At 68.2% G+C, this 105,770-nt stretch carries 119 protein-coding genes, 1 pseudogene and 2 riboswitches (2 of these 122 running past the window's edge); of the genes and pseudogenes, 64 read left to right on the forward strand and 56 right to left on the reverse strand.

Features of this window, described 5'->3' with window-relative positions:
* The 9 genes in view from cobA to ACY5J6_RS06010 are tightly spaced (at most 49 nt apart) and all read left to right on the forward strand, a layout consistent with a single transcriptional unit that may run on beyond the window.
* Positions 1-146: the end of a uroporphyrinogen-III C-methyltransferase gene (gene cobA / locus ACY5J6_RS05970; RefSeq protein WP_462846443.1), read on the forward strand. It extends 559 nt beyond the left edge of the window; 146 of the gene's 705 nt are visible here — the last part of the coding sequence; the start codon falls outside the window, past its left edge; it ends in the stop codon at positions 144-146.
* Positions 115-759, forward strand: a complete 645-nt coding sequence (gene bluB / locus ACY5J6_RS05975) for a 5,6-dimethylbenzimidazole synthase (RefSeq protein ID WP_462846444.1) — start codon at positions 115-117, stop codon at positions 757-759. The genes cobA and bluB overlap by 32 nt, the downstream gene beginning before the upstream one ends.
* Positions 756-1,604, forward strand: a complete 849-nt coding sequence (gene cbiB, locus ACY5J6_RS05980; protein WP_462846445.1) for an adenosylcobinamide-phosphate synthase CbiB — start codon at positions 756-758, stop codon at positions 1,602-1,604. Before bluB ends, cbiB begins: the two co-directional genes overlap by 4 nt.
* Positions 1,605-1,653: 49 nt before the next feature.
* The gene (locus ACY5J6_RS05985) at positions 1,654-1,962 is read left to right on the forward strand and encodes a HEPN domain-containing protein (protein WP_462846446.1); all 309 of its coding nucleotides are present in this window, start codon (positions 1,654-1,656) and stop codon (positions 1,960-1,962) included.
* A complete protein-coding gene (locus ACY5J6_RS05990) occupies positions 1,889-2,218 on the forward strand; it encodes a nucleotidyltransferase domain-containing protein (RefSeq protein ID WP_462846447.1) in 330 nt (109 codons plus the stop codon). The genes ACY5J6_RS05985 and ACY5J6_RS05990 overlap by 74 nt, the downstream gene beginning before the upstream one ends.
* A gap of 45 nt (positions 2,219-2,263) precedes the next feature.
* Positions 2,264-3,262: a pyridoxal phosphate-dependent aminotransferase gene (locus ACY5J6_RS05995; RefSeq protein WP_462846448.1), complete on the forward strand. Its 999-nt coding sequence runs from the start codon at positions 2,264-2,266 to the stop codon at positions 3,260-3,262.
* Positions 3,259-3,588, forward strand: coding sequence for a nucleotidyltransferase domain-containing protein (locus ACY5J6_RS06000; RefSeq protein WP_462846449.1), 330 nt, complete (start codon positions 3,259-3,261; stop codon positions 3,586-3,588). Before ACY5J6_RS05995 ends, ACY5J6_RS06000 begins: the two co-directional genes overlap by 4 nt.
* Entirely contained in the window at positions 3,563-3,976 is a 414-nt protein-coding gene (locus ACY5J6_RS06005) for a HEPN domain-containing protein (protein ID WP_462846450.1), read from the forward strand. Before ACY5J6_RS06000 ends, ACY5J6_RS06005 begins: the two co-directional genes overlap by 26 nt.
* Positions 3,963-5,927, forward strand: a complete 1,965-nt coding sequence (locus ACY5J6_RS06010) for a cobyric acid synthase (protein ID WP_462846451.1) — start codon at positions 3,963-3,965, stop codon at positions 5,925-5,927. The genes ACY5J6_RS06005 and ACY5J6_RS06010 overlap by 14 nt, the downstream gene beginning before the upstream one ends.
* 17 nt (positions 5,928-5,944) lie before the next feature.
* Here the strand turns inward: ACY5J6_RS06010 and ACY5J6_RS06015 are convergent, their stop codons facing one another.
* The 17 genes from ACY5J6_RS06015 to ACY5J6_RS06095 form a co-directional block, all read right to left on the reverse strand.
* Positions 5,945-6,568 carry a hypothetical protein gene (locus ACY5J6_RS06015; protein ID WP_462846452.1) on the reverse strand — a complete coding sequence of 208 codons (624 nt, stop codon included), beginning with the start codon at positions 6,566-6,568 and terminating at the stop codon, positions 5,945-5,947.
* 232 nt (positions 6,569-6,800) lie between these two features.
* Positions 6,801-7,193 (reverse strand): hypothetical protein, encoded by a 393-nt coding sequence (locus ACY5J6_RS06020; protein WP_462846454.1) that lies wholly within the window; start codon positions 7,191-7,193, stop codon positions 6,801-6,803.
* Positions 7,194-7,202: 9 nt separating this feature from the next.
* Positions 7,203-7,523 carry a hypothetical protein gene (locus ACY5J6_RS06025; protein WP_462846455.1) on the reverse strand — a complete coding sequence of 107 codons (321 nt, stop codon included), beginning with the start codon at positions 7,521-7,523 and terminating at the stop codon, positions 7,203-7,205.
* Positions 7,524-7,531: 8 nt separating this feature from the next.
* Positions 7,532-7,981, reverse strand: coding sequence for a YbjN domain-containing protein (locus ACY5J6_RS06030; RefSeq protein WP_462846456.1), 450 nt, complete (start codon positions 7,979-7,981; stop codon positions 7,532-7,534).
* Positions 7,981-9,099, reverse strand: coding sequence for a hypothetical protein (locus ACY5J6_RS06035; protein WP_462846457.1), 1,119 nt, complete (start codon positions 9,097-9,099; stop codon positions 7,981-7,983). Before ACY5J6_RS06035 ends, ACY5J6_RS06030 begins: the two co-directional genes overlap by 1 nt.
* A 188-nt stretch (positions 9,100-9,287) precedes the next feature.
* The gene (locus ACY5J6_RS06040; RefSeq protein WP_462846458.1) at positions 9,288-10,055 is read right to left on the reverse strand and encodes an ABC transporter permease; all 768 of its coding nucleotides are present in this window, start codon (positions 10,053-10,055) and stop codon (positions 9,288-9,290) included.
* Complete coding sequence (locus ACY5J6_RS06045) at positions 10,052-10,858, reverse strand: ABC transporter permease (protein WP_462846459.1); 807 nt, start codon at positions 10,856-10,858, stop codon at positions 10,052-10,054. Before ACY5J6_RS06045 ends, ACY5J6_RS06040 begins: the two co-directional genes overlap by 4 nt.
* Before the next feature lie 38 nt (positions 10,859-10,896).
* Positions 10,897-12,009 carry an extracellular solute-binding protein gene (locus ACY5J6_RS06050; protein ID WP_462846460.1) on the reverse strand — a complete coding sequence of 371 codons (1,113 nt, stop codon included), beginning with the start codon at positions 12,007-12,009 and terminating at the stop codon, positions 10,897-10,899.
* Positions 12,006-12,821, reverse strand: a complete 816-nt coding sequence (locus ACY5J6_RS06055; RefSeq protein ID WP_462846461.1) for a sugar phosphate isomerase/epimerase family protein — start codon at positions 12,819-12,821, stop codon at positions 12,006-12,008. The genes ACY5J6_RS06050 and ACY5J6_RS06055 overlap by 4 nt, the downstream gene beginning before the upstream one ends.
* A complete protein-coding gene (locus ACY5J6_RS06060) occupies positions 12,818-13,828 on the reverse strand; it encodes an ABC transporter ATP-binding protein (RefSeq protein WP_462846462.1) in 1,011 nt (336 codons plus the stop codon). Before ACY5J6_RS06060 ends, ACY5J6_RS06055 begins: the two co-directional genes overlap by 4 nt.
* Positions 13,829-13,850: 22 nt before the next feature.
* Positions 13,851-14,690 (reverse strand): carbohydrate ABC transporter permease, encoded by an 840-nt coding sequence (locus tag ACY5J6_RS06065; RefSeq protein ID WP_462846463.1) that lies wholly within the window; start codon positions 14,688-14,690, stop codon positions 13,851-13,853.
* Positions 14,687-15,952, reverse strand: a complete 1,266-nt coding sequence (locus ACY5J6_RS06070; RefSeq protein WP_462846464.1) for an extracellular solute-binding protein — start codon at positions 15,950-15,952, stop codon at positions 14,687-14,689. The genes ACY5J6_RS06065 and ACY5J6_RS06070 overlap by 4 nt, the downstream gene beginning before the upstream one ends.
* A gap of 8 nt (positions 15,953-15,960) precedes the next feature.
* Positions 15,961-16,746, reverse strand: a complete 786-nt coding sequence (locus ACY5J6_RS06075) for a carbohydrate ABC transporter permease (protein WP_462846465.1) — start codon at positions 16,744-16,746, stop codon at positions 15,961-15,963.
* 13 nt (positions 16,747-16,759) lie between these two features.
* A complete protein-coding gene (locus ACY5J6_RS06080; protein ID WP_462846466.1) occupies positions 16,760-17,530 on the reverse strand; it encodes an SDR family NAD(P)-dependent oxidoreductase in 771 nt (256 codons plus the stop codon).
* Positions 17,523-18,995 (reverse strand): FGGY-family carbohydrate kinase, encoded by a 1,473-nt coding sequence (locus tag ACY5J6_RS06085; protein ID WP_462846467.1) that lies wholly within the window; start codon positions 18,993-18,995, stop codon positions 17,523-17,525. Before ACY5J6_RS06085 ends, ACY5J6_RS06080 begins: the two co-directional genes overlap by 8 nt.
* A 2-nt stretch (positions 18,996-18,997) precedes the next feature.
* Positions 18,998-19,795: a BtpA/SgcQ family protein gene (locus ACY5J6_RS06090; protein ID WP_462846468.1), complete on the reverse strand. Its 798-nt coding sequence runs from the start codon at positions 19,793-19,795 to the stop codon at positions 18,998-19,000.
* Positions 19,782-20,522 carry a DeoR/GlpR family DNA-binding transcription regulator gene (locus ACY5J6_RS06095; protein ID WP_462846469.1) on the reverse strand — a complete coding sequence of 247 codons (741 nt, stop codon included), beginning with the start codon at positions 20,520-20,522 and terminating at the stop codon, positions 19,782-19,784. The genes ACY5J6_RS06090 and ACY5J6_RS06095 overlap by 14 nt, the downstream gene beginning before the upstream one ends.
* Positions 20,523-20,589: 67 nt before the next feature.
* Here ACY5J6_RS06095 and ACY5J6_RS06100 point away from each other — a divergent pair, with 67 nt between their 5' ends.
* A complete protein-coding gene (locus ACY5J6_RS06100; protein WP_462846470.1) occupies positions 20,590-21,273 on the forward strand; it encodes a gamma-glutamyl-gamma-aminobutyrate hydrolase family protein in 684 nt (227 codons plus the stop codon).
* Here the strand turns inward: ACY5J6_RS06100 and lysA are convergent.
* Genes lysA through ACY5J6_RS06155 form a run of 11 tightly spaced genes read right to left on the reverse strand, consistent with a single transcriptional unit; the run spans position 21,270 to position 32,309 of the window.
* On the reverse strand, positions 21,270-22,430 hold the full coding sequence (gene lysA, locus ACY5J6_RS06105) for a diaminopimelate decarboxylase (protein ID WP_462846471.1): 1,161 nt from the start codon (positions 22,428-22,430) through the stop codon (positions 21,270-21,272). The genes ACY5J6_RS06100 and lysA overlap by 4 nt on opposite strands.
* Before the next feature lie 20 nt (positions 22,431-22,450).
* Positions 22,451-23,275, reverse strand: coding sequence for a nickel transporter permease (gene nikC / locus ACY5J6_RS06110; protein WP_462846472.1), 825 nt, complete (start codon positions 23,273-23,275; stop codon positions 22,451-22,453).
* Positions 23,268-24,275: an ABC transporter permease gene (locus ACY5J6_RS06115; protein ID WP_462846473.1), complete on the reverse strand. Its 1,008-nt coding sequence runs from the start codon at positions 24,273-24,275 to the stop codon at positions 23,268-23,270. The genes nikC and ACY5J6_RS06115 overlap by 8 nt, the downstream gene beginning before the upstream one ends.
* Before the next feature lie 22 nt (positions 24,276-24,297).
* Complete coding sequence (locus ACY5J6_RS06120) at positions 24,298-25,863, reverse strand: ABC transporter substrate-binding protein (protein ID WP_462844115.1); 1,566 nt, start codon at positions 25,861-25,863, stop codon at positions 24,298-24,300.
* A 27-nt stretch (positions 25,864-25,890) separates the two neighbouring features.
* Positions 25,891-26,721: a carbohydrate ABC transporter permease gene (locus tag ACY5J6_RS06125; protein ID WP_462844116.1), complete on the reverse strand. Its 831-nt coding sequence runs from the start codon at positions 26,719-26,721 to the stop codon at positions 25,891-25,893.
* Positions 26,718-27,680 (reverse strand): carbohydrate ABC transporter permease, encoded by a 963-nt coding sequence (locus ACY5J6_RS06130; protein ID WP_462844117.1) that lies wholly within the window; start codon positions 27,678-27,680, stop codon positions 26,718-26,720. Before ACY5J6_RS06130 ends, ACY5J6_RS06125 begins: the two co-directional genes overlap by 4 nt.
* 21 nt (positions 27,681-27,701) lie before the next feature.
* On the reverse strand, positions 27,702-28,970 hold the full coding sequence (locus tag ACY5J6_RS06135; RefSeq protein WP_462844118.1) for an ABC transporter substrate-binding protein: 1,269 nt from the start codon (positions 28,968-28,970) through the stop codon (positions 27,702-27,704).
* Positions 28,967-29,122, reverse strand: a complete 156-nt coding sequence (locus ACY5J6_RS06140) for a hypothetical protein (RefSeq protein ID WP_462844119.1) — start codon at positions 29,120-29,122, stop codon at positions 28,967-28,969. Before ACY5J6_RS06140 ends, ACY5J6_RS06135 begins: the two co-directional genes overlap by 4 nt.
* A 42-nt stretch (positions 29,123-29,164) precedes the next feature.
* Positions 29,165-30,478: a glycoside hydrolase family 3 N-terminal domain-containing protein gene (locus ACY5J6_RS06145; RefSeq protein WP_462844120.1), complete on the reverse strand. Its 1,314-nt coding sequence runs from the start codon at positions 30,476-30,478 to the stop codon at positions 29,165-29,167.
* The gene (locus ACY5J6_RS06150) at positions 30,475-31,335 is read right to left on the reverse strand and encodes an N-acetylmuramic acid 6-phosphate etherase (RefSeq protein WP_462844121.1); all 861 of its coding nucleotides are present in this window, start codon (positions 31,333-31,335) and stop codon (positions 30,475-30,477) included. The genes ACY5J6_RS06145 and ACY5J6_RS06150 overlap by 4 nt, the downstream gene beginning before the upstream one ends.
* Positions 31,332-32,309, reverse strand: coding sequence for a serine hydrolase domain-containing protein (locus tag ACY5J6_RS06155; RefSeq protein WP_462844122.1), 978 nt, complete (start codon positions 32,307-32,309; stop codon positions 31,332-31,334). The genes ACY5J6_RS06150 and ACY5J6_RS06155 overlap by 4 nt, the downstream gene beginning before the upstream one ends.
* A gap of 42 nt (positions 32,310-32,351) precedes the next feature.
* Between ACY5J6_RS06155 and ACY5J6_RS06160 the strand changes: the two genes are divergently transcribed.
* From ACY5J6_RS06160 to nagA, 3 genes are read left to right on the forward strand one after another with little or no spacing between them, the layout of a single operon-like run.
* Positions 32,352-33,050, forward strand: coding sequence for a GntR family transcriptional regulator (locus ACY5J6_RS06160; protein WP_462844123.1), 699 nt, complete (start codon positions 32,352-32,354; stop codon positions 33,048-33,050).
* Positions 33,047-34,087, forward strand: a complete 1,041-nt coding sequence (locus ACY5J6_RS06165) for an anhydro-N-acetylmuramic acid kinase (RefSeq protein WP_462844124.1) — start codon at positions 33,047-33,049, stop codon at positions 34,085-34,087. Before ACY5J6_RS06160 ends, ACY5J6_RS06165 begins: the two co-directional genes overlap by 4 nt.
* A gap of 10 nt (positions 34,088-34,097) precedes the next feature.
* Positions 34,098-35,207, forward strand: a complete 1,110-nt coding sequence (gene nagA / locus ACY5J6_RS06170) for an N-acetylglucosamine-6-phosphate deacetylase (RefSeq protein ID WP_462844125.1) — start codon at positions 34,098-34,100, stop codon at positions 35,205-35,207.
* 86 nt (positions 35,208-35,293) lie between these two features.
* On the opposite strand, the gene ACY5J6_RS06175 is transcribed toward nagA, so the two are convergent.
* The gene (locus ACY5J6_RS06175) at positions 35,294-36,151 is read right to left on the reverse strand and encodes an NAD(P)-dependent oxidoreductase (RefSeq protein WP_462844126.1); all 858 of its coding nucleotides are present in this window, start codon (positions 36,149-36,151) and stop codon (positions 35,294-35,296) included.
* Between the two features lie 31 nt (positions 36,152-36,182).
* Positions 36,183-36,812 carry a hypothetical protein gene (locus ACY5J6_RS06180; RefSeq protein ID WP_462844127.1) on the reverse strand — a complete coding sequence of 210 codons (630 nt, stop codon included), beginning with the start codon at positions 36,810-36,812 and terminating at the stop codon, positions 36,183-36,185.
* A 129-nt stretch (positions 36,813-36,941) separates the two neighbouring features.
* Between ACY5J6_RS06180 and ACY5J6_RS06185 the strand changes: the two genes are divergently transcribed.
* Positions 36,942-37,868, forward strand: a complete 927-nt coding sequence (locus ACY5J6_RS06185) for an AI-2E family transporter (protein WP_462844128.1) — start codon at positions 36,942-36,944, stop codon at positions 37,866-37,868.
* Here the strand turns inward: ACY5J6_RS06185 and ACY5J6_RS06190 are convergent.
* Genes ACY5J6_RS06190 through ACY5J6_RS06215 form a run of 6 tightly spaced genes read right to left on the reverse strand, consistent with a single transcriptional unit; the run spans position 37,865 to position 44,909 of the window.
* Entirely contained in the window at positions 37,865-39,724 is a 1,860-nt protein-coding gene (locus ACY5J6_RS06190; protein ID WP_462844129.1) for an APC family permease, read from the reverse strand. The two genes, ACY5J6_RS06185 and ACY5J6_RS06190, sit on opposite strands and share 4 nt — an antisense overlap.
* A gap of 3 nt (positions 39,725-39,727) precedes the next feature.
* Complete coding sequence (locus ACY5J6_RS06195) at positions 39,728-40,645, reverse strand: tetratricopeptide repeat protein (protein ID WP_462844130.1); 918 nt, start codon at positions 40,643-40,645, stop codon at positions 39,728-39,730.
* Complete coding sequence (locus ACY5J6_RS06200) at positions 40,594-41,592, reverse strand: heparan-alpha-glucosaminide N-acetyltransferase domain-containing protein (RefSeq protein WP_462844131.1); 999 nt, start codon at positions 41,590-41,592, stop codon at positions 40,594-40,596. Before ACY5J6_RS06200 ends, ACY5J6_RS06195 begins: the two co-directional genes overlap by 52 nt.
* The gene (locus ACY5J6_RS06205) at positions 41,589-42,716 is read right to left on the reverse strand and encodes a polysaccharide deacetylase family protein (protein ID WP_462844132.1); all 1,128 of its coding nucleotides are present in this window, start codon (positions 42,714-42,716) and stop codon (positions 41,589-41,591) included. Before ACY5J6_RS06205 ends, ACY5J6_RS06200 begins: the two co-directional genes overlap by 4 nt.
* A 10-nt stretch (positions 42,717-42,726) precedes the next feature.
* The gene (locus ACY5J6_RS06210; RefSeq protein ID WP_462844133.1) at positions 42,727-43,638 is read right to left on the reverse strand and encodes an NHL repeat-containing protein; all 912 of its coding nucleotides are present in this window, start codon (positions 43,636-43,638) and stop codon (positions 42,727-42,729) included.
* Positions 43,639-43,679: 41 nt separating this feature from the next.
* Positions 43,680-44,909 carry an Nramp family divalent metal transporter gene (locus tag ACY5J6_RS06215; RefSeq protein WP_462844134.1) on the reverse strand — a complete coding sequence of 410 codons (1,230 nt, stop codon included), beginning with the start codon at positions 44,907-44,909 and terminating at the stop codon, positions 43,680-43,682.
* Positions 44,910-44,994: 85 nt separating this feature from the next.
* Here ACY5J6_RS06215 and ACY5J6_RS06220 point away from each other — a divergent pair, with 85 nt between their 5' ends.
* The 11 genes from ACY5J6_RS06220 (at position 44,995) to ACY5J6_RS06270 (ending at position 54,424) form a co-directional block, all read left to right on the forward strand.
* Positions 44,995-45,447 (forward strand): c-type cytochrome, encoded by a 453-nt coding sequence (locus ACY5J6_RS06220; protein WP_462844135.1) that lies wholly within the window; start codon positions 44,995-44,997, stop codon positions 45,445-45,447.
* A 1-nt stretch (position 45,448) separates the two neighbouring features.
* Complete coding sequence (locus ACY5J6_RS06225; RefSeq protein ID WP_462844136.1) at positions 45,449-46,108, forward strand: response regulator transcription factor; 660 nt, start codon at positions 45,449-45,451, stop codon at positions 46,106-46,108.
* A complete protein-coding gene (locus ACY5J6_RS06230) occupies positions 46,105-47,376 on the forward strand; it encodes a sensor histidine kinase (protein WP_462844137.1) in 1,272 nt (423 codons plus the stop codon). Before ACY5J6_RS06225 ends, ACY5J6_RS06230 begins: the two co-directional genes overlap by 4 nt.
* Complete coding sequence (locus tag ACY5J6_RS06235) at positions 47,373-47,783, forward strand: hypothetical protein (RefSeq protein WP_462844138.1); 411 nt, start codon at positions 47,373-47,375, stop codon at positions 47,781-47,783. The genes ACY5J6_RS06230 and ACY5J6_RS06235 overlap by 4 nt, the downstream gene beginning before the upstream one ends.
* Positions 47,784-47,808: 25 nt before the next feature.
* A riboswitch (Fluoride riboswitch) is annotated at positions 47,809-47,870 on the forward strand.
* A 31-nt stretch (positions 47,871-47,901) separates the two neighbouring features.
* On the forward strand, positions 47,902-49,434 hold the full coding sequence (locus ACY5J6_RS06240) for a MutS-related protein (protein ID WP_462844139.1): 1,533 nt from the start codon (positions 47,902-47,904) through the stop codon (positions 49,432-49,434).
* The gene (locus tag ACY5J6_RS06245) at positions 49,431-50,897 is read left to right on the forward strand and encodes a MutS-related protein (RefSeq protein ID WP_462844140.1); all 1,467 of its coding nucleotides are present in this window, start codon (positions 49,431-49,433) and stop codon (positions 50,895-50,897) included. The genes ACY5J6_RS06240 and ACY5J6_RS06245 overlap by 4 nt, the downstream gene beginning before the upstream one ends.
* Positions 50,898-50,937: 40 nt before the next feature.
* A riboswitch (Fluoride riboswitch) is annotated at positions 50,938-50,999 on the forward strand.
* A gap of 152 nt (positions 51,000-51,151) precedes the next feature.
* Positions 51,152-51,643: a hypothetical protein gene (locus ACY5J6_RS06250; protein WP_462844141.1), complete on the forward strand. Its 492-nt coding sequence runs from the start codon at positions 51,152-51,154 to the stop codon at positions 51,641-51,643.
* A 4-nt stretch (positions 51,644-51,647) separates the two neighbouring features.
* Positions 51,648-52,352, forward strand: coding sequence for a metallophosphoesterase family protein (locus ACY5J6_RS06255; RefSeq protein ID WP_462844142.1), 705 nt, complete (start codon positions 51,648-51,650; stop codon positions 52,350-52,352).
* A 5-nt stretch (positions 52,353-52,357) separates the two neighbouring features.
* The gene (locus tag ACY5J6_RS06260) at positions 52,358-52,699 is read left to right on the forward strand and encodes a DUF190 domain-containing protein (protein ID WP_462844143.1); all 342 of its coding nucleotides are present in this window, start codon (positions 52,358-52,360) and stop codon (positions 52,697-52,699) included.
* Positions 52,696-53,817 carry an MFS transporter gene (locus ACY5J6_RS06265; RefSeq protein WP_462844144.1) on the forward strand — a complete coding sequence of 374 codons (1,122 nt, stop codon included), beginning with the start codon at positions 52,696-52,698 and terminating at the stop codon, positions 53,815-53,817. Before ACY5J6_RS06260 ends, ACY5J6_RS06265 begins: the two co-directional genes overlap by 4 nt.
* 1 nt (position 53,818) lies before the next feature.
* Positions 53,819-54,424 (forward strand): hypothetical protein, encoded by a 606-nt coding sequence (locus tag ACY5J6_RS06270; RefSeq protein ID WP_462844145.1) that lies wholly within the window; start codon positions 53,819-53,821, stop codon positions 54,422-54,424.
* A 3-nt stretch (positions 54,425-54,427) separates the two neighbouring features.
* Here the strand turns inward: ACY5J6_RS06270 and ACY5J6_RS06275 are convergent, their stop codons facing one another.
* Positions 54,428-55,279: a universal stress protein gene (locus ACY5J6_RS06275; protein WP_462844146.1), complete on the reverse strand. Its 852-nt coding sequence runs from the start codon at positions 55,277-55,279 to the stop codon at positions 54,428-54,430.
* Positions 55,280-55,397: 118 nt separating this feature from the next.
* Between ACY5J6_RS06275 and ACY5J6_RS06280 the strand changes: the two genes are divergently transcribed.
* The 12 genes from ACY5J6_RS06280 to ACY5J6_RS06335 all read left to right on the forward strand — a co-directional run bounded on the left by ACY5J6_RS06280 (position 55,398) and on the right by ACY5J6_RS06335 (position 66,509).
* Complete coding sequence (locus tag ACY5J6_RS06280) at positions 55,398-55,937, forward strand: hypothetical protein (protein WP_462844147.1); 540 nt, start codon at positions 55,398-55,400, stop codon at positions 55,935-55,937.
* A gap of 72 nt (positions 55,938-56,009) precedes the next feature.
* On the forward strand, positions 56,010-57,221 hold the full coding sequence (locus ACY5J6_RS06285) for a S1C family serine protease (protein ID WP_462844148.1): 1,212 nt from the start codon (positions 56,010-56,012) through the stop codon (positions 57,219-57,221).
* The gene (locus tag ACY5J6_RS06290) at positions 57,218-58,054 is read left to right on the forward strand and encodes an SDH family Clp fold serine proteinase (protein WP_462844149.1); all 837 of its coding nucleotides are present in this window, start codon (positions 57,218-57,220) and stop codon (positions 58,052-58,054) included. Before ACY5J6_RS06285 ends, ACY5J6_RS06290 begins: the two co-directional genes overlap by 4 nt.
* A complete protein-coding gene (locus ACY5J6_RS06295) occupies positions 58,051-58,965 on the forward strand; it encodes a c-type cytochrome (protein ID WP_462844150.1) in 915 nt (304 codons plus the stop codon). The genes ACY5J6_RS06290 and ACY5J6_RS06295 overlap by 4 nt, the downstream gene beginning before the upstream one ends.
* Positions 58,962-60,329, forward strand: a complete 1,368-nt coding sequence (zwf, locus tag ACY5J6_RS06300; protein ID WP_462844151.1) for a glucose-6-phosphate dehydrogenase — start codon at positions 58,962-58,964, stop codon at positions 60,327-60,329. Before ACY5J6_RS06295 ends, zwf begins: the two co-directional genes overlap by 4 nt.
* Positions 60,326-61,225: an NADP-dependent phosphogluconate dehydrogenase gene (locus ACY5J6_RS06305; protein ID WP_462844152.1), complete on the forward strand. Its 900-nt coding sequence runs from the start codon at positions 60,326-60,328 to the stop codon at positions 61,223-61,225. Before zwf ends, ACY5J6_RS06305 begins: the two co-directional genes overlap by 4 nt.
* Positions 61,222-61,875 carry a 6-phosphogluconolactonase gene (locus ACY5J6_RS06310; RefSeq protein ID WP_462844153.1) on the forward strand — a complete coding sequence of 218 codons (654 nt, stop codon included), beginning with the start codon at positions 61,222-61,224 and terminating at the stop codon, positions 61,873-61,875. The genes ACY5J6_RS06305 and ACY5J6_RS06310 overlap by 4 nt, the downstream gene beginning before the upstream one ends.
* Positions 61,876-64,164 carry a glycoside hydrolase family 15 protein gene (locus ACY5J6_RS06315; RefSeq protein WP_462844154.1) on the forward strand — a complete coding sequence of 763 codons (2,289 nt, stop codon included), beginning with the start codon at positions 61,876-61,878 and terminating at the stop codon, positions 64,162-64,164.
* Between the two features lie 2 nt (positions 64,165-64,166).
* A complete protein-coding gene (locus ACY5J6_RS06320; protein WP_462844155.1) occupies positions 64,167-64,760 on the forward strand; it encodes a Rieske (2Fe-2S) protein in 594 nt (197 codons plus the stop codon).
* A gap of 9 nt (positions 64,761-64,769) precedes the next feature.
* Positions 64,770-65,606, forward strand: coding sequence for a sulfite exporter TauE/SafE family protein (locus tag ACY5J6_RS06325; RefSeq protein ID WP_462844156.1), 837 nt, complete (start codon positions 64,770-64,772; stop codon positions 65,604-65,606).
* Positions 65,607-65,609: 3 nt separating this feature from the next.
* Positions 65,610-65,960 (forward strand): DUF1634 domain-containing protein, encoded by a 351-nt coding sequence (locus ACY5J6_RS06330; RefSeq protein WP_462844157.1) that lies wholly within the window; start codon positions 65,610-65,612, stop codon positions 65,958-65,960.
* 48 nt (positions 65,961-66,008) lie between these two features.
* Positions 66,009-66,509 (forward strand): VIT1/CCC1 transporter family protein, encoded by a 501-nt coding sequence (locus tag ACY5J6_RS06335; protein ID WP_462844158.1) that lies wholly within the window; start codon positions 66,009-66,011, stop codon positions 66,507-66,509.
* Here the strand turns inward: ACY5J6_RS06335 and ACY5J6_RS06340 are convergent.
* A complete protein-coding gene (locus ACY5J6_RS06340; RefSeq protein ID WP_462844159.1) occupies positions 66,480-67,226 on the reverse strand; it encodes a mechanosensitive ion channel domain-containing protein in 747 nt (248 codons plus the stop codon). The genes ACY5J6_RS06335 and ACY5J6_RS06340 overlap by 30 nt on opposite strands.
* A gap of 185 nt (positions 67,227-67,411) precedes the next feature.
* On the opposite strand from ACY5J6_RS06340, the gene ACY5J6_RS06345 reads away from it, so the two are divergent.
* Genes ACY5J6_RS06345 through ACY5J6_RS06370 form a run of 6 tightly spaced genes read left to right on the forward strand, consistent with a single transcriptional unit; the run spans position 67,412 to position 71,872 of the window.
* Positions 67,412-67,837: a PepSY domain-containing protein gene (locus tag ACY5J6_RS06345; RefSeq protein ID WP_462844160.1), complete on the forward strand. Its 426-nt coding sequence runs from the start codon at positions 67,412-67,414 to the stop codon at positions 67,835-67,837.
* Positions 67,838-67,891: 54 nt separating this feature from the next.
* Complete coding sequence (locus ACY5J6_RS06350) at positions 67,892-68,374, forward strand: PepSY domain-containing protein (RefSeq protein ID WP_462844161.1); 483 nt, start codon at positions 67,892-67,894, stop codon at positions 68,372-68,374.
* Positions 68,375-68,380: 6 nt separating this feature from the next.
* Complete coding sequence (locus ACY5J6_RS06355; RefSeq protein ID WP_462844162.1) at positions 68,381-69,028, forward strand: phosphatase PAP2 family protein; 648 nt, start codon at positions 68,381-68,383, stop codon at positions 69,026-69,028.
* Positions 69,003-69,656 (forward strand): response regulator transcription factor, encoded by a 654-nt coding sequence (locus tag ACY5J6_RS06360; RefSeq protein WP_462844163.1) that lies wholly within the window; start codon positions 69,003-69,005, stop codon positions 69,654-69,656. The genes ACY5J6_RS06355 and ACY5J6_RS06360 overlap by 26 nt, the downstream gene beginning before the upstream one ends.
* Positions 69,653-70,894 carry a sensor histidine kinase gene (locus ACY5J6_RS06365; protein WP_462844164.1) on the forward strand — a complete coding sequence of 414 codons (1,242 nt, stop codon included), beginning with the start codon at positions 69,653-69,655 and terminating at the stop codon, positions 70,892-70,894. The genes ACY5J6_RS06360 and ACY5J6_RS06365 overlap by 4 nt, the downstream gene beginning before the upstream one ends.
* Positions 70,895-70,918: 24 nt before the next feature.
* Positions 70,919-71,872, forward strand: a complete 954-nt coding sequence (locus tag ACY5J6_RS06370) for a PIG-L deacetylase family protein (protein WP_462844165.1) — start codon at positions 70,919-70,921, stop codon at positions 71,870-71,872.
* Here the strand turns inward: ACY5J6_RS06370 and ACY5J6_RS06375 are convergent.
* The 16 genes and pseudogenes from ACY5J6_RS06375 to ACY5J6_RS06450 form a co-directional block, all read right to left on the reverse strand.
* Complete coding sequence (locus ACY5J6_RS06375; RefSeq protein WP_462844166.1) at positions 71,869-72,387, reverse strand: DUF421 domain-containing protein; 519 nt, start codon at positions 72,385-72,387, stop codon at positions 71,869-71,871. The two genes, ACY5J6_RS06370 and ACY5J6_RS06375, sit on opposite strands and share 4 nt — an antisense overlap.
* Before the next feature lie 272 nt (positions 72,388-72,659).
* The gene (locus tag ACY5J6_RS06380) at positions 72,660-73,097 is read right to left on the reverse strand and encodes a hypothetical protein (protein ID WP_462844167.1); all 438 of its coding nucleotides are present in this window, start codon (positions 73,095-73,097) and stop codon (positions 72,660-72,662) included.
* Between the two features lie 68 nt (positions 73,098-73,165).
* The gene (locus tag ACY5J6_RS06385; protein ID WP_462844168.1) at positions 73,166-74,434 is read right to left on the reverse strand and encodes an ABC transporter ATP-binding protein; all 1,269 of its coding nucleotides are present in this window, start codon (positions 74,432-74,434) and stop codon (positions 73,166-73,168) included.
* Positions 74,435-74,443: 9 nt separating this feature from the next.
* On the reverse strand, positions 74,444-76,108 hold the full coding sequence (locus ACY5J6_RS06390; protein ID WP_462844169.1) for an ABC transporter permease: 1,665 nt from the start codon (positions 76,106-76,108) through the stop codon (positions 74,444-74,446).
* A gap of 393 nt (positions 76,109-76,501) precedes the next feature.
* The gene (locus ACY5J6_RS06395) at positions 76,502-76,789 is read right to left on the reverse strand and encodes an EamA family transporter (RefSeq protein WP_462844170.1); all 288 of its coding nucleotides are present in this window, start codon (positions 76,787-76,789) and stop codon (positions 76,502-76,504) included.
* Positions 76,768-77,049 (reverse strand): hypothetical protein, encoded by a 282-nt coding sequence (locus ACY5J6_RS06400; RefSeq protein WP_462844171.1) that lies wholly within the window; start codon positions 77,047-77,049, stop codon positions 76,768-76,770. The genes ACY5J6_RS06395 and ACY5J6_RS06400 overlap by 22 nt, the downstream gene beginning before the upstream one ends.
* A gap of 92 nt (positions 77,050-77,141) precedes the next feature.
* Positions 77,142-77,303: a hypothetical protein gene (locus tag ACY5J6_RS06405; RefSeq protein ID WP_462841936.1), complete on the reverse strand. Its 162-nt coding sequence runs from the start codon at positions 77,301-77,303 to the stop codon at positions 77,142-77,144.
* 16 nt (positions 77,304-77,319) lie between these two features.
* Positions 77,320-78,096 carry a 2-keto-4-pentenoate hydratase gene (locus ACY5J6_RS06410; protein WP_462844172.1) on the reverse strand — a complete coding sequence of 259 codons (777 nt, stop codon included), beginning with the start codon at positions 78,094-78,096 and terminating at the stop codon, positions 77,320-77,322.
* Positions 78,093-78,623 carry a Uma2 family endonuclease gene (locus ACY5J6_RS06415; protein ID WP_462844173.1) on the reverse strand — a complete coding sequence of 177 codons (531 nt, stop codon included), beginning with the start codon at positions 78,621-78,623 and terminating at the stop codon, positions 78,093-78,095. Before ACY5J6_RS06415 ends, ACY5J6_RS06410 begins: the two co-directional genes overlap by 4 nt.
* A gap of 9 nt (positions 78,624-78,632) precedes the next feature.
* Positions 78,633-80,141: an aldehyde dehydrogenase gene (locus ACY5J6_RS06420; protein WP_462844174.1), complete on the reverse strand. Its 1,509-nt coding sequence runs from the start codon at positions 80,139-80,141 to the stop codon at positions 78,633-78,635.
* Positions 80,142-80,151: 10 nt separating this feature from the next.
* Positions 80,152-80,847 (reverse strand): 2-keto-4-pentenoate hydratase, encoded by a 696-nt coding sequence (locus ACY5J6_RS06425; protein WP_462844175.1) that lies wholly within the window; start codon positions 80,845-80,847, stop codon positions 80,152-80,154.
* Positions 80,844-81,038: a tautomerase family protein gene (locus ACY5J6_RS06430; protein ID WP_462844176.1), complete on the reverse strand. Its 195-nt coding sequence runs from the start codon at positions 81,036-81,038 to the stop codon at positions 80,844-80,846. The genes ACY5J6_RS06425 and ACY5J6_RS06430 overlap by 4 nt, the downstream gene beginning before the upstream one ends.
* 174 nt (positions 81,039-81,212) lie before the next feature.
* Positions 81,213-81,350, reverse strand: a pseudogene (locus ACY5J6_RS06435) (flavin reductase family protein); the annotation flags it as partial.
* Between the two features lie 19 nt (positions 81,351-81,369).
* A complete protein-coding gene (gene dmpG / locus ACY5J6_RS06440) occupies positions 81,370-82,413 on the reverse strand; it encodes a 4-hydroxy-2-oxovalerate aldolase (protein ID WP_462844177.1) in 1,044 nt (347 codons plus the stop codon).
* On the reverse strand, positions 82,410-83,330 hold the full coding sequence (locus ACY5J6_RS06445) for an acetaldehyde dehydrogenase (acetylating) (protein WP_462844178.1): 921 nt from the start codon (positions 83,328-83,330) through the stop codon (positions 82,410-82,412). The genes dmpG and ACY5J6_RS06445 overlap by 4 nt, the downstream gene beginning before the upstream one ends.
* Entirely contained in the window at positions 83,312-84,082 is a 771-nt protein-coding gene (locus ACY5J6_RS06450; protein WP_462844179.1) for an IclR family transcriptional regulator, read from the reverse strand. Before ACY5J6_RS06450 ends, ACY5J6_RS06445 begins: the two co-directional genes overlap by 19 nt.
* Before the next feature lie 182 nt (positions 84,083-84,264).
* Between ACY5J6_RS06450 and ACY5J6_RS06455 the strand changes: the two genes are divergently transcribed.
* The 21 genes from ACY5J6_RS06455 (at position 84,265) to ACY5J6_RS06555 (ending at position 103,780) form a co-directional block, all read left to right on the forward strand.
* Positions 84,265-84,672, forward strand: coding sequence for a carboxymuconolactone decarboxylase family protein (locus tag ACY5J6_RS06455; protein WP_462844180.1), 408 nt, complete (start codon positions 84,265-84,267; stop codon positions 84,670-84,672).
* Positions 84,673-85,656 carry a catechol 2,3-dioxygenase gene (locus ACY5J6_RS06460; protein WP_462844181.1) on the forward strand — a complete coding sequence of 328 codons (984 nt, stop codon included), beginning with the start codon at positions 84,673-84,675 and terminating at the stop codon, positions 85,654-85,656.
* A 55-nt stretch (positions 85,657-85,711) separates the two neighbouring features.
* Positions 85,712-86,824, forward strand: coding sequence for a TRAP transporter substrate-binding protein (locus ACY5J6_RS06465; RefSeq protein WP_462844182.1), 1,113 nt, complete (start codon positions 85,712-85,714; stop codon positions 86,822-86,824).
* Between the two features lie 64 nt (positions 86,825-86,888).
* Entirely contained in the window at positions 86,889-87,374 is a 486-nt protein-coding gene (locus tag ACY5J6_RS06470) for a TRAP transporter small permease (RefSeq protein WP_462844183.1), read from the forward strand.
* Entirely contained in the window at positions 87,371-88,672 is a 1,302-nt protein-coding gene (locus ACY5J6_RS06475) for a TRAP transporter large permease (RefSeq protein WP_462844184.1), read from the forward strand. The genes ACY5J6_RS06470 and ACY5J6_RS06475 overlap by 4 nt, the downstream gene beginning before the upstream one ends.
* An 11-nt stretch (positions 88,673-88,683) precedes the next feature.
* Complete coding sequence (locus ACY5J6_RS06480; RefSeq protein WP_462844185.1) at positions 88,684-89,877, forward strand: 4-hydroxybenzoate 3-monooxygenase; 1,194 nt, start codon at positions 88,684-88,686, stop codon at positions 89,875-89,877.
* Positions 89,878-89,982: 105 nt separating this feature from the next.
* On the forward strand, positions 89,983-90,954 hold the full coding sequence (locus ACY5J6_RS06485) for a Bug family tripartite tricarboxylate transporter substrate binding protein (RefSeq protein ID WP_462844186.1): 972 nt from the start codon (positions 89,983-89,985) through the stop codon (positions 90,952-90,954).
* Positions 90,955-90,959: 5 nt separating this feature from the next.
* Complete coding sequence (locus ACY5J6_RS06490; protein ID WP_462844187.1) at positions 90,960-91,361, forward strand: tripartite tricarboxylate transporter TctB family protein; 402 nt, start codon at positions 90,960-90,962, stop codon at positions 91,359-91,361.
* Positions 91,358-92,845: a tripartite tricarboxylate transporter permease gene (locus tag ACY5J6_RS06495; protein ID WP_462844188.1), complete on the forward strand. Its 1,488-nt coding sequence runs from the start codon at positions 91,358-91,360 to the stop codon at positions 92,843-92,845. The genes ACY5J6_RS06490 and ACY5J6_RS06495 overlap by 4 nt, the downstream gene beginning before the upstream one ends.
* Complete coding sequence (locus ACY5J6_RS06500) at positions 92,842-93,792, forward strand: zinc-dependent alcohol dehydrogenase (protein WP_462844189.1); 951 nt, start codon at positions 92,842-92,844, stop codon at positions 93,790-93,792. Before ACY5J6_RS06495 ends, ACY5J6_RS06500 begins: the two co-directional genes overlap by 4 nt.
* Positions 93,793-93,795: 3 nt before the next feature.
* A complete protein-coding gene (locus ACY5J6_RS06505; protein ID WP_462844190.1) occupies positions 93,796-95,643 on the forward strand; it encodes a bifunctional sugar phosphate isomerase/epimerase/4-hydroxyphenylpyruvate dioxygenase family protein in 1,848 nt (615 codons plus the stop codon).
* Positions 95,644-95,713: 70 nt separating this feature from the next.
* Positions 95,714-96,523: a cyclase family protein gene (locus tag ACY5J6_RS06510; protein ID WP_462844191.1), complete on the forward strand. Its 810-nt coding sequence runs from the start codon at positions 95,714-95,716 to the stop codon at positions 96,521-96,523.
* Positions 96,517-97,065 (forward strand): peroxidase-related enzyme, encoded by a 549-nt coding sequence (locus tag ACY5J6_RS06515; protein WP_462844192.1) that lies wholly within the window; start codon positions 96,517-96,519, stop codon positions 97,063-97,065. The genes ACY5J6_RS06510 and ACY5J6_RS06515 overlap by 7 nt, the downstream gene beginning before the upstream one ends.
* Positions 97,062-97,835: an ABC transporter ATP-binding protein gene (locus ACY5J6_RS06520; RefSeq protein ID WP_462844193.1), complete on the forward strand. Its 774-nt coding sequence runs from the start codon at positions 97,062-97,064 to the stop codon at positions 97,833-97,835. Before ACY5J6_RS06515 ends, ACY5J6_RS06520 begins: the two co-directional genes overlap by 4 nt.
* Positions 97,822-98,598: an ABC transporter permease gene (locus ACY5J6_RS06525; protein WP_462844194.1), complete on the forward strand. Its 777-nt coding sequence runs from the start codon at positions 97,822-97,824 to the stop codon at positions 98,596-98,598. Before ACY5J6_RS06520 ends, ACY5J6_RS06525 begins: the two co-directional genes overlap by 14 nt.
* Positions 98,595-99,590, forward strand: a complete 996-nt coding sequence (locus ACY5J6_RS06530; RefSeq protein ID WP_462844195.1) for an ABC transporter substrate-binding protein — start codon at positions 98,595-98,597, stop codon at positions 99,588-99,590. The genes ACY5J6_RS06525 and ACY5J6_RS06530 overlap by 4 nt, the downstream gene beginning before the upstream one ends.
* 27 nt (positions 99,591-99,617) lie before the next feature.
* Complete coding sequence (locus tag ACY5J6_RS06535; protein WP_462844196.1) at positions 99,618-100,574, forward strand: TRAP transporter substrate-binding protein; 957 nt, start codon at positions 99,618-99,620, stop codon at positions 100,572-100,574.
* Positions 100,574-101,029: a TRAP transporter small permease gene (locus tag ACY5J6_RS06540; protein WP_462844197.1), complete on the forward strand. Its 456-nt coding sequence runs from the start codon at positions 100,574-100,576 to the stop codon at positions 101,027-101,029. The genes ACY5J6_RS06535 and ACY5J6_RS06540 overlap by 1 nt, the downstream gene beginning before the upstream one ends.
* Positions 101,026-102,327 (forward strand): TRAP transporter large permease, encoded by a 1,302-nt coding sequence (locus ACY5J6_RS06545; protein WP_462844198.1) that lies wholly within the window; start codon positions 101,026-101,028, stop codon positions 102,325-102,327. Before ACY5J6_RS06540 ends, ACY5J6_RS06545 begins: the two co-directional genes overlap by 4 nt.
* Position 102,328: 1 nt before the next feature.
* Entirely contained in the window at positions 102,329-103,015 is a 687-nt protein-coding gene (locus ACY5J6_RS06550) for an MBL fold metallo-hydrolase (protein WP_462844199.1), read from the forward strand.
* A 12-nt stretch (positions 103,016-103,027) separates the two neighbouring features.
* The gene (locus tag ACY5J6_RS06555) at positions 103,028-103,780 is read left to right on the forward strand and encodes a LamB/YcsF family protein (RefSeq protein WP_462844200.1); all 753 of its coding nucleotides are present in this window, start codon (positions 103,028-103,030) and stop codon (positions 103,778-103,780) included.
* Positions 103,781-103,792: 12 nt separating this feature from the next.
* On the opposite strand, the gene thiD is transcribed toward ACY5J6_RS06555, so the two are convergent.
* Positions 103,793-104,569: a bifunctional hydroxymethylpyrimidine kinase/phosphomethylpyrimidine kinase gene (gene thiD / locus ACY5J6_RS06560; protein WP_462844201.1), complete on the reverse strand. Its 777-nt coding sequence runs from the start codon at positions 104,567-104,569 to the stop codon at positions 103,793-103,795.
* A 76-nt stretch (positions 104,570-104,645) separates the two neighbouring features.
* Positions 104,646-105,770 carry the 3' portion of an MFS transporter gene (locus ACY5J6_RS06565; protein ID WP_462844202.1) on the reverse strand. 177 nt of this gene lie beyond the right edge of the window, so 1,125 of the gene's 1,302 nt are visible here — the last part of the coding sequence; the start codon falls outside the window, past its right edge — the gene reads right to left on this strand; the stop codon is at positions 104,646-104,648.

Consider the following 105,770-nt stretch of genomic DNA (forward strand, 5'->3'; position numbering starts at 1 on the left):
GGGTGGGCTGGCCGGGGGAGGCGGTGCGGCTGGGTCGGTTGGGGGACCTTCCGGGCCTCGGGGAAGGGCTTCCCTCCCCGGCCCTTTTGGTGGTGGGGGAGGTGGTGGGACTTTATGGCGAACTCCTGGGAAGCAGCGGCCTTTAGCGAGGCGGAAAAGGAGGCTGTCTACCGGGCCCTCCTTACCCGCCGGGACATCCGCCACTTCCGGCCCGACCCCATTCCGGAGGAGGTCCTGGAAAGACTCTACCAAGCCTTCCACGCCGCGCCGAACGTGGGGCTCACCCAACCCTGGGCCATCGTGGAGATCCGGGAAAGGGCGACCAAGGAAAAGGTCTTCGCTTCCTACCAGAAGGCCCGGGCCAGGGAAAGGGCGCTTTTTGAGGGCAAGGCATGGCAAGTCTACGACCGCCTGCGCCTCGAGGGCCTCCTCGAGGCCCCCCTGCACCTCGCGGTCTTCCAAAGGCCCGTCGCGAGGAGCCTCGGCCACCACACCATGCCCGAGACCCTCGCCTACTCCGTGGTGCTGGCCGTGGGCAACCTCTGGATCGCGGCCCGGGCCGAGGGGATCGGGGTGGGGTGGGTGAGCCTCCTGCATCCGGAAGAGGTGGAAAGGCTCCTAGGGGCTCCGCCGGGCTACCGGCTTTTGGCCTACCTCTGCCTGGGATACCCCAGGGCCTGGCCGGAGGAGCCCCTTCTGCAACGCGCAGGCTGGCGCTCGGGAGGACCTCTTCTCCGCTACCAGGAGCGTTTCCCGTGAGCCTCCTCCTCGCCCTCCTCCTGGACGCCCTCTTCGGGGAGCCCCCCTCGAGGCTCCACCCCGTGGTCTGGATGGGGCGGTACCTCGCCTGGGCCTGGCCCCGGGTGCGGGGCTTCTGGTCCGGAGCCTTCTACTGGACTTTGGGGGCCCTTCTCTTCGCCCTCCCCGCCTTCCTCCTGGACCTCCTCCTGAGGCCTTTGGCCTGGGGCTGGGTGGCCTTGGGCCTCCTCCTCAAGCCCCTCTTCAGCCTGAGGATGCTCCTCTTGGAGGTCTTTGAGGTGGAGAAGGCCCTGGGAGAGGGCCTCGAGGCGGCTAGAAGCCGCCTTTCCCGCATCGTGAGCCGGCATACGGAAGGGCTCTCCGAGGAGGAGGTGCGGGAAGCCGCCCTGGAGAGCCTCGCAGAGAACCTCTCGGATAGCCTGGTAGCCCCCCTCCTCTACTACGCCCTCCTGGGCCTCGGGGGGGCCGCCCTCTACCGCTACGCCAACACCGCCGACGCCATGTGGGGCTACCCGGAGCATGGGGCAAAGGGCGCCTTCGCCGCCCGGATGGACGACCTCCTAAACCTCCTCCCCGCACGCCTGGCCGGGCTTCTCCTCTGCCCCCCCGGGCTTTGGGGAAGGCTCTTCCGGGAGGCCCGCAAGACCCCTTCCCCCAACGCGGGCTTCCCCATGGCCGCCCTGGCCTTGAGGCTCGGGGTGCGCCTGAGGAAGCGAGGCGCCTACGCCCTGAACCCCCTCGCCCCCTCTCCCGAGGCAAAGCACACCCGGAAAGCCCTCTGGCTCGTGGGGGGCCTGGGCTACGGGGTGGGCCTCCTCCTCGCGGGGGCCACGGGGCTTCGGTAGCCTTTGAAAGTGGGCGGCCTTCGCGGCGCGGCCAGGGGCGGAAAAGGCGGTGAAGGCCGTCTTCCAGAGGCTCGGGGCCGTGGCCTGGGGCCACTCGGTGGCGGGCCTCCTCGAGGAGCTGGCCCAAAAGTTCCCCGTGCCCGAGGCGTTGCTGGACGCCGCCAGCGAGCTGGACAAGGCCTACATCCCAAGCCGGTACCCCGACGCCTTGCCGGAGGGCGCCCCTTTTCAGCGCTACCGGCGGAGCGAGGCCGAGCGCCTTTTGGGACACGCGGAGGCGGTGTATGCCTACTGTGAAGGTGTTCTATCCCAGATGGACGAGGGAGGAGCTCCTCCTCCGCCTCGAGGAGGGGCTTAAGGCCCTGGAGGAGGAGGTCCCCCTCCTCGAGGCCTGGCTCTTCGGCTCCTGGGCCCGGGGAAGGGCCTCGGTGGGAAGCGACGTGGACCTCCTCCTCCTCTACCGGGGGCCCCGCCGGGAGGACCTTCCCCGCCTGGCCCGAAAGGCCTTCCCCGGCCTTCCCCTGGAGCTCCACGCCTACACCGAGGAGGAGGCGGCCCGCCTCGAGGCCGTCCTCGCCCGGATGCGGGAGGGGGCCCTCCGCCTCCGTCCTTAGCCTGGGCCCCACTCGGCCTAGCGCGGCTTCCCTACCATGGAAGGCATGCTGGACGACGTCCTCCGCCCCATCCACGGGGGCACCGACGAGGGCCCCGAGCCCCTCTACGACTTCTCCACCAACGCCAACGCCCTAGGCCCCAACCCCGTGGCCCTGGCCTACCTCCGCCGGGCCGACCCGAGCCGCTACCCCGACCCCCTCTACCGCAGGCTGCGGAAGGCCCTGGCCGAGGCCCACGGGGTGGCCCCGGAGCAGGTGGCCGTGGGCACGGGGACGAGCGAGCTCATCCACCGCCTGGCCCGCTGGACCTACCTGCGGGGGCCCATCCTCCTCCTCCCCCCCACCTTCAGCGAGTACGCCCGGGCCGCCCGGGCCCTGGACCTCCCCTTGTGGGAGGCGGAAAGCCCCGAGGCCTTCCTGGAACTCCTGCCCAAAAGTTCCCTGGCCTTCCTCTGCGTGCCCAACAACCCCACGGGGGAGGTCTACCCCTTTTTGGAGGAGGTGGCGAGGCGGGCGGGCGGGGCCCTGGTCCTGGACCTGGCCTACTACGACCTCATGGAATCCCCTCCGCCCCTCCCCCAAAAGGCCTTCCGCCTCTATAGCCCCAACAAGGCCCACGGCCTCACGGGGGTCAGGGCGGGGTACCTCCTGGCCCCCCTGGACCTCACCCACTTCCAGAACCTGGCGCCGAGCTGGCCCCTTTCCGTCTACGGAGAGGCCCTCCTCCAAGCCCACCTGGACCCGGAGGCCCGGGCCTGGCTGGAGAAGAGCAAAAGGGAGCTTTTCCGCTTGAGGCGCCTCCTCGCCGAGGGGCTTAGGGAGCTTGGCCTAAGGGTGCGGGAAAGCCCCGCCAACTTCCTCCTGGTGCGGGTGGGAAGGGCCACGGAGGTGGCGAGGGCCCTTAGGGAAAAGGGCATACGGGTACGGGATGCCACAAGCTTCGGCCTCCCCGAGTGGCTCAGGCTTTCCGCCCAGAAGGAGGAGGCCATAAGGGCCCTCCTCCTCGCCCTGGAGGAGGTCCTGGCGGGTAAACTCAGGACATGAGCCCGGAGCTCGCCCGCTACCTGGAGGAAGCGGTGAGGCGCCTGCAGAAAGCCCTGGACCTCGAGGCCCTCTACCTCTTCGGCTCCCACGCCCGGGGGACGGCAGACCGGAGGTCGGATCTGGACCTCCTGGTGGTGGCCCGCACCGCCCTTCCTCCCCTTGAGCGCATCGGGCTCGTCCTGGAGCTCCTAAGGGACGCCCCCCTCCCCGTGGAGGCCATCGTCCTCACCCCTGAGGAGTTCCAAGAACGCCGGGACCTCCCCTTCCTCCAGGGGGTCCTACGGGAGGCGAAACCGCTTTATGAGCGTGGAAAAGCGCCGGCTTGAGGCCCACCGCTGGCTCGCCCAGGCCTGGGACGACTGGGAGGCGGGAAAGGCCCTCCTGGAGAAGGGCAAGCACGCCCAGGCCGCCTTCCTCGCCCAGCAGGCCGGGGAAAAAGCCCTGAAGGCCCTCTGGATCGCCCTGGGCCTGGACCCCTGGGGCCACAGCCTCGCCCGGCTCCTCCGGGACCTCCCGCCGGAGGAAGCCTCCGCCTTCCATCCCCTTCTGCCCCAAGCCCTGGCTCTGGACAAGCTCTACATCCCCACCCGCTACCCCGACGCCCTCCCGGGGCTCACGCCCAAGGAGGCGTACACGGAGGGGGAGGCCAGGAAGGCCCTGGAGGACGCCCAGACCATCCTGAAGGCCGTGGAGGTGCGCCTTGGCCAGGGCTAAGGCCCTCATCGTCTGGGGCACGGGAAGCGGGGTGGGGAAAAGCCTCTTCGCCGCAGGGCTTCTCCGCCACTTCAAAAGGCTTGGCCTAAGGGCCGCCCCCTTCAAGGCCCAGAACATGGCGAACCACGCCCGGGTGGTCCGGGGCGGGGAGGTGGCGAGCGCCCAGTGGCTCCAGGCCCTGGCGGCGGGGGTAGAGCCCGAGGTGCGCATGAACCCCGTCCTGGTGAAGCCCTTCGGGGAAAGGGGCGCCCAGGTGGTGGTGTGGGGGAAGGTGGACCCCTTCCTCTCGGGGCTTCCCTGGAAGGAAAGGAGGCCCCACCTCGAGGCCCCCATTCGCGAGGCCCTGGAAGGCCTCCTCGCCAAATACGACCTCCTGGTGCTGGAGGGGGCGGGAAGCCCGGTGGAGCGGAACCTCTGGCCCGACCTGCCGAACCTAAGCGTGGCCGAGTGGGCGGACGCTAGGGCCCTCCTGGTGGCCGACGTGGACCAGGGCGGGGCCCTGGGGGCGCTCTACGGCACCTGGGCCCTTTTGGGGGAGCACCGGAGGAGGCTCCTCGGCTTCGCCTTCAACAAGTTCCGGGGGGACCTGGAGCTCCTGAAGCCCGCCTACGGCCTCCTGGAGGGCTGGACCGGCCTCCCCGTCCTCGGCACCCTCCCCCTCCTTCCCCTCGCCCTCCCCGAGGAGGACGGGTTCCGCTACCGCCAGCCCGCCGGGAATGGCCCCAAGGTGGCCATCCTCCGCTACCCCCACGCCGCCAACCTGGACGAGTTCTGGCCTCTCTCCGAGCTCGCCCGCCCGGTCCACGCCACCTCCCCCGAGGAGGCGGAAGGGGCGGACCTCCTCGTCCTCCCGGGAAGCCGCCTCCCAGCGCGGGACCTCCCCTGGCTTCGCGCCTTCCTTCCCCTGATTCAAAGGCACCTGGAGGCGGGCAAGCCCGTCCTCGCCGTCTGCGGCGGGGCGGAGATGCTTTCCGAAGCCCTCGTGGACGAGGAGGGGGTAGAGGAAAGAGGCCAGTTCCCGGGCCTCGGCCTCCTCCCCTACCGGGTGCGGATGGCGCGGGAGAAGACGGTGGAAAGGAGGCGGGTAAGGCTTCAGGGGCTTTCCGGGTACTGGGGGAGGCTAAATGGCCTCGAGGTGGAGGGGTACGAGATCCACCACGGCCAGGGCCTCCCCCTCGTCCACCAGGAAGGCCCCCTCCTCGCCACCTGGCTCCACGGCCTCCTGGAAAACCCTGGGGTGCAGAAGGCCCTCTTTGGCCGGGAGGCGAAGGGCCTGGAGGAGGCCCTGGACCTCCTGGCGGACGCCCTGGAAGCCCACCTGGACCTAGGGGCCCTCCACCGGGCCCTGGGGCTTAGGGGGAGGTCCTTCCCCGCAGCAAGCCCCCTTGGGGCCCCCACCGAGGCGAAAGCTTCGGCAGGGTACCTGGACCCGCCCCCGCCCCCTGGCCTCCTCCTCCTCCTGGGCGGGGCAAGGAGCGGGAAAAGCCGCTTCGCCCAGAGGCTCGCCGGGCCCTTCGCCACCCTGATCGCCACCGCCGAGGCCCGGGACGAGGAGATGGCGGAGAGGATCCGCCGCCACCGGGAGGAGCGCCCCCCCACCTGGGAGACCCTGGAGGAGCCCCTAGACCTTCCGGGGGCCCTGCAGAAGGCCCGCCACCCCACCGTGGTGGTGGACTGCCTCACCCTCTGGGTCTCCAACCTGATGGAAAGGGGCCTGGACCCCCTGGAGGAGGCACAGCGCTTCCTAAGCGCGGTGGAGGAAAGCGGCAAGCGGGTCATCGCTGTCTCCAACGAGGTGGGGATGGGGATCGTCCCGGCCAATCCCCTCGCCCGCCGCTACCGGGACCTCCTGGGCCAGGTGAACGCCCTTTTGGCCGAGGCGGCCCAGGAGGCCTACCTCCTGGTGGCGAGGCAGCCCCTGCCCTTGAAGCCTGGGCGGGCCAAAACCTAAAGATCCCCCGTAAGCTTTCAGCGCACCTGGAAGAAGGTTATGGACTCAAGGTTGTAACGGGTAAAGGGGTTATCGCTCTCCCGAACTGCCGCCAGATAGTGGTACTTGAGAACCCCGGCGGCGTCGAAAGCGATCAGCTCCACGCTCCCCGAAGTGAATGCCCGCCCTCCCGTCCCGCCGACGCGCGCATACCCTTCCTCGGGCTGGCCGTCTCCGTCAGGATCGTCCTGGTATCGCCCGGCCAGGTATAGGGCGCCGCTTGGAGGAAACTCCGGGGAAGGCGGGGGAAACAGCACCATGAGGTAGGGTTTCCTCGGATTTAAGGGGCAAAACTGTCCATCCATGGCAGGCATTCCTTTGGCATCCAGGATCTCGCAGTTGGGTGTCACCCAGTAGGTGGTCACCGGGGTGCCCCCTTTATCGTAGGTGATCCCTTTGTAAATCCCGTGGGAGGTGCGCTCCAGGGTGTAAAGCAACCTGGGAGCGAGGCGCTCTTCTTTGAGGATTTGTCCCGTACCCGGGTCCCGTTCCCGTGACACACCTCCCCGAATCTCTACCCGATAAGCAGAGCGGGTAAGCACGGCCTTGCCGGGAGCCGGATAGCCAGCGGAAGCCGCTGCGGTACAGAACATAAAGCTCATAGGGTCCATGCGGGGGCTCGAGGGGCCTCCACAGGTTGCGGCCGCCACTTGGGTTAAGCAGGCAGCGTAAGCTTGGCCCGCCCGGGTAAGGTTATCTTGGGAAAGGTACCCTTGGCAATAGGCGTGGGCTCGCTGCCGAACCGCCTCGTAAGGACCAAAATCCGGCGGGTAGAAAACCTGCTGGGCCAAGGCGTATAGGCCCAGGGCCAAGGCCAAGGGTTTTAAAAGAGCCTCAGACGCCTTCTTCACCCATTCCCCCCTTTGTCTTAGCCAGCTTTTCGAACTCCGGGTCCAAGGGGTTGTACCGCCCCCCGCCTCCCCTTAGGCGCACCAGGTCGTGGGGAAAGGATAGGAGCCACCAGAGGGCAAAGCCCGACCCCAGGGCGAAAAGGGCGATGCCCAAGCCCTCGGCCAAGGAGAGGAGGGAAAACCCCACCCCCGCCAGGGCCAGGGCACCGTAGATCTTGAGGAAGTGCCGCCGGTAGACGCCGAGGGCCCACCGGTGGACCCCCTCGGCCTCCCGGGGAGGGTAGAGGCCCCCCAGGAACCAGACCCGCCCCCGCTGGCCCAGGAGGTGGTCCTCCAGCCCCTCCACCTGCCGCCAGTCCACCCCCAGGTGGGCCAAGGCCTCGTCCTAGCCGGGAAGCCCCAGGAAAAGGGGAAGCCTTTCCCCGCCGAAGTCCAACCAGAGCCGCCCCCATAGGGGGTCGAGCCCCACCGCCCTCAGGGCCTCCCTGGGGTAAAGCCTTCCCCCGTGGCGGAGGCCCTCGGGCTCCAGGGCGAGGGCGTAAGCAGTGCGGCGGAGGTGGAGGGCGAAAGCCCCAAGGAGAAGAGCCCCCAGGAGGAGGCCCCAAAGCTCCCGCGCCCAAAGCCCAAAGGCCAGGAGGAAAGCCCCGAGAAGCAGGGCCCACCAAAGCCGAAAGCGCGTCCACGCAGGAAAGGTCAGCTCCTTCACAGCGCCCCCTACTCCCACCCGATCCAGGCCGCGAAGGCCCGGAGGCTTGCCTCAAAGAGGTCCAGGAAGGCCCTTATGGCCTCGTCCGCCACCCCGCCCGCGAGGTCCAGGTCCGCCTCCAGGACTGGGTCCCCGTCCTCGTCCAGGTAGGCCCGGGAAAAGCGCCTCTTCTGGTTCCACTCGTTGACCCGCTCCAAGCTGGGGGGATCGCCCATGGTAAACCCCGCGTAGAGCTGGAGGCTCTCGCACCGCCCTTTCTGGCAGTCCAGGAGGTAAAGGACGGCTTTAAGCCCCGCAAGCCGCAAGCGGAAGTAGACCTCCCCCTTCTCCTCCACCCGCTCGTACCGGTAGGACCAGGCCTTGAGGAGGGGCTCCATCTCCTGGGGGGTGACCCCCGTGCGCACCCCTTGGCCCAGGGCCGGGGCCAACAGGAAAAGCCAGGCCAAAGCCAGGCGCATCACCGCACCTCCTTGAGGGCGTAGCGCACGCAGGGGTTGGCCTTTTTGTTGGGATCGCAGTAGACGTAGTAGGCGAGCCACCCGTCCTGCCGGTAGGCGAACTCCAGGCGCATCTCCTGGTCCTGGTAGCGGTAGACCACCAGGCCCCCCCGGCTTTCCCGGGAAAGCTTCAGGCCCCCCACCTCGCCTCGCCCGGTGTGCCACACCGGAGGCAGGAGGACGTCCTCGCCCTCCTGGAGGCCGAGGGCGTCCAAAAGGTAGGTTTCCTCCTCCTCCCCCTCGGCGTCCGCCACCACCTCCGTCACCTGCCACCGCCCCGGCCCCTTGGGCACGATGCGGTAGCGGAGGCCGCCCACGGCCACAGCGAAGCGGTTGCCGTCCCCCACCTCCTTGCCGTAGCGGAGCTCCACCGGGCGGTCGGCAGGGGGGGTGAAGGCGGGACGCGGCCCCTGGGCCACGCCGTTCCCCGAAGAGGGAGATGGCGGAAAAGGCGAAGGTTGCGGGGGCAACGGGCCGTAGCCTCCCCCGTCCCCACCCGGCCCCGGGGGAAAGGGAGAAGGAGAAGGCGGAAAAGGCGAAGGTTGGAAGGGCCCCGGGGCCTGCACCCCCACGAGCTGGACCTGGCCGAGAAGGGCCTGGTAGGTTCCCTGAAACTGGGGAAAGACCTGTGCGGGGGCGGTGAGCTGGAGGCCGTAGACCCGCCCTCCCTCCACGGTGTACACCGCCACGTCCAGGAAGGCCTGGCCCTGGAAGTTCACCTGAGTGTAGACCCCGAGGGCGGGCCGGCCCCCGAGGTTCAGGCCCGAGAGGGGCTGGCGGGAAACCTGGGCTCCCTGGGCCCGAAGCTGGGCGTCCAGCTGAACCAGGCGCTGGAGGTTCTGCTGGTGGAAGGCCTGCAGGTCCCCCTGGAAGGGGTGGGAGATGGCGTAAAGCTCAGCTCCCGAGGGGTGGAAGAAGATCGCCACCATCCCCCCCTCGTAGGGCATCTCCTGCGCCCTCTGGAACCCCGCCGGAACGGGGAAGCGCATCCCCAGAGATGGGTTCTGGTAGATCTCCTGCGGAGGCCCTTGCCCCATGGGCCCCGTCAGGGGGCCCAACTGGGCCAGGGCAACCGCCATCAAGCCGCCAACCGCTACGCCTATCCTCCTCACGGAACACCTCCCCTAGGGCGCGAACCCAGGCCGCCTTCATGGGTCCTTCCTCCTTGGCCACCCGGCTGGGCGGAGAGGTCAGGGCCTGCGCCCCGCCCTCTACCTTCCATGGTGGTCCGGGGGGCTTACAGATTCCTTAACGGGCGCCCCGGGCCTCAGCGCCGCCGGAGGAGGGTGAGGCCCAAGAGGGCCAGGAGGGTGGTGTAGAGGAGGAGGCTGGCCACGGCGCTCGCCGCCCGGAAGTCCTCCCTAAGGCTCTGGAAGAGGAGCAGGGGCAGGGTTACGGTGCCGAACCCCGCCACCATGCTGGTGACCTCGAACTCCCCCATGGAGATGGCGAAGGCCACCAGGCTCCCCGAGAGGACCGCAGGCAGGAGGTTGGGCAGGAGGACGTGGCGTAGCCGCGCCCAAAGCCCCGCCCCCGAGGCCTGGGCCGCCTCCATGAGAAGGCGGACCTCGAGGCCCGAAAGGCCGGCGTAGACCGTGCGGAAGAAGAAGGGGAAGCCCAAAGCGGCGTGGCCGAAGACCACGATCCAGAAGGTGCCGGAAAGGGCCAGGGGCGGGCGGTTGAAGGCGAGGAGGAAGCCCAGCCCCACCACGAGGGGCGGTACCAGCAGGGGAAGGACCTGGAGAAGCCGCCTCAGCCCCTCCCCCACCCTCCCCGTCCAGGTGTGGGCCACATAGGCCGTGGGCACCCCCACCAAGACGTTGAGGGCCACCGCCAGAAGGGCCACGCGCAGGGAGAGGAGGGCCCCTTCCAGATACTTGGGGTCGGTGAAGACCTTGCGGTACCAGGCCAGGGTGAGGCCCTCGGGCAAGAGGCCCAGCCACACCTGGCTGAAGGAGTAGACCACCGGGGCCAGCATGGGCAGGACCAGGTAAAGGAGGAAGAGACCAAAGAGGAGCCACCCTAGGGTCCTCACCGCCGCCACCTCCTTTCCCAAAGGGCGAGGAGGTAGAGGCCCACCCCGGTGGTGGCCATGAGGACCACCGCCAAGGCGGCGGCCTGGGGGAGGTCAAAGGTGCTCTCGGCCACCAGGCTGTAGATTTGCAAGGAAAAGAGGTTCTTCGCGAAGCCGGTGAGGGCCAAGGCGGTGCCGAAGGCCCCCATCATCCCGGCAAAGACGATGGCGCTTCCCGCCAGAACGCCGGGCATGAGGTTGGGGAAGAGGACCCGCACCCAGGCCTGGAAGGGCGTGGCCCCCGAGGCCCGGGCCGCCTCCAGGAGCTCCCTCCCCAGGCTTTCCAGAAGGGGCATGAGGGCCAGGGCGAAGAGGGGGACGTTGTAAAAGGGGAAGACCAAAAGGAGCCCGGTCCAGGTGTAGAGGTCAAAGCGGGGAAGGCCAAGGGCGTTAAGGAACTGGTTCACCACCCCGTTACGCCCCAGAAGCACGATGAAACCAAAGGCCACCACCAGCCCGGAGAGGGAGACGGGGATGGCGTAGAGGGAAAGGAGAAAGCGCTTGGGCCTGAGGGGCAGCCCGCTCGTCCAGTAGGCCACGAAGACCCCGCCAAGGGCGGCAAGGAGGGTGGAGGCGGTGGCGAAGAGGAGGGAGTTGCGCCAGGCCTCGAGGTAGGCGGGGGCGGTGAGGGCCTTGAGGTAGCGGGCAAGGGTGAGGCCCTCCGGAGAGGAAAGGCTCCGCTCCAGGATGGCCCATAGGGGATGGGCGAAGAAGAGGGCCAGAAAAAGAAGCCCCGGGAGAATCAGGAAGCGTTCGCTGCGCATGAGAGAAGGGGGGCGGGGAAGCCCCGCCCCCAAGGGGCTTAACGGATGGTTTCCCCGTAGTACTTCTGCAGGGCCTCGGAGACCGCCTCCTCTTTCCTGTAGTCCACGAACTTCACCTTGGTGTAGGCGCTCTTGGGCGGGAACTTGGCCGCCACCTCCTTGGGAAGCTCCACGTCGGGGCGGATGGGGGAAACGAAGGTCTTGGCGAAGAGGCTCTGGCCGTACTTGGAGAAGATGAACTCCAGGAAGAGCTTAGCGGTGTTGGGGTGGGGGGCGTTGCGGGCGGCCACGATGCCCCCGCCGTTGGCCAGGGTGCCGTCCTGAGGGATCACCACCTCCGTGGGGAAGGGGAAGCGCTCCTTCCAGGCCAGAAGGTTGTAGTCGTAGTTGATGAAGATGCCCACCTCCCCCCGCTCAAACTTGGCCGTGGTCACCTTGGGCTCCACCGCCCCGATGACCCCCAGCTTGTGGAGGCGGGCGAAGAAGTCCACCCCGGCCTTGTAGTTGTAGGGGTCCCCCGTGAGGGCGTAGGCCGCGGCCATGATGGTGGCCACCCCGGTGCCCGTGGCCCGCGGGTCCTGGTACTGGATGAGGCCCTTGTACTCAGGGTTTTCCAGGTCCTTCCAGGTCCTGGGCACCTTCTTCACCAGGCGGGTGTTCACGATCCAGCCCAGGGTGCCCTTGTAGCCCGCGTACCAGGCGGAACCCTCCTTCCCCTCCCCCTTTTGCCCCTCCGGGAGGGCGGCCCAGGAGGTAACCCGGTAGGGCAGGGTGAGCCCCTCCTCGGCCAGGGTCATGGCGAAGGCGGGCTTGAGGTCGGCGATGTCGTTCTTGCTGGCCTTTTCCTCCCGCATCCTGGCCAGGACCACGGCGCTTCCCATGTCGATGTCCTGCTGGCGGATGCCGAAGAGGCGCTGGAACTCGGCGAAGATCTCCCCGTAGTTGGCCCAGTCGTTGGGCATGCCGTAGGAGTTGATGACCCCGCCCTCGGTCTTGGCCTTGGCCGCCAGATCCCGGATGTAGGCGTTGTCCAGCTCCGGGGGAAGCTTCGCCCCGGCCTGGGCCAGGCTGCCGAGCCCCTTCAGGCCGAGGCCCAAAGCCAAAAGCGCCGGAAGGACCGCCAGATACCGCGTCCAAACCCTTGCCTTCATGCTTCCTCACCTCCTGTTGCCTCGGGGACAAGCCCCGCTGAGGCCAAGCTCCGGTGCACTTCCAGGTACTCCTCCACGCTCCTCGGGGGGAGCTCCACTAAGAGGGTGCAGGGGCGGCCCCGGAAGGGGGCCATCTCCTCGAGGCGGGGGGGCAGGTGGAGGTCGTAACGGCCGTCGTTGGTGTGGGCGTGGACGTGGACGAGCCTCCCCCCGAGCACCTCCAAAAACCCCTCCGGGGCCTCCCCTGCCATGCGGGCGTGGCCCAGGTCCAGGCAGAAGTAGAGGTCCGGGACCTCCAGGAAGCGGGCCATCTCCCCTGGGGTGCGGGGGATCTCCTGAGGAGCGGGGAGGTTTTCCAAGACGAGGCGCACCCCCAGGTCCAGGGCGAGCCGGGTAAGGCGGGCGAAGGACTCCAGGGCCCGCTCCATAGCCTCCTCCCTTAGCCTCCTCTCCGCCTCCCTCAGGGCCTCGTGGGCCGGGGAGAGGCCGGGAGAGGGGTAGTCCGTCCAGGGTATGTTCCCCGCATGGAGGTTCAAAAGCTCCGCCCCCATGCGGGCGGCCCGGGCCAGGTCCTCCTCCAAGATCCGCAGGGAAGCCTGGCGGATGGCGGGCTCCGGGGAGGCAGGGTAAACGTCCAGGTAGCGGGCGTGGAGGGTGAGGCGGAAGCCCATGGCGCGGGCCTCGAGGGCTGCTCCCTCCAGGGCCTCCGCCGCGCTCCCCGGGACCTCTATGAAGGCGTAGCGTCCCCTTAGCCTCCTGGCGTACGCTAGGAAGCCCTCGGGTTCCTTGGGGGGACGGAAGCCTAAGGTCATGCCTCCTCCCCCACAAAAGGCGCAGCCTCAGGTAGGGCCAGGCCCACCTGCGCTCCCATCTCCGGCGCCCCCTCCGGGGAGGTGTCCACCTTAAGGAAGAGGCCCTCCGCCTCCACCTCCAGGCGCACCAGGTTCCCCAAGTAGGTGGCGAGGACCACCCGCCCCTCCAGAAACCCCTCCTGGGAAACCCGGAGGGCCTCCGGCCGCAGGAGAAGGTACCCCCTCCCCTCCCCCTCCACCCGCACGGGCCAGGGGCGGCCCCGGTGGAAAACCCCGCCTCGAGCCTCCCCCGGCACCAGGGTCCCCTGGCCCACGAAGCGGGCCACGAAGGGCGTCCGGGGGCGCCCATAGATACCCTGGGGGGTGTCCACCTGCTCTACCCGCCCCTCCCGCATCACGGCGATGCGGTCGGAAAGGGCCAGGGCCTCCTCCTGGTCGTGGGTGACATAGAGGGCGGTGAGACCCGTTTCCCGTTGCAGGCGCTTGAGTTCCCCCCTCAACTCCTCCCGGATCTTGGCATCCAGGGCGGAGAGGGGCTCGTCCAGGAGAAGGACCTTGGGCTCCCGGGCCAGGGCCCGGGCCAGGGCCACCCGCTGCTGTTGCCCCCCGGAAAGCTCCTTGGGGTAGCGGCCCTCCAGCCCCGTGAGATGGACCATCTCCAGGAGCTCTAGAACCCGTCTCTTCACCCTTTCCTCCGGGATGCGCTTAAGCCGCATGGGAAAGGCCACGTTGCCGTAGACCGTCATGTTAGGGAAGAGGGCGTAGCTTTGGAAGACCATGCCGATGGGCCGCCGCTCGGGGGGCAGGTGGTCCACCCGCTCCCCGGAAAGCCACACCTCCCCCCCGTCGGGCCGCTCAAACCCCGCCACCAGGCGCAGGGTGGTGGTCTTGCCGCAGCCCGAGGGCCCAAGGAGGCTGAAGAACTCCCCTTCCTGGACCCGAAGGCTCACCCGGTCCACGGCCAAGACCCGTCCGTAGCGCTTGCTCACCGTCCGTAGCTCCACCACGGGAAATCTTCACCCCCTCCTGTCAGGCGCGCGTCAGCTGCCGATAGTAGAGGGCCACCAGGGCCAGGGTGAAGAGGAGGAGCAGGTAGCCCATGGCGCTCGCCCCTGAAAGGTCCAGGCCCAGGAAGGCCTTACGGTAGATGTAGTAGCTCACCAGGTCGGTGGCGGTACCGGGGCCTCCCCGGGTGAGCACATAGACCAGATCGTAGGTGCGCACCTCGGCCACGGTCTGGAGCACCAGGAGCACCCCGAGGACGGGAAGAAGTAGAGGGAAGGTCACCCGCCAGAAGGCCTGCCAGGGCGTGGCCCCGTCCACGTAGGCTGCCTCCAAAGGCTCCTTGGGCAGGTTCCTCAGGCCCGCAAGGAGGACGAGGGCAGCGAAGGAAACCTGTTGCCAGACGTCCACCAGGGCCAGGGTGAGGAGGGCGTAGCGGGCATCCCCCAGGAAGTCCCGCCCCCCGAAGAGGTAGGCCAGGACGCCCAGCTCGGGGTGGAGGATCATCTTCCAGATGAGCCCTACCCCCACCGGGGCGATGAGCATGGGGAGGCTCACGGCGAAGTAGTGGAAGGCCTGGAAGGGGAGGCGCTGGTGCAGAAGGACGGCGAGGAGGAGGCCCAAGGCCAAGGTAAGCCCCACGGTGAGGACCACGTAGAGCGCGGTGAGGCCCAAGGCGGAGAGGAAGTAAGGGTCCTGGAAAGCGTCCAGGTACCGCTGGAGGCCCACGAAGGCCGCCTCCCGCCTCAAGAAGGTGTAGTCCGTGAGGGAGAGGCGCAAGGCGTAGAGGAGGGGCAGGCCCACCACCCCCAGGAGGAGGAGAAGCCCCGGAAGAGCGAGGAGGAGGCCTGTCCCCTGTCCTCTCACCGCAAAAGCCCCGCCTTCCTAAGGAGGTCCTCCAGGCCCTTGGCCGCATCCTGGAGAGCCTGCTTCACGGGCTTTTGCCCCGAGGCCGCCAGGCTGATCTCCCGGCCCACCACGTCCTCCATCTCCGCGGTGTAGGCGAAAATGGGCACCTTCTTGGCCCCGGCGATGACGTGCTCCGCCTCCTTGTAGTAGGGGTACTTCCTCAGCACCTCGGGGTCCTGGAAGGCGTCCTTGCGGGTGGGGGCGTGGCCTCTAAGGGCCCGCTCCTTCACGATGGGCTTGGACTCCACCCAGCTGATGAAGCGCCAGGCCGCCTCCTTTTGGGCGCTGTTCTTGGGGATGGCCCAGCCCCAACCCCCGTTCACCCCGGCCCCGCCCGGCATGGGGCTTAAGGCCACCTTGCCCGCCACCTTGGGGCACTGCTTGGGGTCGTCCAGCTGGGGGAGCATCCACCAGTAGGTGATCATGCTGAAGGCCCCGCCCTGGCACATGACCCGGAAGGTGTCGTCCAGGTTGGCGTTCAAAGCACCCTTCTGGGCCCCTTGGCGGAGGTTGCGCACGTAGAGGGTGAGGGCCTTTTCCCCCTGGGGGCTATTCAGGGTCACCCGCCAGCTCTTGTCCACGTAGTCCCCTCCAGCGGCGAAGAGGTAGTTGGAGAACTCCATGAAGTTGGGGTCCCCCCGCTGCCCCTGCATGGCCGCCCCCGCTACCCCGGCGTTTTTGGCCATGAAGAGGGAAAGGTCCACGTACTCCTCCAGGGTCTTGGGAAGGGCCAAGGCCCGGCGGTACTGGGCCCGGAACTTCTCTTGGAGGTCCTTCCGGGCTAGGAGGTCCTTGCGGTAGATGAGGCCCATGGCGTAGTTGTACATGGGGATCATGTAGAGGGTCCCCCGGTAGTAGCCCACCAGGTCCAGCATGGAGGGGAAATAGGGGGAGAGGTCAAACCCGCTCCGCTTCACGTAGGGCTCCAGGGGTTCAAGCCACCCCGCCGCCGGGAACTCCCCCGCCCAGAGGAAGTCCACCTGCAGGAAGTCGTAGGCGCTTTGGGGGGCGAGGAGCTGGGCCACCAGCTTGTCGTGCATGGCGGAGTACTGGACCTTCTCAAACTCCACCCGGATGCCCGTCTCCCTTTCAAACTGGGGGAGGAGCTCCTCGATGATCCGGGTCTCGGGCACGTCCTCCATGAGGGCCCGGAGGACCACCCCCTGGGCCAGGGAGAGGCCCAGGGCCACCAAAACCGCAAGAAGCCGCTTCACTGCCATCACCTCCTTTACTTCACCGCCCCCAGGGTGAGACCCTCCACCAGGTACCGGTCCACCGTGCGGGCGAGAAGGGCCACGGGAAGCACCGAGAGCACCACCCCCGCCGCCACCTGAGCGAAGAGGACCCCCCGCTGGGTGACGAGGGTGGAAAGGGCCACGGGGATGGTCTGGGTCTCCCGCCCGGAGAGGAGGAGGGCGAAGAGGAACTCGTTCCAGGAGAGGAGGAACCCCAAGACCCCGGCGGCGAAGAGTCCGGGGGCCGATAGGGGCAGGACCACCCGGAAGAAGGCGGAAAGGGGAGTGGCCCCGTCCACCTGGGCGGCCTCCTCCAGCTCCCGGGGGAACCCCTGGAAGAAGCCCATGAGAAGCCAGGCCATGAAGGGAAGGGCGAAGGCCAGGTAGGCCAAGACCAAGGCCGCCAGGGTGCCCGCCAGGGCAAGCTCCCGAAAGAGGGCAAAGAGGGGCAGGGCCAGGACGACGGGGGGAAGCATCTGGGTAGCCAGGACGGCGAAGCGAAGCCCATGCCCCCCCAGGCGGTAACGGGCGAGGGCATACCCCAGCCCCGCCGCCAGGGGCAGGCCCAGGAGGACCACCAGGGAGGCCACCAGGAAGCTGTTGCGGAAAGCGCGTCCCAAAGGACCCTCCAGGACCCTGGTGAAGTTCTCCAGGGTCCAGGGGCCGAAGGCGGGGGGAAGGGCGTAGGCCAGCCCCTCGGGGAGGAGGGCGCTTCGCAGGGTCCAGAGGAGGGGGAGGAGGAAGGCCAAGGAGAAGGCAAAGAGCAGGGCGCTCGCCAAAAAGCGGAGCCCCCTAGAAGATCCAGGCGCCACCGTTCACCTCCAGGGCCTCCCCGGTGATGAAGTCGGAGTCCGGCCCCGCCAGGAAGGCCACCACCCCCGCCACGTCCTCCGGGGTCTCCAGCCGCCCCAAGGGGGTTTGACGCACATAATCTTCCAGGACCTCCTCGAGGGTCAGGCCCCGCAAGGCTGCCTCCCACCTCACCTCCCGCTCCTGCATGGAGGTCCGGACGAACCCGGGGTTCACCGCGTTCACCGTGATGCGGTAAGGAGCGAGCTCCTTGGCCGCCGCCTGCACCAGGCCCAAGACGGCGAACTTGCTGGCGGAGTAGTGGGCAAGAAGGGGAGCGGCCTGGCGGGCGGCCATGGAGGCGGTGGCGACGATCTTGCCCCGAAGCTCCCGGCCCGGCATGAGGTCCTGGCGCACCATGGCCCGGGCGAAGGTCTGCAGGGTGAGGAAGGTGCCCTTGGCGTTCACCCGGAAGTTGAAGTCCCACTCCTCCTCCGTGAGGTCTAGGAAGCGGTTCATGGTGGACACGCCGGCGTTGGCCACCAGGACGTCCAGCCGCCCGTCCTCGGCGTAGACCCGCTCCCGGGCGGCCTCCAGGGCCTTTCGGTCTGTCACGTCCAGCCCCAGGTGGGGCATGCCGAGGGGCTCGGCCACCTTCCGGGCCGCCTCCGGGTCCAGGTCCGTAACCCAGACCCTGAAGCCGTCCCGGGCGAGCCTTTCGGCGATGGCCCGGCCGATCCCCGTTCCCGCTCCCGTCACCAAGGCGTTAGGCATAACCACCTCTGAGCCTGGGGTAAAGGTCCTTCAGGCGCAGGTAGACCTCCCGGTAGAGGGGATAGAGGGCCCGGTAGGCGGGCACCCACCCGGGCTCGGGCTCCGTCACCCCCGCCACCTCCCGCTTGAGGTCCCTAAACCCCCAAAGCCCCACGGCCACCCCTGCCAGGAAGGCCACCCCGTAGGCGCTTCCCCTCTCGCCCCCCAGAAGGTGCTCCACCGGGGCCTCGAGGACGCTGGCCAAGATCCTCCGCCAAAGGGGGCTCCTTGCCCCGCCGTCCACGGCGAAGTACCGGTCCACCCGGTACCCCCTCCCCCCCAGCACCTCCACGTGGTGCCGGTAGGCGTAGGCCACCCCTTCCAAAAGGGCCCGCCAGAGGTGGGCGGGGGTGTGGCTTAAGGTAAGGCCCACCACGGTGCCCCGGGCCTCCGGGTCGTGGATAGGGGTCTTCTCCCCCAAGAAGTAGGGGAGGACCAAAAGCCCCTCGCTCCCCGCAGGCAGGGCCTCGGCCTCCCGGTCCAGCTCGGGGAAGCCCGCCCCGGGGCGGAAGGCGTCCCGGAACCAGCGGAGGAGGCTTCCCGTGGTGGCCATGCACCCGTTGAGGACGTAAAGACCGGGAACATCGTGGAAGTCGATGAAGAGCTCCGGCACGGGGTCAAAGCGCTCCACGGCGTAGAGGAAGTCCCCGGCCCCCCCGAGCTTCAGCACCGCCTCCCCCGGGGAAAGGAGCCCGGCGGCCAGGGCGGCGGCGATGTGGTCGGCGCTCCCCGCCACCACGGGAAGCCCCTGGGGAAGCCCCGTGGCCAAGGAGGCCTCCGGGGTTAGCCCCCCCACCACCTCCGTGGGCCAGCGCACCGGCCCGAAGAGGTCCTCCGGGACCCCCAGCGCATCCAGCACCTCCTTGAGCCAGGCCCCCTCCCTAGGGTCCCAAAGCCCCGACTCCAGGGCCCAGTTCGCCTCCTGGTAGCGGACGCCCGTGAGGCGGAAGGCCACGTGCTCATAGGAGCCCGAGACCCAGCGTACCCGCGCCCACACCTCCGGGAGGTGGCGGCGGAACCAGAGGAGCTTGGGGGCCACCACCTGCTGGTTCCAGGTGGCCCCGGTGCGGGCGAAGAGCCAGTCGTCTCCGAAGCGCTCCCTGAGCTCCCGGATCTCCTCTACCGCACGGGCGTCGTTCTGGAGGGGGGCGGGGGCGAGGGGCCTGCCCTCCCCGTCGTGGAGGACCACTGCGGGGACCATCCCCGAGACCCCCAGGGCCCGCACCCCCTTGGGGTCCAGGCCCATGAGGACCTCCCGGATACCCTCCACCGCCCCCCGCCACCAGGCCTCGGGGTCCTCCTCGGCGAAGCCTGGGTGGGGGGTAAGGAGGGGGTGGGTGCGCTCCGCCGCCCGAAGGAGCCTCGCCTCCTCGTCCAGGAGGAGGACCTTCACCGCGGTGGTGCCCACGTCCACGCCCAGGACCACGCCTACCCCCTTGCGCTACGAACGATTTCCATAAAGCTTCGGGCCCGGTCAGGGTCCACCTCGTTCCAGGTGACCCCGTCCCGTTTAAGGGCCGTGCCCACGATGACCCCGTCCGCCACCTCCAGGATCTCGGCCACCGTCTCGTGGCGCACCCCGGTGTTGGCGAGGACGGGGACCTGGGGCAGGGCTTCCTTCACCGCCCGGAGGTGCTCTAGGGCCACCCCCTCCCCCGTCATGGGACCCGAGACCAAGACGGCGTCCGCCAGGCTGGAGAAGACGGCGCTTTTTGCCCGCTCGGGAAGGGGCCTCCCGTCCAGGGGGGAGGCGAACTCGGCGGAAACGTTGTAGAGGAGGAAGAGGTCGTCCCGCAGAAGGCGCTTCCGGTAGCGCAGGGCCTCGGCCGCCCTCCCTTCCCAAAGCCCCATGTCCGAGCCGTAAAGCCCGGTGAAGATCTCCCGGGCGAACCGGGCCCCGGTGGCCGCCGCCAGGGCCATGGTGGCCAGGGGGTCCCAGAGGACGTCCACCCCGAAGGGCACCCGGAGGAGGGGCTTAAGCCGCCCGATGACGTAGGCCATGGCGGCCACGCTGGCCCGGTCCACGGAGAGCTCGTAGGGGCGGTCGTTCTCGTTGCCGAACATCACCGCCTCCACCCCGGCCTCCTGCAGGGCCAGGAGGTCCTTTCGGGCCGCCTCCACGATGGCCTCCAGGTCCCCGTCGTAAAGGGGGGTACCCGGGAGGGCCTTCAGGTGCACCATGGCGATGACGGGCTTCCTGCCGAAAAGGGCCTCAAAACGCTCCATCCACCACCTCCACCCTCACCCGCTCCCGGAGGGCAGGCTCCTTCAGGTCGGTGATCACCAGGTCCAGGGCCCCCAGGGGGGCCACGAAGGCCGGGGCCCTCTTCCCCCATTTGCTCCCGTCGGTGAGGAGGACGGTCTTTCGGCTCACCTCCACGGCCTTCCGCTTGACCGCCGCCTCCTCAAAGGTGTGGTTGGTGACCCCTTCCAGGTCAAAGGCGTCCGCCCCCAAGAAGAAAAGGTCGGCCCGCACCCGGGCCAAAAGCTCCTCTGCCCAGGAGCCCACCAGGCTGAAGAAACCGTTGCGCACGCTTCCCCCAGGCAAGAGGACCTCCGTCCGCCCTTGGGCCAGGGCCTGGGCCACGGGGAGGTCCAGGGCCACCACCCGGATGGGCCTCCCCGCCAGGAGACGGGCCAGGGCCAAGGCGGTGGTCCCCGAGTCCAGGACCACGGTGGCCCCATCGGGCACCAGAAGGGCCGCCCTCTTGGCGATGGCCTCCTTGGCCCTCTGGTTCCGCTGGAGCTTCTCGGCGTAAGGGGGTTCGGCTTCCGGAAGCAGGGCCCCCCCGTGTTCCCGCCGGAGGAGGCCCCTCTGGGCCAAAAGGGCCAGGTCCCGGCGCACCGTGGCCTCGGAAACCCCCAGGTGCTCCGCAAGCTCCCGGGTGCTGAGGGCCCCGTGGTTCCTAAGGAGGGCGAGAAGCCGATCCCTTCGCTCGGCCGCCAGAGGCATGGTTGCTCATATTTAAGCGATTTTGAGCGAAGTTGTCAAGGGCCGCCCTCAGGGGTAGAATCCCTCCATGCGCCTTATCGGCGTGGCCACCCAGCGCAAGGCCCTCGAGGGCCGATCCTCCTTTGGCCTCTGGGAAGCCTACCTCGAGGCCCTAACCTCCCAGGGCTTGGCCTACGTCCTGATTCCCCCTCAGCCCGAAACCGCCCTAGAGAGGCTCCTTCGGCACCTGGACGGAATCCTCCTGCCGGGAGGCGGGGACGTGGACCCCGCCCTCTACGGGGAGGAGCCCCTCCCCGAGCTTGGGGAAGTGGACCCGAAGCGGGACGGTCTCGAGGTCTTCCTGGCCCGCTACGCTGCGGAAAGAGGGCTTCCCCTCCTCGGGGTGTGCCGGGGAGTCCAGGTCCTCAACGTGGCCCTGGGAGGAAGCCTCCACCAGGACCTGGGCCGGGCGGGCTTTCCCCTGCAACACTACCAGAAAAGCCCCCCCGCCTGGGGAGCCCTGGGGCACGGGGTAGAGCTCGTGGGGGAAAGCCCCTTGGGCCACCTATTTCCCCCCCGCTTCCGGGTCAACTCCTACCACCACCAGGGCCTGAAGGCCCTGGGGAAGGGCCTTAGGCCCGCGGCCCTGGCCAAAGACGGCCTGGTGGAGGCCGTGGTCCTGGAGGGCCACCCCCTCTACCTGGGGGTGCAGTGGCATCCGGAGCTTCTGGTGGCCCACTGGCCCCTCTTCGGCCTCTTCAAGACGGTCTAGCCCTCCTCCGCCCACAGGGCCTCCAGGGGCTCCCTCCTCCGCAGGACCTCCCACCCTTCCCCTGTCCAGAGGAGCTCCAGGGGCCGGGGGGTATCCAGGTAGGTGAGGGCCATGCTGGAACCGTAGGCCCCGGCCTCGAGGACCGCCACCGCGTCCCCCTCCTTGGGCCTGGGCAGGCGCACCCCCCGGGCGAGCACGTCCCCCGCCTCGCAGGCGGGGCCCGCCAGGTCGTAGACCTCCTCCTCCCCCCCCTCGTAGAGGGGCAGGACGGGGTGAACCGCCCCGTAGAGGGCAGGGCGGAGGAGGCTGGTCATCCCCGCCTCCAGGAGGAGGTAGTTCCGCCGGGTGCGCTTCCGGCCCACCACCCGGGCCACCAACACCCCGGCCTCGGCCACCAGGTAGCGGCCGGGCTCCAGGAAGACCTCCGCCCCGTAAAGCCCGGCCAGGGCCTCCACGGGCTCCCGTAGGGCCTCGAGGTCCAGCCCAAGCCCAAACCCGCCCCCGAGGTCCAGAACCTCCATGGGGCCTACCCTGGGGAAGAGCGCCTCCAGCACCCGGTACCCCGCGAGAAAGTCCCCGGGGTCCTCCAGCTTGGAGCCCAGGTGCAGGTGGAGGCCGAGTACCCTGAGGCCCCGTTCTCGGGCGAGGGCAACCAACTCCGGCACCCCCTCCGGCAGAACCCCGAACTGGCTCTCCCCCCTCCCCGTGGCCAGGTGGGGGTGGGTGGCCACGGGAAGATCCGGGTTTACCCGGAGAAGGACCCTGGCCCCCGGAAGAAGACGGGCCACCCGCAGGAGGTCCTCCTCCGAGTCCAGGACCACCCAGGGAGGCCGCTCCTTCAGGGCCCAAAGGGCCTCCTCTGTCTTCACGGGGCCGTTCCACAGGACCTCCTCGGGGGCGAAGCCCGCCCGGTAGGCCCTCTGGACCTCCCCTAAGGAGACCGCCTCGGCCCCGAAGCCCAGGACGCGCAGGCGGCGGAGGAGGCCCAGGCGGGGGTTGGCCTTCAGGGCGTAGAAGAAGCGGGCTTTGGGAAAGGCTCGCCTGAGCCTCTCCACTTGCTCCCGGATCCGGCTCCAGTCGTAGGCGTAGAAGGGAGTGGGGTAAAGGGCGAGGGCTTCCTTTAAAGCTCGGAGAAAACCAGGGTTGAGGGCAGGCACGGCATACCCCTTTCGCAGGCTCAACGTCCCCTAGGGTCCAGCACGTCCCGGAGCCCGTCCCCCAGGAGGTTGAAGGCCAAGACGGTGAGGAGGATGGCCACCGCCGGGGCCGTGGCCGCCCAGGGGGCCTCGGCCATGTAGTTGCGGGTCTCGGCCACCATGGCCCCCCACTCCGGGGTGGGGGGCTGGGCCCCGAAGCCGATAAAGGAAAGCCCCGCCGCCGTGAGGATAGCCCCGCCCACCTCGTAGCTCGCCTGCACCAGCACGGGGGTGAGGCTGTTGGGAAGGAGGTGGCGTAGGAGAATCCTGCCCCACCCCGCCCCCAAGGCCCGCGCCGCCTCCACGAACTCCCGTTCCCTCAGGGCCAGGACCTGGGCCCGCACCAGCCTGGCGTAGATGGGCCAGGTGACCAGGGCCACGGCCAAGACGGTGTTCGTTAGGTTAGGCCCCAGGGCGGCGGCGATGGCCATGGCCAGGATCAGGGACGGAAAGGCGAAGAAGATGTCGGTGAGGCGCATGAGGAGGTTGTCCCAGCCCCCCCCGAGCCCCCCGGCCAGGAGGCCCACCCCCACCCCGATGGCCGAGGCCAGGAGGACCACCCCGAACCCCACCCCCAGGCTGATCCGGGCCCCGTGGACCACCCGGGCCAGGACGTCCCGGCCCAGCTGGTCGGTGCCCAGGGGGTGGGCGGGACTTGGGGGCTTCAGCCTTTCCAGGAGGTTCTGCTCCAAGGGGTCCCCCACCAGGGCGGGCCCCAAGGCCGCCACCAGGAAAAGCCCGGCGAGGAGGAGGAGGCCCAAAACCGCCCCGGGGTTGCGGAGGAAGCGGCGGAGGAGCTTAGGCATAGCGGATCCTCGGGTCCAAGAGAGCGTAGAGGAGGTCCACCAGCAGGTTCAAGAGGGAGTAGACCACCCCCACCAGGAGGGTGACCCCCATGACGGCGGGAAAGTCCAGGCTGGTGGCGGACTGGGTCACGTAGCGGCCGAGGCCGGGCCAGGAGAAGATGGTCTCCGTGAGGACCGCCCCGGAGAGGAGGCTTCCAAGAAGCCCCCCAAGAAGGGTAAGCACGGGCAGGGCGGCGTTCTTGAGGGCGTGGCGCAGGACCACCTGCCCCTCGGAAAGCCCCTTGGCCCAGGCGGTGCGGATGTAGTCCTGGGAGAGGACCTCCAGCATGGCCGCCCGCACCATGCGGGCGAGGAGGGCTGCCGAGGCCGAGCCCAGCACCAGGGCGGGGAGGACCAGGTGGGCCAGGGCGTCCCGAAAGGCCACCCAGTCCCCCGCCAGGAGGGCGTCCAGGCTCACCACGCCCGTGATCCTAGGGGGAGGCAGGAGGAAGGGGTCCAGCCGTCCGGGGCCCGGCAGCAGGCCCAGCCTGCGGTGGAGGAGGTCCAAGAGGAGGATGGCCAGGAAGAAGACGGGGGTAGAGCCGAGAAGAAGGGCGAAGAGGCGCACCAGGAGGTCGGGGGGGCGGTTTTGCCGGAGGGCCGCCCATATCCCCGCGGGAAGGCCCAGGAGAAGGGCCACCAAGAAGGCGCTCAAGGCGAGCTCCAAGGTGGCGGGAAAGAACTCCATGAGGTCCTCGGCCACGGGCCTTCCCGTGCGCAAGGAGCGGCCTAGGTCCAGCTCTAGAAGGCGCTTCAGGTAGAGGCCGTACTGGACCAGGAGGGGCCGGTCCAGGCCGTAGCGCTCCCGGAACTCCCGGATCTGCTCCTCGCGGGCGTTCTCCCCCAGGGCGGCCACGGCGGGGTCTATGGGGATCACCTGGGAGACGAAGAAGGTGACGAAGGTGATCCCCAGGCCCACCAGGAGCACGTAGGCGAGGCGCTTGAGGAGGTAGGAGGCCATGGGGAGGGCCTGGAAAAGGGAGCTACGGTTGCTTGCTCACCTGCCACAGGGGGGAGGACATCATGGGGTTCTTGAGGAACCCTTCCACCTTGGCGGAGAGGGCGATGGGCTGGGCCGGCTGGTAGAGGACGGCGTAAGGCCCCTGGTGGAGCACCCGCTCGGTGAGGACCTTGTAAAGGGCCTTGCGCTTATTAGTGTCCGCCTCCAAGGCCGCCTGCCGGGCGAGACGGGCGGCCACCTCGTCCTGGTAGCTGTTCCGCCAGGCCAAGGAGCGGGCGCCATAGTCCGCCCAAGGGGTGGCGTTCCCGTCGGGGTCAGGGAAGTCGGGGCTCCAGCCCGCCAGGACCATCTGGTGGTTCTGGGCCCGGTAGGTGGCGAGGAGCTCGGCGTTGGCGATGGCCCGGATCCGGGCCCTCAAGCCCGCCTTGGCCATGTCCGCCTGAAGCTTGGCGGCCACGTCGGGGCAGGGTACCCCGCCGCCGCAGATCCCGGTGCTCACCAGAAGCTCAAACTCCAGCCCCTGGGGGTAGCCCGCCTCGGCCAGGAGCTTCCTGGCCCGGGCAGGGTCGTAGGCGTAGGGGGTGGCGGGGTTGTAGCCCAGAAGCCCCTTGGGGATGAAGGTCTGGATCTTGAGGGCGTTCCCCTGGAGGAGGCCCTGGATGAGCTCGTCTTGGTTCACCGCATAGCGCACCGCCTCCCGCACCTTGGGGTTGGCGAAGGGGCTTCCCGGTTTCATGTTCATGCCCAGGTACTGGAGCCTCAGGGTTTCCGCCCGCAGGACTTTAAAGCGGGGGTTGGCGGCGATGGCCCTCAGGGCCTCGGGGGTAAGCCCCTCGGCGATATCGATCTCCCCGGACTCCAAGGCGGTGCGGAGCACGGCGGGCTCCTGGATGTAGCGCAGGATGACCCGCTGGACCTTGGGCTTGACGCGGGCGTAGGGGTTGGCCTCGAGGATCACCTGGCTCCCCCGGTCCCAGCGCACCAGGCGGTAGGGCCCAGACCCCGCCGAGTTGTTGCTCAAGAAGTCCTTGCCGTAGTCGCCCCCCTTGGCGTTCCTCTGCGCCTCCTCCGAGTCCACCACCCCGCCGATGGTGAAGGTGAGGATGGAGAGGAAGGACTGGGGCGAAGCGCTCTTGGGAAGGCGCACCTCCACGGTGTAGGGGTCCAGAGCCCGGTAGGCCCCCGGCTTGAGCCCGGCGATCTCGGTGTAGAGGAAGGAACCGGGGCCCTTCAGGGCCAAGGCGCGGTCAAAGCTAAAGACCACGTCCTTGGCCGTGACTTCCCGGCCCGTGGAGAAGCGGCTCCCCTTGCGCAAGGTGAAGGTGAGGACCCACTCGTCCTTGCCCCGCTCCACCTTCCAGCTTTCCGCAAGCCCCGGGCGGAGGGTGGAGAGGTCGTTCCCCTCAAAGCGCACCAGGGTCTCGTAGAGGTTGTCGGCGATCAAGACCCCGCTGAACTCGTAGACCACCTGGGGGTCCAGGGTGATGAGGTCGGTGAAGTCCCCGCCGTAGACCAGGACCTGGGTCCGGTCTTGGGCGTAGCCCATAGCCGCCAAAACCGTAAGTACCAGCCAAAACCCGCGCTTCATTCCTTGACCTCCTTGTACCGCCCCATTCTAACCTTTCAGGCTGCCCAGGGTAAGCCCCTGGATGAAGTAGCGCTGGGCCAGGAGGAAGACCAGGATGGGGGGAAGGGTGCCCAGGGTGAGGCCCGCCATGAGCACCGTCCACTCGGTGGAGAACTGGTTCTGGAAAACCGCCAGCCCCACGGTAAGGGGGCGCATTTCCAGGGAGTGGGTGACGATCAGGGGCCAGAGAAAGCTGTTCCACCCCGCCAGGAAGGTGAAGGTGCCCAGGGTGGCCAAGGCGGGGGCCGCCAAAGGCAGGGCCACCTTCCAGTAGACCTGCCAGGGGGTGGCCCCGTCCACGATGGCCGCCTCCTCCAGCTCCCGGGGAAGCTGCAGGAAGTGCTGGCGCATGAGGAAGATGGCGAAGGCGTCAAAGAGCCCCGGGAGGACGAGGGCGTAATAGGTGTCCACCCACCCCAGGTTCCGCATGAGGATGAAAAGGGGAATGATGAGGACGTGCACGGGGATCATCAGGGTGGCGAGGAAGAGGAGGAAGAGGGCTCCTTGCCCGGGAAAGCGGAAGCGGGCGAAGGCGTAGCCCGCCATGGCCCCGCTGGTGAGGTTAAGGAAGGCAAGCCCTAGGGCCACCAGGAGAGAGTTCAGGTACCAGCGGCCGAAGGGGACGGCGGTGAGCACCCTCTGGTAGTTCTCCAGGTGAAGCTCCCGGGGCCACACCTCCACGGGCAGGTCAAAGACCGCCCCCGGGGCCTTGAGGCTGGTGAAGACCATCCAGAAGAAGGGGACGAGCATGGTGAGCCCCCCCAGGAGGAGAAGTAGATAGACTAGAGCGTCCCAGAGCTTGCCCAAAAGCTTCTTCACGCTTCCTCCAGAACCCAGCGGCGCCTCAGGACCCACTGCAGGTAGGTGAGGGCGAAGAGGATGAGGAAGAGGACCCAGGCGATGGCCGAGGCGTACCCCATCTCAAAGGGAAAAGTCCCAAAAGCCTTCCGGTAAAGGTAGAGCATGAGGACGTTGGTGCTGTCCAAGGGGCCCCCCCCGGTCATGGTGTAGACCAGGCCGAAGACCTGGAAGCCCCCGATCATGGCGAGAAGGGCGTTGAGGAAGACCGTGGGAGAAAGGAGGGGGAGGACCACGTAGAAGAAGCGCTGGAGGCCATTCGCCCCATCCAGGCTCGCCGCCTCCAGGTACTCCCGGTTGATATTTTGCAACCCTGCCAGGAAGATCAGCATCCTGAGGCCCACCCCCGCCCAGACCGAGGCCAGGATGACCCCCCACATGGCCCAATTGGGGTCGGAAAGCCAGCCGGGGCCCTCCCGGGCCAGCCAGGCCAAAAAGGCGGGAGGCTCGGCCCCGAAGAGGCGCCATAAGGCGGAAAGCTTCTCCCCCACGAAGCGGAGAAAGAGGTTCACGGGGCCCACCGTGGGGTTCAAGACCCAGCGCCACAGGAGCCCCACCGCCACCACGCTGGTCACCGTGGGCAGGAGGTAAAGGGTGCGGAGCACCTTCACCCCCCGCCAAGGCCGGTTGAGGCCCAGGGCGAGGAGCAGGGCGAGGACCATTTCCAAGGGCACCGCCACCCCCACGTAAAAGAGGGTGTTCCAGAAGGCCTTGCGAAAGACGGGGTCCTCTAGAAGGCGGCGGTAGTTTTCCAGGCCTACCCACTTCTCCTGGAAGGTCATTAGGGTAAGGAGCCTGAGCCCGTCGTAGTCCACGAAGGAAAGGAGGAGGCTGGTGAGGATAGGCCCCAGGTTAAAGGCCAGGAAGCCCGCCAGAGAGGGCAGGAGGAAAAGGAGAGGAAAGCGGTGGTAGATGCGCACGGGGCCTCCTGGCCTCCTAGGCTAGCGCTTCCTGGCCGCCTGGACCTCGTCCAGGATCTTCTGCACCTGTGGGGCCACGCCGTCCAGAGCGGCCTTCAGGTCGGCCTTGCCCTGCCAGACGGGCTCCAAGGCCTTGTTGATGAGCTGCAGGGCTTCGTTCCACCGCTCAAAGGTCTCCGTGGGCCGGGCGGTGCGGTTCACCGTGAGGAAGTGCTGTTGGTTCTTGGGAGGCGGGGGAACGAAGAAGTCCTTGAGGCCTTGAATGCTCTTTTCCACGTTCCTCACGTCCACCCCCCGAGCCGGGATGATGAGGCCCGTCTTGGTGAAGATCCGGCTCGCCTCGGGGCCTGCCAGGAAGGCGAGGAGCTTCCAGGCGGCCTCGGGGTTCTTGGTGCCCGCGGCCATCACCCAACCAGAGCCGTCTATGTCCACGATGCTCCCCGCCTTGCCCCGGGGGAAGGGAACCACGTCGAAGTCAAACTTGGCCCGGGCCTTCAGGGTAGGCACCCGCCAGCGGCCGTCCACGATCATGCCCGTCTGGCCGTTGAGGAACATGGTAAAGGCCCCCCGGTCCTGGGCTTCCTCGGGGGTGGGGGCCACGTGGTGCTTGTAGCGGAGGTCCAGGTAGAACTGGAGGCCCTCCAGGGAAGCGGGGCCATTCAGGAGGAACTTGCTGTGGTCGGGGCTGTAGAAGCGTCCCCCCGCCGACCAGACCCAAGGCTGCCAGAAGAGGTAGAAGGTCTGGAAAGAAACCCCCCACTGGACCCGGCGGCCGTCCTTTTCCAGGGTCAGGGCCTTGGCGTAGCGCAGGAAGTCCTCCCAGGTCCAGTCGGGCTTGGGGTCGGGGAGGCCTGCCTTGCGCAGGAGGTCGCGGTTGTAGAAGACCACCAGGTTAGAGACGTCCCGAGGCAGACCGTACTGGGCCCCTTCCCACTGGAAAGCCTTGAGGATGCCCGGGAAGATGTCCCCCGTGGGGTAGCGGTCCCGCTTCAGGAAGGGGTCCAGAGGCTTCAGGACCCCCCTCGAGGCCATCCCGGGGAAGTCTATGTTGTTGAGGAAGAAGACGTCCGGCGGGGTCCCGGCGGCCATCATGGCGGTGATCTTGGCCAGGTACTCGTTGGAGGGGATGTTGATGTACTCCACCTGGATCCCCGGATTCCTCTCCTGGAAAAGGCGCAGGACCTGCTGGTAGGCCTGGATCTCCTCCTGGCTTCCCCAGCTGGCCAGGACCAGCTTCTGGGCCGAAGCCAGACCCAAAAGGAGCAACAGGGCACCGAACAGCTTTCTCATGGCTCACCTCCAAACACCCATTGCCCGGTGGGGGTGTACACCCCCGCCAGGGCTTCCAACGCGGCCCGCACCTGGACCGCGCGGTAGCCGTGGGTCGCCAGGTAGCCTTGGGGCCTCCCCTCCAGGTGGCGGAGGTCGTCGGGGTTGCCCAAGGCCACGAGGAAAAGGGGCTTGCCCAGAGCCAGAAGAGCCCGCTAAAGGGCCTTCTGGCCTTCCTTGAAGGCCCCAAGCCAGTGGAAGGTGGAGAGGACCACCCGCTCCGCTCCCTTGGCCTCGGCCACCGCCCGGGCCACCTCCTGGGGAGAAGGGTCCTCGGAAAGGACCAGGCCCCGGCTTCCCCGGAGGTAGATGGGGGCCAGGTCCGCCAAGGTGGGCTCCGCCCCGTAGCGGTCCGTGACCTCGAGGCCCACCACCAGGGTCCCCGGGCCCGGGATGGGCAAGGGCCCGAAGAGGTGGACCACCCCCCGGCGGGCGGCCTCCAGGGCCAAGGCCTCCTCCTCCTTAGGGCCGAAGGGGCACTCCCCTCTTTGGGCCAAGAGGGCCAGGGCCCGCCTTTTGGCCTCCTCCGGCCGGGACCTGGGGATCTCCTTGCCCAGAGCTTTCTGCAAACGGGTGTGGACCTCGAGGATGGCCCCCTCGTCGGGCTCCAAAAGGAGGAGGTCCGCCCCCGCGCGCACCGCCAGGAGGGCGGCCTCGGGAGCCCCGTAGTTCCGCTTGATGGCCCCCATGGCCATGTCGTCGGTAAGGATCGCCCCCTTAAACCTCATCTCCCTTCGCAAAAGCCCCGTCAGGATGCCCTCCGAGAGGGTGGCGGGGAGCTTCGGGTCCAAGGCGGGAAAGAGAATGTGGGCGGTCATGAGGGCGGGCATCCCCGCGGCCACGTAGCGACGGAAGGGAAGGAGCTCCACCCTTTCCAGGGCATCCCGGGGCTTGTCCACCCGAGGAAGGTCCAGGTGGGAGTCGGTGGCGGTGTCCCCGTGGCCCGGGAAGTGCTTGCCCACGGGCCTGGCCCCCGAGCGCAGGACCCCCCGGGCGAAGGCCAGGCCTAGGCGGGCCACCCGCTCGGGGTCAGCCCCGAAGGAACGGAGGCCGATGATGGGGTTTTGCGGGTTGACGTTCACGTCCAAAACCGGGGCCAGGTTCACGTCCGCTCCCAGGCGGCGCACCTGGCACCCCAGGGCCCAGCCCACCCGCTCCACCAAGGCCTCGTCTCCGCTGGCCGAAAGGGCCATGGCCGAGGGGAAGCGCACCACCCCCTCCCGGTAGGAGGTGAAGGGTCCCCCCTCCTGGTCCACGAAGAGCACCAGCTTGGGGTCAAAGGCCTTGAGGCGGCGGACCAGGCCCTCCGGGTCTTGGCGCAGGTTGGAGGGGTAGAGGATCACCCCGGCGGGACGGACCCGCCTTAGGAGGTCCCAGGGGGGCTCGCTTCCCTTGAAGCTCACCACCAGGAAGCTCCCCGCCTGCGCCGCCGCCACCCCGAGTCCCAGGACCATGGCCAAAAGCCTCACCTCCCCACCTCCTTGAGCGCCTCCCGGACCCCCCTCTCCTCCAGGAGGGCTTCCGCCCTTTCCGGGGAAAGCCCCAAGGCCACCAGGGCGGCGAGGGCGGGTTCGGGGTGGACCCGGAGGAGGTCCATGGCCTCCCTCTCCCCTACCCCGGCCATTTCCTCCACCATGGCGGCGCCCCGCCTTAGGAGCTTGGCGTTGCCCACCCGCATCCGGGCCATGCGGTTCCCGTAGACCCGGCCCAAGAGGACCATGACCAAGGTGGAGAAGAGGTTCAAGGCCGCTTTCTGGGCCGTCCCCGCCCCCAAGCGGGTGCTCCCCGCCACCACCTCGGGGCCCGTGTCCAGGAGGACCGGGTGGTGGGCCTCCTCTAAAAGGGGGGCACCGGGGACGTTGGCCAGGGCCACGGTGAGGGCCCCCACCCCCTTCGCCCCCCGCAGGGCCCCCAGGGTAAAGGGGGTGGCACCGCTGGCCGCCACCGCCACCAGGACGTCTTCCGGGGCAAGGGCCCGCCCCTGGGCGAGGCCCTCCTCCAGGTCGTCCTCCGCCCCTTCCGCCGCCTTCAGAAAGGCCCCTTCCCCTCCCGCCAGGAGGAAACGCACCCTGGAGAAGCCGAAGGTGGGCCAGAGCTCTACCCCGTCCAGAACGGCCAACCTGCCGCTGGTCCCCGCCCCGGCGTAGACCAGGTGCCCCCCTTCCCTAAGCCTTCCCGCCGCAGCCAAAGCGGCTTGCTCCAGGGCGGGCAGGGCGGCCTTCAGGGCGGAGAGGGCCCGGAGCTGTCCCTCGTAGAGGACCTCCAAAACCTCCCTAGGAGGCCAGAGGTCCAGGTCCCGGTAGCGCTTGGCCACGTCCTCCGTCATGCCACCTCCGCGGCCAGGGCGTTGGCCACCGCCCGGCGCAGGGGAGCGATGGAGGGGCGGTGGCGGGTGGGGTGGACGGCGTTGGTGAGGAGGGCCCAGGCGTAGCCCCGGAGAGGGTCCACCCACACCCCCACCCCGGTGAAGCCCGTGTGCCCAAAGGCCCGCTCCGAAGCGAGGCTTCCCCCGTGCCAGCCCGGGCGCTTCCGCTCCCAAGAAAGGAGCCTCTCCCCGTGGGGACGGAGCATCTCCTCCAAGGCCGCCCGGGAAAGCCAGCGCCCCTCCAGGATGGCCAGGAGCTCCTCCAGCACCCCCTCCAGGGTGCCGAAGAGGCCCGCATGCCCCGCCGCGCCCCCCAGGGCGAAGGCGTTCTCGTCGTGGACCTCCCCCCTGAGCACCTTTTCCCGCCAGGGGCACTTCTCGGTGGCGGCGGTGCGCTCCGGAGGAGGGCTAAAGGTGAGGCCGGGAGGGAGGGGGAAGTCCTTTAGGGGCCTGCCCCGCACCCTTTCCAAAAGGATGCCGAGGAGCATGTAGCCGATATCAGAATAGGCGGGCTCCCCAAGGGGCCAAGGGTGCTGGAGGAGACGGGCCTTTAGGGCCTCGCCCAAGCCCCAGGTGTAGACCGCCTCCCAGGCGGGAAGTCCCGAGGTGTGGGCCAGAAGCTCCCGCACGGTCTTGGCCTTCAGGGGGTGGTCCTTGAGCCAGAGGAGCTCGGGAAGGTGCTGCCCAAGGGGATCGTCTAGGTCCAGGAGACCTTCCTCCACCGCCTTCAGGGTCTCCTTGAGGGTGAAGAGGGGCTTGGTGAGGCTGGCCAGGTCAAAGTAGAAGCCGGCCTCGAGGGGCACGGGCTCGGGCACGAGCTGGGCGAAGCCCAGGTGGAAGCTCTCCCGGCGCCCGTCGGCGTGGACCACGCCGAAGGCCGCCCCGGGCACCACGCCCCGGGCCACCGCCTCCTCCAGGATGCCCCTGGCCCGCATGCCCCTGAGTTTAAACTGGTAGGGGATTGGTAGGCAAGTGGTATGCTTAGGGGGATGGCCCCGGGGGAAGGGGGACCCAAGTACCTGGCCCTGGCGGAGCGGCTCAAGCTCGCCCTTCTTAGGGGGGAGTACGGCTCAAGCCTTCCCCCGGAGCGGGCCTTGGCCCAGGGCCTTGGGGTTTCCCGGGACACCCTGCGCCGCGCCTTGGACCTGCTTGCGGAGGAGGGGCTTCTTGTGCGCAGGCGGGGAAGCGGCACCTACGTGGCCCGGCGGGCCACCTTCCGGGCCAAGCTCCTCGGCTTCAGCGAGGAGATGCGCGCCCTGGGGCTTACCCCCGCCACCCGCCTCCTCCGGTGGGAAAAGGGCCCGGCCACGGCAGAGGAGGCCTTTCACCTCCGCCTCTCCCCCGGGGAAAAGGTCTTGCGCCTGGAACGCCTCCGGATCGCCGATGGGGAGCCCATGGCCCTGGAGCGGGCCACCCTCCCCGCCTGGGCCCTGGAGGGACCGCCGGAAGGCTCCTTGTACCGGGCCCTCGAGGCCAAGGGTCTCCGCCCGGCCCGAGCCCTCCAGCGCCTCCGGGCCGTGGCCGCTCGGGAGGAGGACCGGCTTTTAGGGGTGGAACCGGGAAGCCCTCTCCTCTATCTGGAAAGGGTGAGCTTCCTCCCAGATGGTAGCCCTATTGAGTTCGTGAAGAGCCGCTACCGGGGGGACCGGTACGAGCTTCTGGTGGAGCTCCTATGAGGGTTCTGGGGATCATGTCCGGCACCAGCGCCGACGGGGCCGACCTGGTCCTGGCGGAGTTCTTTGGGGGACCCAAGGACCTCCGGCACCGGGTCTTAGCCCACCGAGAGGTGCCCTACCCGGAGGACCTCAGACGGCGTGTCCTGGGGGCCATGCGGGAGGCCTCTACCCGGGAGGTGGCCCTTCTGCACCACGACCTGGGCCGCTTCTACGCCGAGGCCGCCCTCCCCTTCCGGGGGGAGGCGGAACTGGTGGGCCTCTCGGGGCAGACCCTCTGGCACGAGCCCCCCCGGGCCACCTTCCAGATCGGAGAGGCGAGCTACCTGGCCCAGGCCCTAGGGGTACCGGTGGTCTTCGGCTTCCGAGCGGTGGACCTGGCGGCGGGAGGAGAGGGGGCCCCCTTGGTGGCTTACCCGGACCTCCTCCTCTTCGGGGAGGAGGGGCTTTTCCAAAGCGTCCACAACCTGGGAGGGATCTCCAACCTCACCGCCTTCCGGGGCCGCGACCCCAACACCCTCTTGGCCCTGGACACCGGCCCTGGGGTCTGCCTTTTTGACGAGGCGGCCCAAGGGCTCGGCCTCTCCCCGGAAAAGGCCGTGGACCTGGCGGAAAGGGGCAGGGTGGAGGAGGAGGCCCTGGCCCTCTGGCTCCAACACCCTTATTTCCAAAGACCCCCGCCCAAGACCACGGGGCGCGAGGTGTGGCGCCTCCAGGCCCTCCCCCGCCTTCCCGGGGACCCCGCCACCCTCCTCAAGACCCTCCTGGCCTTCACCGCGCGGAGCATCGTCCTGGCTTACCACCGCTTCGTGGGCCCCGTGGACCGGGTCCTCCTGGCGGGGGGCGGGGCCCGGAACCGGGTGCTGGTGGCCCTCCTAAAGGAAGCCCTGCCCGTGGAGGTCATGGAGAACCCCAAGGTGCGGGAGCCCTTGGCCTTCGCCCTCCTGGCCTACCTCCACGCCCGGGGGGAGGCGAACGTCCTGGGCCGGGCCACAGGGGGGAGGGACGTGCGGGCGGGGCAGGTGGTGGAGCCCTTCTGAAGGAGGAAGCATGGTGCTGGAAGGAAGGATCCTGACCGAAAGGGGCTTCGTGGAAGGAAGGCTCTTCTTCTCCGAGCGGATAGAGGCCCTCGAGGAGACCAGGGTGGAAGGCCCCTATATCCTCCCCGGCTTCCTAGACCTGCACGTCCACGGGGGCCTAGGGGCGGACGCCATGGAGGGGAAGGAGGCCGTGCTCAGGATGGCCCGCCTCCACCTTCAGCGGGGCACCACGGGCCTCCTCCCCACCACCGTCACTGCGCCCCCGGAGGCCATAGAAAAGGCCCTTCGGGGCATCGGCGAGGCCATGGCGGAATGCGAGGCCCTCCTGGGCGCCCACCTGGAAGGCCCCTTCATCAGCCCCAAGCGCCTCGGGGCCCAGCCCCCCTTCCCCCGGCTCCCCGACCCGCACCTCGCGGAGAGGTGGCTTTCCCTGGCCCCCGTCCGGGTGGTCACCCTGGCCCCCGAGCTCCCGGGGGCCTTGGAGCTGGTGCGCCTTTTGGCCGAGCGGGGGGTGCGGGTCCAGATGGGCCACACCGCCGCAAGTTACGCCGAGGCCCTGGCCGCCCTGGAGGCGGGGGCGGTGGGCTTCACCCACCTCTACAACGCCATGACCCCCCTCCACCACCGCGCCCCAGGGGTGGTGGGCCTGGCCCTGGAGCGAGGCCTTTGGGCCGAGCTCATCCCGGACGGCCTCCACGTCCACCCCGCCGCCCTGCGCCTAGCCTTAAAGAGCATCCCCGGCCTCTATTTCGTCACCGACGCCGTGGCGGCGGCGGGGATGCCGGACGGGGTCTACCCCTTGGGGGCCCACCGGGTGGAGAAGCGGGGGGAGGGGGTGTGGCTCGGGGAGAGCCTGGCGGGGAGCGCCCTCACCATGGACCAGGCCCTCCGCAACCTGGTGGCCTTCGGGCTTTCCCTCGAGGAGGCCGCAAGGAGGCTTTCCACCCTCCCCGCCCGCTACCTGGGCCTTTCCGACCGGGGGGAGATCGCCCCCGGCAAGCGGGCCGACCTGGTGGTGCTTGACGAGGGCCTCCGGGTGGAAGCCGTCTACCTGGGGGGCAGGCGGGCGGCCCCTGCGCTCCTTGAAGAGAGCACCAAGCAAAGGCGGGAAGGCTCCTAAGTACCCCGCCGCGGCGGGGACCCCAAAAGAGCCTCATCCCAGCCCTGGTCCGGGCAACCCATGTTGCGAAACGGACGTGCGGGCATTTAGCCCTCGAGGCCCACCTGGGCTTCGGCGAGCTTCAGCACCGCCGTCCAGTCCTCCTCCCCCATCCCCCGGGCCATCCCCTCAAGAAAGCGGTCTAGGAGGAGGTGCCCGAGGGGCAGGGGCGTGTGGGTGGTGTCCGCCGCCTGGTGGATGAGGCGCACGTCCTTAAGCCCCAGGCGCAGGGCGAAACCCGGGGGCGTAAAGCGCCTCTCCAGGAGGATACGGCCGTAGTTCTCGTAAACGGGGGAGCGGAAAAAGGCCCGCACCACCTCGTAAAAGGCCTCCCGCCTCACCCCGTTCCTCTCCACCAGCACGTAGGCCTCGGAGAGGGCCTCGAGCATGCTGGCGATGAGGAAGTTCCCCCCGAGCTTCACCGCGTGGGCCAGGTGGGGGGCGTCCCCCACCTCGTAGACCTCCACCCCCAGGGCCTTCAGGAGGGACCTCGCTTCCTCCACGTCCGAGGGCGCTCCCGCCACCACGATCCTGAGCTCCCCCTTGGCCGCCGCTTCGGGACGGCCGAAGACGGGGGCTGCCAGGTAGCGCCTCCCCGCGCGCCTATGCCGTTCCCAGAGGGCGCGGGAGTAAGGCACCCCCAGGGTGCTCATGGCGATGTGGAGGCCCCCCTGGGGAAGTCCCTCCAGGATCTCCCCTAGAACCGCCTCCGTAGCGACGTCGTCCGCCAGCATGGTGATGACCAGGCCCGTTCCCGCCGCCTCCTTGGGGCTTCCCACCAGGGTGAGGCCCCCCGCCTCCTTGGGCGTGCGGTTCCAGGCCAGGACCTCGTACCCCGCCCGGGCCAAGCTCTTGGCCATGGGCAGGCCCATGCGCCCCAGTCCGACAAAACCTACCCTGCGCATGCCCCCATGCTACCCCAGCCCGGCCTTGGCTTCAGGGGCCATTCCAGATGGCGATGTTGCTCCAGGCAGAGGAAACGTTGAAGGGAAAGGCCAACTCGCTCTTTAGATTAGGAAAATCCCAGACATTGGCGCTCAGGGCGAAGACCCGGGCCCGGTACTCTCCTGGTAAGAGGCCCAGGCTTCCGAGCCCAAGCCTCACCTCGGTGGCCCGGGTGCCCATGAGGGGGTAGAGGGTCTTGGGGGTCCCCGAGCTGTCCAGGAGCCAAAGCTCCAGGTAGTAAACCCGGGCTTCCTCCACGCCCTGCCAGCTCAGGGCAAGCTCCTCCCCGAAGCTCAGGGAGGGGGTGCCCACGGGATCCAGGAGGAAGGCGGGGTCCACCGCCAACTCCCGGGAAACGTAGAGCCCGCCGGGAAAGAGGGCCTCCAAGCGGTACCCCCCCGGCCTCGGCCGAAGAGCGTCCACCCACCAGCCCGAGACGGGCTGGGGACCGAAAAGGGCTTGCACGGGAAAGCTGCGCTGGAGGACCGTCCCCTCCGGCGTGGTCAAGGCCACCGAAACGGTTCCGCTCTTCACGGGAGAAGCGGCCACCGCGAAGGCCAGGCCCTTCTCCCCGGCCCCCTGGTTCCACGTACCCACCGAGCCGACGACGAGACGGGGCACCACGGGTCCCTCGGCACAGGCCGCAAAGAGGAGAAGCGCAACCCCTAGCCTTGCCCAGAAGGCTGACGTGGCCACCTCGTCCCCATTCTACTCCTTCCAGGCCGTTCCCCCGGGAATAGAGTGAAGGGCATGGGACGCTGGTTCCTCAGCCTGGGCCTTTTCCTCCTGGGCCTCTGGGCCTTAGCCCGCCTCTACTCCCTTCTCCTCTGGGTCTTCCTGGCCTTCACCCTGGCCGCCGCCCTGGACCCGGCGGCGAGGCTTTTGGGGCGCCGTCTCCCCCACCCCAGCGCGGTTATCCTGGCCTACCTCCTGGTCCTGGGGGTGGTGGCCCTGGGGGGCTTCCTGGCAGCGCCTTTGCTCGCCGCCCAGTTCCGCCACCTGGCCGAGCTTCTTCCTCAGACAGTCTCATGGATGGAGTCCAACCTCGGTCTGGTGTCGGGCGACCTCACCGCCTCTCTGGCCGCCTCGGTGCGGGTGGCGGGAGGGCTTCTTGCCCGCGCGGCCGAGACGGTCTCCGAGCTGGTCCTCGCCCTGGTGCTGGCGGTGATGATCAGCCTCGAGCCCCACCTGGTGCAGCGGGCCGCCCCCTACTTGCCCGGACAGGGTTGGGACCGGGTTCTGGAGGACACCTGGCGCCGCATGGGCTACTGGGCCCGGGCCCAGTTCCTCATCGCCCTCTCCTTCGCCCTCCTCTTCGGGAACTGGCTCCTCCTCCTAGGGGTGCCGAGCCCCCTGGCCCTGGGGGTCATGGGCGGGGTGCTGGAGGTGGTACCCTTCGTGGGAGGCCTCACCACCGCCTTGCTCGCCACCCTCTTGGCCCTCTCCGCCAAGGGGCCCCTGGCCGCTCTTTTGGTCCTCCTGGGCTACGGGGTCATCGCCCTTCTGGAAGGCAAGGTGCTCATCCCCCTCATCTACGGGCGCACCCTGGGCTTCCACCCCGCCTTGGTGCTCCTGGCCATCTTCGCCTTTGGGAAGCTCTTTGGCTTCCTGGGCATCTTCTTGGCGGTGCCCATGACCATCCTGGCGGCGGGCCTTTTGCGCCACTGGCGAGGCTAGCCCCCCACGTGGACCAGGGGCCTCCGTCCCAGGTCCGGCTCCACCCGCCTTAGGACCTCGTGGGTCAGGGTGGGCACGTCCCCCTCGCCGAAAAGGAGGAAGTCCAAGGCCGCCTGCAGGGGGCTTTCCTCGGGCCACTCAAAGTAGATGTGGGGCCGCTTGCCCGTGCGGTCTCGGAGATAGAGGAGGAAGGCGGCCAGGGTGTTGGGGGCCGAGGTGCCGATGATGCGGAAGACCCTGTACTGGGGGTGATCCACCCCCCAGACCCGGGCCTCGGCGCTGAACTCCGAAGGGTCTTGCACGTAGACCTCCACGAAGTAGACGGGATCGGTGGAAGGGATGTGGCCGATCTCGCGGATACGCCGTTCCTTCTCCAGGTAGGCGTAGGGGCTCGGCCGCTCGGGGCGGTGGGCCACCAAGCGGATCGGCCCCGTCCCCTCCCCCAAGCGGGCGATGAGGCGCTCGGCCTCCTCGTCGGGAAGGAAGCGCTCCACCCGGAGCTCAAAGGAGCGGAGGGCCCGCGAGGTGAAGGACACGAGAAGGGTGGCGGCGATGAAGAAGGAGGCGATCTTGACCCCGTCCGGGCGCTCGAGGACGTTGGCCACCAAAACGTAGAGGAAGACCAGGAGCAAGCCCCCGTGGTACAGAGCCCGGGGGCTTTGCGCCCGGCGGTCCAGCCAGTAGGCGGCGAAGGCCGCCGAGGCCATGACCACCAGAACTCCGGTGGCGTAGGCCGCTGCCTGGGCTTCCACCCGGGCCCGGAAGGCCAGGGTAACGGCAAAGGCGATGACGGTGAAGAAGACCACCAGGGGGCGCTCCTGCCGGGCCCACTCCGGGGCCATGCCGAAGCGGGGCAGGTAGCGGGGCACGATGGTGAGAAGGCCGGCCATGGCGCTGGCCCCGGCGAACCAAAGGATGAGGATGGAGGCCAGGTCGTAGAGGCTTCCCACCCCCTCCCCCAGGTAGCGGTGGGCCAGGTAGCTGATGGCCCGGCCCGAGACCTCCTCGCTCCCCCAGAGGTCCGGGGGGATGAGAAGGGCGGTGGTCAGGCTGCTGGTCAAAAGAAGCACCCCCATGATGAGGGCGGCCGCGGTGAGCAAGCGCTGGGTGTTGCGGATCCGGCCCCAGGGCCTCTGGGGGTCGTCCCCGGGGGCACCCCTGATAAGGGGCATGACCGCCACACCGGTCTCAAAGCCGGAAAGCCCCAGGGCCAGCTTGGGAAAGGCCAAGGCCACCCCTAGGAGGAGGGGCAGGGGGTCGGGGTACTGGCGGAAGAGGGCCTCGAGGTAACGGGTAAGATGAGCCCCCTCCAGGTGGGGCAGGGCAGCCAGGAGGGCCCAGACGTTCAGGGCCAGGTAACCCAAGGTGAGGACCACCGCCGTCCCGATGGCCTCCCGGAAGCCCAGGTAGAAGACGAAGCCCAAAAGGGCGATGAGAAATAGGGTGAGGCCCACTTGGTGCCCCTGAAGCCAGGGGGGAGCCAGGGGATTGCCCAGGAGGTGAACGGCGGCGTCGGCGGCGGAGAGGGTGATGGTGAGGGTGAAGTCCGTGGCCATAAAGCCCAGGACCACCAACACCAGGAGCTTCCCCCGCCAGCCGGGGAAAAGGCGGCTTAGGATGGCCACCGAGCCCTCCCCGTGAGGGCTTTCCTCCGCCACCCGGCGGTAAACGGGCAGGGCCCCGAAAAGGGTGAAGAGCACCAAGGCCAAGGTGGCCAGGGGGGAAAGGAGCCCCGCCGCCAGAAGGGCGATGCCCGGCTGGTAGCCCAGGGTGGAAAAGTAGTCCACCCCGGTGAGGCACATCACCTGCCACCAGGGGTAGCGGCCTTCCTCCTTGGGGGAAGGGGGGGCGGCCATGCCCTAAGGGAGGCCCAGGGCCCGCCGCGGCCCCTCGGGGACGTGGCCGAAGGCCCGGTAGAGGCGGAAGGCCGCCTCCAACTCCACCTGCCCTCCCCGGTGGAGCTTCCTTTTGGTGAGCCCCAGGACGTAAAGGGCCAGGGGGTTCTTGAGGTCCAGGGCCACGGCCCGCTCCAGCATGCCTAAGGAGCGCTCCAGGCCTTGGCGGGTAGGGGGTTTGGCGAAGACCCCTCCCCTCGCCTGCTCCCCCCGGTAGTAGTAGAACTGGGAGCGGAGGAAGGCAAAGGGTAAGGGCCGGACCTCTTCCGGCCTCAAGACCCTGCCCTGAAAACGGTAGCCCACGATACCACCCCCATCTGTGTAAACCGGTTCCACAAAGCGGTACCCCATTGCGGTGTCCAGGAAAAGGCCCCGGTGGCGGGCGAAGGGCTCGGGTTCAGAGGGGTCCACCAGGTAGTCCCTGCCCCCAAGGCGTAGGACCGCCACCGCATGGCCCAGGTTGCTCTCCTTCCCCTCCGGGTTCCGCCAGACCATGTAGACCCCGGCCTCGTAACCCATCTCCTGCAAAAGCCCCTGGACCAGAACCGCCTGCAACAAGCACTGCCTCTCCCCCTTGAGGGCGGCGTAGGCGAACTCGTACCCCTCCTCCAGGCTGAAGTGGGGAAGGAGGCGCTTCACCAAGAGGAAGGCGAAGCGGGCCGCCTCGAGGCCCCCCCTTCTCCCCTCCTCCTTCAGGGCCTGCTCCAGGGAGCCGCCAAAAGCCCGGGCGTAAGCCCCTTCCAGCCAGGGGAGGAAGGGAGGGGCCCCCCTCACCTCCCGGTAGGAGTCCTGGACCAGGGTGGAGAACTCCTGGCCGCGGAGGGGAAAGGCTAAAGCCGGAAGAAAAAGCGCCAGCGGTAAAACCCGAAGAATACGAGCCACCACCCGAGAATATACCCCGCCGTCCAGGCCCAGCCCCCAAGAACGCCAAACCGGGCGGTGAGAAGGGCAAGGAGGGCCGCCAGGGGAGCCTTGAGAAGGGTGAGCTTGAGGGCTACGGGAAGGATATAGGCCAGAAGGGGGTTGGCCCCCAGGGGCCGCAAGGGAACCTGGGCCCAGGGGGGAAGCCCTTCCAGGAGCAAGAGGAGAAAGGCTCCCACCCCCAGGGCCAGGAAGAGGTAAGGGGGGGTCCAGTAGGTCTTGTCGGGGGGGAGAAGGGACTGCCCCAAGAGGCCAAGGAGGAGGCCCCAAAGGCTCAGGGCCAGGATCCTCCCCCGCCGCCCTTCCAAGAGGGCCTCCCCCAGAAAGGTGGCCAGAAGGGCAAACCCTCCTGTGGGCACCGCCGAGGGGAGCCCCCGGAGGCCCAGGGGAGCCAGGTAGGTGCGGTTCAGGTGGAGGGGGAGGTTGGCGTCCTCACGGTACACCCCCGCCCCCACCCCGGGCACGGGCACCAAGAGGAGGGCCGCCCCGTAGCCCAGGAGGAAGAGGAGGGCGAGGAGAAGGCGCCGGAGGGGCGGGAGGTCGTAAAGCCAGGCGGCCCAGAGGTAGGCCAGGGCGATGAGCTGGAGCACGTCCAGGGCAAAAACGGGACGGCCCACCTGGAGGCTGGTCAGGCCAAGGCCCAGGAGGAAGAGAAGGAGGGCGCGGCGGAGAAGGCGCGCCTCGTAGCGCCATCCCGGAAGACCCCGCCGAAGAAAGCCTCTCCGGCTCATGGGAATAGCCGCGCCCATGGCGAGAAGGAACCAGGGGAAGACCCAGTCCGCCAGGTAGTAGCTGTGGCCGAAGGGGCCGTGGCCCATCCACGAGGGGGCGCCCGGGGGCAGGTTGTTCACCAGGAGCATAAGGAGGACCGTGAGCCCCCGAAAGGCGTCCAGGGCAGGGTTTCTCATCTCTTGGCCTGCTGAAGGCCGGAAACGGGGCCCAGGGCCAGGCCCCGGGCTTTGGCCAGGCGGAGGAAGAGGGGGAGGACCTCGAGGGTGGCCCTCACGTTGTCGTGGAGGAGGACGATTCCCCCAGGGCGGAGGTGGGCCTGGAGGCGGGCTTCCAGGGTCTGGGGGGAAAGACCGGCGTAATCCCCAGGGTCATCGGTCCAGAAGACCGTGGTGAGGCCGAGCTCCCGGGCCACCCGGAGCACGGTGCGGTCAAAGCGGCCCCCCGGGGGACGGAAGTAGCGGGGAGGCGCGCCCGTGAGGTCCTCCAGAACCTCGTTGCACCGGAGGATCTCCTCCCGGATGGCCTCCTGGGAAAGGCCCGGCAGGCGCACGTGGTGGTAGGTGTGGTTGCCGAGCTCGTGGCCCGCCGCCACCAGGTCGCGAACGAAGTAAGGGTAGGCCTCGGCGTTGCGGCCGATGACGAAGAAGGTGGCCTTCACCCCAAGCCGCCTCAGGGTGTCCAGGAGAAGGGGAGCGAAGAGGGGGTGGGGGGCGTCGTCAAAGGTGAGGGCGGCGTAGGGGTAGGCCGGGCTCCCGTGGTAGAGGACGCCTCCCCGGGGCCCTGCGCGGCTTTGCAGGAGCTGGAGGGCCTTCTCCCGGCCCTGGAAGGGAGCGGGCTCCTCCAGGCGGGGACGATCCTCCAACACCGGCTCAGGGGAGCGCCCCGGCACAAGCCCCGGGTTGAGCCAAAGCCGCTCATACCCGGAAGGCTCCTTTAGACCCAAGAACTCCCTGGCCCGTTCCCTGGGCACGCTGACGGTGAAAAGGGGGAAGTCCCCCGGCCCCCGGTAAGGGCTTGCGTAGAGGGAAAGATCCACCTCGCCGAGGCCCGAGCGGGCGGAGAGGGCCAGCTCCAGGGCCCGCTGGGCCAAGCCCAAAAGGCGGGACGGGGTGGCCCCCTCCCTGGGCACCTGCAGCACCACGTGGGCCACCTCCAGGTGGCCGTTGGAGAGGTAGACCGCCCGCACCGCTTCGGGCAGGGGGAGGTGGAGAGCGGGCAGGGACTCGTGGGGCAGGGGCTTGGCGGGGCCGAAACCCTCCACGTAGGGCAGGGGGGCGAGGGCGAGGAGAAGGAAGAGCATGAGGGGGATTTTACCGGAGGAGGTCCAGCCCGTCGGGGAAGCGAAGGAGGCCGGGGGTGTCGGTCCTGCCGTACTGGAAGACCACCTTGTTCGTCTTGCGGTCCACCACCAGCACCCGGTGGCGGCGGTCGTCGGTGAGGACCACCAGGCCCGAGGGGAGGCCCACGGCCACCGAGGGGTGGTCCAGGCGGTCCTTGGGGGAGGCGGGGGCGTAACGCCAAAGGACGCGGCCCGCAAGGTCCAGCTCGTACACCGCCCCCGGGGAGGACCAGTCCGCCACCAGGAGGGTGCCCCAGGGGGTGAGGTTGGTGTCGGAGGGGTAACGGGCGGGGAGGGGGAGGGTCTTGAGGCGGCGCCCCTGGAGGTCCACGACGGCCACGTCCCCGCCCACGATCTCCGTCACCAGGAGGCGGTCCTGGCCCAAGGGAAAGGCTCCATTGGGTTTGTTGAAGTAGCCATCGGCGTTGCGGCAGACCCCGGTATGGCCCAGAACCCGCTCGAGCTGGCCCTCCTGGGTGAGGAGGAGGACCCGGCAGTTGCGGATGTCGGCCACGGCAAGGAGCCCCGAGGGCAGGGGCACCAGGTCGTCGGGGTTATCCAGCTGGCCCGGGCCCTTACCCGGGCGGCCGGGCTTTCCGTAAACCCAAAGGAGCCTCCCCTCCGGGTAGCTCACCGCCGCCACCGCATCCACCTCGGGGTCGGTGATGTAGGCCACCTTCCCCCCGGGGGCGAAGAAGACGTCGTCGGTGTAACGGAAGGGGGGCGGGAGGGGAACCGTTCGCACCAGGCGGCCCTCGCCCGAAAGCTCCACCAGGCGGTGGTTGCCGGCGTCCGCCACCACCAGGCCCTTCCCCAAGGGACCCTGGGCGAGGGCAAGGACGCCCCAAAAGCTTAGGAGCAAGGCAGGGATAGACCTTCTCATCGGGGACAGTCTAAGCTTGCCTCCTGAATCCAGGCTGAAGCCTAGCCCACAAGGCCTTGCCACAGGAGAAAAGCGTTGAGCCCCAGGACCAAGAGGGCTCCCGCCCAGGCCAGGGCCCGCACCCAGGGGGGGTTGACCAGGGAACCCATCACCCCCGGGTCCTCGGTAAGCCGGACTAGGGGAAAAAGGGCGAAGGGAAGCTGGAAGGAGAGGACCACCTGGGAGAGGACGATGAGGGCCATAGGGGAGGCCCCCAGGGTGAGGGCGAAAGAGGCGGGCAGGACGGCGAAGAGCCGGGTGAGGAGGCGGAGCCTCGCCGGGTGGCTCCTCGCCCTTAGGAACCCCTCCACCACCACCTGGGCGGCAAGGGTGCCCGTGGTGGTGCTGGAAAGGCCGCTGGCCAGGAGGCCCACCCCGAAGGCCAGGGCCGCCAGGGGGCCCAGGAGGGGAGCCAGGGTGTGGTAGGCCTGGGCCAGGTCGGCGATGACCAAGCCCCTCTGGTGGAAGACCGCCGCCGCCACCACCAGGATGGCCCCGTTCACCAGCCAAGCCCCCGAGAGCGCCAGCACCGTGTCCAGGAGGAGGAGGCGGTAGACCCTCTTGCGGGCCTCCCCCAGCCTCGTCTTCACCTGGGCCGAGTGCAGGAAAAGGTTGTGGGGCATGACCGTGGCCCCCAGGATGCCCAGGGCCACGTAGAGGCCCCCGGGGTCCAGGAGGTTTCCGTCGGGGAGGAAGGCATGGCGCAAGAGCCCAGGGAGGGCAGGCTTGGCCAGGAAGAGCTCCGCCACGTAGGCCAGGCCGATGACCCCTACCAAGAAGGCGATGGCCCCCTCCACCGCCCGGAAGCCGAACCGCTCCAGGCGAAGGATCAGGAAGACGTCCAAAACGGTGAGCCAGGCAGCGAGGACCAAGGGTAGGCCGAAGAGGAGGTTCAGGGCCACGGCCATACCCATGAACTCGGCCAGGTCGGTGGCCACCATGGCCAGGAGGGCGGTGAGGAAGAGGAGGCGGCCGAAGCGGCCGGGGTAGCGGGCCCTAAGGTGCTCCGCCAAATCCCGCCCTGTGGCCACCCCCAGCTTGGCCGCCAGGGCCTGGAAGAGGACGGCCATGGCGCTGGCCAGGGTGACCACGAAGAGGAGGCTGTAGCCGTAGCGGCTTCCCGCCTCGAGGCTCGTGGCCCAGTTCCCGGGGTCCATGTAGCCCACGGAAACCAGGAACCCCGGGCCCAAGTACCACCACCAGGGTCGGGATTTAGGTAAGCCTAATCCCATAGCGCCCAGTATACACCCCCATCTTGGGAAGGAGCTTCAGCCTCTTTTCAGGTGCGGTGGCATACTAAAAGCCTGGAGGTGAAGCATGGGCAAGCGGAAGTGGGCGTATGCGGTCCTGGCCCTCGGCCTAGGCCTGGCCCTGGCCCAAAACGGCCAGGCCCTCTACGGGCAGCACTGCGCCACCTGCCACCAGGCAAACGGCCAGGGCCTCCCCGGGGCCTTCCCCCCTTTGGCGGGGCACGTGCCGGAGATCCTGGCCAAGAAGGAGGGGCGCACCTACCTTCTGGACCTGATCCTCTTCGGGCTCCAGGGCCAGATCCGGGTGAAGGGCCAGGCCTACAACGGGGCCATGCCCGCCTGGGGTCCACAACTTAAGGACGCCGAGGTGGCCGCCATCCTGAACTACGTGACCCAGGCCTTTGGCAACAAGCCCCCTAAGGGGTTCAAGCCCTACGAGGCCAGCGAGGTGGCCAAGGAACGGGCCAAGAGGCTGACCCCGGAGAAGGTCCTGGCCCTTAGGAAGTCCCTCGGGCTCTAGTATGGCGCGCCTTCTCCTCCTCGAGGACGACCCCGTCCTGGGCCAGGCGGTGGCGGAGGCTTTGGAGCAGCACGGCTTCCGCGTCCTTTGGGCCAGAGGGGAAGAGGAGGCCTGGGGCCTAGTCCTCGGTGAACCCCTGGACGCCCTGGTCCTGGACGTGAGGCTCCCCGAGGGGGATGAGGCGGGCCTTCGCTTCGCCCGCGACCTCCGCCAGGCGGGCATCCAAAGCCCCATCCTCTTCCTCACCGCCAAGGACGCCTTGGAGGACCGCCTGCGCGGGCTGGAGGTGGGGGAGGACTACCTCACCAAGCCCTTCCACCTCCCGGAACTCATCGCCCGGGTCCGGGCCCTACTGAGGCGTGGGGAGGTGCGGCCCACCCGGGTGGAAGCGGGGGACGTGGTCCTAGAGGTGGAGGCGCGCCGGGTGCTCAGAGGGGGGACCCCCGTCACCCTCACCGCCAAGGAATACCAGGTGCTGGAGCTCCTCCTCCTGAACCGGGGCCGGCTCTTCGCCAAGGAAGAGATCCTGGAAAGGGTGTGGGGGCCGGGGTACGAGGGGGAGTCCAACCTCGTAGAGGTCTACGTGAAGAACCTGCGCAAGAAGCTGGGAGAGGAGCTGATAGAAACGGTGCGGGGACTCGGCTACCGCATCCCGGGATGAGCCTCCGGGGCCGCATCGCCCTCCTCACGGGACTGGTGGCCCTCTTGGGGTTGGGTTTGGGCCTTTTCCTTTCTAGCCTCCTCCTCTCCCGCCTGGCCCTCGCCGAGATGGACCGCACCCTGCGCCTTCAGGCCCACACCCTGTTGCAGGAGGCCCTGACCGAGCCCGACCGCCAGGTGCCTCCAGAGGAGGAGGCGGATCTGCTCTTCGGCGACTTCCCCGCCGCCGCCTGGATCTACCAGGGGGAGAGGTCTGTCTGGCAGGGGGGGCTTCCCGGGGCGCCCACCCTGGTGAAGAGCGTGGCCCCGGGAAAGGCCGTGAGCGTGGCGGGCTGGAGGGCCTTGGCCCTCCAACGGGAGGACCTGAAGGTGGTGGTGGCCCAGCCCCTGGGAGTGGTGGAGCGCCTGGCCCTCATCTACCTCCGCCTGGGCCTTCCCCTTCTCCTCCTGGCGGGCCTTTTCTCCGGGGGCCTGGCCTACCTCCTCCTGGGCCCCGCCCTGGCCCCCCTCAAGCGCCTGGCCGAGGCGGCCTCCCGCTTCCAACCCCCCGGCCCCACCCCCGGGCGGGACGAGGTGGCCCGCCTGGCCCAGGCCTTTGCCCGCCTCCTGGCCACCCTCAAGGAGGAGCGGACCCGGGAACAGGCTTTTTTAGCCTTGGCCAGCCACGAGCTGAAGACCCCGGTGGCGGCCTTCCGCGTGGGGCTGGAAAGCCTTTTGGCCCAGGAGCGGGTGGACCGGGAGGCCCTAAGGCGCCTCAAGGCCCAGGCCGAGCGCCTCGAGGCCCTGGCGGAAAACCTCCTCGCCCTTTCCCGGGCCGGGGCCCAGGACCTGAGGCTCGCCGAGGTGGACCTCTACGCCCTTCTCTCTGAAGCCTTTGACCGCTTCCAGCCCCTGGCCGTGGCCCGGGGGAGGGAGATTGGCCTCGAGGGGGAGTCCACGCGGGTGTGGGCCGATCCCAGGCTCTTAGAGCGGGCCCTGAACAACCTGGTGCAAAACGCCCTTCTCCACGGCCAGGGACCCATCCGCCTCCGGGTGGGCCGGGAAGAGGAAGGGGTGTACCTGGAGGTGGAGGACCAAGGCCGGGGGCCGAGGGCCCCAACGCAGGAGGGCCTAGGCCTCCGGGTGGCCCGCCAGGTGGCGGAGGCCCTGGGAGGGGCCCTCCAGCTCCTCCCAGGGCCTCCTTTCCGCGCCCGCCTCCTCTTCAGGCCCGATTCAGGCAAAGGGCCTAGGCTCCCTTCCGGAGCGGGAAGCTCCGGAGGTGAAGGATGAAGAGGATGGTCTGGCTCCTCATGGCATCGGCGATGGCCCTAGCCGCCCCGGCCACCCAGGGGAAGATTCACGTGAGCTTGGTCTTCCCCCCGAGGGTGCTCCCTGCGGGCACGGTGCTGGTTCTGGAGGACGCCCATGGAATGGCCCTTTGGGAAGGGGGCAAGGGCACCCTTCCTGGGCCGGAGGCCCTGGAAAAGGTGGCCTACGTGGTCTTCAAGCTCCCCAAGGCCAGTTACCGCTACCCGGTGGTGCAGAAGGCCACCTCCCTGGAAGAACTGGTAGTGAAGGTGGGCAAGAAGGACTACACCCTGGGCACCCTCCTCAAGAACCGGCATGTGGCCCTGGGCAAGGACGGAAACCTGGTCCCCGTAAAGGCGGCCTCCGCGCCGGCCCCCAAGAAGCCCTAGACAAGGGAGGCGCCCTTTGCTAGGCTGGGTGTAGGGCGATGGAGTCCGCCTGAACCGCCCACCGGGGCTGATGACTCCTACCGGCGAACCCGGTAGGGGTCTCCCTTTTGGAGGAGCCATGGAGAAGGCGGAAGGGGTTTCGCCAAGCCTGCTAGGCTCCGCCCAGGGGCCCGAAGAGGCTCCGGCCCACCTCAAGGACCTCCTGTTGGACGAGCTGGAAAAAGAGCTCTTCGCCGCCCATCTAGGGATGAGCCTGGAGGAGGTCTTCCGTAGGCCCCTGAGGGAGCGGGAAGGCGTCCTCCACCGGCAGCAGGTGGCTCGGGATTTGGAGGGAAAGGGGCTCTCGGCAGCCTTCCACCACTACTTCCGGGCCGTGGAGGGGGTAAGGGCGCGGCTCAAACGGGCGGCCCAGGCCCGTCACCCCTGGCAGGCCCGCCTTTATTTCCTCCAGGCCGCCTCGGCCTATCTGGAAGGGGTGGAGGCCTTGGCGGAAGGCCTCGTCCGCCATCCCTTGCGCTCGGAAGGGCTTCGCGCCTACCGGGATTACCTGGAAGCCTACCGCAAGGGAGTGGGTTTCCTCCGGCTTAAGGAGGACCTGGAAACGACCCAGGGGGCCCTGCGCCAACTCCGCTATGTCCTCCACGTGCACGAGGGACGCCTGGCCCTCAGAGCCTACGGAGGCGAGGAAGACTACGGCGAGCGGGTACAGGCCATCTTCCGGCCCTTCTTCGGCGGGGAACCCGTCTCCTTCCGGGAAGAAACCCTTCCCCCGGGACCCTGGCTCAACCACGTGGAGGAGTGGATCTTGGACCACCTCGCCCTCCTCTTTCCCGAAGCTTTCCGCCGCCTCGAGGCCTTCTTTCGGGAACACCAGGGCTTCCTGGACCCCACCCTTGCCCGGCTGGAGCGAGAGGCCCGCTTCTTCCTGGCCTATCTGGACTTCGTGGCCCCGCTGCGGGCCGTGGGCCTTCCCTTCACCTACCCCGAGCTGGCGGAGGCCCCGCCCTTCCTCGCCGAGGAAGGCTACGACCTGGTCCTGGCCGCCAGGCTCCTCGCCCAAGGGAAGCGGCCCGTGGGCAACAGCTTCCGCTTCCAGGAGGCGAGGGTCCTGGTGGTCACCGGGCCCAACCAGGGGGGCAAGACCACCTTTGCCCGGATGGTGGGGCAGCTCCACCACCTGGCCGCCCTGGGCCTCCCGGTGCCGGCCAGGCGGGCCCGGCTCTCCCTGCCCAGTGCCGTCCTCACCCACTTTGAGGCCCGGGAGAACCCGGAGGAGCTGAAGAGCAAGCTGGAGAAGGACCTCTACCGGCTCAAGGCCCTATTGGAGCGGGCCGATGGGCGCTCCCTCCTCATCCTCAACGAACCCTTGGCCTCGGCCGCCCTCCTGGACGCCCGCCTTATAGGGCACTTCCTCCTGGAAAAGATCCGGGCCAAAGGAAGCCTGGCGGTGGTGGTGACCTTCCTGGACGAGCTCGCCCGCCTGCCCGGCACCCTTAGCCTGGTGGCGGAGGTGGACCCCCAGGACCCTGCCAGGCGAACCTTCCGCATCCTTGAGAGGCCGGCGGACGGTAAGGCCTACGCCCTGGCCTTGGCGGCAAAGCACGGCCTCACCTACCCCCTCCTCAAGGAGCGCCTCGGAGGTAGGCCATGAGGGTAGGCCTCCTCTACCCCGACCGTGACCTGGACCTAGGCCATCCCCTCCCCTTCGGCTGGGAGGACCTGGAGCATGACTTGGGGCTGGGAACGCTCCTGGAGGTTATGGCCGAAGGGGACGCCTACCTGGTGGAGGTGGCGCGGAAGGTCTTGGCCCAAGGCCTCCGCACCGATATCCCCACCCTCTTCCACCGCCAGGAGGCGGTGCGGGAGGCCTTGGAGCGGCCGGGGCTCGCGGAGGGGCTCTACCGTCTGGCCGACGAGACCCTGAGGGCCAAACGCCGGGAGAGCTATGGCCTCTACCGCAGGGACCGGCCCGATCTCTACGGGGCCATCAAGGGGATGGAAGCCCTGCTCCGAGGCCTACGGGGGCTCCTGGACCTCCTTGACCGCACCCCCCTCGCCCACACCCCCTTCCTGGACCTCCGGGCAAGGCTTTCCGCTGTCCTCACCCCTGACTTCTTCCGGGAGGCCAAGGCCCACCTCGAGGCCCTTCGCTTTCCCCAGGGTATCTGGATGGCCGCCAGCCTCGGTCCGGAAGGGCGGGGCGAGGGGTACGCCCTTCTTCCCCCCGAGGGCCGGAGGCTTCCCTGGCCCTTCGCCCGTAGGCCCAGGACCTACCTCCTCACCCTTCACCCCCGGGACGAGTCCGGGGCGAGGATCCTGGGGGAGATCCGGGAGCAGGGCGCCTGGGCCGCAGCCAAGGCCTTGGCCACAGCGGTGGAAGAGGTGGCCCGCTTCTTTGAGGCTTTGCGGGCAGAAGCAGGATTTCTCCTCGGAGCCTCCCGCCTGGCTTCGAGGCTTAAGGCCCTGGGCCTCCCCCTGGCCTTTCCCACCCCCAGGGAGGGCCTCCACCTGGCTTTTAAAGGCCTCTATGACGTGGGGCTGGCCCTCCGGCAAGGGAGCGCCATGGGCAACGACCTCGAGGCCCACGGGAAAAACCCCATCCTCATTACCGGGGCCAACCGGGGGGGCAAGACCACCTTCCTGCGTAGCCTGGGCCTCGCCCAGCTCCTCATGCAGGCCGGGCTTTTCGTGGGAGCGAAGGCCTTTGAGAGCGGTCTCGTGGACGGGATATTCACCCACTTCAAGCGCGAGGAGGACCGGGAGCTTGCGGCGGGGAAGTTTGAGGAGGAGCTCAGGCGGCTCAAAGGCTCGGTGGACCACCTCACGGCGCGGCCCCTCTTCCTCTTCAACGAGAGCTTCGCCGCCACCAGCGAACCCGAGGGCTCGGAGCTTGGGAGCCAGGTGGTGCGGGCGCTAACGGAGGCCGGGGTACGGGTGATCTTCGTCACCCACTTCTACTCCCTGGCGGCGGCCTTCCTGAAGGACCCCAAAACGCTTTTTCTCAAGGCGGAGCGGCTTCCCGACGGCACCCGCACCTTCCGCCTCCTGCCCGCGCCTCCCGAGCCCACGGCCTACGGCGAGGACCTATTGCGCCAGGTCTTCGGCGAGAAGTGAGGGCCCTTTCATACCGGCTTCAGGGTTTTCGTGGTATATTTGCTCCAAAGGCGATGGGGCCCGCCTAAACTGCCCCCTGGGGCTGATGGCTCCTACCCAAAAGGGGTGGGGGCTTTTTCCTTCCACCCGGAAAGGAGGGAAGCGATGGACTGGGGTGTGGCGGCCTTTTGGCTCGGTCTTGCGGTACCGGCGACCCTGTTTTCCCTTGCCTCCGGGCTATCCGTGACCTGGACATAGGCCGTGGGGGACGGAGGATGCTCCGTAAGCTCCTCTTAGGGTCCAATGGCTCAGAGGCGGCGAAAAAGCCCCTAGCGGTGGTGCAGCTCCCGGAGTTCGCCGAGATCGGCGTGGAGCTGGAAGGGGTCCTGAAGGAGGGCCAAGACCTACCGGCGGAGGCCTTCCGCTACGCCCACCAAGAGGCGGAGCGCCGGCGCATGCTCCTCCGGGGGAAACTCTGCTCCGCTACGCCCACTGCGCAGTCATGGTGGTCCACTGAGGTCCACATGGACGGCTGGCCTCCCTGCCCCTACCGGCACGAAGGGCTTTGCGGCGCCGAAGAGGACCGGCTCGTGACCCCGGAGGTGTGCCGCGCCTGCCCCATCCCCGAGGCCCTCGCCCACCCCCGAGCGTGCCTGTACCTGGTCCCTCTGCGGGTAGCGGGGGAGGCCCGCTTTGCCTGCGAGCCCTGGCGGAGTGGGGTGGGGTGCTGGGCCTTTGGGACTACGAGGAGCGGAGGGAGGAGATAAGGCGATGCGTGTCCTGATCCTGAGCGACCTTCACGGGAACGTCTGGGCCCTGAGGGCCATCGTGGCGGCGGTGGGGCGGGTGGACGCCGTCCTCTTCGCGGGGGATGCGGTGAACTACGGGCCAAGTCCCCGGGGGGTCCTCTCCTGGCTCAAGCGGACCGGAGCGGTAGCGGTGCGGGGCAACCACGACCACGCCGCCGCCTTCGGCGCCGACCCCAAGGCCACCCCCCGCAAGGCCCACCTGGCGCGGGCCCTCCTGGAGTGGACGCGAAAGGAGCTGCGCCCGGAGGACCTCGCCTACCTGCGTAGCCTGCCCCTTTACGCCGCGTGGGCCGCCGACGGCACCCGCTTCGCCCTGGTCCACGGAAGCCTCCAGGACCCCCTTTACGACTACCGCCTGGACCCCAAGGCGGGAGAGGAGGCCCTACTGGAAGCGGCGGAGAGCCTCCGGGCGGAGGTGGTGGTCTTCGGCCACACCCATCTGCCCTTTGTGCGCACCGTTGGGGGAAAGCTCTTCGTCAACCCGGGCTCGGCGGGCCAGCCCCTGGACGGGGACCAAAGGGCTAGTTTCGCCCTCTACGAGGATGGCCGGATCCACCTCCACCGGGTGGCCTACCCCATGGATGAGCTCTTCCACGCCCTGGAGGGGCTCCCCCTAGATCCGGAGACCAAGGCGGAGCTCCTGGAGCTTTACCGGAAGGCGAGGTGAAAGGGATGCGGCTTGCAGGCGAGGCCAAGCTCCCACGGGTTTTCGTGGGGGAGTCGGACCGGTACGAGGGTAGACCCCTTTACGAGGCCATCGTCCTCGAGGCCCAGCGCTTCGGCTTGGCCGGAGCCAGCGTCTTCAAAGGCTTCATGGGCTACGGGGCCCACTCCCGCATCCACACCGCCAAGATCCTCCAGCTCTCGGAGGACCTGCCGGTCATGGTGGAGATCGTGGACGAAGAGGAGAAGATCCGGGCCTTCCTTCCCACCTTGGACCGGATGGTGCTAGAGGGGCTCGTCACCCTGGAGCGGGTAGAGGTGGTCCGCTACCTGCCCAAGGAGGAGCGGTGAGCTCGGCTTGGCGTTTCGTGTTGGCCATCGGCCTGGTGAGCCTCCTGGCCGACTTCACCTACGAGGGAGGCCGGGGCATCTCCGGGGCCTTCCTGGGAACCTTGGGGGCTACGAGCCTCCTGGTGGGGGCGGTCTCGGGGGTAGGGGAGTTTCTGGGCTATGCCGTCCGCCTGCTCTCGGGGCAGTTGGGGGAGGGGCGCCGGGCCTGGCCGCTTCTCTACCTGGGGTACAGCCTCAACCTCCTTGCCCTCCCCGCTCTGGCCTGGGTAGGGAGCCCCTACGCCGCGAGCCTCCTTCTCTTCCTGGAAAGGCTGGGCAAGGGGCTGAGGACTCCCGTGCGCGACGCCCTCTTGGCTCGGGTGGGCAAAGAGGTGGGCCTGGGCCGGGCCTTTGGTGTTCACGAGCTCATGGACCAGGGAGGGGCCTTCCTCGGTCCGCTTTTCGTAGCCCTGGCCGTGGCCCAAGGGGGGTACCGGCTGGGCTTCGCGGCTCTACTGGTGCCGGCTCTTTTAGCCTTGCTCCTCCTTTGGCGGGTCCGGGGGCTCGAGCCCGAGGATCCTTCCCGTTCTATACGGGAACCCCTTCCTCGGACTTTCTTCCTCTACCTGGCCTCTGCCCTCCTCTTCGCCTTGGGCTTCGCTCACTTCCAGATCTTGGCCTTCCACCTGGAGCGGTTGGGGGCACCCCCGGCAGGGATCCCCCTCCTCTTTGCCCTGGCTATGGGGACCGATGCCCTCCTCGCCCTCCTGGGGGGCCTGGCTTTTGAACGGGTGGGGTTTAAAACCCTTTTCCTCGTGCCCGTCTTGGCCGCCTTGGCCACACCCCTTGTCCTGATGGGGAAGGGTCCCTGGGCCTGGGCCCTGGGGTGCGCCCTTTGGGGAGGGGCCTTGGGCTTACAGGAGAGCGTGATGCGGGCTGGGGTAGGCTACCTCTCCCAGGGTTCGGCCTGGGCCTACGGCCTCTTTGACGGGGCCTTTGGCGTCGCCTGGCTCCTGGGGAGCCTTCTCATGGGCTACCTCTACGCCCTTTCCCCCGCCCACGCCGCTTGGGCCGCCCTGGCCCTAGAGGCCCTGGCCCTCCTTTCCCTCGTCCCCTTGGCCCGAAGGGGGGTGGGTTAGGATGGCCTTCTTCCGCCGCAAGAGCCCGAGGGGGCCCAAAGAGGGTCTGGAAACCGAGATAGACCTTTTGAGGGAGAAGGTGGCCCGCCTCGAGGCGGACTTGGCGTTGTTGCGCCAGAAAAACGCCGAGTTGGTCCGGGAGGCCTCCCCTGCCCTTAAGGAGAACGCCGTCCTCCGCTACGAGCTCTTCAAGTGCCAGCAGGACCGCCAGGTGCTGGAGTTCCACCTCTCAGGGCTTCGGGCGGAGCTCCGGGGCACCCTAAGCCTCCTCCAGCGCCACGCCCCCGGGGAGCCGCCCAAGGGAGAGCCCGCCCTCGCCGCCCTCCTGGACCTTCTGGAGGTAGGGCGGCGGCTTGGGTTGGAGGTAGGGGCTTTCCGGGAGGCGGAGGAAGCGGCCCGCACCGCCTTAGGAGGAAGGGCTTTCGCCCCCGAACGGTTCCTCGCCCTGCGCCTCTCGGCCCTTCTCGCCGCGCTGGAGCATCTCCTGGACGAAGAGCTCCGCCGGGCGGAGAGGCCGGGAGAAGGGCTTAAGGCCTACCCGGAAGCGCTGGAGCGGGTGCGGGAGGCTTTGGCCAGGGCCCTGGCAGGAGGGAGCGCCGAGGGATGAAGGTTAGGGAACCAGGACCAAGGGCCTGTGCAGGTGGAGGGCCGCCCGCACCGAGGTGTCGGGGAAGACCACCTCTTCCCAAAGCGCCTGGGGGTGGTGAGGGACCACCAAGAGGCCCAGCCTGGCCTCTTCTTCCTTGAGAAGGGCGAAGGGCCGCTCCCGTAGGAACAAGGGTTCTGCCACCACTCCCTCGGTCCGGGCACGAGCGGCGAGGCGTTCCAGTAAACTCCGCTCCTCGGTGACTTCGCCCGCCTCGAGGGCCGCCTCCTCCAAAACCAGCTCGGGAGGAGTCTCCGCCAGGGGAACATGGGGTACCGCGCCCAGAAGGCGGAGGGAACGGCCCAAGGCCCGGGCCAAGTCCAGGGCCAGGGCAAAAGCCCGTTCCCCAGCCTCTCCCTCCTCTACCAGGAGACCCACGGGCCCCTCCTCCAGCTCCCCTCGGGCCAGGAAGAGGGGCCGATCCAGGTGGTGCACCAGGTAAAGGGCCACCGAACCCAGGAGGAGGGCCCCTAAGAGGGTGTGGTCCCGGGCACCCGCCAGGAGGGCATCGTATTCGCGCGCGGCCTGGAGCAGGGCGGGGCCCACGGGGCCCTCTAGGTAGAGGGTCTCCGCCTCGAGGCCCATCCCCCGGGCCCGCTCCTGCACCTTAGCCAGGTAGGCCCGCCCTGCCTGGCGGAAGGCCTCCCTCACCTCCTCCGGGTCCAGGCCCTCGAGGCCCAAGACCGCAGGGGCCACGTCGGCCACGTGGGCCAGGGTAACCCTCGCTCCCCAACCGCTTAAGGTGCGAGCGAGGGCCAAGACAAGCACCTCTCCCCGCCCCGGGGACACCGCCACCAGAAGACGCCGTGGAAACATGGCCTTAACTTTCCTCTCCAAGGGTGAAGAGGAATGAAATCCTTGTGAGCTCCGTGAAGAAGGGTTTCAGCTCCGCTTTAGCCCCTGGGAGCAGGATGCCGGATGGAGGTGATGAAGGATGCGCAAGTACCTCTGGCTCACCGCCCTCGGCGCAGGCCTCGCCCTGGCCCAACCGGTCCAGGCCCCTGACCCCGCCCAGCACGGCTTCCCCCAAGTGGTGGCCTCCATCGTCCTGAACCCTTGGGACTACCTGCGCCTGGGCCTGGGCCGCCTGATCCTCACCGCGCCCGACCAGGCCTTCGGCCAAGACCCCGTGCGGCTGGAGCTCCTTTTGGGGGACCCCGCCTTCTGGCAGGCCTACGCCCCCAAGGGGGAACGGGTGGTCTACGCCTTCGCCCTCAGGGTGACCGACCTCAAGACGGGGGAGCGAGTCCTGCGTTTCAGCAAGCCCCTCCACCTGAGCTTCTACGGCGAGGGGATCAACGAGAAGGCGGGCTACTACGACGTGGCCCTCACCGACCCGCCCCAGGTAAGCCCGAACCCCGTGAAGCCCGTCGTCCGGGTCTACCACCTGGGCGCGCGGCACCAGACGGGGTGGCTCTCCCACCCCCTGGCCGGGGCCGCCGTGGGCTGGCTCATCACCGTGCCCGCCCCTTAAGGAGGGGGTAGCGGCGGGGAGGGAAAGGGGCTAACATAGGGTAGGGCTCCGAGAGAGAAAGGAGGCAACAGTATGCTTCGCAAACTAGGCGTTACGGGAACCCTGGCAGCGCTTCTCTTGGCGGGGGTCCTGGTCTGGTGGGGGCTGGACCGGGTGGACGGCCAGGGGCAGGGAACCCCGGTCGCCCCTTCTTCCCAGGGCCTCCTCCCCGACGAGGCCAACACCGTGGAGATCGCCGCCAAGTACGGCCCCGGGGTGGTGTTGGTGGAAAGCCTCATCCCCGGGCAGACCCTTCCCCCCAACGTCCCGCCGCAGTTCGCCCCCTTCCTGGAACCCTTCCTCCGGCCCCCCCAGGTGGGGACGGGCTCGGGCTTCTTCATCGACCCGGAGGGCCACATCCTCACCAACTACCACGTGGTCCAGGGGGCGAGCGAGGTCCGGGTGCGGCTCTACGGGGACCCCAAGCGCTATTCCGCCAAGGTGGTGGGGGCGGTGCCCGCCCTGGACCTGGCCCTCCTGAAGGTGGGGGTCCGGCCCAAGGTGGTGCTTCCCCTGGGGGACTCGGACCGGGTCTTGGTAGGCCAGAAGGCCATCGCCATCGGCAACCCCTTCGGCCTGGAGTTCACCGTGACCACGGGGGTGGTGTCCGCCATCCGCCAGAACCCGGGGGCGGTGGACCCCCTGGTGCCCAAGCTCATCCAAACCGACGCCCCCATCAACCCGGGAAACTCCGGGGGGCCCCTTTTGAACTCCCGGGGCGAGGTCATCGGGGTCAACACCGCCATCCTCTCCCCTTCAGGCCAGGTGGGGGCCCCCCAGTACTCGGGGATCGGCTTCGCCATCCCCATCAACCTGGTGAAGGCGTGGCTCCCCGAGATGCGGGCGGGCAAGCAGGTGACGGAGGCCGAGATCCTGGCCCGGAGGCCCCGGCTCGGGGTCCAGGTCTTCCCCTTGGCCGCGCTTCCCCCGGAGGTGCTCAGCCAGTACGGCCTTCCCCCGGAGGGCCTGATGGTGGAGAAGGTGGACCCGGGCTCCCCCGCGGCCAAGGCCGGGCTCCGGGGGGCCACCCGGTTCGTCGCCCTGATGGGCCCCGGGGGGCAGGAGGCCCAGGTGGGGGTGGACGGGGACGTGCTCCTCGAGGCCAACGGCAACCCCCTGGTGGCCCCCCCGGACCTCGCCAACCTCATCGCCAACCTCAAGCCGGGGCAGGCGGTGACCCTTAAGGTGTGGCGGCAGGGAAAGACCTTGGAGGTGCGGGTGGTCCCGGAAGGGGGCAAGCCATGAGCCCGGGAGAGCTTCTCAACGGCCTCTTCTGGCTCTTCCTCATCTTTACCTTCCTGAGCCCCTACCTCCAGCGCCAGGCCTTGGAGGCCGCCCGGACCCGGACGCTCCTCGCCTTGGAAAAAAAGCGGCAAAGCCGGGTCATCACCCTCATCCACCGGCAGGAGGCCATTAGCCTCCTGGGGGTCCCCGTGGTGCGCTACATCGACGTGGACGACTCCGAGGAGGTCTTGAGGGCCATCCGCCTCACCGATCCCCAGGTTCCCATCGACCTCATCCTCCACACTCCGGGCGGGCTCGTCCTGGCGGCGGAGCAGATCGCCCTGGCCCTCCTCCGCCACCCCGCCAAGGTCACGGTCTTCGTCCCCCACTATGCCATGTCCGGAGGGACCCTCATCGCCCTGGCCGCCGACGAGATCGTCATGGACGAAAACGCCGTCTTAGGGCCCATTGACCCCCAGATCGGGGAGTACCCGGCGGCGAGCCTCCTCGCCCTGGTACAGACCAAGCCCTTGGACAAGATAGAAGACGCCACCCTCCTCAAGGCGGACATCGCCGCCAAGGCCATGAAGCAGGTGGCGGAGGTGGCAGAGAAGCTCCTCGCCAAGCACATGGACCCCGACAAGGCCCGCACCACCGCCCGGCTCCTCTCCCAGGGCACCTGGACCCACGACTACCCCATCACCGTGGAGGAGGCCCGGGGCCTGGGCCTCCCCGTGTCCACGGCGATGCCTCGGGAAGTCTACCAGCTCATGGAGCTCTACCCCCAGGCCCAGATGCGTAGGCCCAGCGTCCAGTACGTCCCTATGCCCTACGGCCGCGGAGGTGCGCGGTGAAGCGAGGTTACGACACCCTCCTCACCCTGATGACGGTGGTCCTGGTGGGCCTAGGGTTCACCAGCTTCTACTTCGCCCTGGCCTACCTGCGGGCGAAGGAGGGGGCGGGACCCACGCCCCAGGCCGCAGGCGCCCAGCCCGGATCCTACCCCGCCCTGCCCGCGGACTTCCCCGAGCCCCTGGATCAGGTGGTAGCCCTGGGGAAGGAAATCTTCCTCCATACCAAGGACCATCCCCTATCCAAGCCCTACGTGGGGAATGCCCTCAACTGCACCTCCTGCCACCTGGACGGGGGCACCAACCTCAAGGCCCTGCCCTTGGTGGGCACGGCCACCGCCTTCCCTGCCTACTCTCCCCGGGAGAAGGCGGTCATTAGCTTGCAAAACCGCATCGGCGACTGCTTCATGCGGAGCATGAACGGGACGCTACCCCCCTTGGGAAGCGCCCCCATGGTGGCCCTGGAAGCCTACATCGCCTCCCTCTCCCAGGGCATGCCCCTGAAGATGAACCCCAAGAGCCCCACGGGGCCCAACGCCTTGAAGCCCCTCCAGGTGGACTGGACCCGAGCCGATCCCAACCGAGGCCAGGCCCTATATGCCCAGAAGTGCGCCGTCTGCCACGGGCAGAAGGGGGAGGGCCAGGTGGGACCCCCGCTCTGGGGCCCCCGCTCCTACAACGCCGGGGCGGGGATGGCCAACTGGAAGAACCTGGCCGCCTTCCTCCACGGGGCCATGCCCCTGGGCAACCCCAACCTGACCCCGGAGGAGGCGAGGGACATCGCCGCCTTCGTGGACAGCCAGCCTCGGCCCGACTTCGTCCTTAAGGACCACCTGCCCCCGCCTGCGGGCCTGGGCGCCTACACTTCCAAGGTGCTGGACGAGACCAAGAGGGTGGAACCGGTGAAGCCATGAAGCTGGTGATCTTTGGGTTCACGGGGGATCTGGCCCGCAGGCTCCTGGTCCCCGCCCTCCTCCGCCTTTGGGCCCGGGGGGAGGTGGGGGACCTCGAGGTCCTCGGCCTCGGCAAGGAGGCCTGGAAAGAGGAGGAAGCCCTAGACCGGATGGAGGCCTTTCTCAAGACCCTACCGGGCGTGGCGCTGGAAGCCTGGCCCGCACTCCGCAAAAGGACCCGTTACCTTCAGGCGGAGCTCACCCCGGAGGGGCTTCGGGGCCTACAGGGCCTCGAGGGGGACGCCGTCTTCTACCTCGCACTCCCCCCTGCCCTCTTCGCCCAAGCGGCGGAGGCCCTGGGGGCACTGGGCCTGGCCGAGGAGAGAACCGGCTTCCGCAGGCTGGTGGTGGAAAAACCCTTCGGCACCGATCTGGCCTCGGCCCAGGCCCTGAACCGGGCCCTCCACCGCCACTTTGGGGAGGAGCAGATCTTTCGCATGGACCACTTCCTGGGCAAATGGGCGGTGGAAAACCTCCTGGCCACCCGCTTCGGCAACCGTTTCCTGGAACCCCTGTGGCGAAGCTGCCACGTGGAGTGGGTGGAGATCACCTACGCCGAGACCTTGGGCCTGGAGGGACGGGCCGCCTACTACGACGGGGCCGGGGCCTTAAGGGACATGCTCCAGAACCACCTGATGCAGGTCTTCGCCCTCACCGCCATGGAGCCGCCCGCCCGCCTGTCCGCTGAATCGTTACGGGCGCGGAAGGTGGAAATCCTCCGGGCGGTCCGCCCCATCCCCGACGGGGCCCAGGGCTTCGCCGCCCGCGGCCAGTACCGGGGCTACCGGGAGGAGGAGGGGGTTCCCAGGGAAAGCCGCACCGAAACCTACGCTGCCTTGAAGCTTTACGTGGACGACTGGCGCTTCCAAGGGGTGCCCTTCTACCTGCGAAGCGGTAAGCGCCTGGCCAAGGACGCAGGCTACGTGGCCCTGGCCCTGCGGGCCGTGCCCCCAGGGTGCTTCGGGGAGGTGGACCGGGGGTACCTGGTCTTCTGGCTGGGCCCCGGCGTGGGCCTGGACCTCACCCTCTTCGGCAGGGCTCTGGGCGGGAAGGGCCTGGAGCCCCACACCCTCCGCTTCCGCCCCGAGGGGACCCCGGAACACACAGCTTATGAAGAGGAGCTCCTCGCCGTCCTCCAAGGCGACCTGAGCCACTTCCCCTCGGAGGAGGAGGTGGAGGCGGCCTGGGCCATCGTGGACCCGGTGCTTAGGGCCTGGCGGGAGGGGAAGCCGGAGATCTACGAGGAGGGAAGCGAGGGCCCGGCCTCGGCCCAGGGCCTCCTGGAGCCCGGGCACCGCTGGCTTCCCTTGGGAGGTGGGGCATGATGCGCTTGATCGGATTGGGCAGGATGGGCCTCGGCATGGCCCGCCGCTGGCACCGGAAGGGCCTGAAGGTGGTGGGCTACGACCCCGACCCTAGAGCCCGGGAGCGGGCAGAGGCCTCGGGGGTGTGGGTTCGGGAAGACCTCCAGGCCCTGACGGAGGGGGCTCCGCCGCGGCTCTTCTGGCTCATGGTCCCCCACCCGGCGGTGGAGGAGGTCCTCGAGGTCCTGTTCCCCTTCCTACGGCCGGGGGACTTAGTGGCAGACGGGGGGAACAGCTTCTACAAGGACTCCCTCCGCCGAAGCCGCGCCCTGGCGGGAAAGGGCGTGGGCTTCGTGGACGTGGGCGTCTCCGGGGGGGTGCGGGGGGAAGAGGAGGGCTATGGGCTCATGGTGGGAGGGGAAGGGGCCCACGTGGAAGCCTTCTGGCCCTACCTGGAGGCCCTGGCCCCGGAGGGGGGCGGCCTGGTCCACGCCGGAGGACCAGGGGCTGGCCACTACGCCAAGATGGTGCACAACGCCGTGGAATACGGCCTCATGGAGGCCTACGCCGAGGGGGTGGAGCTCCTCGCCGCCGGGAAGGAGCTGGGCCTGGACCCCGCCCAAGTGGTGGCCGCCTGGCGCCAGGGCACCATCGTCCGCGGCTTCCTCCTGGACCTTCTGGCCGAGGTGCTGCGGGAGGGGGTGGAGGGCATTGCCCCGGTGGTGGCCGAGACGGGGGAGGCCCGCTGGGCCCTCATGGAGGCCCTGGAAAGACGCGTGAGCCTCCCCGTCATCGCCCAGGCCCTCTTCGCCCGGCTGGAAAGCCAGGACCGGGAGGGGCTACGCTACCGGGTCCTCGCCGCCCTCCGACACGCCTTCGGTGGCCACGGGGTGGTGCGGGAAGGAGGGGAAGGGTGAGGGCAAGGCAAGCCAGCATGGTGCACATGACCGTGGAAGCTTATCCCACCCGTCTCCAGGCCCTCGAGGCCGCCCTGGCTTGGCTTTTAGACCGCCTGGCCCACGCCGCCACCGGGGTGCTGGCCGGGGGCGAGACCCCCCTCCCCCTCTACCGGGCCCTCCGGGGGCTCCGCTTCCACACCACCTTCGTGCTTTCCGACGAGCGCTGGCTCTCCCCCGAGGACCGGAACACCAACCTCGCCCGGGTGGCCGAGGCCCTGGGCCCCCAGGCGGACCACCTCCTCCCCTTCCCCCTGGGCCTCCCTCCGGAGGAAGCCCAAAGGCGGATGGAGGCCCGGGTGCAGGCGCTTCTTCCCTTAGGCTTCGCCCTCTTGGGCCTGGGGGAAGACGGGCACACCGCAAGCCTCTTTCCGGGCCACCCCGCCCTGGAAAGCCCCCGCCTGGTGGAGGTGGTGCGGAACAGCCCCAAGCCCCCTCCCTTACGCCTCACCCTCACCCCCAAGGCCCTCTCCACGGCAGGTGAAGTGGTCTTTCTGGCCCTGGGGGAAGCCAAGCGAGAGGCCGTGCGCCGACTAAAGGCCGGAGAAGACCTCCCGCCGCGGCGGATCCTGGCCCCCAGGGTGCGCCTCATCACCGATCAGGAGGTCTAAATGGAAGCTTTTGGAAAACCCGGCATCCCTCCCACCTGGGCCACGAGCGACAAGGACCGGGTGGGCACCGCCCTGGGCACGAGCCGCCTCTGGTTCACCCTGGGGCACGGCATCCTGAACGAGGTCTTCTGGCCGAGCGTGGGCCGCCCCCAGATCCGCGACCTGGGGTTCATCGTGGCCCGGGAAGGCTTCTGGGCGGAGGTGAAGCGGGTGGCCCGCTACCGGATCCTGGAGGAGGACCCCGCCTTCCCCCTGGTGGAGGTGGTGCACGAGGAGGAGGGGTACCGCCTCCACCTGGCCTTCGTCCCCGACCCCAGAAGGGACGCCCTCCTCATCGGCTTCCGCCTCGAGGGAGAGGGCTTCCGCCTCTACCCGCTCCTGGCCCCGCACCTGGGGGGAAACGGATGGGGCAACACCGCCTGGGTGGAGGCGGGGGCCCTGCTGGCAGCGAAGGAGGAGGAGGCCCTGGCCCTCGTGGGCCCCTTCGCCCGGGGAAGCGCCGGGTACGTGGGCTTCTCCGACGGCTGGCAGGACTTCGCCCAAAACGGGGCCATGACCTGGACCTTCCCCCGGGCCGAGGACGGGAACGTGGCCCTCATGGGGGAGGTGCTGGAGGCCAAGGGGACCCTGGCCCTGGCCTTCGCCACCACGCCGGAAGGGGCCAAGACCCTGGCGAAAAGCGCCCTCGCCGAGGGGCTCGAGACGGTGCGGGCGAGGGTACGCGCCCTCTGGCAGGGGGTTCTGGAAGGGCTGGACCTCGAGGGTCCCGACCCTGAACTCCAGGCCCTCGCCCGCCGCTCCTTCCTGGTCCTGAAGGCCCACGAGGACCGCACCTACCCCGGTGCCCTGGTGGCGAGCCTCTCGGTCCCCTGGGGCAACACCCGGGACGACCCCGGGGGATACCACCTGGTCTGGACCCGGGACGCGGTGGAGGCGGCCTTCGCCTACCTGACCCTAGGGCGGGAAGAGGAGGTCCGCACCGTCCTCGCCTATCTGGCGGCCACTCAGGAGCAAGACGGGCACTGGCCCCAGAACTTCTTCCCGGAAGGCCGTCCTTACTGGCAGGGAATCCAGCTGGACGAGACGGCCCTGCCCGTTCTCTTGGTGGCGGCCTTAAAGGAGCGGGGCGGGCTGAACGGGGCCTTTCCCCTAGAGACCGCTCGCACCCTGGTGCGGCGGGCGGCAGGCTTCCTGGCCCGGGAAGGACCGGTGAGCCCCCAGGACCGCTGGGAGGAGAACCCGGGGCTTTCCCCCTTCACCCTGGCCACCACCATCGCCGCCCTGGCGGCGGCCGCCCTCTACGGCTTTCTGGAGGGGGAGGAGGCGGAGTACGCCCTCTCCCTGGCGGACTGCTGGAACGCCCGCGTGGAGGAGTGGACCTATGTGGAGGGCACCGCGCTGGATCGCTCCCACGGCACTCGAGGCCACTACGTGAGGATCGCCCCTCCCGGACCCCTGGGTCCCCGGGGCCGGGTAGAGGTCAAGAACCGGACGGGGGTGAGCCTCGAGCCCGCCGCCCTGGTGGGGCTGGAGTTCCTGGCCCTCCTCCGCCTGGGCCTGAGGCCTCCCCAGGACCCCAGGGTCCTGGACTCCCTACGCCTCGCCGACGCCCTCCTCCGGGTGGAAACCCCCACGGGGCTTTTCTACCACCGCTACCCGGAGGACGGGTACGGAGAACACGAGGACGGCCACCCCTTTGACAGCACGGGGAAGGGCCGGGCCTGGCCCCTCCTTACCGGGGAGCGGGGGATGGCCGCCTTCCTCCTGGGCGAGGACCTCCTTCCTTACCTCCGCTCCATGGCGGGGGGGACGGGGAGAGGAGGGCTCATCCCCGAGCAGGTGTGGGACGACGCTCCCATCCCCGAGCGGAACCTCTTCCCAGGAAAGCCCACGGGAAGCGCCCAGCCTTTGGTCTGGGCCCACGCGGAGTACCTGAAGCTCTACCTGGCCTGGGCGAGGGGCAAAGGCCCCCCCGAACGCCTGGGCCGCGTGGCCGCCCGCTACTTGGAGGGCAGGCCGAAGCCCCGGGTACGCCACTTCCGGCGGGAGGTGCCCCTCGAGGCCCTGGCCCCCGGGGAGCGCCTCCTGGTGGAGGAGCGACGTCCCTTCCTCCTCCACCTGGGCTTTGACGGCTGGAAGGAGGTGCGGGATGTAGAGAGCGAGCCCCTGCCCTTTGGCCTCCACGGGGTGCTTCTGGACCTGGAGGGCCACGGAAGCCTGGAGTTCACCCTCTATTACCCGGAGGAGGGCCGCTGGGAGGGGCGGGACTATCGGATAAGGAGGGCATAGACATGGAGCAAGAGGATCCCAAACTCAGACAGGAAAGGCGCTTTATGCTCGCCCTGATGGGCACCAGCATCGGCTTTGCCACCCTGTCGGCCCTTCTGGTGGCCAAGGACCTCATCCCCAAGCCAAGCCAAAGCCCCGACCGGCTCCCTCCCCAGGTGGGGGACATCCTGGTGCACGCCACCGGACACACCCAGGGGCAGCCCCTGGACCCCACCGCCTTACCCCTGGGAGGGCCGCCCCTCCTGGCCTACCCCATGGACCCCAAGACCGGGGTGGTGCGGAGCGGCGACCCCAAGGGCACCCTCCTGGTGCTCCGCCTGGACCGGAAGCGTATGGCCCCGGAGGTGGCCCGGTACGCGGCGGGGGACGTGGTGGTCTACTCGGCGGTCTGCACCCACCTGGGGTGCATCGTGAGCCTCTGGCACCAGCAGGGGATCATGCAGTGCCCCTGCCACGGGGGGGAGTACAACCCCTACACCGACCAGGTGGTGGGAGGACCACCCCCTAGGCCCCTCCCCCTCCTCCCCGTGAAAGCCGAGGGCGGCAAGCTCGTGGTTTCGGGGCCTTTCAGCGGCCCCGTGGGGGTCCTGGGGTAGATTCAGGGCATGAGCTATCTGGACTTCGCCCTCCTCCTGCTTTTAGGAAGCGCTGGGGCAGGGCTGGTGGGGGCCTTGACGGGGTTGGGAGGCGGGGTGGTCCTGGTGCCCATGCTCACCCTCCTCTTCGGTGTGGACCTGAAGCTGGCCCTGGGAGCTTCCTTGGTTTCGGTCATCGCCACCAGCAGCGGAGCGGCGGCGGCCTACGTGCGGGAAGGGTTCACCAACCTGCGGGTGGGCATGCTCCTGGAGGTGGCCACCACCCTGGGAGCGGTGGCGGGGGCCACCCTCACCGCCCTCCTGCCCCACCGGGCGGTGGCCACCCTCTTTGGTTTGGTCCTCCTCCACGCCGCCTACACGGGGCTTAGGCACCGGGAGCGGGAGGGGCATCCCGACCCCAGCCCCTCCGACCCCTTAGCGGTGCGCCTGCGCCTTCCCAGCACTTACCCGGGCCCCCGGGGACCCGTTCCTTACCCCGTGCGCCGGGTCCTCCCCGGCTTCCTCCTCATGGGGCTTGCAGGGGTTCTCTCGGGGCTCCTCGGCATTGGCTCGGGAGCGGTGAAGGTTCTGGCCATGGACCGGGTCATGGGGCTCCCTTACAAGGTCTCCACCACCACCTCCAACTTCATGATCGGGGTCACCGCCGCCGCCAGCGCCGGCATCTACGTAAAAAACGGCTTCATCCATCCGGACCTGGCTTTCCCCGTGGTCCTGGGGGTGCTGGCAGGCGCCCTTCTGGGCGCCCGGATCCTTCCAGGAGCCAAAGTGGCTAGGCTCAGGCTCCTCTTCACCGGGGTCATCGTCCTCCTGGGCCTGGAGATGGTGGCCCAAGGGCTTCGGGGGTGAAGGATGGCCCTCCTCTTAAGCCTGGCGCTGCGGGGAGGGGTCCTCCTGGCGGCCCTCCTTGTTCTCGCCGGGGGCCTTTGGGAACTCGTTGCTCGGGGAACGGAACCCGCGACCCAGATTTTGGCCAGTCCCCCCGGTCCGTGGGTCTGGAACCCTCTGGACCTGGCCTCCCGGGGGATTCGGGGGGAAGCCCTCGCCCTGGTGCAGCTTGGCCTCGAGGTCCTCATCCTGACCCCCGTGGTTCGCGTGGCCCTTTCCCTCGCGCTCTTTGCCCTGGAAAAGGACTGGGTCTACGCGGGGGTGGCCTTGTGGGTGCTCGGACTCTTGGGGCTCAGCCTCATGGGTATTCTTTGATAACAATAACTACTTGCAATATAGGCTGCGGCCTGCCAAAATGGTTCCATGCGGCTGTCCCGCCTCCTCCCAAAGGACCAAAGGTTCGTCCTGCAGGTGGTCCAGCCTGCCCTTCTCGGCCTCATGGACGGCTCCGTTTCCACCCTGGCCCCCATCTTCGCCGCTGCGGGCCTCACCCAGCGCTCCCACGATGCCTTCCTGGTAGGCCTGGCGGCCTCCCTGGGGGCCGCCCTGTCCATGGGCTTGGCCGAGGCCCTCTCCGATGACGGCAAGGTCACGGGGCGCGGTCACCCCGTCCTGCGGGGTGGGGTCACGGGTCTGGCCACCTTCCTGGGCGGCATGTTTCACACCCTCCCCTTCCTGATCCCCCAGGTCCGGACCGCCCTCTTCCTGGCCTCGGCGGTGGTGGCGGTGGAGCTTCTGGCCATCGCCTACATCCGCTACCACTTCATGGGAAGCCCTCTCCTCCGCACGGTGGTCCAGGTGGTGCTAGGAGGGGGTCTGGTCTTTTTGGTGGGGCTAACCTTGGGCCGCCTGGGAGGCGGGTAGGCTCCGAAGCCAGGCGAGGACGCCGTCCAGTTGCTCCTCCCCAAGGTACAGGGTGCCTTGAAGGCCTTCTACGCCGAGGCTGGAGGGCTCAAAACGCACGGCAAAGGCCTGCTCCAAGGCCTTCCACGCCGCCCTGGAGGGCAGGGTGACCTGGAGGGCCAGACGCCCTTCCCGAACCAAGACCGAGTCCATAAAACGGGCGTTGGGCACCCGCACCTCCCCCTGGGGCCCCTCCAGGACGGTGTGCACCAGGGTAATGTCCTTCACACGTCCCCGGTACTCCACCCCCCCGTAAGCCCAGGAACGGGCCCGGACGGGGTCCCCGAGCCTGATGGCCCCGGAAAGCATAAGGACCACGCCCGAAAGAATGTTGGAAAGGGTTGCCTGGGCCGCCAGGCCGGCCACCGCGCCCACCACGGCGCCTCCGGCCAGGAAGGCCGTGGGGTGGTACCCCGCGGTGGAAAGGCCCAAGGCCAGGACCACCACATACCCCAAGGCCTCCAGCACCCTGACCCCGGGGGACAGGTGGGCTAGGCCCACCCTGGCCAGGGCCCTCCTGCCCAGGCCCGAGAGGGCGTACACCAGAAGACCACCCGCCAGCACGAAGATCAGGCCCAAATAGCGGGCGAGGCCCTTGACCCCCAGGTCCTCGAGGATGGGGGGCAGGACGGAAAGAAGCCCGAGTCCTAAAGCCAGATAGGCGAGGTACCGGCGCATGCTCCCAGTATGCGGCCCAGCCCGCAGACCCCGCTACCCTCGCCCATAGGGAACGCCCCAAGGCCTCACGGGGAAGGCCCGCTTGGGCCACGCCGGTTTCGGGGCGCCTTTTACCTCCGTGTTACCTTCCCACCCTACCCTAAGGGCGCCTAAGGGGGAAAGCCCCAAGGCAGAAGGAGGAAACCATGAGGAAGCTCACCACGATCGGTCTTGCGGCAACGGCGCTGGCGGCTTTCGGTCTAAGCCTGGCGGGGAAGACGCAACAGGGGGCCCAGAGCCCGAGCTACCAGGGGTCCATCCCCGTGCAGGAGGATAGGAGCGAGGACCAGGAGGCCGCCCTCTACCAGAACCTGGCCAAGGTGACCCGCGACCAGGCGGTGACCGCCGCCCAGCAGGCCCTCGGCACCCAGGCCGCCCCCACCAAGGTCCAGCTTGGGGTGGAGAACGGCTACCTGGTCTGGGAGGTGGTGATCGGAGACCAAGAGGTGAAGGTGGACGCGGGGACGGGGCAGGTCCTGCACCGGGAGGCCTACGGCCAGGAGGAAAAGGGCGCCGCCCACGAGGAGCACGAAGCCCAGGGCGAGCAGGAGAACGCGGAGGAGGGCAACTAGCCCCCTGGACCCCCCGGGAAGCGCCCCTCCCGGGGGGTTCTTTTGAGGACGCCTATGAGAAACCTTCTCCTCACCCCGCTTCTCTTCCTGGGACTGGCCCTGGCCCAAACCTGGCCCACCCTTGGGCCCATGGAAGCGGCGCAGATAGCCAAGCAGCATCTGGGCGCTCCAACCCCGCCGGAAGAGGTCTCCCTCTCCTGGCGCAGGGACAAGCCGGTCTACGCCGTGGACCTGGCCCGGGGAAGAACCCTGGTCCAAGTCCGCGTGGACGGCCTTTCCGGAAGGGTCCTCGAGGCCGTGCCCCTCAAAGAAAGGGCCCTGGGCAGAAAGGCTTGGCTTCTAAACCCACCCAAGGTGTCCTTCCAAAAAGCGGCCACCCTGGCGAAAAAAGCCCTCAAGGCTCGAGGTCCCGTGGCCGAGGTAGCCTACCAGGTGTGGCGGGGCCGCCCCGTCCTCCGGGTAGACATCGGCCCACGCCAGGCGGTGCTGGACGACAGGACCGGGACCCTCCTGGGCCTTGGGCCCGCGGGGCAGTAAAGGACCATGAAGGCCAAGGCCCTCCGCCCCTGGACACGGCCCCTCGCTTTGTACGGGGGGCTGGTTCTTGCCCTCGGGGTCTTTGTGGAGCTTGCCGAGGACGTGTACCGCCGGGAAGGGTTTCCCTGGGACCAAGCCCTCCTCGCCTGGCTCCACGCCCTACGCTCCCCCCTTCTGGACGGCCTGGCCCACCTCCTCACCCAAAGCGCCTCCCTCCCCGTCATGGCCCTGGCCGTGGCGGGGGTGACGCTCTGGGCCCTCCGAGCAAGCCTTCCTTGGCCCCGATTCGTTCTCCTCCTCGGGGGGAGCGAGGCCCTGAACCTTGCCGGGAAGTACTTCTTCGCCCGTCCCCGGCCCCACCTCTTCCCCCAGCTCGCTCCCGAACACGACTTCAGCTTCCCCTCGGGCCACACCATGGCGAGCCTGGCCCTGGTGCTGGGGCTTTTCTGGCTGCTGGAGGAGAACCCCAAGGCCTCGCGCCTCGTCCTCCTCCTGGGGCTTCCCTGGGCTTTGGGGGTGGCCCTCTCCCGGCTCTACCTCCAGGTGCACTACCCCTCGGACGTCCTGGCGGGCTGGGCCCTGACCCTGGCCTGGTTCTTTGGCCTCCGCCTTATTCTGGGGAGAGGGGATGCGGCTCCTTCTGGTGGAGGATGACCCCCGGGTGGGGGAGCTGGTGAAGGAGGCCCTCGAGGCCGAGGGGTACGCCGTGGACTGGGCGGAAAGCGCCGAGGAGGCCTTGGGGCTTCTGGAGGCCTTTCCCTACGACCTCGCCATCCTGGACGTGATGCTCCCCGGCATGGACGGCTTCGCCCTCCTCAGGCGCCTTCGGCAGAGATGGCGCCTTCCCGTCCTTATGCTCACCGCCCGGGGGGAGGTGGAAGACCGGGTGGAGGGCCTGGAGGGGGGAGCGGACGACTACCTGGTGAAGCCCTTCCACCTCAAGGAGCTCCGTGCCCGGGTGCGGGCCCTGCTCCGCCGGGCCCACGGGGAGGCGGAAAACCTGGTGCGGCGGGGGCGGCTCGCTCTGGACCTGGAGGCCAAGCGGGCCTACTGGGAGGGCCAGGAGGTGCGGCTTTCGGGCCGGGAGTTCGCCCTTTTGGCCTTTTTGGCCCTGAACGCCGGAGGGCACTACCCGCGGGAGGTGCTGTTGGAAAAGGTCTGGGCCGGGGAGGAGGGGGTGGACCCCAAGGCGGTGGACGTCTACGTCTACCGCCTCCGGAAGAAGCTTTCCGAGGACGCCATCCGCACCGAGCGGGGGCTGGGCTACACCTTCCTGGGATGAGCCTGCGCCTCCGCCTCACCCTCTTCTACGCCCTCCTCCTGGGCCTGGTCCTGGGAGGGCTTGGCCTCTTCCTGCGCTACGCCCTGAAGAGCGCCCTCTACGGGGCCCTGGACGCCACCCTCCAAGACGCCCTCCTCCTCGCCCGCCCCCTGGTGAGCGAGGAAAACGGTCACCTTCGCCTGGAACAGGAGCCCGAGGCCTTCCCCCGGGACCTCGCCCTTTTTCTGGTGGCAGGAAGCCGCGTGGTGGCGGCTGAAGGCCCCCCCTTTCCCCCGCCTTCCTCGGTGCGGGAGGGCTGCTTCAGCCAGGGCGAGGTGCGCTACTGCGCCCTCTGGGGAGAGGGCTACCTCCTGGTGGCCGCCCGCTCCCTGGAATGGGCCGACCGGGCCATGGACCGGGTGGAACGGGTTCTCCTCCTGGCCTTTTCCGGGGCTGTGGCCCTGGCCTTTCTCCTGGGCTACCTCCTCACGGGAAGGGCCCTGGCCCCCCTGGACCGCATGGCCCGGAGAGCCTTAGAGCTCGCCCAAACCCCCGACCCCAAGGGAAGGCTTCCCGAGCCTCCGCGCCTGGACGAGGTGGGCCGCCTGGCCCGGGCGCAAAACCTCCTCCTAGGGGCCCTAGAGAGGCTTCTGGAGGCGGAAAGGGGATTCGTCCGCCACGCCGCCCACGAGCTCCGCACCCCCCTCACGGCCCTCATCGGCCGCCTGGAGCAGGCCCTGGAAGCCGAGCCCCCCACCCGTCGCCCCCTGGAGCGGGCCCTGGAGGCGGCCCTCCACCTCAAGGCCCTCTCCGAAAGGCTCCTCCTCCTGGCTCGGGCCGAAGCCCCCTTGCGGCGCGAGCCCCTGGACCTGGTGGGGGTGGTCCTCGAAGCCCTGGAGGACCTGCCCAAGGAGGGGAAGGCCCTGGAGTTGGACCTCCCTCCTTCCCTCCCCTACCGGGGAGACCCCGACCTCCTCAAGGCCCTGGTGCGCAACCTTTTGGAAAACGCCCTCCGCCACGCCCGAAGCCGGGTGGTCGTCCGCCTCGCCCCGGGGCCCATCCTTTCCGTGGAAGACGACGGTCCTGGCATCCCCATAGAGGAACGGGAGGCTATCTTCCGGCCCTTCTTCCGGCGGACCCGAGGCCAAGGGAGCGGGCTCGGCCTCACCCTGGTGCGCCGGGTGGCCGAGGCCCACGGGGGGGTTGTGCGGGTGGAGGAAAGCCCCCTGGGCGGGGCGGCCTTCCGGGTGGGCCTCTAGTGGGGTAACCTTAAGGGGAGACGCATGCGGGATGGCGGGAGGGGAAGGCGGCGCATGATCTACTGGGCCCTGGGGCTCGGCCTCCTCCTCGTTCTCTTCATCAACGCTCCCTGGATCGTGCAGCAGGGGTACGCCCTCTACTACCGCTCTGCGGTGAGCCGCCTGCCCGCCTTCCCCGTGCCGGCCCACGCCCGCCTCCTCGTCCTCGCCCCCCACCCCGACGACGAGAGCCTGTGCTGCGCCGGGCTCATCCAGAAGGTGCTCCAAACCGGAGGCCAGGTCTACGTGGCCTGGATGACCCTAGGGGACGGCTTCCAGTGGGACGCCGCCCTCCTAGACCGCACCCTTAGGCCCACCCCCAAGGACCTCCAGGCCCTGGCCCTGCGCCGGGAGGCCGAGGCCAGGGCGGCGGCCCGCGCCCTGGGGATTCCCGAAGGCCACCTTTACTTCCTCGGCTACCCCGACCGGGGCCTCCTCCCCATGTTCTTGGAGTACTTCTATACGCCTTACCGCTCCCGGGCCACGGGGCTTTCCCGGGTGGTCTACAAAGGGGCCCTGTCCCCGGGTGCCCCCTACACAGGAGAGGCCTGGGAGGAGGACCTCCGCCGGGTCCTTAAGGAAACCGCCCCTACCTTGGTCCTGGCCCCCGCCCCTGAGGACGCCCACCCCGACCACCGGGCCACGGGGTACATGGCCTTGAGGCTCCTGGGGGAGATGGGGGCCCTGGATCGGCTCCTCTACTACGTGATCCACGGGGGCCTGGAGTGGCCCCTGCCCAAAGGCCTCCACCCCACCCTCCCCCTGGAGCCCCCGCCCCGGGGCCGCCACCTCCCCTGGCGCCGCCTGGACCTGAGCCCCGAAGAGGAGAGAACCAAGCTTCAGGCCCTGAGGGCCCACCGGAGCCAGATGGAGCTCCTGGGGCGCTTCATGGAGGCCTTCGTCCGCAAAAACGAGCTCTTCGCCCCCTACGCCCCCTAACGGTTGCGGCTGGAGCGCACCTTGCGCACCCGCTTGGGCACCAGGTGGTCCTTGGGGATGACGCTTATGGTGCCGTCCACCTCCAAGACCGCCGCCAGCACGTCCTTGAGCTCCATGACCCCGTGCTCTCTGAGGGCGGCCATGAGTTCCTCCAGGTCCACCCCCTCCCGCTTCAGGTGCTCGAGGATGGGCAGGCCGTCGTGCACCAACAGGGTGGGCTCCCCCCTTATGCGCCGCGCCCAAGGGCTTCGGGAGAAAAAGCGGTCCAAGAGGAGGAGCGCCCCCGCCCCCGAAAGCCCCCCCACCAAACTGTTGTCGGGCCCGATCATGGCGTTCTGCACGGCGTTGGAAAGGAGAAGCAAGGTGAGCAGGTCCAAAGGGGTCATCTGGCCCAGGAGCCGCTTTCCACTCCAATGGAGAAGGACGAGGAGCACCCCATACACCACCAGAACCCGGAACAGGGTGAATAGGATCGTGAGGGGGTCGCCAAGAGCCTCGCGAAGGTGGGCATCCATGGGCCCATTTTGAGGGCCGCGAAGGCCAGCGCGCCAGGGCACCCAGAGGGCTGTAGCCAGCGCCGTCCCCCTAGAGAGGTCCCGGCTAAGTGCCCACACGTGGGTTTCGCAACACGCGATGCCCGAGCTAGGGCTGGAAGAAGACCCTTTTGGGGCCCCCACCGCGGTGAAAGCCGCAGTGGGGTACTTAGACTTGGGCAAAGGGGAGGGGTTCAGGGGACCTGGCCCATGACCAGGAAACCGGAGCCCTTCCTAAAGCCCCGGCCAGGCCCTCAGCGCCCGTGGCCCCATCCACGCCCGGCCGGGCTGGCCTTTCCTTGGTCCTCCCGGTGGCCTCCCCCGTCCTCCGACGGCCCCTTCTCTGGCTTAATACGGACCAGATGGCCGTCCTCCAGGGCGAACCCCCTGGCGCGCAGGAGTTCGGGCAGGGGCACAAGCTTACCCTCCACCGAAAGCTTCACCTCGCCAAGCCCCTTCCCCTTGCCTTCCACCACCACGGGCACCTGGTAGGCGGTGCCATCCGGCAGGGTGACGAGCAAGAAAGCGGCTTGTTGCAGAGCCTTCGGGGCGAGGTCCCCCCCCGGCTGCCAGACCACGTGGCCCTCGGCGTCCACCAGGGCGAAGGCGGTTCCCTCCGGCCAGGTGGCAGGGAGGGAAGGGGACACAGAAACGGCCGCCCAGGCCAGGCCCAAAATCACCAGGAACAGCATGGGTATCCTCATACGCCCACCCCCTTCACCCTCATCTTAGCGCCCCACCTGAAACCAGACGGAAACCCCTAGGCCTCCGAGGCCTCTTCCTCGGGCGGGAAGAGGAGGCGGGCCCGCTCGTCGTAGGCCAAAAGCCCAGCGAAGCGGCCCCACTCCAGGAGCCTGCGCCACACCCGCCTGGCCTCCCCGGGGGGAAGGCGCATCTCCAACCTGTCCAGCACCTCCTCCTCCCGCACCCGCCCCCGGGCCAACACCTCCCGGTGCAGGTCGGCTACCAGGGGAACGTGGCGCAAGAGGTGCTCGGCGAAGATCTCCTTTTGCCGGGGAAGTTCGGCCTCGGCCAGGGCGAATCCCGCGGCGGAAAGCTCCACGTCCCCCTCCGCCACCCTGGCGAAGCCGAGGAGCTCCAAGGCCTCGAGGAGGGGCAGAAGGTCGTCCACCTCCAACCCCTCCTCCTCCGCCAACACCGGCAGGTCGGCCCGTCCCCCAAGCCGTCCCAGGGTCTCCACCAGGGCCAAAAGGGCCCCCACCGGGGCCTCGGGCAGGCGGTAGGCCACCTCCTCCACCCGGCGCTCCACCTCCTCCCGGTGGGTGAGCTCCACGTAGAGGCGGTCGGTGAGGGCCAAAAAGCGCGGGTCCTTGGGGTCCCGGGGATGGGGAAGGCGGATGGGCACCTCCGCCGCCACCCTGGCCGGGCTACCCTGCAGGACCAGGGCCCGGTTCGCCAAGGCCACCGCTTCCTCCATGTTGTGGGTGACGAGGAGGATGGCCTTGGTGCCGAGCTTCCCCGCTTCCCAGAGGTCCAGGAGGTCCTCCCTCAGGCCCTCGGCGGTCAGGGGGTCCAGGGCGGAGAAGGGCTCGTCCATGAAGAGGATCTCGGGCTCCACCACCAAGGCCCTGGCGAAGCCCACCCGTTGGCGCATCCCCCCGGAGAGCTCCTTGGGAAGGGCCCCCTCAAAGCCCTCCAGGCCGACCAAGGCGATGGCCTCCCGGGCCTTCCTCTCCCTTTCCTCCTTGGGAAGCCCCCGGGCCTCGAGGCCCAAGGCCACGTTCTCCAACACGGTGAGCCACGGGAAGAGGGCGAAGCTCTGGAAGACCATGGCCATCCCCTCCACAGGGCCCTCCACCCGCCTCCCCTTGAAGCGCACCTCCCCCTCGTCCGGGGGGATAAGCCCGGCGAGAACCCTCAAGAGGGTGCTCTTCCCGCCCCCGGACCGCCCCAGAAGGGCCACGATCTCCCCCTCCCGCACCTCCAGGCTCACCCCGGCCAGGACCCGGTGCACCCCGTCTCCCGCCCGGAAGAACTTGCCCACGTTTTTGGCCTCTAGCAGGACCACGCCCACCCCCTAGAGCCTAAACCGCTCCTCCGCCAGGCGATAGAGCCTGCGCCAGAGAAAGCGGTTCAAGAGGAGCACAAAGCCGCTCATGACCACGATGCCCAAAAGAAGCCTCCCCTCGTCCCCCGCCTCCGTGGCCTTGGCGATGTAGGCCCCAAGGCCCGTGGCCTCCAGGGTCCTCCCGTGCCAGGAGACAACCTCGGCCACAATGGAGGCGTTCCAGGTGCCTCCGCTTGCGGTGATGAGCCCCGTGACCAGGTAGGGAAAGACCCCGGGGAGGAGAAGCCGCCGCCAAAGGAGGAGCCCCCTCAAGCCGTAGGCCTTGGCGGCCTCCTTGAGGTCCGAGGGCAGGGCCATGGCCCCCGCCACCACGTTGAAGAGGAGGTACCACTGGGTCCCCAAGGCCATGAGGAGGGCGGAGAAGACCTCGAGGGATAGCCCGTGGCGCAAGAGGAGGTAGGCGGCGAAGGGGTAGAGGAGGTTGGCGGGAAAGGCGGCAAGAAACTGCAGCAGGGCCTGGACCCGCACCGCCAAAGCGGGCCTTCCCCCCAGGACCACCCCCACGGGCACCCAGACCAAGGCGGCGAGGACCAGGATCCCCAGAACCCTAAGAAGGGTGAGAAACCCCAGGCCAAGCGCCCTCGGCCACTCCCCCGGGCCCAGGGCGAAAAGGGAGGCCAAAAGGCCATAGGCCCCGTAGAGGCCTGCCAGGGTGAGGAGAAAGGGTAGGAGAAACCCCGGGAGGTGAACCCTCCCCACCGGTGCCCCCTTCCAGGCCACGGCCCGCCGCAGGAGGGCCTCCGCCAAGACCTCCCCCAGGGCCCGCGCCACCCGGGTGCGCCGCAAGAGGTCCAAGACCCAGCTCCTCGCCGGGGCCTTCCCAGGGCGCTCCTCGTACTTAAAGCGCTCGCTCCAGGCCACCAGGGGCCGGAAGAGGAGCTGGTCATAAAGGAGGATGGTGAGGAGCATGGCCAACGTGGCGTAGCCCACGGCGGGGAGGTTACCCTCTTGCAGCGCCCGGGCCAGGTAGGAGCCCACCCCCGGGAGGTCCACCTCCGTCTTCCCCACGCTGATGGCCTCGGAGGCCACCACGAAGAACCAGCCTCCCGACATGGACATCATGGCGTTCCACACTAGGCCCGGGAGGGCAAAGGGAAGCTCCAGCCTGAGAAAGCGCTGGAGAGGCCGCAAGCGGTAGAGCCTTGCGGCCTCGTCCAGGTCCCGAGGTAGGGTCTTCAAGGACTGGTAGAAGCTAAAGGCCATGTTCCAGGCTTGGGAGGTGAAGACCGCGAAGACCGCCGCCAGCTCGTACCCCAGGGCCTTCCCCGGGAAGAGGGCCGCCAGGGCCCCCACGCTGGCCGCCAGGAAACCCAGGATGGGCACCGACTGCAGGATGTCCAGAAGGGCCACCAAGAAGGGCTCCAAGCGGGTTTTGGCGGCGAGAGGGGCGTAAACCAGGGCGAAGAGGGTGGAGAGGAGGAGGGCAAGCCCCATGCGAAAGCCGGTCCTTAGAGCGTACTCGGGAAGCCGCCAGGGGTCCAGGGAGATGGGCTCGGGCCTTAAGGGCTCCGCAACCTCCCTCGAGGCCGCCAAGAAAGCGGCGAGGAGGGCTACGGCCACCAAGAAGGCCAGGAGATCGTAACGGTTAGGCCGGGAAAACTCGCCAGAACGCACGCCGCCCTCCCTTCAGCCCAGCGTAGGAGCGCCCCCAACCCGGGGCCAGGGCAAAAGGGGTGGCGCCCAGCCCCTTTTGATTTTCCGCCGCGAAGACCGCCATGCCTTCCCGAGTTTAATCCCGCACCCCAGCGCAACCGCACCCAACCCCTGCCCCAAAGGGGGAGCGGTCTTTCCGGACTTAGGCTCCCGCCTGGCCCCCCATGACGGGAGGGGTTATCCGCCTGTCCGTTGGGACCAGGCCACCCCAAAGGCGATGAGGAGAAGCCCCGGCAGGTCCCCTGGACCCGGGGCTTCCCCCAGGAGGAGGGCGGCGAAAAGGAGGGCGAGGGCGGGAGTTAAGTACCCCACCGCGGCTTTCGCCGCGGCGGGGGCCCCAAAAGGGCCTTCTTCTCACCCTGTTTCGGGCGTCCCATGTTGCGGAAACAACGTGCGGGCACTTAGGTTCATGAAAGGAGCCACCCGGCTTGCGGAATGACGCCGGAGCACCTCGCCCCACAGGGTGAAGGCGAGAAAAACCCCACCCGCCGCCGTGTAGAGGAGGGCCAACCAAGCCCCGGAGCCCACCTCAGGCCAGGACTTTAGAAGGGCCACAGGCAGAAGGAGGAGGCTCCCGAGGAGCATGCTGGCCGCCGTCACCTCCAAGGGAGCCCTCTTCCTCACCGCCAGGGTGACCCCCACGCTGTAGACACCCCCCATGAGGGCGGCGAGGACCAGCAGGGCGTCCCCCCAAAGCCTCGCCCCGCCGCCGCATCCGAGGCCGGGGCCAGGCGCATACCGGTGAAAAACACCAAGTTGAACAGGGCTATCCCTGAGAGGGCCAGGAAGAGGGTTTCCCCCAGGGGCGTAAGCCCTGGGAGCCTCCGCAAGAGGAGGAGAAAGAGGGGCAGGGCCAGGGCGAAGCGGAGAAAGGAACCCCACTCGGGCGGGATCTCCCTCATGGCCACCCTCGAGGCCACCACGTTCAGGCCCCAAAGGAAAGGCGGTAAGTAGACCAGAGGGTCCTGCCAGGGAGGCCGCCCGCCCAGGCCTTCTACTCCCCTTCCTCTTCCCGGCGCTCCTCCCACAGGAAAACCCTAAGCCTTCCCTTAGGCGTCCCCAAGACCTCCTGGAAGATAGCCTCGGCCTCCCGCTTCAGGGCTTCCTTCTCCTCCCGGGTGAGGGGCCTCTCCCGGGAGACCAAAACCTCCAGCATGGGCACGGATCACCTCCTAGACGAACCTCAGGGTGAGGGCCCGCCCCCCGGTGCCCACCAGGGTGAAGAGGTCGCCCTTAGAGGCGGGCTGCACCGGGGCCCAGGCCCCGGACATCACGATGTCCCCGGGCTCCAGGGCCACCCCGAAGGCGGCGAGGGCGTTGGCGAGCCAGGCCACGGCCCTTGCCGGGTGCCCAAGGCAAGCCGCCCCCGCCCCCTGGGCCACGGGCTCCCCGTTCTTGTAGAGGACCAGGCCCAAGGCAGAGAGGTCCTCCTCCAGGAGGGCCCGCTCCCAAGGGGCTACCAGAAAGCCCCCGAAGGAGGCGTTGTCCGCCACCGTGTCCTCAATGCGGATACGCCAGTCCCGGATGCGGGAGTCCACGATCTCTATGGCGAAGGCCACGGCCTCCGTGGCGGCCAGGACCTCCTGGGGGGTGACCCCGGGGCCCTCCAGCCTCCTCCCCATGAGGAAGGCGAGCTCCCCCTCCACCCGGGGCTGGAGGAAGCGCTCGGCCTCCACCTCCACCCGCTCCCCCACCCCGAAGAAGCAGCTAGCCCAGAGGTTCCCGAAGTCGGGCTGGTCCACCCCCAGCTGCTCCTGCACCGCCTTGGAGGTGAGGCCGATCTTCCGCCCCACCACCCGGTCCCCCTTCCTTAGGCGCAGGGCGTTCCAAGCCTCCTGCACCCGGTAGGCGGCCTCTATCCCCTTTAGGCCCCGGTCCGAAAGGGGCTCTATGGGCCTCCTCTCCTCCCAGGCCCGTTCCAGTTCCTCGGCGAAGGCTTCTGGACTCACAGCACCCCCTCGTACACCTCGTTCAGGGAAAAGCGCACCGGAGGGCAGGCGAGGTCCACCAGATCCCCCTCCCGGTAGACCCAGGCCTCCCCCTCCCGGAAGTACCCCTCGGCCCGCCGCTCCCGGCTGTCCAGGAGGAGGTAGGCCTTGAGGGAAGGAAGCTTAAGGTAGCTCCGAAGCTTCCGCCCCCGGTCCATGGCCTCGGTGCTCTCCGAGAGGATCTCCACGATGAGGCAGGGGCGTTCCTCGTACCGGGGGTCGGCAGAGGGCTCGCAGACCACCATGAGGTCGGGGTAGAACACGTCCTCGCCCACCCTAAGCCGCATGTCCGCCACGTAGGCCTCGCACCCCGCATCTAGGGCCGCGGGGGCGAGGCGCAGAAAGAGGCGGGTAAGGAGGCGGTTATGCTCCCTCCCCGCCCCGGCCATGGCCAGGAGGCGCCCCTGGACGAGCTCGTGCTTCTCCTGAGAAGCCTCCTCCAGGGCGAGGTAGGCCTCCAGGTCCCACGCCTTCTCCCTTAAGGCCATGGCCTCATTCTAGCGGTTGGCGATGCAGACGTTCTTGATCTCGTAGTAGAACTCGTAGCCGTAGTGGCCCCCCTCCCGGCCGATCCCCGACTGTTTGGCCCCGCCAAAGGGCACCCGGAGGTCGCGCACGAACCAGTCGTTCACCCAAACCGTGCCCACCTCCAGGGCCTCGGAGACCCGCACCGCCTGGCCCACGTCCCGGGTTTGGAGAATGGCATTGAGGCCGTAGGGGGTGTTGTTGGCCAGCTCTATGGCCTCCTCCTCGGTGTCAAAGGGCAGAACCACCACCATGGGCCCGAAGATCTCCTCCTGGCAGACCTTGTCCGAGGGCTTCACGTCCACCACCACCGTGGGCTCCAGGAAGTAGCCCTTGTCAAAGGGGTGGGGAAGCTCGGGGCGCTTGCCCCCGGTGAGGATGGTGGCGGTCTTTCGGGCAATCTCCACGTAGGACATCACCTTGTTCAGGTGCTCCTCGGCGATCAGGGCCCCCATGCGGGTCTCGGGGTCCAGGGGGTCCCCCACCTTGAGGGCCTTGGCCGCGGCCACCAGCTTGTCCACGAAGGGCTCGTAGATGGAGCGCTGGACCAGAAGCCTCGAGCCCGCCAAGCACACCTCCCCCTGGTTGAAAAAGCTCGCCCGCAGGGTCACCTCCACCGCCCGGTCCAGGTCGGCGCTCTCAAAGATGAGGTTGGGCGCCTTACCCCCAAGCTCCATGGAGAGCCTTTTCAGGGTGTCGGAGGCGTTTTTCATGATGATCTTCCCCGTGGTGGTCTCCCCGGTGAAGGAGATGAGGCGGACGTCGGGGTGGCGGGTGAGGAGCTCCCCGGCGGAGTTGGGGCCGAAGCCGTGGACCACGTTGAAGACCCCGGGGGGAAGCCCGGCCTCGTGGGCGCACCGGGCGAGGAGCCAGGCCCCGAGGGGGGTGAACTCCGCGGGCTTGAGGACGGCGGTGTTGCCGAAGGCCAGGGTGGGGCCGATCTTCCAGGTGGCGAGCATGGAGGGCATGTTCCAGGGGGTGATGAGGGCCGCCACCCCCACGGGAAAGCGGAGGACGTAGTTGATGTAGCCGTTTTCCATGGGGTAGGCCTCGGAGCCGTGGGTCACGGCGAAGTCGGCGAAGAACTCGATGTTGTTGGCCATGCGGTCCACGTAGCCCAGGCGGTTCTCGTGGATGGGTCGGCCCACGTCCAGGCTCTCCAGCACCTCAAAGACGGGCTTGTACTCCCGGATCTTCTCCGCGAAGCGGCGGAGGTAGGGCCGCCGTTGGCTTGGGGGCATCTTGCTCCACCCCTTGAAGGCCTCCTTGGCCGCGGCCACCGCCATCTCCACCTCTTCCTCCCGCCCTTCCGGGGCGGTGCCGATCACCTCCCCCGTGGCCGGGTAGATCACGGGGAAGAAGTCCTTGCCCCGCACGAACTCCCCCCCGATGTAGTGGGTGACCTCGAGGGGAAGCTCAAAGGGAAAGCCCAAAGCCTTAAGCCGCTCCACCGTTTCCCTGTAGATTTTGGGTTCCACCATGGCGCACCTCCTACACCACCCGGGCGAGGAGAACGTCCCCCTCGCCCCAGACCTCGAGCACGCCCCGCACGAGGGGCACCGCCTGGGCCGGAGAACCCAAGAAGACCACCTGGCCCGCCTGGAGGCCCCCGACCCTTTCCGCAAGCCAAAGGAGCCGCCTTCCCGGGTCCCCCAGGGCCTCCACGGGGCCTTCCCCGACCTTCTCCCCGTTGAGGTAGAGGCGGAGGGCCCCCCGGGGAAGCCGGGAAAACCGCTTCCTCCCTAGGAGAAACCCGCCCCCGGAGGTGTTGTCGGCCACCACCTCGGGCAGGGTGAAGCGGTACCCCTCCCACACCGAGTCCAGCACGTCCACCGCCAGGAAGAAGCCCCCGATGGCCCGGTAGGCGCGACCCGGGGAGGCCCCCGGGGGCAGGTCCTCCTTCAGGACCGCCGCCACCTCGGGCTCGAGGCGGGGCTGGATAAAGGCCCCCGGGACCACCCGCTCCAGGAGCATCCCCGGGAGCACCCGGCCGAAGATGGGCTCGGGGATCCCCATCTGCCGCTGCTTGGCCTCGGAAACCAGGCCCAGCTTGTAGCCCTTGAGGGGCCCGGGGAAGAGGGCCTCCTGGATGCGGTAAGCCTCCTCCAGGCCCACCCCCCAGTCCCGCCCACCGGGAAGGGTCCTCCTCTCCACGCGGGCCTCCTTTACTGCCTCAAGAAGCGTCATGCCCCCTCCTTGTCCGCAAAGAGCACGCCCCCCGCCACCCACTGGTCCCGGCGCACCTCGTAGAGGACCACCCGCACTTCCTCGTAGGGCTCCCCCAGGACGCGGGAGACCATCTCCGTAAGCCTCCGCACCAGCTCCCGCTTTTTCTCCGGAGGACGGCCTTCCAGAAGGGTCACCTTGAGAACCACCACCTAGTACCTCCGAACGAGCAAAACCCCCATCACCAGAAGCAAGGCGCCCAAAAGGCGGGGAAGGTTAACCGGGTGCTCGGGATAAAGGAGCCCAACAAAGGCCAGAGCGCTCCCCCGTAGCGGCCCGCCTCCCTCAAAAGGCCGTGCATCCTGGCCCTCCGGTCCACCGAGACCCGAGACCAGGACCAAAGGCGGGTCCAGGGAAACCGACAGGAAGGCGTTGGCCGTCATCCCGTGAACCTTATCCCCTAGCCGCGCCGTCACCACCGTCACCCCCGTGGCGAAGCGGCCCAGGGTCTTGCGGAACTCCATGGGATCCACCCGCTACCCCCTAGTCCGCCAGGGCCCCCGCCTCCTTCTCCTTCAGCTCCAGGGCCACCCGCAGGATCCAGTCCTCCTGCCCCGCCACCGCTTGGCGGCGGCCCAGCTCCAGGAGGATGGCCAAGGGGTCCACCCCGAGCTCCTTCCCGATCCTTTTGGCGTGGAGGAGGAAGGTGGAGTAGACCCCGGCGTACCCGATGGCGATGGAGTCCCGGTCCGGGTAGGGCTGGAAGTGAAGAAGGGGGCCCATCACGTACTCGGCGGCGTCCAAAAGCTTGAAAACGTCCAGCCCCGGGTTGAGCCCCGCCTTGTCCAAGACGGCGGCCAAGACCTCCAAGGAGGCGTTCCCCGCCCCCGCCCCGTAGCCCCTAAGGGTGGCGTCCACCCAGTCCGCCCCCGCCGCCAGGGCCGCCAGGGTGTTCCCGATGGCGAGGCCCAGGTTGTTGTGGGCGTGGAAGCCCGCCTTGGCCCGGGAAAGGGCCTCTTTTAGGGCCTTCACCCGGGCGTAGGCGTCTTGGGGAAGCATGGCCCCCGCAGAGTCCACGATGTAGACCACGTCCGCCCCGTAGCTCTCCATTAAGAGGGCCTGCTCCGCCAAAAACTCGGGGGGGCGCATGTGGCTCATCATGAGGAAGCCCACCGCCAAAAGGCCCATCTCCTTGGCCATCCCGAAGTGCTGCTCGGAGATGTCCGCCTCGGTGCACTGGGTGGCGATGCGCACCATCTGGATCCCCGCCTCCACCGCCTCCTTCAGCTCCTTCCGGGTGCCGATCCCGGGGAGGAGCAGGGCCGCCACCTTGGCCCGCTTGACCGTCTCGCGCACCGCGCGGATGAGTTCCATCTCCTCCGCGCGGGAGAAGCCGTACTGGAGGGAGCTTCCCCCAAGCCCGTCCCCGTGGGAGACCTCTATGGCGTACACGCCCCCCTCGTCCAGGGCCTGGGCGATGGCCTTCGCCTCCGCCACCGTGTACTGGTGCCGGTGGGCGTGGGAGCCGTCCCGCAGGGTGGTGTCCACCACCACCGGGGGCTTGGCCGTGGATAGGTCCCAGCTCACGCCACCACCTCCTCCACGGGCTTCCCCAGGAGGTGCTGGGCGAAGACCTCCCCCACCCTCCGGGCCGAAGCCGTCATGATGTCCAGGTTGCCGGCGTACTTGGGCAGGTAGTCCCCCGCCCCCTCCACCTCCAGGAGCATGGAAACCACCGTCCGCTCACCCCAAGGGGTGGGAAGCCTCTCAAACACCGGGTCCGCCTTCAGGCGGTAGCCCGGCACGTAGGCCTGCACCTCCCGCTCCATGGCCCGCACGCTCGCCACGATGGCCTCCCGGTCCAAGGCCTCCCCTTCCGGGATGCAGCGCACGGTGTTGGTCATGAGGATGGGGGGTTCCGCCGGGTTCAGGATGATGATGGCCTTCCCCCGCTGGGCCCCGCCGATGGCCTCCAGCCCCCGGGCCGTGGTGAAGGTGAACTCGTCGATGTTCTGCCGGGTGCCGGGGCCCGCAGAGCGGGAGGCCACCGTGGAAACCATCTCCGCGTAGAGCACGGGGGCCACCCGGTGCACGGCGTACACCAGGGGAATGGTGGCCTGCCCCCCGCAGGTGATCAGGTTCACGTTGTCCTTGTCCAGGTGGGCCTTCAGGTTCACCGGGGGCACCACGTAGGGGCCCCGGGCCGCCGGGGTCAGGTCGATGGCGATCTTGCCCGCCTCCCTCAGAAGTTTAGCGTGGCGCACGTGGGCCTTGGCGCTGGTGGCGTCAAAGACAATCCGGATCTCGGGCCTCTCCAAGATGTAGGCTATCCCCTCGGGGCTCGCCTCCAGCCCCAAAGCCCGTGCCCGGGCCAACCCCTCCGACTTGAGGTCTATCCCCACCACCGCCACCAGCTCCATGTGCCCCGGGTCCTTGAGGAGCTTGTACATCAGGTCCGTGCCGATGTTGCCGGAACCCAGGATGGCTACCTTGACCTTGTCCATGGTTCCCCCATGTAGCCCAGCCTCTCGGAAACAGCACGGGTGGCCTCGAGAACCGCCCTCCGGTACTCCTCCTTCATCTGCTGGAAGCGGTAGAAGGGCACAGAAAGGCTCATGGCCGCAATGACCTCACCGGTGTGGTCTCGGATGGGAGCGGCCACGCAGCAAAGCTCGGGCACCGCCTCTTCTATGTCATAGGCGTACCCCCTTTCCCTCACCGCCTGGAGTTCCGTCCTCAGCTCGTCCAAGGTGGTGATGGTGTTGGGGGTGAGGGCAGGAAGCCCCCGCGCCTCGACGATCCGCACCACCTCCTCCCAGGGACGGAAGGCGAGAAGGACCTTGCCCACCCCGCTGCAGTGGGCGGGAAGCTCCACCCCCACCCCGGTGGTGGCCACCTTCACGGCCCGGGTGCCCTCCAGCTTCTCCACGTAGATCACCCGCCCGCACTCCAAGACGGCCAGGTGCGTGGTTTCGCCGTAGCGGGCCACCAGGTCTTGCATGACGCGGCGGGCCTCCTCTCTCCAGGAGCTCGTGGAAAGAAGAACCTGGGAGAGGGCCAAGACGCGCCAGCCGATCCGGTAGCGCCCTTCCCGGTTTCGCTTGAGGAGACCGATGTGGCTCAAGGTTGCCAGGAGGGCGTGGGCGCTGGACTTGGGAATCCCCAGGGCTCTAGCCACCTCGCTCACCCCCCACTCCGGGCGTTCCCGGGTGAAGAGCTCCAAGACCTCGCCGACCTTCTGTACCGTTCCGAGCATGGGCCTTACCTCTGAGCTTAGGCCAGGTGCCGCACCCTAAGGAGAGGTGGATTCAGAATAGCCGAAAAGAGTGTCCTGTATACACGAACAAGCCCCTTGTCTGGGCTTCCCTAGGCCCGTAGCGTAGGGGCGAGAACCCCAGTAAGCCCACGCCCGTGGGTGGAGCAAAGGGAGGCTTCTAGATGGCGAGACCCGAGTTAAAGATGCCCCTCGAGGAGCTGGAAAGGCTTCGGGACCCCTACCGTGAGCTCATCGGCTTCGTGCCCCCGAGGATCCAAGCCCGGACCGATCTCCTGGCCCGCCTGGATCCGGAAACCCTGAGGAAGCAGGAGGAGCTAAGGGCCTGGCTCATGTACCCGTCTTGCTTCGACGTGAAGACGGCCCAGCTCATGCTTTTTGGCATGCTCCTCATGGACCTCTCCGACGCCGCCAGGCTCCACGCCATCGCCGCCAGGAGAGCCGGGGCCAGCTACGAAGAACTCAACGCCGTGGTGGGGCTTGCGTTCCTTTTCCGAGGTCTGCCCGCGGCCAACCGCGGGGCCGAGGTCATCCAGGAGATCCTTCGCCTAGAGGAGGAAGGGAGGCTTTAGATGGAAGGGCTTGATGTGGTGCAGCTGGCGCACGCGGAAATCTACACGCCGAACCCCGAGGGGACACTCTGGTTCTTCAAAGAGGTGCTGGGCCTCGAGGAAACCGCCCGCCAAGGCCAATCCGTTTATCTCCGGGCCTACGAGGACTGGTACCACCACACCCTGAAGGTCACCGAGGCCAAGGAGGCAGGGCTTGGCCACATCGCCTGGCGCACCGCCTCCCCGGAGGCCTTACAGCGCCGGGTGAAGGCCCTGGAGGCCTCGGGCCTAGGGGAAGGTTGGACCGACGGCGACCTGGGCCACGGCCCCGCCTACCGCTTCCGCACCCCGGACGGCCACAGGATGGAGCTCCTCTTTGAGGTAGAATACTACGAGGCCCCACCCGAAAAGCGGAGCAAGCTAAAAAACCGTCCTTCCAAAAGGCCTCTACGGGGGGTGCCCGTGCGACGGATTGACCATGTGAACTGCCTTTGCTCCGAGGTCACCCCCAACCGCCGCTTCTTTGAGGAGGTCTTGGGCTTCAAGCTCAGGGAGCAGAAGGTCCGCGGCGAAGGTGAGGAACTCGGGGCCTGGCTCTCCGTAAGCCCCCTGGTCCACGAGATTGGCCTCATGAAAGACGCCACCGGGGCCAAGAGCCGCTTCCACCACATCGCCTTCTGGTACGGCTACCCCCAGCACCTCTTGGACCTGGCGGACGTCCTGGTGGAGTACGACATCCGGATCGAGGCCGGCCCCGGCAAGCACGGCACCACCCAGGCCTACTTCATGTACGTTTTTGAACCCGGGGGCACGCGGGTAGAGCTCTTCGGGGACACGGGCTACCTCATCTTTGACCCCACCTGGAAGACCGTGGTCTGGGACGTGACCAACGTGAACGACCTGGAAAAGAGCACCATCTGGTTCGGCGGGCAGCTGCCCAAGACCTTCTACACCTACGGAACGCCGCCGGTGCGGGAAGGGGTTAAGGAAGAAGTGAACAAGTAGACGTCTACCTTTGATCACCTCAGCACGGTAAAAACCGCAAACCAGGGAGGGCAGGATGCGCAGGATTAGCCGCAGGCAAGCAGTCAAAGCCGGTCTAAGCCTTCTGGGCGCCATGGCTTCCAGCCCCTTCACCAACGTCTACGCCCAGTCTCGCACCTACACGTTCCGTTTGGCCAACTACTTCCCCGCTCCCGCAGCCCAAAGCAAGCTCCTGGACCAGTTCGCCGCCGACGTGCAGCGCCTCACTGAAGGGCGGGTCCGCATTGAAACCTATCACGGAGGCACCCTCCTTGGACCCGCTGCCATCTACGATGGGGTGGTCCAGGGGGTGGCCCAGCTGGGGTTCACCAACCTGGCCTACAACTTCGGGCGCTTCCTGGAAACGGAGATCCTGGACCTGCCCTTGGGCTTCCCTAACGCTTGGGTGGCCACCCACGTGGCTCACGAGTTTTACGAGCGCTACCGGCCCAAGGAATGGAACGACACCGTGGTCCTCACCCTCCACACCTCTCCGGTCAACCAAATCTTCACAGCTCAAAAGCCCGTGCGGCGCCTCGAGGACCTGCGTGGCCTTACGCTCCGGGGCACCGGGTACATCGGCCGCTTCGTGGAAGCCCTGGGCACCACCCCTAGGCCCATTCCCATGCCGGAGGCCTACGACAACGTCTCCAAGCGGGTCATTGACGGCCTCATGATCCCCTACGAGACCCTTCTCACCTTCCGCCTGGGCGAGGTGATCCGTTACGTGACCGAGGTGTGGCAGGTAGGCCAGGTCTACACCTTCTACCTGGTGGCCAACCGCCAGGCCTGGAACGGCCTCCCACAAGAGCTTCGGCAGGTTATCGCCGACTACGTAAAGAACGAGTTTGTGGAAAAACTGGCCAAAATGTGGAACCAGGTAGACGTGGACGGTTACCGCTACGCCCTCAAGGACAGCAAGATTGAGGTCTTGCAACTCTCCCCTGAAGAGCTTCGCCGCTTCAGCCAGGTAGCCAATCGGGTGATCCAGGACTACACCCGCAACCTGGCCGCCAAGGGGGTGAGCGAGGCGGAGGTGCAGGCCCGCCTGAGCTTTATCCGGTCCCGTATCGCCTACTGGCTCAAAGAACAGGAGCGGCGGGGCATCAAGTCCTCCACGGGTCCCGCCTCGGTGCGCATCCAGCTTTAACCCCAAGGAAGGCTCCGGTTGGAAAACGTTTCCCCGGGGCCTTCCCGGGTAAGGAAGGGGTTCCATGGCGCTCAAGGAGCGGATATTGCTTCTGGCGAAGTGGGCCGAGGGCGTAGGGGTGGTGGGACTTTGGCTAATGCTGGGCACCACCCTTTGGGACGTGGTGGGGGCCAAAGTTTTCAAGGCCCCCTTGAGCGGGGCCATAGAACTGGTAAGCCTGGTCCAGCTCTTGGCGGTGGGAGCGGGCATGGCCATGACCCTGATACTTAGGAGGCACATCCAGGTGGAGTTTCTCCAAGCCCGCCTTCCCTTCCCTTTCAGACGGGGGGTAGGCGTTCTGAGCGGGCTTTTTATCGCCGCCTTCTTCGCCCTCATGGCCCAGTACACCTGGCACTATGCCCAGATGCTGTCCCAGACAGGGGAGATGCTCCCCGGGCTCCGCCAACCCCTCCACCCCTTCGCCTATGCCTTCGCCGCCCTCTTGGCCCTCAACGCCCTCTACGGCCTGTACCTTTGTCTGGAGACGCTGCGCAACAAGGAGCGAAGATGAGCCCTACGGAAGTGGGTCTCGTAGGTATCGGCGCCCTCTTCCTCCTCTTCGCCCTAGGGGTTCCCGTGGCCTTCGCCATGGCGGTGGTGGGGCTAGCGGGTATGGCCTACTTGATCCCCTTGGATGCCGCCGCCAGTCTCGCCGCCCGGGACCTTTTCAACCAGTTTGGAAGCTATGGGCTAAGCGCCATAGCCCTTTTCGTCCTCATGGGTTACTACGCCTCCATGGCCGGCCTGGGGGAGGTCCTCTATCGGGCTTTCCACGCCTTGGTGGGCTCGCTAAAGGGAGGGCTCGGCGTGGCCACCATCCTGGCCTGTGCCGGCTTCGCCTCGGTTTCGGGATCCAGTGCCGCTACCGCCGCAGCCATGGGCCGGATGGCCCTTCCGGAGATGCGCCGCTACGGCTACGACCCCGCCCTCTCGGGGGCCATGGTGGCAGCCGGAGGGGCTTTGGGCATCCTGATCCCCCCAAGCACAGTGTTCCTGGTTTACGCCTTCCTCACCACCCAGCCCGTGGGGCACCTCTTCCTGGCCGGGGTCCTCCCGGGGATTCTCCTCACGCTGCTCCTGGCCGCCACCGCCTACGGGGTGGCCCTTCTCCGACCCAAGGCCACCCCGCCAGCAGAAAGCCGGAGCTGGGGGGAGCGGCTCCGGGCCCTTTTGGGGGCCTGGCAGGTGCCGGTTCTTTTCGTGCTGGTGGTGGGGGGGCTTTTCTGGGGTTGGTTTAGCCCCACACAGGCGGGAGCCATCGGGGCTGCGGGCTCCCTCCTTTTCGCCCTACTCAATCGCCGCTTCACCTGGAAAGGGTTCGTGGCCGCCACGGCGGAAAGCCTGCGCACCTCCATCATGATCCTCACCCTTATCGTCGGAGCCACCCTCTTTGGCCGCTTCCTGGTCCTCACCAGGATTCCCTTCCAACTGGCCGACTGGGTAGAGGGACTTCCCTTAAGTCCAGGCATGATCCTCTTCGCCATCGTGCTCATCTTTTTCCTAGGGGGCTTCTTTATGGACTCCATGGCTCTGGTGACCCTTTTGGTACCGGTCTTCTACCCCGTAGTCCAAAAGCTGGGGTTTGACCCCATCTGGTTCGGGGTGCTCATCGTCCTCACCGCCGAGATGGGAGTGATCACCCCGCCCGTAGGGGTCAACGTCTACGTGGTGAAGGCCATGCTCCCTGAGGTACCTTTGGAGACCATTTTCCGCTGGGTCATGCTTTTCGTGATTCCCATCTTCGCCCTGGTGGGGCTTCTTTTCGCTTTTCCAGGACTTGCTCTGTGGCTTCCCAACCTAGGTGGGTAAGGAGGACAACGATGAAAAAAACTCGCGTAGCAGTAATCGGCGCAGGGCCTGCAGGGTTTCTTTTGGCCCATTTCCTCCATCGGGAGGGGATAAGCGTGGTGGTTCTGGAAGCCAAAAGCCGAGCGTACCTGGAAAAAAGCCCTCACCGAATCCGGGCCGGGGTAATGGAGTGGGGCACGAAGGAGATCTTGGTCCAGGCGGGCCTAGGGGAAGGGCTCTTAAGGGACGGCTACGAACACCGGGGGATCTACCTGGCCTTCGGGAAAGAGCTCCACCGCATAGACTTTCCCAGCCTGGCCGAAGGCTGGCGGATATGGGTCTACGGCCAGCAGTACCTGGTCCGGGACATGATAGCCCGCTTTTTGGCCGAAGGCGGAGAGATTCGCTTTGAGCACGAGGTGGTGGGCCTTTCCGACCTGGAGACCGCCCCCAAAGTCCGCTTTCGCACCCCAGAAGGGAAGGAAGAGGAGCTGGAGGCGGAGTTCGTGGTAGGATCGGATGGCTCCCACAGCCGCACCCGGGGCTTCATCCCGGATCTTGTCCTCAAGGAGAAGACCTACCCCTTCGCCTGGCTCGGTATCCTGGCGGAAACTGCCCCAGCTGCGGAGGAACTCATCTACGCTAGCCACAAGCGGGGCTTCGCCCTCTTCTCCATGCGCTCCCCCACCCTAGCCCGGAACTACCTCCAGGTGCGCCCCGACGAAAACCTTGACGAGTGGCCCGAGGAAAGGATCTGGGAGGAACTTAACCTAAGGCTTGGCGGCGTGGCCCAGGTAAAGCCCGGACCCCTCCTGGAAAAAAGCCTCACCCCCCACCGGGCCTACGTGGCCGAGCCCATGCAGCACGGCCGCCTCTTTCTGGTGGGGGACGCTGCCCACGTGATCCCCCCAACGGGGGCCAAGGGGATGAACCTGGCGGTGGCGGACGCTGTGGCCCTTTTCAAGGCCCTTTGGGCCTTCTACCGCAAAGGAGAAGAAACAGGGCTAAAGCGCCACACGGAGACCTGCCGGGAGCACGTGTGGCAGGGAGAGTTCTTCTCCTACTGGATGACCAGCCTCCTCCACATCCAGCCCGATCCCTTCCTCGAGGGCCTCCGCCAGGCGGAGCTAAAGCAGGTCCTGGCCTCGGAGGCCCTAAAGCGCTTCCTGGCAGAAAACTACACGGGACGGCATACCACGGGGCGGTGGGTGAGCCTTTGGGCCTAATGTTCGGGCATCCAGACCAAATTGTTCGGTTATGATGAACCCCGGGCTTGCTCTTAGGAAGGGTCCGGAGTAGCCTTTTCCCTAAAGGCAACCAGGAGGTGGCATATGTATCCACGCAGGAAGGTCCTCAAGTGGCTCGTCGGCACTGCGGGCGTTTTAGTGGCAGAGGGGGCTTTGGCCCAGAGATACCCCTCGAGGCCCATCACCCTCATCGTCCCGTGGTCTCCGGGGGGCAGCACCGATGTGACCGCACGGGCTCTGGCCCCCAAGCTGGAGAAAATCCTCGGGGTTCCGGTCCAGGTGGTCAACCGGACCGGAGGTGGCGGAGCCGTGGGCCACGGGGCCATTGCTCAGGCCCGCCCCGACGGCTACACCATCGGCATCATCACCTTGGAGGTGGTCCTCCCTCCGTGGGTGGCCCAGACCAAGATCAGCGCCGATCTCTTCGCCCCCATCTCCCTCCTGGTGCTTAACCCGGTGGCGGTGGTGGTCCGGCAAGACGCTCCTTGGAAGAGCATCCAAGAGCTGATTCAAGACCTAAAGCAGAATCCCGGGAAGTACAAGGCCTCGGGGACCGCCAAGTGGGGTTCCTACGACTTCGCACGGTTAGGCTTCTTGTGGAAGTTGGGCCTTAAGGATGAGGCCCTACCTTGGGTCCCGGCCCAAGGCGCCGCCGCCGCCTTGCAAGAGCTTGTGGCGGGGGGGGTCAACGTGGCCTTCGTGGCCATTGGGGAAGCAGCCAATCTCGTGCGGGCAGGCCAGGCCCGCTACCTGGCTTTCATGACCGAAGCCCGCTACCCCGGGTTCCCTGAGATTCCCACCCTCAAAGAAGTCGGTGTGGACTGGACCTTTGCCTCCTTCCTCATGGCAGCAGCCCCCAAGTTCACCCTCCCCTCGGTGGCAGACGTTTTGGCCAAGGCTTTCGCCCAGGCAGTCCAGGACCCCGAGTTCGTCCAGTTCATGCAGAACGCCAACCTGGTCATCCGCCACCTTGACCGTAAGCAAAGCCTTGCCTTCCTGCAGGAGCGCAAGCAGGCCATGGAGCAGATCGTCCAGGCGTTGAATCTCAAGTTCTGACCGCCATGGCCTTTGAGCGGATCAACGCCCTCCTCGCCCTTGGGCTAGGCCTTTTGGCCTGGGGGCTGAGTTTTGGCCTGCCCCGGGCGGAAGGGCCAGGTCCCGAACTCTTCCCCCGCATCCTGGGCACGGCCCTGATGGGTGGCGGGCTTGGGCTTCTGTTCACTCCAGTCTCCACCCATCCTGGGGCTCTTCCCGGTTGGCCCCGCGCCGTCATCCTCCTAGCCCTCACCCTGGCCAGTCCTATTCTCCTCACCCACATGGGGCTTGCCCTCACTGCGGCCTTCCTCGCTGGAATCGGGACCCTCCTGGCCCAAGAAGGGGTGCGCCGGGCTCTTTGGGCGGCCCTTGTTCTTTACCTCTTCGTGGTGTTGGTCTTCGGGCGCCTCCTGGGGGTCCCCCTATGAGCGTCCTGTCGCCCGAGGTCCTCCTGGCCCTATTCCTTGGTAGCCTCTACGGAGCGGTCTTCGGTGCCCTCCCGGGGTTGACCGCCACCCTGGCCCTGAGCCTCTTTGTCCCTTTCGCCCTCTTCCTGCCCCCGGAGGTGGGACTTGCCGCCATAATCGGCTTGACCGCCACCGCTATCTTCGCCGGAGACGCCGGCGCCGTCATGGCCCGGATTCCCGGAACCCCCGCCTCCGCCGCCTATACCGAGGAGATCCACGAGGTAGCCCAGGAGCGAGGCCCTGCCTACGCCCTGGGCCTCTCTGCTTTAGCCTCGGCCCTGGGCAGCCTGGTGGGCACTGGCCTCCTGGTGGTAGGCTCCATAGCTATGGCGGCTATAGCCCGGCAGTTTTCCTCCTTTGAGTACTTCTGGCTGGTGCTCCTAGGGGTCACCAGCGGCGTTCTGGCCTCGCCCAACGTGGTGAAGGGCTTGGTCGCCTTCACCTTGGGAATGCTCCTTGCCACCGTGGGGTACGATCCCGCCCTGGGCCACCCCCGCTTCACCTTCGGCAACGTCAACCTCCTCGGGGGCATCAACTTCATCGTGGCCCTCATTGGGCTCTTCGGCCTGAGCGAGGTCCTCTACCAACTTCTTAGGGGAACCACCCCCAGGGCCCAAGCATCCCACCTCCCCCCCTCTACCGCCCGGAACTTTTTCCTAGAGCCCCTAGGCCAGATTCTCAGGGAACGCTGGCTCTTCCTTCGCTCTGCCCTGCTTGGCACCTTCATCGGGTTCCTTCCCGGTGCCGGGTCGGACTTCGCTGCCTGGGTAGCCAGCAACCTTCAGCGTGTGGCCCAGGCGGGCAAGGCGGAAGTAGTCCTGGCGGGCACCGCGGCCAACAACGCCGCTGTGGCGGGCACCTGGATCCCTGCCCTCTCTCTCGGGCTTCCAGGGGATACCCTCACCGCCATCATCCTGGGGCTATTCCTCACCCTGGGGATCCGTCCCGGTCCGGAGCTTTTCAGCCAACACCTGGCCCTAGTAGTGGAAATCTACGTGGTCTTCCTCGTGGCCAGCGTCTTGGTCATGCCCCTGGTAGGGTACCTGGGAGCCCTCTTGGCGGGCCTGGCGCTCAGGCTACCTCGGGGCACCCTTCTCGGGATCATCGCCGGACTCAGCGTGACCGGAGCCTACGCCATCAACAACAATCCCTTTGACCTCTACGTCCTGGGAGCCCTTGGCCTCCTGGGGCTGCTGCTCCGCCTTGGTGACTTCCCCCTGGGCCAAGTGGTCCTCGGCCTGGTGTTGGGGCCCCTTTTGGAACAGCACCTTATGGTGAGCATGATCAAGACCCACTGGGACCTCTTGAGCTTTTTCGAAAGACCCGTAGCCCTGCTTCTGGCCCTGGTGAACATCGCTTTTCTACTGGGTCTCGCTTGGGCCCGGCTGCGGCAAGCGCAAAGGCTACGCTCTCTCCAGGCCTTGGCCAAAAAGGAGGAGGGATGAGGGTTTGGGTCCTGGAAGACTACGGCCGCCTGGCCCTGGTGGAACGCCCGCTCCCGGAAGGGGAGGGCCTCCTTCTACGGGTACTGGCCGCCGGCGTTTGCGGAAGCGATCTGAGCGTGTACCAGGGCACCCCGGCCATGCGAAGCCGCTGGCGCCCCCCCCTCATCCTGGGCCACGAGGTGGCGGCGGTGGTGGAGGAAGGCCCAAAGGAGCTTTTGGGACGGACAGTGGCCCTCTACCCGGCCCTTTCTTGTGGCTCGTGCCCGGCCTGTATGAAGGGTAGACCTCATCTCTGTTCCCAGCGACACCATCTGGGCTTCCACTATCCGGGAGGGCTGGCCCAATGGATCCGGGTGCCCGAGCGTTTGGCCCATCCCCTTCCGGAGGAGCTTCCCCCCTGGAAGGGAGCTTTGGCTGAACCCCTGGCCGTAGCCCTTCACGGGGTGCGGCGCAGCGCCCCACGGGAAAAGGCGCTGGTCCTGGGGGGTGGGGCCATGGGAAGCCTGGCCGCCTGGCTGCTGGCCCGGGAGGGGTGCCAGGTCCACGTGCTGGAGCCCAACCCTAGGCGGGCCACCCACTTGGCAGGCCTAGGGTTTTCCATCTGGAAAGAAAGGACCCCGGGACTGTTTCCCCTAGTTCTGGACACCGTGGGGCAGGGCGAAACCTTACGTCTGGCCCTCGAGGTCGCCGAACCGGGAGGGCAGGTGGTGGTGCTTGGCCTAGGAGGCATGGACGGGTCTCTAGATCTCCAATCCCTGGTTCTTCAGGAAAAAGCGGTCCTGGGGAGCTACCTCTTCACCCCGGGGGAGTTCCAAGAGGCCATAGGCCTCCTCGCCGAGCTGCCGGATGGCTTGGTGTGCAGGTGGCCAGCCTCAGAGGCCCTCGAGGCCTTCCGGGCCCTTCTGGAGGGCAGGGTGCCCGAGCCCAAGCTGGTCCTGGTGTGGTGAACCATGGAATGGGCCATCGCCACCTGCGCCCTCGGCGGTCTTTTGGAGGAAAAGCTTCTGGCCATTGCCCAAGCGGGCTTCCGGGCAGTGGAGATCTTTGAGGAAGACCTGGCCGGTTTCCGAGGAACCCCTCGAGAACTCAAAATCCTGGCCGAGGATCTGGGCCTGAGGATCGTAGCCCTTCAACCCCTTAGGGACTTTGAGGCTATGCCCGAACCCCACCGCACCCGCAACCTGGACCGGGTGGAGCGCTGGTTTGATCTTATGCAGGAGCTGGGGGTAGAGCTCACCTATGTCTGCTCCAACACCTCGCCTCTAGCCCTGGAGGACCCCGAACGGGCCGCCGCCGACCTCTTCGACCTGGCCGAGCGGGCGGCCAAGAGGGGTCTTCGCGTGGGGTACGAGGCTTTGGCTTGGGGAAAACACGTGAGGGACTGGCCCCAGGCCTGGGCGCTAGTGCATCGGGCCGACCACCCCCACCTGGGCCTTGTTCTGGACAGCTTCCACTGCTTCGTGCGCCAAAACTCCCTGGCTCCCCTTGCCGAGGTCCCGGGGGAGAAGATCTTCCTCGTGCAGCTTTCGGACGCCCCTAACCTGCTCATGGACCCCCTGGCCCTAAGCCGGCACCACCGGGCCATGCCGGGCCAAGGGGACTGGCCCATTGAGGCCTTCCTTAGAGCCGTGCTGGCCACAGGCTACCGTGGCCCGGTGTCCCTAGAGATCTTCAACGAGTGGTTCCGGACGGCTCCCCCGGAACACGTAGCTCAGGATGGACTTCGCGCCCTTAAGCACCTCTTTGACCGGCTTGGGCTCCTCTTGCCTCCCCTTCCGCAAGGAAGCCAGGTCCTGGGTGTGGAGTTCGTGGAGATCGCCGCCCAGGAGGAGGATCTCGAGGCCCTCCATGCCCTCCTCCAGGGCCTCGGTTTCCGGCCTCAAGCCCGCCACCCGGCCCTAGAGCTCACCCTATACCGGGCAGGCCAGGCCCAAATTCTCCTCCACCTACCCGAGGAGGAAAGACCCCGGGAGCTTCCTGCTGTCCAGGGGGTGGGCCTTAAGGTGGGCAAGGCTGCTCCTTTAGCCGCAAGGGCCCGGGAGCTCGGACTTTCCCTCTGGCCAAGGCCTCCAGAGGGCTTAGGCTTCCCCGCTATCCAGGGGGTGGGCGGCACCCGGCTTTACCTGGTGGACGGCCCCCTCCTCGAGGCTTACGGTCTTAGGCCCCTAGAAACCCAGCCCGAAGCCTCCCTGAAGGTAGACCACTTTACCAACGCGGTCCAGAGGTGGGAGCTCTACAGCTGGCTCCTGATCTACAAAGCCCTCTTTGGTTTCCTCGTGGACCCGGCGGTGGAGGTCTTTGACCCCTACGGGATGTTCTACAGCCGCTCCATGCGGAGCCCCGACGGAGAGGTCCGGATCCCTCTCAACACCTCGGAAGGCTGGGGTACCCTGGTCCTGCGCTTTCTCAAGAGCCTAGGACACGGAGGGATCCAACACGTGGCCTTCCGCACCCAGGACCTTTTCACCTTCGCCCAACAGGCCTTGACGAGGGGCCTCCCTTCTTTGCGCATACCCGCCTCGTACTACAAAGCTCTAACCGCTCGGCATGGCCTCCGCCCGGAGGAAGCAGAAAGGCTCCAAGCCCTTAATCTCCTCTACGACCGGACCCTGGAGGGTGCGGAGTTTCTCCACCTCTATACCCCCATCTTCCGGGGGCGCTTTTTCTTTGAGGTGGTGGAGAGGCGGGGGGGGTACGAGCTTTACGGGGCCGCCAACGCAGGCATCCGCCTACAGGCCCAGGCCTACGCCCTCGAGGCCCAGGGAAGGCCTCCGCAGAACCGAGAAGGGCTTCCCTAGGACTCCCCGGCAACCGTCTTGCAAAGTTATGCGGGAGCGTGGTAAGGTCTTGCCAGAAAAGGAGGTAACCATGTGCGCACCCCTGGTGATGGAGCAGGTGGCCCGCTCCCTTTCCCGCCGGAGCTTCCTGGCCTCGAGCCTCGCCGCCCTCGCGGGGGCGGCCTTGGCCCAGGCCCAAGTCCCGGGGAAGGCCTTCAGCCGCGCGGTGGACCTCACCCACGAGCTCACCCCGGAGATCCCCCTCTTCCCCGGGGCCGAGCCCATGCGCATCACCACCCTGGTCACCGTGCGGCAAAACGGCTACTACGGGAACCGCCTGGACCTTTGGGAGCACTCCGGCACCCACATGGACGCCCCCGCCCACTTCGTGGAGGGGGCCCCCACGGCGGAAAAGCTCCCCATAAGCGCCCTCATCGCCCCCCTGGCGGTGGTCCACATCCACGAGAAGGCGGCCAAGGACCCCGACGCCCAGGTGACGGTGGACGACCTCCTGGCCTACGAGAGGCGGTACGGCCGCCTGCCCAAGGGGGCCTTCGTGGCCATGCACTCGGGCTGGGAGAACCGGTGGCAGGACCCCAAGGCCTTCCTCAACCAGGACGCCTCGGGGACCCTCCACTTCCCGGGCTTCTCCCCCGAGGCGGCGGAGTTTCTGGTGCGGGAGCGGGAGGTCGTGGGCATCGGGGTGGACACCCTCTCCCTGGACTTCGGCCCCTCCAAGGACTTCAAGACCCACGTCACCGTCCTCGGGGCGGGGAAGTACGGCCTGGAGAACCTGGCCAACCTGGCCCAGGTGCCCCCTTCGGGCGCCCTCCTCTTCGTGGGAGGCCCTAAACACAAGAACGCCTCCGGCGGCCCGGTGCGGGCGGTAGCCGTATGGTGATCTCCTGGCTCCGGGTGCCGGAGGAAGGGGAGCTTTCCGAGGAGGTGCGGGAGCTCTTCGCGAAGCTTCGGGAGAAGACGGGCTTCGTGCCCAACGTGGCCCGGGCCTTCGCCCTAAGCCCCCGCTTCCTCCTCTGGTTCCGCTACTACGACGCCCTGATGCGGGGGGAAGGCCTCCTGAGCCGGGAGGAGAAGGAGGCCATGGCGGTGGCCATCAGCGGGGAGAACCGCTGCGAGTACTGCGTGGCGAGCCACAAGCGCTACCTGAGAGACCTCACCGGGGACCCCGTCCTCCCGGAGGTCCTGGCCGCCAACCCCCGCCGGGCGGAGCTTCCCCCGAGGACGCGGGCCCTGGTGGACTTCGCCCTCAAGGTCACCCACCGCCACCACGAGATGACCGAGGAGGACCTGAAGCCCCTTAGGGAGGCGGGGCTTTCCGACGAGGCCATCCTCGAGGCCGCCGAGGTGGCCGCCATGTTCAACTTCACCAACCGCCTCCTAAACGCCCTGGGGTTCAAGCCCAACCCGGAGTACTACGGATGAGCTTCCTGGAGTTCCGCAGGCTGAGCGTGGCCTTTGGGGACTACGTGGCCGTGGAGGGGGTAGGGCTTTCCGTGAGGGAAGGGGAGTTCGTGAGCCTGGTGGGGCCCACGGGGTGCGGCAAGAGCACCCTTTTAAACGTGGCGGCGGGCCTGCTTCCCCCGAGCCAAGGGGAGGTGTGGGTGGCCGGAAAGCCCCTTAAAGGGCTCAACCCCCTGGCGGGCTACCTCTTCCAGCAGGACGCCATCCTCCCCTGGAAGACCGCCCTGGACAACGTGGCCCTGCCCCTGGTCTTCCGGGGCACCCCTTGGCGGGAGGCGCGGGAAAGGGCCCGGGCCTGGCTTGCCAAGGTGGGGCTGGAGCGCTTCGCCCAGCGCTTCCCCCACCAGCTTTCCGGGGGGCAGAGGAAGCGGGTGGGCCTCGCCCAGGTGCTCATCACCGACCCGAAGCTCCTCCTCATGGACGAGCCCTTCTCCGCCTTGGACGTGCAGACGCGGCAGCTCATGGAGAACGAACTCCTGAAGCTCTGGCAGGAGGACCGGAAGACCGTCCTCTTCGTCACCCACGACCTGGAGGAGGCCATCGCCCTCTCCGACCGGGTGGTGGTGATGGCCGCGGGGCCCCGCTCCCGGCCCATCGGGGAGTTCCCCATCCCCCTCCCGAGGCCGAGGGACGTGGCCGAGGTCCGGCTCACCCCGGAGTTCCTGAGGCTCCACCGGGAGATCTGGGAGCTTTTGCGAGGGGAGGTGATGCGGGCCCATGCGGGGGCTTAGGGTGAGGCTCTGGCAGGGGGGGCTTCTTTTGGGCTTCCTCCTCCTCTGGGAGTGGGCCTCGAGGACGGGCCGCATGGACCCCTTCTTCTTCTCCTACCCCTCGGAGATCGCCTCCAGGGTCTTCCGCTGGTTCGCCACCGGGGAGGTCTACCCCCACCTCTACGTGACCACGGTGGAGATGCTCCTGGCCTTCGCCCTGGGCACCCTCCTGGGCGTGGCCCTGGGGCTTTGGCTGGCCCTGGCCCCGGGGGTGGCGGCGGTCCTAGACCCCTACGTCAAGGCGTTGAACGCCATCCCCCGGGTGGTCCTCGCCCCCATCTTCACCCTCTGGTTCGGCCTCGGGATCCTCTCCAAGGTGGCCCTGGGCGTCACCCTGGTCTTCTTCGTGGCCTTCTTCAACACCTACCAGGGGGTGAAGGAGGTGCCCCCCGTGGTCCTGCAGAACGCCAGGCTCCTCGGGGCAAGGCCTTCCCATCTCCTGCGCCACGTCTACGTCCCCGCGGCGGCGAGCTGGATCTTCAGTTCCTTGAGGACCTCCATCGGCTTCGCCGTCATCGGGGCCGTGGTGGGGGAGTACCTGGGGAGCGCCGCCGGGCTCGGCTACCTCATCGCCCAGGCGGAGGGGGTTTTTGACACCACCGGGGTCTTCGCCGGGATGGTGGTCCTCATGGCCTTCGTCCTGGTGCTGGACGCCCTGGTGGGAGCGGTGGAAAGGCGGCTTTTGGTGTGGCGGCCCAAAGAACGGGAAGGAGGTACGGCATGAAGCGGATCGGGATCGGGCTTTTGCTGGTGCTCTTGGCCTTCGGCTTTGCCCAGAAGCGGGTGGTCCTGGGCGTGGGCGGGAAGACCGCGGTGGTCTACCTGCCCCTCACCGTGGTGGAGCGCCTGGGCTACTTCAAGGACGAGGGCCTGGACGTGGTGATCCAGGACCTCCAGGCAGGAAGCCGCGCCCTCCAGGCCCTGGTGGGAGGGAGCGTGGAGGTGGTCATGGGCTTCTACGACCACACCATCCAGATGCAGGCCCAGGGCCGGGACATCGTGGCCTTCGTGGAGGTGGGGCGCTACCCGGCCATCGTCCTTGGGGTGCGGGCGGACCTGGCGGACCAAGTGAAGAGCGTGGCCGACCTGAAGGGGAAAAAGGTCGGGGTCACCGCCCCCGGAAGCTCCACCCACTTCTTCCTCAACTACCTCCTGGTCAAAAACGGCCTCAAGCCCACGGACGTCTCCGTCATCGGCGTCTCCGTGGGCGCCCAGGCGGTGGCCGCGGTGCAGAACAAGCAGGTGGACGCCATCTCCAACGTGGAGCCCGCCATCACCCTCCTGGAGGAACGGGGCCTCCTCAAGGTCCTGGCGGACACCCGCACCACCAAGGGCACCCGGGAGGTCCTGGGGGGCGAGTATCCGGCCGCCGTCCTCTACACCACCAGGGCTTGGCTGGAGAAGAACCCCGACACCGCCCAAAGGCTGGTGAACGCCATGGTGCGGGGCCTCCGCTGGATGCAGGGGAAAACCCCCGAGGAGATCGCCCGGGTCCTTCCCGAGGAGTACTTCCTGGGCGACCGGGAGCTCTACCTGAAGGTGCTCCGCAACTCCCTGGAGTCCTTCTCCCCCACGGGGCGCTTCAGCGAGACCGCGCCCTTAAGGCCCCTCACCGTGCTCTCCGCCTTTGACGAGCGGGTGAAGCGGGCCAAGATCGACCTCAAGCGCACCTACACCAACGAGTTCGTGGACCGGGCCCTGCAAAACCTCAGGTAAGATCGCGAAGGAGAAAGGAGGTCGGGAATGAAGCGGCTCGTGACGGCTTTATCCCTTTTGGCCCTGGGCGCCCTGGCCCAGACCTGGAACATGGCCACCCCCTACCCCCCCGGGAACTTCCACACCCAAAACATCCTGCAGTTCGTCAAGGAGGTGGAGGAGGCCACGGGGGGCAGGGTCAAGATCACCGTCCACCCCGGGGGCTCCCTCTTCCCCCACCCCCAGATCCTCCCCGCGGTGCGCAACGGCCAGGTGCAGATGGGGGAGGTGCTCATGTCCCTCCTCGCCAACGAGAACCCCCTCTTCAACCTGGACTCCATCCCCTTCGTGGTCTCGGGGTACGAGGACGCTTGGCGGCTCTACCAGGCCCAGCGGCCGGAGGTGGAGAAGTGGCTCGCCCAAAGGGGCGTGGTCTTCCTCTACGCCGTGCCCTGGCCCCCCCAGGGGCTTTACACCAAGAAGCCCGTGAACTCGGCCCAGGACCTCAAGGGCCTCCGCTTCCGCGCCTACAACCCCGCCACGGCCCGGCTGGCGGAGCTTTTGGGCATGACCCCGGTCCAGGTGGAGGCCGCCGACATCCCCCAGGCCTTCGCCACCGGGATCGTGGAGGCCATGATCACCTCCCCCACCACGGGGGTGGACAGCCAGGCCTGGGACTTCGCCCGCTACTTCTACGACGTGAAGGCCTGGATCCCCAAGAACATGGTGGTGATCGGGCGCCGGGCCTTTGAGAGCCTCTCCCCCCAGGACCGGGAGGCCCTCCTGCAGGCGGCCAAGCGGGCGGAGGAGCGGGGCTGGAAGATGTCGCAGGAGGAGGAGGCCAAGGCCCTCAAAACCCTGGCGCAGAGGGGAATGCAGGTGGTGAAGCCCTCGCCCCAGCTCATGGCCGACCTTAAGAAGGCGGGCGAGACCATGATCCTGGAGTGGCAACGCCAGGCAGGGGCCACGGGGGTCAGGGTCTACCGCCAGTACCTGGGCCGGTGATGCTCAAGGGGCTCTACCGGCTTTCGGAGCTCATGGCCCTCCTCCTCGGGCTTTTCGTCCTCCTCGTGATCCTCGCCCAGGTGGTGGGCCGCTTTCTGGGCTTCGTGGTCCCCTCGGCCCTGGAGCTCGCGGGGTTCGCCACGGCGGGCCTCATCTTCCTGGGCCTCGGGCCCACCCTCAGGGCCGGGGGCCACATCCGGGTGGAACTCCTCCTCAGGCGGCTCCCCCCTAAGGCCAGGGCCCCCCTTGGGCGAACGGCCCTGGGGCTTGGGGCCGCCGCGAGCCTTTACGCCGCGTTCCACCTCTGGGCCAAAACCCTGGAGAGCCTCCGTTTCGGTGACCTGGCCCCGGGGCTCCTTCCCCTACCCCTCTGGATCCCCTTGGCGGTGGTGGCCTTCGGGATGAGCGTCTTCGCCGTGGCCCTCCTCGAGGCCCTCCTCCGGGAGGCGCCGTGAGCCTCCTCGCCGCCGGCCTCGTCCTCGTTGCCCTCCTCTTCCTCCTTTTGGCCCTGGGGGTGTACGTGGGCCTCGCCCTCCTCCTCGTGGGGACGGCGGGCCTCGCCCTCTTCACCACCGCCCCCCCGGGACCCAACGTGGCCACGGCGCTTTGGACCAGCACCTCCAGCTTTAGCCTCGCCGCCCTGCCCCTCTTCGTCTGGATGGGGGAGATCCTCTACCGCTCCCGGCTTGCCCAGGAGCTCTTCCAGGGGCTCGCCCCGCTCCTCGGCAGGCTTCCCGGGGGACTGCTCCACGTGAACGTGGTAGCGAGCGCCCTCTTCGCCGCGGTCATCGGCTCCTCCGCCGCCACCACGGCCACCGTGGGGCGCTTCACGCTACCGGAGCTTCTGCGGCAGGGCTACCCCAAGGCCCTGGCCCTGGGCTCCCTGGCGGGCGCCGGGACCCTCGGGTTCCTCATCCCCCCGAGCATCGTCATGATCGTCTACGGGGTCATGGCCGAGGTCTCGGTGGCCCGGCTCTTCATGGCGGGGGTGGTGCCCGGCCTCCTCCTCACCCTGCTTTTCATGCTCACCGTGGCCCTCCTCGCCCACCGCCACCGGAAAGCCCTTCCCCGCGTGCCCTCCCTGGGCCTCCGCCAGGCCCTCAAGGGGCTCCTCAGCGTCCTGCCCGTCCTCTTCCTCATCCTCCTGGTCCTCGGGTCCATCTACCTGGGGGTGGCCACGCCCACGGAGGCGGCGGCCATCGGGGTGGCGGGGGCCTTCCTCCTCACCGTCCTAAGGCGGGAGTTCGGCCTCGAGCTCTTCCGGGAAAGCCTCCTGGGGGCGGTGCGCACCACGAGCATGATCGGGCTCATCCTCGCCGGGGCGGGGGTCCTCACCCTGGCCATGGGGTTCACGGGGATCCCACGGGCCCTGGCCACCTGGGCGGTGGAGGCGGGGATCACCCCCACCGCCCTCGTCCTTTTCCTCACCCTGGTCTACGTCCTCCTCGGCTGGTTCCTGGACGGGATCTCCATCGTGGTCCTCACCATCAGCGTCATCCTTCCCGTGGTCAAAGCCCTCGGCCTGGACCCCTTGTGGTTCGGGGTGTACCTGGTGCTCATGGTGGAGCTCGCCCAGATCACCCCGCCCGTGGGGTTCAACCTCTTCGTCCTCCAGTCGTTGAGCGGGGAGGACCTCTTCCGCATCGCCCGCTACAGCCTGCCCTTCATGGGGGTGCTCCTCCTCATGGTGGCCCTCTTGGTGGCCTTCCCGGGGATCGCCACTTGGCTTCCCCGGACGATGACGGGGGGGTAGCGTGGAAGTGGTCCCCGTCTACACCGGGTTTCCGGGCAGGAGCCACCGGGGCTACCTGGGGCTTTCCGGCGCCTACCTGGTGGTGGGGCCCAGGCTCCTCCTCTACGACACCCTGGGCTTCGGGGAGCGGGAGAGCCTTTACGCCCGCCTCGAGGCCCTGGGCTTCTCCCCCCTGGACGTGACCGGAGTGGTCCTGAGCCACCTCCACTTCGACCACGCGGCCAACGCCGACCTCTTCCCCTGGGCCGAGGTCTACGTCCACGAAGCCGAGCTCCGCCACGCCGAGAGGGTGGCCAAGGACCCCAGGCTGGACCCCGCCTGCCTCGCCCACCTGCCCAAGGCCCTTCCCCGGCTTACGGCCGTCCCGGAGGAGCCTCTGACGGAGGGGCTTTCCCTGCTCCACCTTCCCGGCCACACCCCTGGGCTTTTGGGCCTCGCCGTGGAGGGGGTGGGGGTCTTGGCCAGCGACGCGGTGAAGAGCCGCTTTGACCTCGAGGGCCCGCCGGCCCCTCCCTGTCTGGACCCGGAGAGGGCCCTAAAGAGCCGGGAGCGCCTTTGGGGCTTCCCCAGGCTCTTTCCGGGCCACGACGTCCCCTTGCGGCGGGAGGGGGACCGCTTCCTTCCCGAAGGCGAGGCCTGCCTGGAGGTCGCCCTCCCCCACGGGGCCAAGGTGACGCTTAAACTTTGATAAGGAGGCCGCATGAAGGTGGACCTGAACGCGGACGCGGGCGAGTCCTACGGGGCCTTCACCTACGGGCACGACCGGGAGATCTTCCCCCTGGTGACCTCGGCGAACCTGGCCTGCGGCTTCCACGGGGGAAGCCCAGGTCGGATCCTGGAGGCGGTGCGCCTGGCCAAGGCCCACGGCGTGGCCGTGGGGGCCCACCCGGGCTTTCCCGACCTCGTGGGCTTCGGCCGAAGGGAGATGGCCCTGAGCCCCGAGGAGGTCTACGCCGACGTGCTCTACCAGATCGGGGCCCTCTCCGCCTTCCTCAAGGCGGAGGGCCTCCCCCTCCACCACGTCAAGCCCCACGGGGCGCTTTACCTCAAGGCCTGCCGGGACCGGGAGACGGCGAGGGCCATCGCCCTGGCGGTGAAGGCCTTTGACCCGGGGCTTCCCCTGGTGGTCCTTCCGGGGACGGTGTACGAGGAGGAGGCCAGGGAGGCGGGGCTAAGGGTGGTCCTCGAGGCCTTCCCCGAAAGGGCCTACCTGCGAAACGGCCAGCTCGCCCCCCGCTCCATGTCAGGCTCCTGGATCACCGACCCCCAGGAGGCGGCCCGGAGGGCCCTGCGCATGGTGCTCGAGGGAAAGGTGGAGGCCTTGGATGGGGGGGAGGTGGAGGTCAGGGCCGAAACCCTTTGCATCCACGGGGACAACCCCAAGGCCCCCGAGGTGGCACAGGCGGTGCGGCGGGCCCTGGAGGAAGCCGGGGTGAGGGTGCAGGCTTTCTGAAGGAGGACCAGATCACGCCCCGTGGTCCAAGGGCCCGTGGCCGTGGCCCAGGGGCGGCGCCCCCTGAAGGGCCCGGGTGAGGTAGGCCTTGGCCTCGGCCACCGCCTCTTCCAGAGGCCTCCCCAGGGCGAGGAGGGCGGCGATGGCGGCGGCAAGGGTGCAGCCCGTGCCGTGGGTGTTCCGGGTATAGACCCGGGGGGCAGAGAACCGCAAGACCCCTTCCCGGGTGGCGAGGAGGTCCACCGCCTCCTCCCCCTCCAGATGCCCCCCCTTGAGGAGGACGGCCTTGGGGCCTAAGGCGAGGAGGGCCCGGGCGGCCTCCTCCGCCTCCTCCAGGGTGCGGATGGGATGCCCTAGGAGGGCTTCGGCCTCGAGGCGGTTCGGGGTGACCAGGGCCGCCAAGGGAAAAAGCCTCTCCTTGAGGGCGGCCGCCGCCTCCGGGGCGAGGAGGGGGTCCCCGCCCTTCGCCACCATCACCGGGTCCACCACCAAGGGCCGGACCCCGAAGCGCCGCACCGCCTCGGCCACGGCCTCCACGATGGCCGCGTCCCCCAAGGCCCCCGTCTTGGCGGCGTGAAGGGGGAAGTCCTGGGCCACGCTCTTTACCTGGGCGTAGACCACCTCGGGAGGAAGGAGGTGCACCCGCTGCACCCCCAGGGTGTTCTGGGCGGTGACCAGGGTGAGGGCGCTCGTCCCGTAGACCCCGAAGCGGAAGAAGACCTTGAGGTCCGCCTGCACCCCCGCCCCGCCCCCCGAGTCGGAGCCCGCGATGGTCAGGGCTACCCTCACGTCCTTTCCTCCTCCCATTCCCTAGCCTCCAGGAAACTTCTGTCCCCATGCCGGCTTGGGCCGGCACGGGGTGGCCTCACAGGTCTTCCAAGGGCCGCCCCCGGGTCTCCACCCCCACGGCGAAGGCGAAGACCCCGGCGAGGAGGAGAAGCCCCCCGTGGAGGGCCAAGACCCCGCCCGGGCCCCAGAGGGGAAGGAGGGCCCCGGTGGCGTAGGGGGCGAGGATCCCCCCCACCCGGCCCACCGCCGCCACGAAGCCCGCCCCGCTTCCCCTAAGGGCCGTGGGGAAGAGCTCCGGGGTGTAGGCGTAGACCGCCCCCCAGGCCCCCAGGTTGAAGAAGGAGAGGAGGGCCCCGAAAAGGAGCACCTCCCCGGGGGAAGCGGCCCGGGAGAGGAGCCAGGCAAAGAGGGCGGAAAGGCCTAAAAACCCCACGAGGACGGGCCGCCTCCCCCAGCGCTCCACCAAAAAAGCCGCCACGAGGTAGCCCGGCACCTGGGCCAAGGTGATGAGGAGGACGTACTCCAAGGAGCGCACCAGGGTGTAGCCCTGGGCCACGAGGAGGGAGGGGAGCCAGATGAAGGCCCCGTAGTAGCCCGCGTTCAGGGCAAACCAGGCGAGGGCGAGGAAGAGGGTGCGCCGGAGGAAGGGCGGGCGGAAGAGGGCCCCGTAGGGGAGGGGGCGCGGGGCGGGCTCAGGGCGAGGCTCGGGAAGGGGCCCGGGAAAGGCCCGCTCCCAGGAGGCCACCAGGGCCTCCGCCTCCGCCGCCCGGCCCCGGGCCACGAGCCAGCGGGGGGACTCGGGGAGGGAAAGCCTCAGGTAGGCGGCGTAAAGGGCGGGAAGGGCCCCGGCGAGGAAGGCCCCCCGCCAGCCGAAGGCGGGCACCAGGAGGTAGCCCATGAGGGCGGCCAAAAGCCACCCCACGGCCCAGAAGGCCTCGAGGAGGACCACCATCCGCCCCCGGTGGGCCTTGGGGCTCCACTCCCCCATGAGGCTTGCCGCCACGGGAAGCTCCGCGCCCAGCCCCAGCCCCGTGAGGAAGCGGAAGAGGAAAACCCAAGAAAGGCTTGGGGCCAGGGCGGTAAGGAGGCTTCCCAGCCCGGCGAGGAAGAGGCTATACCCCACCACCGCCTTCCGGCCGAACCGGTCGGCGAGCCGCCCCCCGAGGAGGGCCCCAAAGAGCATCCCCAGAAGCCCCACGCT

Source organism: Thermus sp. H19.2, assembly GCF_054979525.1.

What these genes read in the sequence shown, in the direction of transcription:
- ACY5J6_RS06405 (WP_462841936.1), bottom strand. Translation starts at nt 77,303, where the DNA reads ATGCTGGAGGTTTTGGTCTCCCGGGAGAGGCCCCTCACCCGGGAGGAG.
- ACY5J6_RS06250 (WP_462844141.1), top strand. Translation starts at nt 51,152, where the DNA reads ATGCTCCGTAAGCTCCTCTTAGGGTCCAATGGCTCAGAGGCGGCGAAA.
- ACY5J6_RS06035 (WP_462846457.1), bottom strand. Translation starts at nt 9,099, where the DNA reads ATGGCGGTTGCCCTGGCCCAGTTGGGCCCCCTGACGGGGCCCATGGGG.
- ACY5J6_RS06415 (WP_462844173.1), bottom strand. Translation starts at nt 78,623, where the DNA reads ATGGCCTTAAGGGAGAAGGCGTGGGACCTGGAGGCCTACCTCGCCCTG.
- ACY5J6_RS06230 (WP_462844137.1), top strand. Translation starts at nt 46,105, where the DNA reads ATGAGCCTCCGGGGCCGCATCGCCCTCCTCACGGGACTGGTGGCCCTC.
- ACY5J6_RS06335 (WP_462844158.1), top strand. Translation starts at nt 66,009, where the DNA reads ATGCGGCTGTCCCGCCTCCTCCCAAAGGACCAAAGGTTCGTCCTGCAG.
- ACY5J6_RS06370 (WP_462844165.1), top strand. Translation starts at nt 70,919, where the DNA reads ATGCGGGATGGCGGGAGGGGAAGGCGGCGCATGATCTACTGGGCCCTG.
- ACY5J6_RS06015 (WP_462846452.1), bottom strand. Translation starts at nt 6,568, where the DNA reads ATGAGCTTTATGTTCTGTACCGCAGCGGCTTCCGCTGGCTATCCGGCT.
- ACY5J6_RS06225 (WP_462844136.1), top strand. Translation starts at nt 45,449, where the DNA reads ATGGCGCGCCTTCTCCTCCTCGAGGACGACCCCGTCCTGGGCCAGGCG.
- ACY5J6_RS06355 (WP_462844162.1), top strand. Translation starts at nt 68,381, where the DNA reads ATGAAGGCCAAGGCCCTCCGCCCCTGGACACGGCCCCTCGCTTTGTAC.
- ACY5J6_RS05995 (WP_462846448.1), top strand. Translation starts at nt 2,264, where the DNA reads ATGCTGGACGACGTCCTCCGCCCCATCCACGGGGGCACCGACGAGGGC.
- ACY5J6_RS06490 (WP_462844187.1), top strand. Translation starts at nt 90,960, where the DNA reads ATGGCCTTTGAGCGGATCAACGCCCTCCTCGCCCTTGGGCTAGGCCTT.
- ACY5J6_RS06345 (WP_462844160.1), top strand. Translation starts at nt 67,412, where the DNA reads ATGAGGAAGCTCACCACGATCGGTCTTGCGGCAACGGCGCTGGCGGCT.
- ACY5J6_RS06475 (WP_462844184.1), top strand. Translation starts at nt 87,371, where the DNA reads ATGAGCCCTACGGAAGTGGGTCTCGTAGGTATCGGCGCCCTCTTCCTC.
- ACY5J6_RS06500 (WP_462844189.1), top strand. Translation starts at nt 92,842, where the DNA reads ATGAGGGTTTGGGTCCTGGAAGACTACGGCCGCCTGGCCCTGGTGGAA.
- ACY5J6_RS06420 (WP_462844174.1), bottom strand. Translation starts at nt 80,141, where the DNA reads ATGGTGGAACCCAAAATCTACAGGGAAACGGTGGAGCGGCTTAAGGCT.
- ACY5J6_RS06340 (WP_462844159.1), bottom strand. Translation starts at nt 67,226, where the DNA reads ATGCGCCGGTACCTCGCCTATCTGGCTTTAGGACTCGGGCTTCTTTCC.
- ACY5J6_RS06135 (WP_462844118.1), bottom strand. Translation starts at nt 28,970, where the DNA reads ATGAGAAAGCTGTTCGGTGCCCTGTTGCTCCTTTTGGGTCTGGCTTCG.
- ACY5J6_RS06470 (WP_462844183.1), top strand. Translation starts at nt 86,889, where the DNA reads ATGGCGCTCAAGGAGCGGATATTGCTTCTGGCGAAGTGGGCCGAGGGC.
- ACY5J6_RS06465 (WP_462844182.1), top strand. Translation starts at nt 85,712, where the DNA reads ATGCGCAGGATTAGCCGCAGGCAAGCAGTCAAAGCCGGTCTAAGCCTT.
- ACY5J6_RS06350 (WP_462844161.1), top strand. Translation starts at nt 67,892, where the DNA reads ATGAGAAACCTTCTCCTCACCCCGCTTCTCTTCCTGGGACTGGCCCTG.
- ACY5J6_RS06400 (WP_462844171.1), bottom strand. Translation starts at nt 77,049, where the DNA reads ATGAGGGAGATCCCGCCCGAGTGGGGTTCCTTTCTCCGCTTCGCCCTG.
- ACY5J6_RS06235 (WP_462844138.1), top strand. Translation starts at nt 47,373, where the DNA reads ATGAAGAGGATGGTCTGGCTCCTCATGGCATCGGCGATGGCCCTAGCC.
- ACY5J6_RS06445 (WP_462844178.1), bottom strand. Translation starts at nt 83,330, where the DNA reads ATGGACAAGGTCAAGGTAGCCATCCTGGGTTCCGGCAACATCGGCACG.
- ACY5J6_RS06520 (WP_462844193.1), top strand. Translation starts at nt 97,062, where the DNA reads ATGAGCTTCCTGGAGTTCCGCAGGCTGAGCGTGGCCTTTGGGGACTAC.
- ACY5J6_RS06190 (WP_462844129.1), bottom strand. Translation starts at nt 39,724, where the DNA reads ATGGCCGCCCCCCCTTCCCCCAAGGAGGAAGGCCGCTACCCCTGGTGG.
- ACY5J6_RS06485 (WP_462844186.1), top strand. Translation starts at nt 89,983, where the DNA reads ATGTATCCACGCAGGAAGGTCCTCAAGTGGCTCGTCGGCACTGCGGGC.
- ACY5J6_RS06150 (WP_462844121.1), bottom strand. Translation starts at nt 31,335, where the DNA reads ATGACGGAGGACGTGGCCAAGCGCTACCGGGACCTGGACCTCTGGCCT.
- ACY5J6_RS06540 (WP_462844197.1), top strand. Translation starts at nt 100,574, where the DNA reads ATGCTCAAGGGGCTCTACCGGCTTTCGGAGCTCATGGCCCTCCTCCTC.
- ACY5J6_RS06280 (WP_462844147.1), top strand. Translation starts at nt 55,398, where the DNA reads ATGCGCAAGTACCTCTGGCTCACCGCCCTCGGCGCAGGCCTCGCCCTG.
- ACY5J6_RS06530 (WP_462844195.1), top strand. Translation starts at nt 98,595, where the DNA reads ATGAAGCGGATCGGGATCGGGCTTTTGCTGGTGCTCTTGGCCTTCGGC.
- ACY5J6_RS06245 (WP_462844140.1), top strand. Translation starts at nt 49,431, where the DNA reads ATGAGGGTAGGCCTCCTCTACCCCGACCGTGACCTGGACCTAGGCCAT.
- ACY5J6_RS06270 (WP_462844145.1), top strand. Translation starts at nt 53,819, where the DNA reads ATGGCCTTCTTCCGCCGCAAGAGCCCGAGGGGGCCCAAAGAGGGTCTG.
- ACY5J6_RS06205 (WP_462844132.1), bottom strand. Translation starts at nt 42,716, where the DNA reads ATGCTCTTCCTTCTCCTCGCCCTCGCCCCCCTGCCCTACGTGGAGGGT.
- ACY5J6_RS06450 (WP_462844179.1), bottom strand. Translation starts at nt 84,082, where the DNA reads ATGCTCGGAACGGTACAGAAGGTCGGCGAGGTCTTGGAGCTCTTCACC.
- ACY5J6_RS06185 (WP_462844128.1), top strand. Translation starts at nt 36,942, where the DNA reads ATGGGACGCTGGTTCCTCAGCCTGGGCCTTTTCCTCCTGGGCCTCTGG.
- ACY5J6_RS06535 (WP_462844196.1), top strand. Translation starts at nt 99,618, where the DNA reads ATGAAGCGGCTCGTGACGGCTTTATCCCTTTTGGCCCTGGGCGCCCTG.
- ACY5J6_RS06240 (WP_462844139.1), top strand. Translation starts at nt 47,902, where the DNA reads ATGGAGAAGGCGGAAGGGGTTTCGCCAAGCCTGCTAGGCTCCGCCCAG.
- ACY5J6_RS06365 (WP_462844164.1), top strand. Translation starts at nt 69,653, where the DNA reads ATGAGCCTGCGCCTCCGCCTCACCCTCTTCTACGCCCTCCTCCTGGGC.
- ACY5J6_RS06165 (WP_462844124.1), top strand. Translation starts at nt 33,047, where the DNA reads ATGAGGGTTCTGGGGATCATGTCCGGCACCAGCGCCGACGGGGCCGAC.
- ACY5J6_RS06210 (WP_462844133.1), bottom strand. Translation starts at nt 43,638, where the DNA reads ATGAGAAGGTCTATCCCTGCCTTGCTCCTAAGCTTTTGGGGCGTCCTT.
- ACY5J6_RS06200 (WP_462844131.1), bottom strand. Translation starts at nt 41,592, where the DNA reads ATGAGAAACCCTGCCCTGGACGCCTTTCGGGGGCTCACGGTCCTCCTT.
- ACY5J6_RS06215 (WP_462844134.1), bottom strand. Translation starts at nt 44,909, where the DNA reads ATGGGATTAGGCTTACCTAAATCCCGACCCTGGTGGTGGTACTTGGGC.
- ACY5J6_RS06525 (WP_462844194.1), top strand. Translation starts at nt 97,822, where the DNA reads ATGCGGGGGCTTAGGGTGAGGCTCTGGCAGGGGGGGCTTCTTTTGGGC.
- ACY5J6_RS06070 (WP_462846464.1), bottom strand. Translation starts at nt 15,952, where the DNA reads ATGGCAGTGAAGCGGCTTCTTGCGGTTTTGGTGGCCCTGGGCCTCTCC.
- ACY5J6_RS06255 (WP_462844142.1), top strand. Translation starts at nt 51,648, where the DNA reads ATGCGTGTCCTGATCCTGAGCGACCTTCACGGGAACGTCTGGGCCCTG.
- ACY5J6_RS06050 (WP_462846460.1), bottom strand. Translation starts at nt 12,009, where the DNA reads ATGAAGGCAAGGGTTTGGACGCGGTATCTGGCGGTCCTTCCGGCGCTT.
- ACY5J6_RS06030 (WP_462846456.1), bottom strand. Translation starts at nt 7,981, where the DNA reads ATGCGCCTGGCTTTGGCCTGGCTTTTCCTGTTGGCCCCGGCCCTGGGC.
- ACY5J6_RS06480 (WP_462844185.1), top strand. Translation starts at nt 88,684, where the DNA reads ATGAAAAAAACTCGCGTAGCAGTAATCGGCGCAGGGCCTGCAGGGTTT.
- ACY5J6_RS06555 (WP_462844200.1), top strand. Translation starts at nt 103,028, where the DNA reads ATGAAGGTGGACCTGAACGCGGACGCGGGCGAGTCCTACGGGGCCTTC.
- ACY5J6_RS06285 (WP_462844148.1), top strand. Translation starts at nt 56,010, where the DNA reads ATGCTTCGCAAACTAGGCGTTACGGGAACCCTGGCAGCGCTTCTCTTG.
- ACY5J6_RS06100 (WP_462846470.1), top strand. Translation starts at nt 20,590, where the DNA reads ATGCGCCTTATCGGCGTGGCCACCCAGCGCAAGGCCCTCGAGGGCCGA.
- nagA (WP_462844125.1), top strand. Translation starts at nt 34,098, where the DNA reads ATGGTGCTGGAAGGAAGGATCCTGACCGAAAGGGGCTTCGTGGAAGGA.
- ACY5J6_RS06315 (WP_462844154.1), top strand. Translation starts at nt 61,876, where the DNA reads ATGGAAGCTTTTGGAAAACCCGGCATCCCTCCCACCTGGGCCACGAGC.
- ACY5J6_RS06160 (WP_462844123.1), top strand. Translation starts at nt 32,352, where the DNA reads ATGCTTAGGGGGATGGCCCCGGGGGAAGGGGGACCCAAGTACCTGGCC.
- ACY5J6_RS06325 (WP_462844156.1), top strand. Translation starts at nt 64,770, where the DNA reads ATGAGCTATCTGGACTTCGCCCTCCTCCTGCTTTTAGGAAGCGCTGGG.
- ACY5J6_RS06220 (WP_462844135.1), top strand. Translation starts at nt 44,995, where the DNA reads ATGGGCAAGCGGAAGTGGGCGTATGCGGTCCTGGCCCTCGGCCTAGGC.
- ACY5J6_RS06380 (WP_462844167.1), bottom strand. Translation starts at nt 73,097, where the DNA reads ATGCTGTTCCTGGTGATTTTGGGCCTGGCCTGGGCGGCCGTTTCTGTG.
- ACY5J6_RS06515 (WP_462844192.1), top strand. Translation starts at nt 96,517, where the DNA reads ATGGTGATCTCCTGGCTCCGGGTGCCGGAGGAAGGGGAGCTTTCCGAG.
- ACY5J6_RS06115 (WP_462846473.1), bottom strand. Translation starts at nt 24,275, where the DNA reads ATGGCCTCCTACCTCCTCAAGCGCCTCGCCTACGTGCTCCTGGTGGGC.
- ACY5J6_RS06055 (WP_462846461.1), bottom strand. Translation starts at nt 12,821, where the DNA reads ATGACCTTAGGCTTCCGTCCCCCCAAGGAACCCGAGGGCTTCCTAGCG.
- ACY5J6_RS06425 (WP_462844175.1), bottom strand. Translation starts at nt 80,847, where the DNA reads ATGACGCTTCTTGAGGCAGTAAAGGAGGCCCGCGTGGAGAGGAGGACC.
- ACY5J6_RS06305 (WP_462844152.1), top strand. Translation starts at nt 60,326, where the DNA reads ATGATGCGCTTGATCGGATTGGGCAGGATGGGCCTCGGCATGGCCCGC.
- ACY5J6_RS06375 (WP_462844166.1), bottom strand. Translation starts at nt 72,387, where the DNA reads ATGGATGCCCACCTTCGCGAGGCTCTTGGCGACCCCCTCACGATCCTA.
- ACY5J6_RS06005 (WP_462846450.1), top strand. Translation starts at nt 3,563, where the DNA reads ATGAGCGTGGAAAAGCGCCGGCTTGAGGCCCACCGCTGGCTCGCCCAG.
- ACY5J6_RS06455 (WP_462844180.1), top strand. Translation starts at nt 84,265, where the DNA reads ATGGCGAGACCCGAGTTAAAGATGCCCCTCGAGGAGCTGGAAAGGCTT.
- ACY5J6_RS05990 (WP_462846447.1), top strand. Translation starts at nt 1,889, where the DNA reads ATGCCTACTGTGAAGGTGTTCTATCCCAGATGGACGAGGGAGGAGCTC.
- ACY5J6_RS06260 (WP_462844143.1), top strand. Translation starts at nt 52,358, where the DNA reads ATGCGGCTTGCAGGCGAGGCCAAGCTCCCACGGGTTTTCGTGGGGGAG.
- zwf (WP_462844151.1), top strand. Translation starts at nt 58,962, where the DNA reads ATGAAGCTGGTGATCTTTGGGTTCACGGGGGATCTGGCCCGCAGGCTC.
- ACY5J6_RS06505 (WP_462844190.1), top strand. Translation starts at nt 93,796, where the DNA reads ATGGAATGGGCCATCGCCACCTGCGCCCTCGGCGGTCTTTTGGAGGAA.
- ACY5J6_RS06000 (WP_462846449.1), top strand. Translation starts at nt 3,259, where the DNA reads ATGAGCCCGGAGCTCGCCCGCTACCTGGAGGAAGCGGTGAGGCGCCTG.
- bluB (WP_462846444.1), top strand. Translation starts at nt 115, where the DNA reads ATGGCGAACTCCTGGGAAGCAGCGGCCTTTAGCGAGGCGGAAAAGGAG.
- ACY5J6_RS06320 (WP_462844155.1), top strand. Translation starts at nt 64,167, where the DNA reads ATGGAGCAAGAGGATCCCAAACTCAGACAGGAAAGGCGCTTTATGCTC.
- ACY5J6_RS06360 (WP_462844163.1), top strand. Translation starts at nt 69,003, where the DNA reads ATGCGGCTCCTTCTGGTGGAGGATGACCCCCGGGTGGGGGAGCTGGTG.
- ACY5J6_RS06460 (WP_462844181.1), top strand. Translation starts at nt 84,673, where the DNA reads ATGGAAGGGCTTGATGTGGTGCAGCTGGCGCACGCGGAAATCTACACG.
- ACY5J6_RS06090 (WP_462846468.1), bottom strand. Translation starts at nt 19,795, where the DNA reads ATGGAGCGTTTTGAGGCCCTTTTCGGCAGGAAGCCCGTCATCGCCATG.
- ACY5J6_RS06275 (WP_462844146.1), bottom strand. Translation starts at nt 55,279, where the DNA reads ATGTTTCCACGGCGTCTTCTGGTGGCGGTGTCCCCGGGGCGGGGAGAG.
- ACY5J6_RS06330 (WP_462844157.1), top strand. Translation starts at nt 65,610, where the DNA reads ATGGCCCTCCTCTTAAGCCTGGCGCTGCGGGGAGGGGTCCTCCTGGCG.
- nikC (WP_462846472.1), bottom strand. Translation starts at nt 23,275, where the DNA reads ATGCCTAAGCTCCTCCGCCGCTTCCTCCGCAACCCCGGGGCGGTTTTG.
- ACY5J6_RS06175 (WP_462844126.1), bottom strand. Translation starts at nt 36,151, where the DNA reads ATGCGCAGGGTAGGTTTTGTCGGACTGGGGCGCATGGGCCTGCCCATG.
- ACY5J6_RS06510 (WP_462844191.1), top strand. Translation starts at nt 95,714, where the DNA reads ATGTGCGCACCCCTGGTGATGGAGCAGGTGGCCCGCTCCCTTTCCCGC.
- ACY5J6_RS06080 (WP_462846466.1), bottom strand. Translation starts at nt 17,530, where the DNA reads ATGCCTAACGCCTTGGTGACGGGAGCGGGAACGGGGATCGGCCGGGCC.
- ACY5J6_RS06120 (WP_462844115.1), bottom strand. Translation starts at nt 25,863, where the DNA reads ATGAAGCGCGGGTTTTGGCTGGTACTTACGGTTTTGGCGGCTATGGGC.
- ACY5J6_RS06495 (WP_462844188.1), top strand. Translation starts at nt 91,358, where the DNA reads ATGAGCGTCCTGTCGCCCGAGGTCCTCCTGGCCCTATTCCTTGGTAGC.
- ACY5J6_RS06155 (WP_462844122.1), bottom strand. Translation starts at nt 32,309, where the DNA reads ATGCGGGCCAGGGGCATCCTGGAGGAGGCGGTGGCCCGGGGCGTGGTG.
- ACY5J6_RS06045 (WP_462846459.1), bottom strand. Translation starts at nt 10,858, where the DNA reads ATGCGCAGCGAACGCTTCCTGATTCTCCCGGGGCTTCTTTTTCTGGCC.
- ACY5J6_RS06290 (WP_462844149.1), top strand. Translation starts at nt 57,218, where the DNA reads ATGAGCCCGGGAGAGCTTCTCAACGGCCTCTTCTGGCTCTTCCTCATC.
- ACY5J6_RS06095 (WP_462846469.1), bottom strand. Translation starts at nt 20,522, where the DNA reads ATGCCTCTGGCGGCCGAGCGAAGGGATCGGCTTCTCGCCCTCCTTAGG.